117 protein-coding genes, 1 tRNA gene and 2 pseudogenes (1 of these 120 running past the window's edge) are annotated in these 109759 nt (G+C 63.9%); 50 read left to right on the forward strand and 70 right to left on the reverse strand.

Features of this window, described 5'->3' with window-relative positions; all coding sequences use genetic code 11:
• Positions 1-191: 191 nt before the first annotated feature.
• Positions 192-503 (reverse strand): DUF3303 family protein, encoded by a 312-nt coding sequence (locus tag EJ067_RS00355; protein ID WP_126084143.1) that lies wholly within the window; start codon positions 501-503, stop codon positions 192-194.
• Positions 504-688: 185 nt separating this feature from the next.
• Between EJ067_RS00355 and EJ067_RS00360 the strand changes: the two genes are divergently transcribed.
• Entirely contained in the window at positions 689-889 is a 201-nt protein-coding gene (locus EJ067_RS00360; RefSeq protein WP_126084144.1) for a DUF2905 domain-containing protein, read from the forward strand.
• 29 nt (positions 890-918) lie between these two features.
• Here EJ067_RS00360 and EJ067_RS00365 read toward each other — a convergent pair whose 3' ends face one another.
• Positions 919-1533, reverse strand: coding sequence for a TetR/AcrR family transcriptional regulator (locus EJ067_RS00365; RefSeq protein ID WP_126084145.1), 615 nt, complete (start codon positions 1531-1533; stop codon positions 919-921).
• A 93-nt stretch (positions 1534-1626) separates the two neighbouring features.
• On the opposite strand from EJ067_RS00365, the gene EJ067_RS00370 reads away from it, so the two are divergent.
• The 7 genes from EJ067_RS00370 to EJ067_RS00400 all read left to right on the forward strand — a co-directional run bounded on the left by EJ067_RS00370 (position 1627) and on the right by EJ067_RS00400 (position 9134).
• Positions 1627-2709 carry a spermidine/putrescine ABC transporter substrate-binding protein gene (locus EJ067_RS00370; protein WP_126084146.1) on the forward strand — a complete coding sequence of 361 codons (1083 nt, stop codon included), beginning with the start codon at positions 1627-1629 and terminating at the stop codon, positions 2707-2709.
• Between the two features lie 8 nt (positions 2710-2717).
• Complete coding sequence (locus EJ067_RS00375) at positions 2718-3563, forward strand: ABC transporter permease (protein WP_126084147.1); 846 nt, start codon at positions 2718-2720, stop codon at positions 3561-3563.
• 2 nt (positions 3564-3565) lie between these two features.
• Positions 3566-4348, forward strand: coding sequence for an ABC transporter permease (locus EJ067_RS00380; protein WP_126084148.1), 783 nt, complete (start codon positions 3566-3568; stop codon positions 4346-4348).
• The gene (locus tag EJ067_RS00385; RefSeq protein WP_126084149.1) at positions 4345-5409 is read left to right on the forward strand and encodes an ABC transporter ATP-binding protein; all 1065 of its coding nucleotides are present in this window, start codon (positions 4345-4347) and stop codon (positions 5407-5409) included. Before EJ067_RS00380 ends, EJ067_RS00385 begins: the two co-directional genes overlap by 4 nt.
• 4 nt (positions 5410-5413) lie before the next feature.
• Complete coding sequence (locus EJ067_RS00390) at positions 5414-6175, forward strand: MBL fold metallo-hydrolase (RefSeq protein ID WP_126084150.1); 762 nt, start codon at positions 5414-5416, stop codon at positions 6173-6175.
• Positions 6176-6608: 433 nt separating this feature from the next.
• The gene (locus EJ067_RS00395; RefSeq protein WP_126084151.1) at positions 6609-7382 is read left to right on the forward strand and encodes an NAD kinase; all 774 of its coding nucleotides are present in this window, start codon (positions 6609-6611) and stop codon (positions 7380-7382) included.
• A 192-nt stretch (positions 7383-7574) separates the two neighbouring features.
• A complete protein-coding gene (locus EJ067_RS00400) occupies positions 7575-9134 on the forward strand; it encodes a DEAD/DEAH box helicase (RefSeq protein ID WP_189510276.1) in 1560 nt (519 codons plus the stop codon).
• 113 nt (positions 9135-9247) lie between these two features.
• On the opposite strand, the gene EJ067_RS00405 is transcribed toward EJ067_RS00400, so the two are convergent.
• The 9 genes from EJ067_RS00405 to EJ067_RS00445 form a co-directional block, all read right to left on the reverse strand.
• Positions 9248-9856, reverse strand: a complete 609-nt coding sequence (locus EJ067_RS00405; RefSeq protein ID WP_126084153.1) for a hypothetical protein — start codon at positions 9854-9856, stop codon at positions 9248-9250.
• 239 nt (positions 9857-10095) lie between these two features.
• Positions 10096-10746, reverse strand: a complete 651-nt coding sequence (locus tag EJ067_RS00410) for an OmpA family protein (protein ID WP_126084154.1) — start codon at positions 10744-10746, stop codon at positions 10096-10098.
• A gap of 158 nt (positions 10747-10904) precedes the next feature.
• Complete coding sequence (locus EJ067_RS00415) at positions 10905-11273, reverse strand: GFA family protein (RefSeq protein WP_126084155.1); 369 nt, start codon at positions 11271-11273, stop codon at positions 10905-10907.
• A 137-nt stretch (positions 11274-11410) separates the two neighbouring features.
• Positions 11411-11788 (reverse strand): hypothetical protein, encoded by a 378-nt coding sequence (locus tag EJ067_RS00420; RefSeq protein ID WP_126084156.1) that lies wholly within the window; start codon positions 11786-11788, stop codon positions 11411-11413.
• A gap of 298 nt (positions 11789-12086) precedes the next feature.
• The gene (locus tag EJ067_RS00425; RefSeq protein WP_126084157.1) at positions 12087-12512 is read right to left on the reverse strand and encodes a GFA family protein; all 426 of its coding nucleotides are present in this window, start codon (positions 12510-12512) and stop codon (positions 12087-12089) included.
• Positions 12513-12550: 38 nt separating this feature from the next.
• Positions 12551-13682, reverse strand: a protein-coding gene (gene prfB / locus EJ067_RS00430; protein WP_126084158.1) for a peptide chain release factor 2 whose coding sequence is annotated in 2 segments (ribosomal slippage) — positions 12551-13615 and positions 13617-13682 — 1131 coding nt in all. Because the reading frame shifts where the segments join, the coding sequence is not laid out codon by codon here.
• 129 nt (positions 13683-13811) lie between these two features.
• Positions 13812-16268 (reverse strand): penicillin-binding protein 1A, encoded by a 2457-nt coding sequence (locus tag EJ067_RS00435; RefSeq protein WP_126084159.1) that lies wholly within the window; start codon positions 16266-16268, stop codon positions 13812-13814.
• Between the two features lie 233 nt (positions 16269-16501).
• On the reverse strand, positions 16502-17701 hold the full coding sequence (locus tag EJ067_RS00440; protein ID WP_245468122.1) for an N-acetylmuramoyl-L-alanine amidase: 1200 nt from the start codon (positions 17699-17701) through the stop codon (positions 16502-16504).
• 350 nt (positions 17702-18051) lie between these two features.
• Positions 18052-18306, reverse strand: coding sequence for a hypothetical protein (locus EJ067_RS00445; protein ID WP_126084161.1), 255 nt, complete (start codon positions 18304-18306; stop codon positions 18052-18054).
• Between the two features lie 92 nt (positions 18307-18398).
• Here EJ067_RS00445 and EJ067_RS00450 point away from each other — a divergent pair, with 92 nt between their 5' ends.
• Positions 18399-21347, forward strand: a complete 2949-nt coding sequence (locus tag EJ067_RS00450) for an Rne/Rng family ribonuclease (protein ID WP_126084162.1) — start codon at positions 18399-18401, stop codon at positions 21345-21347.
• A 310-nt stretch (positions 21348-21657) separates the two neighbouring features.
• Here EJ067_RS00450 and EJ067_RS00455 read toward each other — a convergent pair whose 3' ends face one another.
• Entirely contained in the window at positions 21658-22605 is a 948-nt protein-coding gene (locus tag EJ067_RS00455) for a glutaminase (protein ID WP_126084163.1), read from the reverse strand.
• A gap of 6 nt (positions 22606-22611) precedes the next feature.
• Complete coding sequence (locus EJ067_RS00460; RefSeq protein WP_126084164.1) at positions 22612-23760, reverse strand: aminotransferase class I/II-fold pyridoxal phosphate-dependent enzyme; 1149 nt, start codon at positions 23758-23760, stop codon at positions 22612-22614.
• 194 nt (positions 23761-23954) lie between these two features.
• Here EJ067_RS00460 and EJ067_RS00465 point away from each other — a divergent pair, with 194 nt between their 5' ends.
• From EJ067_RS00465 to aat, 6 genes are all read left to right on the forward strand, one after another.
• Positions 23955-25367 (forward strand): M48 family metalloprotease, encoded by a 1413-nt coding sequence (locus tag EJ067_RS00465; RefSeq protein ID WP_126084165.1) that lies wholly within the window; start codon positions 23955-23957, stop codon positions 25365-25367.
• Positions 25368-25424: 57 nt separating this feature from the next.
• Positions 25425-26228 carry a DsbA family protein gene (locus EJ067_RS00470; RefSeq protein WP_126084166.1) on the forward strand — a complete coding sequence of 268 codons (804 nt, stop codon included), beginning with the start codon at positions 25425-25427 and terminating at the stop codon, positions 26226-26228.
• Positions 26229-26372: 144 nt separating this feature from the next.
• Positions 26373-26807: a type II 3-dehydroquinate dehydratase gene (aroQ, locus tag EJ067_RS00475; RefSeq protein ID WP_126084167.1), complete on the forward strand. Its 435-nt coding sequence runs from the start codon at positions 26373-26375 to the stop codon at positions 26805-26807.
• A gap of 26 nt (positions 26808-26833) precedes the next feature.
• Complete coding sequence (gene accB / locus EJ067_RS00480; protein WP_126084168.1) at positions 26834-27301, forward strand: acetyl-CoA carboxylase biotin carboxyl carrier protein; 468 nt, start codon at positions 26834-26836, stop codon at positions 27299-27301.
• 19 nt (positions 27302-27320) lie between these two features.
• Complete coding sequence (accC, locus tag EJ067_RS00485; RefSeq protein ID WP_126084169.1) at positions 27321-28664, forward strand: acetyl-CoA carboxylase biotin carboxylase subunit; 1344 nt, start codon at positions 27321-27323, stop codon at positions 28662-28664.
• 26 nt (positions 28665-28690) lie between these two features.
• Entirely contained in the window at positions 28691-29308 is a 618-nt protein-coding gene (aat, locus tag EJ067_RS00490; protein ID WP_126084170.1) for a leucyl/phenylalanyl-tRNA--protein transferase, read from the forward strand.
• Between the two features lie 9 nt (positions 29309-29317).
• Here the strand turns inward: aat and EJ067_RS00495 are convergent, their stop codons facing one another.
• From EJ067_RS00495 to EJ067_RS00505, 3 genes are all read right to left on the reverse strand, one after another.
• Positions 29318-29704, reverse strand: a complete 387-nt coding sequence (locus tag EJ067_RS00495) for a hypothetical protein (protein WP_126084171.1) — start codon at positions 29702-29704, stop codon at positions 29318-29320.
• A 62-nt stretch (positions 29705-29766) separates the two neighbouring features.
• On the reverse strand, positions 29767-30348 hold the full coding sequence (locus EJ067_RS00500; RefSeq protein ID WP_126084172.1) for a DUF2155 domain-containing protein: 582 nt from the start codon (positions 30346-30348) through the stop codon (positions 29767-29769).
• 118 nt (positions 30349-30466) lie between these two features.
• On the reverse strand, positions 30467-30865 hold the full coding sequence (locus tag EJ067_RS00505) for an NADH:ubiquinone oxidoreductase subunit NDUFA12 (RefSeq protein ID WP_126084173.1): 399 nt from the start codon (positions 30863-30865) through the stop codon (positions 30467-30469).
• Between the two features lie 225 nt (positions 30866-31090).
• Here EJ067_RS00505 and panB point away from each other — a divergent pair, with 225 nt between their 5' ends.
• Positions 31091-31930 carry a 3-methyl-2-oxobutanoate hydroxymethyltransferase gene (gene panB, locus EJ067_RS00510; RefSeq protein ID WP_126084174.1) on the forward strand — a complete coding sequence of 280 codons (840 nt, stop codon included), beginning with the start codon at positions 31091-31093 and terminating at the stop codon, positions 31928-31930.
• Positions 31927-32778 (forward strand): pantoate--beta-alanine ligase, encoded by an 852-nt coding sequence (gene panC, locus EJ067_RS00515; RefSeq protein WP_126084175.1) that lies wholly within the window; start codon positions 31927-31929, stop codon positions 32776-32778. The genes panB and panC overlap by 4 nt, the downstream gene beginning before the upstream one ends.
• A gap of 22 nt (positions 32779-32800) precedes the next feature.
• On the opposite strand, the gene EJ067_RS00520 is transcribed toward panC, so the two are convergent.
• Together EJ067_RS00520 and gatB are read right to left on the reverse strand one after the other, a co-directional pair.
• A complete protein-coding gene (locus EJ067_RS00520; protein ID WP_126084176.1) occupies positions 32801-33289 on the reverse strand; it encodes a GNAT family N-acetyltransferase in 489 nt (162 codons plus the stop codon).
• Between the two features lies 1 nt (position 33290).
• The gene (gatB, locus tag EJ067_RS00525; protein ID WP_126084177.1) at positions 33291-34793 is read right to left on the reverse strand and encodes an Asp-tRNA(Asn)/Glu-tRNA(Gln) amidotransferase subunit GatB; all 1503 of its coding nucleotides are present in this window, start codon (positions 34791-34793) and stop codon (positions 33291-33293) included.
• 102 nt (positions 34794-34895) lie between these two features.
• Here gatB and EJ067_RS00530 point away from each other — a divergent pair, with 102 nt between their 5' ends.
• Positions 34896-35234 (forward strand): DUF6455 family protein, encoded by a 339-nt coding sequence (locus tag EJ067_RS00530; protein WP_245468123.1) that lies wholly within the window; start codon positions 34896-34898, stop codon positions 35232-35234.
• A gap of 26 nt (positions 35235-35260) precedes the next feature.
• Here EJ067_RS00530 and EJ067_RS00535 read toward each other — a convergent pair whose 3' ends face one another.
• A complete protein-coding gene (locus EJ067_RS00535) occupies positions 35261-35692 on the reverse strand; it encodes a CBS domain-containing protein (protein ID WP_126084178.1) in 432 nt (143 codons plus the stop codon).
• A gap of 211 nt (positions 35693-35903) precedes the next feature.
• Positions 35904-36641, reverse strand: a complete 738-nt coding sequence (locus EJ067_RS00540; protein WP_126084179.1) for a rhomboid family intramembrane serine protease — start codon at positions 36639-36641, stop codon at positions 35904-35906.
• Positions 36642-37053: 412 nt separating this feature from the next.
• On the opposite strand from EJ067_RS00540, the gene EJ067_RS00545 reads away from it, so the two are divergent.
• The 4 genes from EJ067_RS00545 (at position 37054) to EJ067_RS00560 (ending at position 40134) form a co-directional block, all read left to right on the forward strand.
• Positions 37054-37692 carry a PAS domain-containing protein gene (locus EJ067_RS00545; RefSeq protein ID WP_126084180.1) on the forward strand — a complete coding sequence of 213 codons (639 nt, stop codon included), beginning with the start codon at positions 37054-37056 and terminating at the stop codon, positions 37690-37692.
• Positions 37693-37869: 177 nt separating this feature from the next.
• Positions 37870-38487 carry a PilZ domain-containing protein gene (locus EJ067_RS00550; RefSeq protein WP_126084181.1) on the forward strand — a complete coding sequence of 206 codons (618 nt, stop codon included), beginning with the start codon at positions 37870-37872 and terminating at the stop codon, positions 38485-38487.
• A 233-nt stretch (positions 38488-38720) separates the two neighbouring features.
• Entirely contained in the window at positions 38721-39326 is a 606-nt protein-coding gene (locus tag EJ067_RS00555; RefSeq protein WP_126084182.1) for a transglutaminase-like cysteine peptidase, read from the forward strand.
• A 232-nt stretch (positions 39327-39558) separates the two neighbouring features.
• On the forward strand, positions 39559-40134 hold the full coding sequence (locus EJ067_RS00560; protein ID WP_126084183.1) for an ankyrin repeat domain-containing protein: 576 nt from the start codon (positions 39559-39561) through the stop codon (positions 40132-40134).
• A gap of 34 nt (positions 40135-40168) precedes the next feature.
• Here the strand turns inward: EJ067_RS00560 and EJ067_RS00565 are convergent, their stop codons facing one another.
• Entirely contained in the window at positions 40169-40696 is a 528-nt protein-coding gene (locus tag EJ067_RS00565) for a gamma carbonic anhydrase family protein (RefSeq protein WP_126084184.1), read from the reverse strand.
• A gap of 97 nt (positions 40697-40793) precedes the next feature.
• On the reverse strand, positions 40794-41120 hold the full coding sequence (locus EJ067_RS00570) for a hypothetical protein (protein ID WP_126084185.1): 327 nt from the start codon (positions 41118-41120) through the stop codon (positions 40794-40796).
• A gap of 108 nt (positions 41121-41228) precedes the next feature.
• Here EJ067_RS00570 and EJ067_RS00575 point away from each other — a divergent pair, with 108 nt between their 5' ends.
• The 3 genes from EJ067_RS00575 to EJ067_RS00590 all read left to right on the forward strand — a co-directional run bounded on the left by EJ067_RS00575 (position 41229) and on the right by EJ067_RS00590 (position 44137).
• Positions 41229-41954, forward strand: coding sequence for a hypothetical protein (locus tag EJ067_RS00575; RefSeq protein ID WP_126084186.1), 726 nt, complete (start codon positions 41229-41231; stop codon positions 41952-41954).
• A gap of 225 nt (positions 41955-42179) precedes the next feature.
• The gene (locus EJ067_RS00585) at positions 42180-43418 is read left to right on the forward strand and encodes a cytochrome P450 (protein WP_126084187.1); all 1239 of its coding nucleotides are present in this window, start codon (positions 42180-42182) and stop codon (positions 43416-43418) included.
• 11 nt (positions 43419-43429) lie between these two features.
• Complete coding sequence (locus tag EJ067_RS00590; protein ID WP_126084188.1) at positions 43430-44137, forward strand: transporter substrate-binding domain-containing protein; 708 nt, start codon at positions 43430-43432, stop codon at positions 44135-44137.
• Between the two features lie 15 nt (positions 44138-44152).
• Here EJ067_RS00590 and EJ067_RS00595 read toward each other — a convergent pair whose 3' ends face one another.
• The 5 genes from EJ067_RS00595 to EJ067_RS00615 all read right to left on the reverse strand — a co-directional run bounded on the left by EJ067_RS00595 (position 44153) and on the right by EJ067_RS00615 (position 48103).
• Positions 44153-44497: a cupin domain-containing protein gene (locus EJ067_RS00595; protein ID WP_126084189.1), complete on the reverse strand. Its 345-nt coding sequence runs from the start codon at positions 44495-44497 to the stop codon at positions 44153-44155.
• A 4-nt stretch (positions 44498-44501) separates the two neighbouring features.
• A complete protein-coding gene (locus tag EJ067_RS00600; RefSeq protein WP_126084190.1) occupies positions 44502-45782 on the reverse strand; it encodes an O-acetylhomoserine aminocarboxypropyltransferase in 1281 nt (426 codons plus the stop codon).
• A gap of 159 nt (positions 45783-45941) precedes the next feature.
• A complete protein-coding gene (locus EJ067_RS00605; RefSeq protein ID WP_126084191.1) occupies positions 45942-46463 on the reverse strand; it encodes a CoA-binding protein in 522 nt (173 codons plus the stop codon).
• Complete coding sequence (locus EJ067_RS00610) at positions 46460-47236, reverse strand: AAA family ATPase (RefSeq protein ID WP_126084192.1); 777 nt, start codon at positions 47234-47236, stop codon at positions 46460-46462. Before EJ067_RS00610 ends, EJ067_RS00605 begins: the two co-directional genes overlap by 4 nt.
• A 45-nt stretch (positions 47237-47281) precedes the next feature.
• A complete protein-coding gene (locus EJ067_RS00615; RefSeq protein ID WP_126084193.1) occupies positions 47282-48103 on the reverse strand; it encodes an enoyl-CoA hydratase in 822 nt (273 codons plus the stop codon).
• A gap of 154 nt (positions 48104-48257) precedes the next feature.
• On the opposite strand from EJ067_RS00615, the gene EJ067_RS00620 reads away from it, so the two are divergent.
• The 3 genes from EJ067_RS00620 to rpsI all read left to right on the forward strand — a co-directional run bounded on the left by EJ067_RS00620 (position 48258) and on the right by rpsI (position 49889).
• The gene (locus EJ067_RS00620; RefSeq protein WP_126084194.1) at positions 48258-48716 is read left to right on the forward strand and encodes a PaaI family thioesterase; all 459 of its coding nucleotides are present in this window, start codon (positions 48258-48260) and stop codon (positions 48714-48716) included.
• A 232-nt stretch (positions 48717-48948) separates the two neighbouring features.
• Complete coding sequence (gene rplM / locus EJ067_RS00625) at positions 48949-49413, forward strand: 50S ribosomal protein L13 (RefSeq protein ID WP_059184834.1); 465 nt, start codon at positions 48949-48951, stop codon at positions 49411-49413.
• Entirely contained in the window at positions 49413-49889 is a 477-nt protein-coding gene (rpsI, locus tag EJ067_RS00630; protein ID WP_040969232.1) for a 30S ribosomal protein S9, read from the forward strand. Before rplM ends, rpsI begins: the two co-directional genes overlap by 1 nt.
• Before the next feature lie 53 nt (positions 49890-49942).
• On the opposite strand, the gene EJ067_RS00635 is transcribed toward rpsI, so the two are convergent.
• Positions 49943-50851, reverse strand: coding sequence for a LysR family transcriptional regulator (locus tag EJ067_RS00635; protein WP_126084195.1), 909 nt, complete (start codon positions 50849-50851; stop codon positions 49943-49945).
• 95 nt (positions 50852-50946) lie between these two features.
• On the opposite strand from EJ067_RS00635, the gene EJ067_RS00640 reads away from it, so the two are divergent.
• A complete protein-coding gene (locus EJ067_RS00640) occupies positions 50947-51816 on the forward strand; it encodes an aldo/keto reductase family oxidoreductase (RefSeq protein ID WP_126084196.1) in 870 nt (289 codons plus the stop codon).
• 44 nt (positions 51817-51860) lie between these two features.
• Here the strand turns inward: EJ067_RS00640 and EJ067_RS00645 are convergent, their stop codons facing one another.
• Positions 51861-52406 carry a YbhB/YbcL family Raf kinase inhibitor-like protein gene (locus tag EJ067_RS00645; protein ID WP_126084197.1) on the reverse strand — a complete coding sequence of 182 codons (546 nt, stop codon included), beginning with the start codon at positions 52404-52406 and terminating at the stop codon, positions 51861-51863.
• Between the two features lie 303 nt (positions 52407-52709).
• Entirely contained in the window at positions 52710-53879 is a 1170-nt protein-coding gene (locus EJ067_RS00650) for a PLP-dependent aminotransferase family protein (protein ID WP_126089443.1), read from the reverse strand.
• Positions 53880-54154: 275 nt separating this feature from the next.
• On the opposite strand from EJ067_RS00650, the gene EJ067_RS00655 reads away from it, so the two are divergent.
• Both EJ067_RS00655 and EJ067_RS00660 read left to right on the forward strand, forming a co-directional pair.
• The gene (locus EJ067_RS00655) at positions 54155-54895 is read left to right on the forward strand and encodes a sulfotransferase family protein (protein ID WP_126084198.1); all 741 of its coding nucleotides are present in this window, start codon (positions 54155-54157) and stop codon (positions 54893-54895) included.
• Positions 54896-55118: 223 nt separating this feature from the next.
• Positions 55119-55433, forward strand: coding sequence for a GYD domain-containing protein (locus tag EJ067_RS00660; RefSeq protein WP_126084199.1), 315 nt, complete (start codon positions 55119-55121; stop codon positions 55431-55433).
• Positions 55434-55497: 64 nt separating this feature from the next.
• Here the strand turns inward: EJ067_RS00660 and EJ067_RS00665 are convergent, their stop codons facing one another.
• From EJ067_RS00665 to EJ067_RS00695, 6 genes and pseudogenes are all read right to left on the reverse strand, one after another.
• Positions 55498-55653 (reverse strand): DUF1127 domain-containing protein, encoded by a 156-nt coding sequence (locus EJ067_RS00665; RefSeq protein ID WP_126084200.1) that lies wholly within the window; start codon positions 55651-55653, stop codon positions 55498-55500.
• Positions 55654-56409: 756 nt separating this feature from the next.
• Positions 56410-57723 carry a mechanosensitive ion channel domain-containing protein gene (locus tag EJ067_RS00675; protein ID WP_126084201.1) on the reverse strand — a complete coding sequence of 438 codons (1314 nt, stop codon included), beginning with the start codon at positions 57721-57723 and terminating at the stop codon, positions 56410-56412.
• Positions 57724-57813: 90 nt separating this feature from the next.
• Positions 57814-57990: a DUF2934 domain-containing protein gene (locus EJ067_RS00680; protein ID WP_126084202.1), complete on the reverse strand. Its 177-nt coding sequence runs from the start codon at positions 57988-57990 to the stop codon at positions 57814-57816.
• A 116-nt stretch (positions 57991-58106) separates the two neighbouring features.
• A pseudogene (locus EJ067_RS35005) lies at positions 58107-58263 on the reverse strand (metal-dependent hydrolase); the annotation flags it as partial.
• A 333-nt stretch (positions 58264-58596) separates the two neighbouring features.
• On the reverse strand, positions 58597-59052 hold the full coding sequence (locus EJ067_RS00690; RefSeq protein WP_126084203.1) for a GFA family protein: 456 nt from the start codon (positions 59050-59052) through the stop codon (positions 58597-58599).
• On the reverse strand, positions 58995-59657 hold the full coding sequence (locus EJ067_RS00695) for an isochorismatase family protein (RefSeq protein ID WP_126084204.1): 663 nt from the start codon (positions 59655-59657) through the stop codon (positions 58995-58997). Before EJ067_RS00695 ends, EJ067_RS00690 begins: the two co-directional genes overlap by 58 nt.
• A gap of 89 nt (positions 59658-59746) precedes the next feature.
• Between EJ067_RS00695 and EJ067_RS00700 the strand changes: the two genes are divergently transcribed.
• The gene (locus EJ067_RS00700; RefSeq protein ID WP_245468125.1) at positions 59747-60211 is read left to right on the forward strand and encodes a hypothetical protein; all 465 of its coding nucleotides are present in this window, start codon (positions 59747-59749) and stop codon (positions 60209-60211) included.
• Positions 60212-60245: 34 nt separating this feature from the next.
• Positions 60246-60548 (forward strand): hypothetical protein, encoded by a 303-nt coding sequence (locus EJ067_RS00705; protein ID WP_126084205.1) that lies wholly within the window; start codon positions 60246-60248, stop codon positions 60546-60548.
• Between the two features lie 107 nt (positions 60549-60655).
• Here the strand turns inward: EJ067_RS00705 and EJ067_RS00710 are convergent, their stop codons facing one another.
• Positions 60656-61564 (reverse strand): LysR family transcriptional regulator, encoded by a 909-nt coding sequence (locus tag EJ067_RS00710; protein ID WP_126084206.1) that lies wholly within the window; start codon positions 61562-61564, stop codon positions 60656-60658.
• 76 nt (positions 61565-61640) lie between these two features.
• Here EJ067_RS00710 and EJ067_RS00715 point away from each other — a divergent pair, with 76 nt between their 5' ends.
• A complete protein-coding gene (locus EJ067_RS00715; RefSeq protein WP_126084207.1) occupies positions 61641-62867 on the forward strand; it encodes an MFS transporter in 1227 nt (408 codons plus the stop codon).
• A 7-nt stretch (positions 62868-62874) separates the two neighbouring features.
• Here EJ067_RS00715 and EJ067_RS00720 read toward each other — a convergent pair whose 3' ends face one another.
• The 3 genes from EJ067_RS00720 to EJ067_RS00730 form a co-directional block, all read right to left on the reverse strand.
• On the reverse strand, positions 62875-64899 hold the full coding sequence (locus tag EJ067_RS00720) for an amidase (RefSeq protein WP_126084208.1): 2025 nt from the start codon (positions 64897-64899) through the stop codon (positions 62875-62877).
• A gap of 182 nt (positions 64900-65081) precedes the next feature.
• Entirely contained in the window at positions 65082-66140 is a 1059-nt protein-coding gene (locus tag EJ067_RS00725) for a glycerophosphodiester phosphodiesterase family protein (protein ID WP_126084209.1), read from the reverse strand.
• Between the two features lie 95 nt (positions 66141-66235).
• Entirely contained in the window at positions 66236-67450 is a 1215-nt protein-coding gene (locus tag EJ067_RS00730) for an acyltransferase (protein ID WP_126084210.1), read from the reverse strand.
• 125 nt (positions 67451-67575) lie between these two features.
• Between EJ067_RS00730 and speB the strand changes: the two genes are divergently transcribed.
• Positions 67576-68577, forward strand: coding sequence for an agmatinase (gene speB, locus EJ067_RS00735; protein WP_126084211.1), 1002 nt, complete (start codon positions 67576-67578; stop codon positions 68575-68577).
• Between the two features lie 29 nt (positions 68578-68606).
• Positions 68607-69539, forward strand: coding sequence for an N-acetyl-gamma-glutamyl-phosphate reductase (argC, locus tag EJ067_RS00740; protein WP_126084212.1), 933 nt, complete (start codon positions 68607-68609; stop codon positions 69537-69539).
• Between the two features lie 123 nt (positions 69540-69662).
• Here the strand turns inward: argC and EJ067_RS00745 are convergent, their stop codons facing one another.
• On the reverse strand, positions 69663-70754 hold the full coding sequence (locus EJ067_RS00745; RefSeq protein ID WP_126084213.1) for a COX15/CtaA family protein: 1092 nt from the start codon (positions 70752-70754) through the stop codon (positions 69663-69665).
• 152 nt (positions 70755-70906) lie between these two features.
• On the opposite strand from EJ067_RS00745, the gene EJ067_RS00750 reads away from it, so the two are divergent.
• Entirely contained in the window at positions 70907-71122 is a 216-nt protein-coding gene (locus EJ067_RS00750; RefSeq protein ID WP_126084214.1) for a DUF2842 domain-containing protein, read from the forward strand.
• Positions 71123-71189: 67 nt separating this feature from the next.
• On the opposite strand, the gene EJ067_RS00755 is transcribed toward EJ067_RS00750, so the two are convergent.
• Entirely contained in the window at positions 71190-72248 is a 1059-nt protein-coding gene (locus EJ067_RS00755) for a polysaccharide deacetylase family protein (protein WP_126084215.1), read from the reverse strand.
• An 89-nt stretch (positions 72249-72337) separates the two neighbouring features.
• Between EJ067_RS00755 and EJ067_RS00760 the strand changes: the two genes are divergently transcribed.
• Positions 72338-73570 carry a GNAT family N-acetyltransferase gene (locus tag EJ067_RS00760; RefSeq protein WP_126084216.1) on the forward strand — a complete coding sequence of 411 codons (1233 nt, stop codon included), beginning with the start codon at positions 72338-72340 and terminating at the stop codon, positions 73568-73570.
• Between the two features lie 121 nt (positions 73571-73691).
• Positions 73692-73928, forward strand: a complete 237-nt coding sequence (locus EJ067_RS00765; RefSeq protein ID WP_126084217.1) for a hypothetical protein — start codon at positions 73692-73694, stop codon at positions 73926-73928.
• Positions 73929-74023: 95 nt separating this feature from the next.
• On the opposite strand, the gene EJ067_RS00770 is transcribed toward EJ067_RS00765, so the two are convergent.
• Together EJ067_RS00770 and EJ067_RS00775 are read right to left on the reverse strand one after the other, a co-directional pair.
• Positions 74024-74458, reverse strand: coding sequence for a peptidylprolyl isomerase (locus tag EJ067_RS00770; RefSeq protein WP_126084218.1), 435 nt, complete (start codon positions 74456-74458; stop codon positions 74024-74026).
• Positions 74459-74750: 292 nt separating this feature from the next.
• Positions 74751-76928 (reverse strand): exopolysaccharide transport family protein, encoded by a 2178-nt coding sequence (locus EJ067_RS00775; protein WP_126084219.1) that lies wholly within the window; start codon positions 76926-76928, stop codon positions 74751-74753.
• A 264-nt stretch (positions 76929-77192) separates the two neighbouring features.
• Between EJ067_RS00775 and EJ067_RS00780 the strand changes: the two genes are divergently transcribed.
• Positions 77193-77756 (forward strand): polysaccharide biosynthesis/export family protein, encoded by a 564-nt coding sequence (locus EJ067_RS00780; protein WP_126084220.1) that lies wholly within the window; start codon positions 77193-77195, stop codon positions 77754-77756.
• 9 nt (positions 77757-77765) lie between these two features.
• On the forward strand, positions 77766-78896 hold the full coding sequence (locus EJ067_RS00785) for a glycosyltransferase (protein ID WP_126084221.1): 1131 nt from the start codon (positions 77766-77768) through the stop codon (positions 78894-78896).
• A gap of 62 nt (positions 78897-78958) precedes the next feature.
• On the opposite strand, the gene EJ067_RS00790 is transcribed toward EJ067_RS00785, so the two are convergent.
• Positions 78959-81376 (reverse strand): winged helix-turn-helix domain-containing protein, encoded by a 2418-nt coding sequence (locus EJ067_RS00790; RefSeq protein WP_126084222.1) that lies wholly within the window; start codon positions 81374-81376, stop codon positions 78959-78961.
• 111 nt (positions 81377-81487) lie between these two features.
• Here EJ067_RS00790 and EJ067_RS00795 point away from each other — a divergent pair, with 111 nt between their 5' ends.
• From EJ067_RS00795 to EJ067_RS00805, 3 genes are all read left to right on the forward strand, one after another.
• Positions 81488-81769 carry a DUF1127 domain-containing protein gene (locus tag EJ067_RS00795; RefSeq protein ID WP_126084223.1) on the forward strand — a complete coding sequence of 94 codons (282 nt, stop codon included), beginning with the start codon at positions 81488-81490 and terminating at the stop codon, positions 81767-81769.
• Between the two features lie 152 nt (positions 81770-81921).
• Complete coding sequence (locus EJ067_RS00800; protein WP_126084224.1) at positions 81922-83454, forward strand: undecaprenyl-phosphate glucose phosphotransferase; 1533 nt, start codon at positions 81922-81924, stop codon at positions 83452-83454.
• 65 nt (positions 83455-83519) lie between these two features.
• On the forward strand, positions 83520-84767 hold the full coding sequence (locus EJ067_RS00805; RefSeq protein WP_126089446.1) for an O-antigen ligase family protein: 1248 nt from the start codon (positions 83520-83522) through the stop codon (positions 84765-84767).
• Here the strand turns inward: EJ067_RS00805 and EJ067_RS00810 are convergent.
• Positions 84759-84965, reverse strand: coding sequence for a glycosyl hydrolase 108 family protein (locus tag EJ067_RS00810; RefSeq protein ID WP_126084225.1), 207 nt, complete (start codon positions 84963-84965; stop codon positions 84759-84761). The two genes, EJ067_RS00805 and EJ067_RS00810, sit on opposite strands and share 9 nt — an antisense overlap.
• A 115-nt stretch (positions 84966-85080) precedes the next feature.
• On the opposite strand from EJ067_RS00810, the gene EJ067_RS00815 reads away from it, so the two are divergent.
• Positions 85081-86094, forward strand: a complete 1014-nt coding sequence (locus EJ067_RS00815) for a putative sugar O-methyltransferase (protein WP_126084226.1) — start codon at positions 85081-85083, stop codon at positions 86092-86094.
• A 245-nt stretch (positions 86095-86339) separates the two neighbouring features.
• Positions 86340-86416 (forward strand) — tRNA-Pro (locus tag EJ067_RS00820).
• A gap of 45 nt (positions 86417-86461) precedes the next feature.
• Here EJ067_RS00820 and EJ067_RS00825 read toward each other — a convergent pair.
• Positions 86462-86920 carry a YbaK/EbsC family protein gene (locus EJ067_RS00825; RefSeq protein WP_126084227.1) on the reverse strand — a complete coding sequence of 153 codons (459 nt, stop codon included), beginning with the start codon at positions 86918-86920 and terminating at the stop codon, positions 86462-86464.
• A 167-nt stretch (positions 86921-87087) separates the two neighbouring features.
• Complete coding sequence (locus EJ067_RS00830) at positions 87088-87354, reverse strand: helix-turn-helix transcriptional regulator (RefSeq protein WP_126084228.1); 267 nt, start codon at positions 87352-87354, stop codon at positions 87088-87090.
• A 369-nt stretch (positions 87355-87723) separates the two neighbouring features.
• Between EJ067_RS00830 and EJ067_RS00835 the strand changes: the two genes are divergently transcribed.
• The 3 genes from EJ067_RS00835 (at position 87724) to EJ067_RS00845 (ending at position 89346) form a co-directional block, all read left to right on the forward strand.
• Entirely contained in the window at positions 87724-88245 is a 522-nt protein-coding gene (locus EJ067_RS00835; protein ID WP_245468126.1) for a hypothetical protein, read from the forward strand.
• A gap of 240 nt (positions 88246-88485) precedes the next feature.
• Positions 88486-88680, forward strand: coding sequence for a hypothetical protein (locus EJ067_RS00840; RefSeq protein ID WP_126084229.1), 195 nt, complete (start codon positions 88486-88488; stop codon positions 88678-88680).
• Between the two features lie 405 nt (positions 88681-89085).
• The gene (locus EJ067_RS00845) at positions 89086-89346 is read left to right on the forward strand and encodes a hypothetical protein (RefSeq protein WP_126084230.1); all 261 of its coding nucleotides are present in this window, start codon (positions 89086-89088) and stop codon (positions 89344-89346) included.
• A gap of 68 nt (positions 89347-89414) precedes the next feature.
• On the opposite strand, the gene EJ067_RS00850 is transcribed toward EJ067_RS00845, so the two are convergent.
• The 7 genes from EJ067_RS00850 to EJ067_RS00880 all read right to left on the reverse strand — a co-directional run bounded on the left by EJ067_RS00850 (position 89415) and on the right by EJ067_RS00880 (position 94195).
• The gene (locus EJ067_RS00850; RefSeq protein WP_126084231.1) at positions 89415-89711 is read right to left on the reverse strand and encodes a DUF883 family protein; all 297 of its coding nucleotides are present in this window, start codon (positions 89709-89711) and stop codon (positions 89415-89417) included.
• Between the two features lie 105 nt (positions 89712-89816).
• A complete protein-coding gene (locus EJ067_RS00855) occupies positions 89817-90356 on the reverse strand; it encodes a MerR family transcriptional regulator (protein WP_067000781.1) in 540 nt (179 codons plus the stop codon).
• A 126-nt stretch (positions 90357-90482) separates the two neighbouring features.
• Complete coding sequence (locus EJ067_RS00860; RefSeq protein ID WP_010915609.1) at positions 90483-90806, reverse strand: integration host factor subunit alpha; 324 nt, start codon at positions 90804-90806, stop codon at positions 90483-90485.
• Between the two features lie 104 nt (positions 90807-90910).
• Positions 90911-91882 (reverse strand): beta-ketoacyl-ACP synthase III, encoded by a 972-nt coding sequence (locus EJ067_RS00865; RefSeq protein WP_126084232.1) that lies wholly within the window; start codon positions 91880-91882, stop codon positions 90911-90913.
• Positions 91883-91891: 9 nt separating this feature from the next.
• On the reverse strand, positions 91892-92962 hold the full coding sequence (gene plsX / locus EJ067_RS00870; protein WP_126084233.1) for a phosphate acyltransferase PlsX: 1071 nt from the start codon (positions 92960-92962) through the stop codon (positions 91892-91894).
• A gap of 130 nt (positions 92963-93092) precedes the next feature.
• Positions 93093-93641, reverse strand: a complete 549-nt coding sequence (locus EJ067_RS00875) for a DUF177 domain-containing protein (RefSeq protein WP_126084234.1) — start codon at positions 93639-93641, stop codon at positions 93093-93095.
• 11 nt (positions 93642-93652) lie between these two features.
• The gene (locus tag EJ067_RS00880) at positions 93653-94195 is read right to left on the reverse strand and encodes a ubiquinol-cytochrome C chaperone family protein (RefSeq protein WP_126084235.1); all 543 of its coding nucleotides are present in this window, start codon (positions 94193-94195) and stop codon (positions 93653-93655) included.
• Positions 94196-94312: 117 nt separating this feature from the next.
• Between EJ067_RS00880 and EJ067_RS00885 the strand changes: the two genes are divergently transcribed.
• Positions 94313-94828, forward strand: a complete 516-nt coding sequence (locus EJ067_RS00885) for an outer membrane protein assembly factor BamE (protein ID WP_126084236.1) — start codon at positions 94313-94315, stop codon at positions 94826-94828.
• 139 nt (positions 94829-94967) lie between these two features.
• On the opposite strand, the gene EJ067_RS00890 is transcribed toward EJ067_RS00885, so the two are convergent.
• The 15 genes and pseudogenes from EJ067_RS00890 to EJ067_RS00960 form a co-directional block, all read right to left on the reverse strand.
• The gene (locus tag EJ067_RS00890) at positions 94968-97109 is read right to left on the reverse strand and encodes a sodium-translocating pyrophosphatase (RefSeq protein WP_126084237.1); all 2142 of its coding nucleotides are present in this window, start codon (positions 97107-97109) and stop codon (positions 94968-94970) included.
• Positions 97110-97375: 266 nt separating this feature from the next.
• Positions 97376-98122 (reverse strand): annotated as a pseudogene (locus tag EJ067_RS00895) (ABC transporter permease); the annotation flags it as partial.
• A complete protein-coding gene (locus tag EJ067_RS00900) occupies positions 98119-99054 on the reverse strand; it encodes an ABC transporter ATP-binding protein (RefSeq protein WP_126084238.1) in 936 nt (311 codons plus the stop codon). The gene EJ067_RS00900 and the pseudogene EJ067_RS00895, both read right to left, overlap by 4 nt.
• Complete coding sequence (locus tag EJ067_RS00905) at positions 99051-100214, reverse strand: ABC transporter permease (RefSeq protein ID WP_126084239.1); 1164 nt, start codon at positions 100212-100214, stop codon at positions 99051-99053. The genes EJ067_RS00900 and EJ067_RS00905 overlap by 4 nt, the downstream gene beginning before the upstream one ends.
• A gap of 152 nt (positions 100215-100366) precedes the next feature.
• On the reverse strand, positions 100367-101278 hold the full coding sequence (locus EJ067_RS00910) for an ABC transporter substrate-binding protein (protein WP_126084240.1): 912 nt from the start codon (positions 101276-101278) through the stop codon (positions 100367-100369).
• Positions 101279-101536: 258 nt separating this feature from the next.
• On the reverse strand, positions 101537-102757 hold the full coding sequence (locus EJ067_RS00915; protein WP_126084241.1) for an MFS transporter: 1221 nt from the start codon (positions 102755-102757) through the stop codon (positions 101537-101539).
• Complete coding sequence (gene nusB / locus EJ067_RS00920) at positions 102754-103161, reverse strand: transcription antitermination factor NusB (protein WP_245468377.1); 408 nt, start codon at positions 103159-103161, stop codon at positions 102754-102756. The genes EJ067_RS00915 and nusB overlap by 4 nt, the downstream gene beginning before the upstream one ends.
• 83 nt (positions 103162-103244) lie before the next feature.
• Positions 103245-103739 carry a 6,7-dimethyl-8-ribityllumazine synthase gene (gene ribH, locus EJ067_RS00925; RefSeq protein ID WP_126084243.1) on the reverse strand — a complete coding sequence of 165 codons (495 nt, stop codon included), beginning with the start codon at positions 103737-103739 and terminating at the stop codon, positions 103245-103247.
• A 244-nt stretch (positions 103740-103983) separates the two neighbouring features.
• On the reverse strand, positions 103984-104601 hold the full coding sequence (locus EJ067_RS00930; RefSeq protein ID WP_126084244.1) for a riboflavin synthase: 618 nt from the start codon (positions 104599-104601) through the stop codon (positions 103984-103986).
• A gap of 61 nt (positions 104602-104662) precedes the next feature.
• Positions 104663-105790 carry a bifunctional diaminohydroxyphosphoribosylaminopyrimidine deaminase/5-amino-6-(5-phosphoribosylamino)uracil reductase RibD gene (ribD, locus tag EJ067_RS00935; RefSeq protein ID WP_126084245.1) on the reverse strand — a complete coding sequence of 376 codons (1128 nt, stop codon included), beginning with the start codon at positions 105788-105790 and terminating at the stop codon, positions 104663-104665.
• Between the two features lie 2 nt (positions 105791-105792).
• Positions 105793-106272 (reverse strand): transcriptional regulator NrdR, encoded by a 480-nt coding sequence (gene nrdR / locus EJ067_RS00940; protein WP_095808301.1) that lies wholly within the window; start codon positions 106270-106272, stop codon positions 105793-105795.
• Between the two features lie 57 nt (positions 106273-106329).
• Positions 106330-106659 (reverse strand): GlpM family protein, encoded by a 330-nt coding sequence (locus EJ067_RS00945; RefSeq protein ID WP_126084246.1) that lies wholly within the window; start codon positions 106657-106659, stop codon positions 106330-106332.
• Between the two features lie 27 nt (positions 106660-106686).
• The gene (locus tag EJ067_RS00950; RefSeq protein ID WP_245468127.1) at positions 106687-107280 is read right to left on the reverse strand and encodes a hypothetical protein; all 594 of its coding nucleotides are present in this window, start codon (positions 107278-107280) and stop codon (positions 106687-106689) included.
• A gap of 76 nt (positions 107281-107356) precedes the next feature.
• Complete coding sequence (glyA, locus tag EJ067_RS00955) at positions 107357-108670, reverse strand: serine hydroxymethyltransferase (protein WP_126084247.1); 1314 nt, start codon at positions 108668-108670, stop codon at positions 107357-107359.
• A 126-nt stretch (positions 108671-108796) separates the two neighbouring features.
• On the reverse strand, positions 108797-109759 hold the 3' portion of the coding sequence (locus EJ067_RS00960; RefSeq protein ID WP_126084248.1) for a Na+/H+ antiporter. The gene runs 678 nt beyond the window's last position; only the last 963 of its 1641 coding nucleotides appear in the window; the start codon falls outside the window, past its right edge; its stop codon occupies positions 108797-108799.

Raw genomic sequence — 109759 nt, forward strand, 5'->3', positions numbered from 1 at the left:
GGTAGCACATCTGATGCGCCAGTAAAGACAAAACTAATGTTTTGGGTTGCTAATGGACCCCGCGGCTTGGCCGGCAGAGTTGCGAACCTCGGGGCGTCATCCCGATCGCTCGTTCGACGCTAATGTCCCGCGCGACAAACCGTTCAGCCGTAGATTGTGCGACGCCTCGAATATGCGGCATCGGCGGCCGCTCATGAAGGAAGTTCATCCCGCCATTTGATAGCCTCCATCTCGACGCGGACCGCGTCCTGAATGTCGATGACTTGATGGACGTCGAATTGGAGCGCCGGGAAGGTCGAACACGTTTTGTGGACTACGAGCGGGTCATCTGCCTCGCAGAGCATGCTACCACCCCATTCGCCCACGCGCACCACGAAGGCATGCACCTTGACTTCGCTCGGTATCTCCCAGTGCTGGAAGATTTTCAGGATGCGCTTTTGGACGTTCTCGTATTCGATCGCCGATCCCTGTGGCCGCTCGTGCCAATTTACCAGGTATTTCATAATCTCCTCCCTCTCGGGTGACCGCGAATGCCGGAGCGGCATTGTAGCTCCCGAGGCGAGCTTCCGATCGTCTCCTCGTCTGCTCCAATAGAGGTAGGCATCACGCCACGAAGGTGGGAGCGCTGCCTGCAAGGCGCGTTGCCACTATATTTCGGGCAGATGCCATTTTCCGGCAGGATGCTGCCATGTCGCGAACGCTGATCGTCGTTGGTCTCAGCATAGTTGCCGTAGGGCTGCTGTGGCCCTGGGTGGCCCGGATCGGCCTTGGCAGGCTGCCAGGCGATATCGTGATCGAGCGTGAGAACTTCAGACTCTACGTTCCCGTCACCACCGGAATACTGATCAGCGTCGCGCTCTCGGCGATCCTATGGCTGATCAACCGTTAGGGGATGCTCCGACTCCGGCCTCGTTCGCCTCACACCCCGATCGCCGCCACCAGCACCCGGTTCTGCCGCCTAATCGCCGCGCGCAGTTCCGGTATCCTCGCCTCCTCGCGCTTCACGAACTCGATGAACATCATGTTCATGTTGTTGAAGACGAGCTCACCCACGGCCGGGCCGTCGATGTCGGCGCGCACCAGGCCGATCTCCTGCAGGCGGGCAATCAGCGCGCGGATCTGTTCGGTCAGCGCGCGATCGAGGGCCGTATAGGCCTGGCCGAACGGGCTGTCGGGCAGTTGCGTCGATATCGCCATCGCCTGGCGCCACATCTCCTTGCTGAGATAATTCAGCGAATGCTCGATATAGATGCCGATCAGCGTGTCCAGCGCATCGCCGACATTGACGGGTGGGCTGGCGAGCACCCCTCGCCCGGCGTTCAGCACCTCGTTGACCTCCATCGAGACGATGGCGCCGAGGATGTCGCCCTTGTTCTGGTAGTAGTTGTAGATGGTGCCGATCGAAACCTCGGCTTGGGCTGCGATCGCCTCGATCTTGGCGCCCTCATAGCCGGCCTCGCGGAACAGCGCCGTCGCCGCATCGATGATGCGGCGGTGCCGGTCCGCCTTCTGTCGTTCGCGCAATCCGCTCATGTCGGCCTCTCTGCCATAAAATCATAATTGACTCAATTTTAGAATTGGTTCAACTTTTCTTCCAACAAGCCAGCAAGGCAGGGAGAACACTCGATGACCGTCAATGCCCGCAATCCGCTTTCCGCCCTGAAATCTCACCTCGCCGCCGCCTGCGCGGCCGCAGCGCTGCTCATCGCGGCGAGCGGCGCTCAGTCCGCCGATCTCAACGCGCTGATCTGGTGCGATCACTCCGATCCGGCGCTGCTGCAGCCCTTCGAGGAGGCCAACAACGTCCAGGTCAACGTCAAGGAATTCGAGGGCACCGGCGCCGGTCTCGCCATCGTCGACCAGTCGCAGCCGGGCGACTGGGACGTGATGGTGATCGATAGCATCGACGTGCCGCGCGGCGTCGAGAAAGGCCTGTTCGAGCCGCTGCCCGAGGACAAGCTGCCCTTCGCCGACCTCTTCGCGGAAGTGAAGATGGACAAGTCCACCATCGTCGACGGCAAGCGCTACGGCATCACCGAAAAGTTCGGCTACAACACGATCGGCTTCAACAAGACCAAGGTCGATCCGGCCGACATGCAGTCGCTGGCCTCGCTCACCAGCGACAAATACAAGGGCAAGATCGCGATCTACGACTACTACCTGCCGGTGATCGGCATGGCCGCGCTTGCCATCGGCAAGAAGACGGCCGACCTCACCGAGGCCGACCTTCCCGCCCTCAAGGCGGAGCTCCTCAAGATGAAGGCCAATGCCAAGCTGGTCGGCGAAGTCACCGCCAGCCAGACTGCCTTGGCCACCGGCGAGGTGGATGTGCTGGTCGGCGGCGGCGAGTGGGTGACGGCCGGCCTCGCCAAGGAGAACCCGGCGCTCGACTTCTCGATCCCGAAAGAGGGTGCTGTGCTCTGGTCGCAGTCGCTCGCCATGTTCAAGGATTCCAAGAACAAGGACATGGCGCTGAAGTTCATCCAGTACGTTCTGAGCCCTGAAGGCCAGGCTCGGCTCGCCACCTCGGCCTGCTATTGGGGCATGCCGGCGAACAAGAAGGCGGCGCTCTCCGACGAGCAGAAGAAGATCCTGCGCTTCGACGAGCAGCCGGGCTTCCTCGCCCGTGCCCAGGCCTATCCGGCGCCGAATGCCGATCTCGACAAGAAGATGCAGGACATGTGGACCGAAATGCTGCAGGCGCAGTAAATCGGCCGATGACTTTCACCGGACACAACGGGCGCGCCCTGCCCTGGGCGCTGGTCACGCCGGCGCTGGCATGGACATTGCTCTTCTTCGTGCTGCCCTTCGTCGCCATGGGGCTGTCGAGCCTGACGGCGCATGAAGGCGATGGCTTCACCTTAGCCAACTACAGCCAGTTCTTCACCGATTCGTCCTACTGGCGGGCGATGGTGAATTCGCTGGAGGTGACGGCGATCGTCACCGTGATCTCGATCCTGCTCGCCTACCCGTTCGCCTGGATCCTGGCCGAGATGGTCCCGGAGCGCTGGCAGCGGCTGGCGCTGATGCTGGCCGTGCTGCCGTTCTGGACGTCCTACGTCGTGCGCTCCTATTCATGGCTGCTGGTGCTGGCGCAGAACGGCGTCATCAACCGGGCGCTCACCGGCATCGGCCTGACCGCCGAACCGCTGCAACTCGCCAACACGCGGTTCGCCACCGTCACCGGCTTCGTGCATTTCTTCGTCATGCTGCTGACGCTGACGATCTTCGCCAATCTCAAGCAGCTCAGCCCGAGCTATCGCAAGGCCGCCGCCGACCTTGGCGCCGGGCCGGTGCGCACCTTCCTGCACGTCGTGCTGCCGCTCACCTTGCCCGGCATCATGGTCGGCGCCTTCCTCACTTTCGTGCTCTGCATCGGCGACTACATCACGCCGCAGATCCTCGGCGGCAACAACGAGCTGGTCATGCCGCAGCTGGTGATGATGCAGATCGGCCGCCGCGGCGATTTCCCGCTGGCTTCGGCACTGTCGATCATCCTGATGGCGGTCGTCACCGTTGCCTATCTCGCCTGTGCCCGCTGGCTGAAGATCGAGCGGGCCTGACCATGCGCGCCGTCATCCGCATCGCCGCCTGGCTCTATGCCATCGCCGTCTACGGCTTCATCTTCCTGCCGGTGGTCGTGCTGGTGCTTTTTTCGCTGCAGGCGACGTCCTTCCCAATCCCGCCCTTCACCGGCCCGTCGCTGCGCTGGTACCAAGCGGTGCTGTCCGATGCGCGGCTCACCTCGGCGCTGGTCAACTCGCTGCTGGTGGCGGTGCTGTCCTCGCTCGCCTCCGTCACGCTCGGCTTCCTCTCCGCCTGGGGTTTCGCACGCTTTGTCCTGCCGGGCTCGGCCGTGCTGCGCGGGCTGATCACGCTGCCTCTCACCGTCAGCTACCTGATCATCGGCATGGGCCTTCTGGTGCTGTTCAACTGGGCCGGCGTGCCGAAATCGCTTTTAGCCGCCGGCATCGGCCATGTGGTGATCAACCTGCCGCTCTGCTTCGCCATCATCTACAGCCAGATGGGCGACCACCAGATCAACATCGAGCGGGCCGCGCGCGACCTCGGCGCGCCGGAATGGAAGGTGCTTTTGATGATCACCGTGCCGGTGATGGCGCCGGCGATCTTCGCCGGCTTCTTCCTGTCGATGACCTTCTCGTGGGACGAGTTCGTCATCTCCTTCCTGCTCACGCGTTTCGAGACGACGCTGCCCGTCGAAATCTGGAACCTGTTGCGCTCCGGCCTGAACCCCAAGACCAACGCCGTCGGGTCGCTGGTCTTTGCGGTCTCTATCGTGCTGGTGGTGTTTTTCGAACTGACGCTGCTGCGGAGAAAGCCGGCATGAGCTCGCCTTTGGTCGACATCCGCAACGTCTCGCATCGCTTCGGCCAGCTCCCGGTGCTGAAGAACGTCTCGCTCGCCATCGAGCCCGGCAGCTACACGATCCTGCTCGGGCCGTCCGGCTCCGGCAAGACAACGCTGCTTTCGATCCTTGGCGGTTTCGTCACGCCCAGCGAAGGCAATGTGTTCATCCGCGGCCAGGACTGCACATTCGTGCCGCCGGCGAAGCGCCCGACAACGACGGTGTTCCAGGACTATGCGCTGTTTCCGCATATGAGCGTCGGCGCCAATGTCGGCTTCGGGCTCAGGATGCAGGGCGTCGACGGTGTGACGCGGGCAGCCAAGGCGCGCGAGGCGCTGGCTCTCGTCGGGCTGGCGGCGGCCTTCGACAAGAAGCCGCATCAGCTCTCCGGCGGCCAGCGGCAGCGCGTGGCGCTGGCCCGCGCCCTGGTTATAGAACCGGCTGTGCTGCTGCTCGACGAGCCGCTCGGCGCGCTGGACCTCAAGCTACGCCGGCAGATGCAGGACGAGCTGAAGGCGATCCAGAAGCGCGTCGGCACCGCCTTCGTCCATGTCACCCACGACCAGGAAGAAGCGATGGCGCTGGCCGACCATTGCGTGGTGATGAATGACGGGCGCATCGAGGACGAAGGCCCGCCCGAGCGCGTCTATGCGCGGCCGAAGACACGCTTCTCGGCCACTTTCATGGGCGAGAGCACGATCCTTGCCGGCAAGGCCGGCGATTCCGGGGATGGGCGCGCCACGGTCACGACTGAGATCGGCCCGATATCCCTGGCCTGCACGTCGCCGGCCGGCGCGGCTCTGGCGCTCGCCATCCGGCCCGAGCACCTTGTCCTTGGCGATGCCGAAGGCGATGTCTCGCTTGGCACCGCCAGGATCAGCGACGTAGTCTTCCAGGGAAGCTTCAAGCGCGTGCTGGCCGTCTCGGTCCAGGACCCGGCGCTGCAGTTCATCGCCAAGGCGCCGGCATCGGCCGCCGTCCAGGCAGGCGACACAACAGCGGTTTCATGCAACGCTCAAGACATCATCCTGCTGGCGGACTGAGCAAATGGGCATGCTTCCGGTTATCGAGGCTCCGGACTGGTACGAGACCATCCGCATGGGCGAGGACGTCACGCTCATCCACGAGCCGTGGATAAAACCGTTCTTCCGCTGCAACATCTGGCATGTGCGTGGCCGCGACCGCGATCTTCTGTTCGACAGCGGCCTCGGCCATTTCAGCCTGCGCCGTCACGTGCCGCTGGTCACCGGGCGAAAGCTCGTCTGCGTCGCCAGCCATACGCATTTCGATCACATCGGCTGCCACCACGAATTTGCGGACCGCTGCGTGCATAAAGCCGAGGCGGAAATCCTCGCCGATCCGCGCAATGAATGGACGGTCGCCGACCGCTATGCCAACGAGGAGATGTTCGACGGGATTCCCGAGGGCTGGGACTCGGCGCGCTACCACATCCTGCCCGCGCCTGCCGACCGGCTGCTCGGGCATGGAGACGTGGTCGATCTTGGCGATCGTGCCTTCGAGGTCATCCATACGCCTGGCCACTCACCGGGCGGCATCGCGCTCTACGAGAAGAAGACCGGCATCCTGCTGTCCGGCGACATCGTCTATGACGGGCCGCTGATCGACGACGTCTACCACTCCGATATCGACGATTATGTGGAGACGCTGCTTGCCATGCGCGACATCGACGTGTCGGTCGTGCATGGCGGCCATTTTCCGAGCTTCGGCAAGGTGCGCTACCGCCAGCTCATCGACGAGTATCTGGCGCAGAAGCGCGAGGCCGGCTGCCACCTGCAGCCGAGCCGCTGAGGCGACGGGGTCGGCTTAAAGCGCCCTTTGCGGACAAGGCGTTCCGGCGGCATCGCCGCAGCGGGAGACCGTGGGCTGCGGCCGCTGGCTCATCTCTTCCGAATGACGCACCAATTCGGCGAACATGAGAGCGAAACTTCCCATCATCAGGAAGACTATGATCAGACGCGTCACAGGCAATAGACAGGTCTCTCGACTGGCTAGCCCCCGCCACCCATCCACTGCCGGCTAACATGATCGATCCGGCTTTACGAGTGCTTAAGCTTCGTCTTAACCATTGCGGTCATCACATTCGTTGCATAGCTGTCACGAAGCGCGAGCGCCGTTCCTTGGCCGCTTGGTACGGCACGCCGCCCTTTGCAGATGCGGGCGGCGCATGCTACGCCGTCGCCGGCGCGACCCGACAGGCGGTAGCGGTCGCCGTTCGGGACCCATGAGCAAAGAAGCCAGCCGTTTCGCCTTCGTCTCTTCCGACACCGACGACGCCCGCGCGGCGCGGGAGACCCTGTCGGCGCGCTACGGGCAAATACCTGTTGCCGAGGCGGAGATCGTCATTGCGCTCGGCGGCGACGGATTCCTGCTGCAGACGCTGCGCGACACGATGAGCACGGGCAAGAAGGTCTACGGGATGAACCGTGGCACCATCGGCTTCCTGATGAACGAATATCGCGCCGGCGGCCTCGAGGAGCGCATCTCGAGAGCGGTATCCGAGACGATCCGCCCGCTGGAGATGCAGGCGGTGACCCATGAGGGCGAAACGGTCTCGGCGCTCGCGATCAATGAAGTGGCGCTTTGGCGCCAGTCCTATCAGACGGCCAAAATCCGCATCACCGTCGACGAGCAGGTGCGGCTGGAGGAGCTGAACTGCGACGGCGTGATGATCGCGACGCCGGCCGGTTCGACCGCCTACAATCTGTCGGCGCACGGGCCGATCCTGCCGCTCGACGCGCCGCTTCTGGCGCTGACGCCGGTGAGCCCCTTCCGGCCCCGGCGCTGGCGTGGCGCGCTGCTGTCCAACAAAGCGACCGTGCGCTTCGACATATTGGAGTCGGAAAAGCGCCCGGTCAACGCCGCCGCCGACCATACCGAGGTCAAGGCGATTGCCTCGGTCACGGTGCGGGAATCGCCGACGGCGACGGCGACGCTGCTGTTCGACCCCAATCATTCATGGAACGAGCGTATTCTTGCCGAGCAATTCCGCTATTGAGCCGTCGCAAGGAGAATGACACCGATTAAGCGTCCCGATTAAGGTTAGTCTTCACAATTGCCGGATTTCCGGCCGTTTGTGTTGACAAATCGCGGACTTGCGCCTAACTGCAACCGCGATCTCGCAGGCGCCCGGCGCTTGCCGCAACGTGTGTTGCGATTTTTTCCCGAACCAGCCAAAGACAGCCATCACTTGTCCGCAGACACCCAGACCGCTCAAGAAGCGTTGACGTTCACAGACCTCGGCCTCTCGCCGAAGGTCCTCTCCGCAGTCACCGATGCCGGTTATGCCAAGCCGACTCCGATCCAGGCCGGCGCCATCCCGCATGCGCTGCTCGGCAAGGATGTGCTGGGCATTGCCCAGACAGGCACCGGCAAGACCGCCTCCTTCGTGCTGCCGATGCTGACCCGGCTGGAAAAGGGGCGTGCGCGTGCCCGCATGCCGCGCACGCTGATCCTCGAGCCGACGCGCGAATTGGCGGCGCAGGTCGAGGAGAACTTCATCAAATACGGCAAGAACCACAAGCTCAACATCGCGCTGCTGATCGGCGGCGTCTCCTTCGAGGAGCAGGACAAGAAGCTGGAGCGCGGCGCCGATGTGCTGATCGCCACGCCCGGCCGACTGCTCGACCACCGCGAGCGCGGCAAGCTCTTGCTCAACGGCGTCGAGATCCTCGTCATCGACGAGGCCGACCGCATGCTCGACATGGGTTTCATCCCCGATATCGAGCGCATCTGCGAGATGATCCCGTTCACGCGCCAGACGCTGTTCTTCTCGGCGACCATGCCGCCGGAAATCACCAAGCTCACCGAAAAGTTCCTGCACGCGCCGGTGCGTGTCGAGGTGTCGAAGGCCGCCTCCACCGCAACCAGCATCACGCAGCGCCTGGTGAAATCAGGCTCCAAGCCATGGGAGAAGCGCGAGACGCTGCGCAACCTGATGAAGGCCGAGAGCGATGGGCTGAAGAACGCCATCATCTTCTGCAACCGTAAGGTCGAAGTGTCCGAGCTTTTCCGCTCGTTGCTGAAGCATGATTTCGATGCCGGCGCCCTGCATGGCGACATGGACCAGCGCGCCCGCATGCAGATGCTCGCCAATTTCCGCGACGGCAAGCTGCGCTACCTCGTCGCCTCGGACGTTGCCGCGCGCGGCCTCGACATTCCGGACGTCAGCCATGTCTTCAACTACGACGTGCCGATCCATGCAGAGGACTATGTCCACCGTATCGGCCGCACCGGCCGGGCCGGCCGCTCTGGCAAATCCTTCACCATCGCGACGCGCTCCGACACCAAATATGTCGACGCCATCGAGAAGCTGATCGGCGCCAAGATCGAATGGCATGACGGTGACCTGTCGACCGTCACCGAGAGCGAAGGCGAGGATGCGCCCCGCCGCGGCCGCGGCGCGCCGCGCCGCGCCGGCCGCAAGGACGAGGACCGCAAGGGCCGGGGCGAGCGCAGGAGAGGCGCGGACCGCCACGCCAGGCATGGCGAGGACGAGACGCCGGAGACGCCACGCGAGGAGCAGCCGGTCGCCGAGGTCGCCGACATCGCCGAGCGCCGCGCCCGCAAGGACGCGATCCACTCCGAGAACGACCGCAAGGGTTCCGCCAACCGCAACGAGCAGCGCGGCGATGCCCGTCCTCAGCGCGACCACAACCGCCCTGCCCGCCATCGCCGCGAAGAGGACGATGCCACGGTCGGCTTCGGCGACGACGTGCCGGCCTTCATGCGGATCGTCGCCAAGGTCTGACCTTCATACAACGTCGGCAGAAACGAAGACGGCCCCAAATGGGGCCGTTTCTTTGCTATCGCTTCGCTTGAAGGATTCAGCCAAGCACTTTTCCCGGATTGTGCCGCTGCCGCTTACATCGGTCCCGGCATCATCTTGGTCGGTTTCTCCAGCATCGGGAACTCGGCCTTGTTGCATTTCACCTTCGGGTTCGTCGGACTGAACATGCCGTTCGGATTGTCGCTGAACAGCCAGGCGTGAAGGTCGTAGTGCACGAATTCCTTCGGGATCAGCGGATAGTGCCCCTCCATCGGCCCCATGAATTTCTGGCCAAATAGCGTAGGGACTTCCTTGACGTCCGGCGTCAGCGGCACCAGCCATTCCACCCCGACCAGCTTCAGGCCTTTCTTGGTCGGCTCGTAGATAAGGACGTTGGGTTTCATCGGGTCGAGCTTCTTGCCGATACTTGGGACGTTGACGAAATGGACGCCCATTGCGCCCTTCGGATAGTCCATCGTGCCCGGTATCTTCTCGCCGCTGTAATAGACGCAGCCTTCGGTCGACAGATAGAGGTCCCGCAAAGCGGCCGTGTAATCCTCATATTTGGCAAGCGATTTCTTCAGAGCCTCGATGTCGGCCTTGTTGGCGTCCTCGGCCTGAGCGGTGGCGCCGCCAAGCCACGCACCCAAAAGACCGGTCAAAACGAGGGCGCCGCAGCGCCTAAGGCGAGCCATTCTTGTCATGCATTCCTCCCAGATTTCTAATCTGGCCGTGCAAGACCGAGGCGGAAAAAATGTTGATTGCGCGGCCGGTTACCGCCTCATCCCCTCTGGAACAGCTTCGATGCTAGTCCTTTCCAGGACTCCGGGAAAGTATCAATTAGAGCAAGCTAATGGCCTAAGACTTTTGACCTAAATTGGGATCGCGCAAACAAAAACGGCCCCGCACGGGGCCGTTTTGCTTAGCTGCGAGTGGTTTTCTCTCAGGTGAGCGGCGAAAGCTGGATCTCGACGCGCCGGTTCTGGGCGCGGCCCTGAGTAGTCGCGTTGGACGCGATCGGGCGCGTCTTGCCGAAGCCGGTGACGGCGAAGCGGCGCGAATCGACGCCCTGGCCGGACAGGTAGTTGGCGACGGCCAGCGCGCGGCGCTGCGAAAGGTCGAAATTGTGCTCGTCGCCGCCGGTCGAGTCGGTGTGGCCGAAGACGTCGACCGTGGTCTGGCGGAACTTGTTCAACACCAGCGCCACCGAGTTCAGCACCGGGTAGAAGCCCGGCTTCACCGCGTCCTGGTCGACGTTGAAGGTGATGTCGGACGGCATGTTGAGAATGATCTGGTCGCCGCTGCGGGTGACGCTGACGCCGGTGCCCTGCAGCTGACGGCGCAGCTCGGCCTCGTTCTGGTCCATCGTCGCGCCGATCGCGCCGCCGGCAAGCGCGCCGATGCCTGCGCCGATCAGCGCGTTGCGGCGGTCATTGCCGCCGGCCAGCAGACCAAGGCTGGCACCCGCCAGAGCACCAAGGCCGGCGCCGGCCGCAGTGTTGGAGATCTTCTGGTCGCCGGTATACGGATCGGTGGTGGTGCAGGCGCTCACGAGCACAGCCGTCGCCACGACGACGAGCACGGTTTTCTTCATAAGGTGGTCCCTCTCCAATTCACGGCCTGTGCCGTGCCAAATCAGCCCTTCCGGACGCCTTGTAGCATGAAATGCGGCGAAAAGCGGAACAGGAAAGCGGCCGAGAATGCTTTACCGGCGATCCATCAACGCGCCTTTGCGCCAAGCAATCGTTCCGCCTACCAAAGGTTCTTGCCGTCGATGACCACGACCTCAACCTTGTCGAGATCGAAATCGTCGAACAGGCGGGAGTTGACGCTGATCTTCGGGTTATCGAAGTCGGGCTTGCCGGTCGACCAATCCGGCGTTTCGGTGAAGGTGCCGCAGCCGCATGTGGCGCAGAACCCGTGTTTGACGGTTTTTGAGCCCCATTGGTAGAACGAGATGTTCTCAGGTGGGCTGGTGAGCTTGAATTGCGAGGGAACGTAGTATGCCCAAAGCGAGCCACGCTTCGAGCAGAAGGAGCATGTGCAACGCGTCACCGTCTGTGGCGCTTCGGCGACCTCGAATGTGGTCGCATTGCAGTGGCAGCTTCCCTTGATCGCCATGACTGTCCTCCATTGCCCGCCGCCCCTCCCCGAATATGCTGGCGGCAAGGCAACATAAAGATGCAGTCCTGACAACTGCCGTCAGTGGCTCTTCATCCATTGCTGACTCTGCTAGAGACTTTTCACGTCGTCCTAGTCTAGTAGGAGCGCGGCGGCACGAACAAGCAGATCGTCTTGCCTGCGTCGAGACCAGCCTGGTGCGCGCACCAATGGAATTCACCGTCGGGGCTGTCCTTCACACGCTTGTCTGTCATGGGAACAACCTCCCCGGTTCCGGCAATCACATACCCTTCCGGTTTCTCAAGGACTTCACCGGTATGGGCCGTACGGCAATCATAGTTGGCGCAGCAGGCAAACGGGTAGCTCCAGCCTTGCGGCAAGGCCGCCGTGGGTTTGGCGTCGTGTGCGAAGGCGGGCGCGGCCAGCACCATCACCGCTCCAGCAGCGAACAGGGAAAACAGGAGTCGGCCGGCCGGGCGAACGGCTCGGGCCGATCTTGACTTGGCAGCAGACATCGAAGCGTTCCTTTCGAGCATCAAGCGTTTTTTCGCTTGCCCGTTCCCGGAACGTGTCTTCCCAGTTGGCCGGATCGTCAGTCGCAGATACGCCGCGTCCGGCCATAAATGCTTCTATCCCCCAACCCGAATGCTGGGCTGATTCCTTGGCTGGCGCAAGAAATCCGACGCTTCGGCGATGCCTCGCCTCGCGCCAGCCTTTGCCATCCAGAATCGTGCGCCGGCTCGCTTAACGCGCGGTTAGCGGCACGAGCCCGGTGCCGGACAACGGGATTCGGCTCAAGCTGGTTCCAGCCGTTCAGCCGGAAACATGCCCATCATACTGCGGCAGGTCGTCGGTGATTGTGAACCATTTCGCCTTCGAGCCCACGAAGATGTGGGCGGTCGGGCGGATGCTCGGCGCGTCGACCAGCGTGCCCATCGCGACATGGACATAGGCGCCCTCGCGCACCAGCGAATAGAGCAGCGAGCCGCACTGCCCGCAATGCGCGTCGTGAGCGTTGGCGTCGCCGTAGATCAGCAATCCGTCGTCACCGGCGGTGAGACGAAACTTGTCGCGCTCGATGCCGGCGAAAGGCTTGAAGGCGGAGCCGGTAGTGCGCCGGCAGTTTGAGCAATGGCAATTGGCCGCGTAGACGAATTCATCGGCCACCTCGTAGCGGACCTGGCCGCAGAAGCATTTTCCGGCGAGCTTATGAGGGCCTGCCCGTTCTGGATTTGCCAAGGTCTCTCTCCCAGTCAGCCGCCACCCGCAAGAAGGTCTTAGTCGAGGTCCGCCACCGCCTCGCCGGCGCCGCCCTCGATGCGATGCGACAGCGAAGCCTCCATGAACTCGTCGAGGTCGCCGTCCAGCACGCTTGACGGGCTGGTGTTTTCGACGCCGGTGCGCAGATCCTTCACCAACTGATAGGGCTGCAGCACGTAAGAACGGATCTGGTGGCCCCAGCCGATGTCGCTCTTCGACGCCTCGGTGGCGTTTGCAACCGCCTCGCGCTTCTTCAACTCTTCCTCGTAGAGCCGGGAGCGCAGCATCTCCCAGGCCTTGGCCCGGTTCTTGTGCTGCGAGCGTTCGGCCTGACAGGCAACCGCGATACCGGTCGCGAGATGGGTGATGCGGACCGCCGAGTCTGTCGTGTTGACGTGCTGGCCGCCCGAGCCGGACGAACGATAGGTGTCGATGCGCACGTCGGATTCGGAAACGTTGATCTCGATCGTGTCGTCGATGACGGGATAGACCCAGACGCTGGCGAAGGAGGTGTGGCGGCGCGCATTGCTGTCATAGGGCGAGATGCGCACCAGGCGGTGGACGCCGGATTCCGTCTTCAGCCAGCCATAAGCGTTGTGGCCCTTGATGAGCACGGTGGCCGACTTGATGCCGGCCTCTTCGCCTTCGTGGACTTCCAGCACCTCGACCTTGAAGCGGCGCCGCTCGGCCCAGCGCGTGTACATGCGCAGAAGCATCGAGGCCCAGTCCTGGCTCTCGGTACCGCCGGCGCCGGCATGGATTTCGAGATAGGTGTCGTTGGCGTCGGCTTCGCCTGAGAGCAGGGTCTCGACCTGGCGGGCCTTGGCCTCGCCTTGCATCGAACGCAGCGCCGCTTCGGCTTCGGCGATGACACCGTCGTCGCCCTCTTCCTCGCCAAGCTCGATCAGGCCGATATTGTCCTCGAGCGCCTGGGTCAGCCCTTTGACCGCCGCGATGCCCTCATCGAGGCTCTGGCGCTCCCGCATCAGCTTCTGCGCTTCCGCGGGGTCGTTCCAGAGGCTGGAGTCCTCGGCGCGCGAGTTCAGGTATTCAAGCCGCTTGATGGCCTGATCCCAGTCAAAGATGCCTCCTCAGCAGGGTTATCGCCTGCCTGATCTCGTCGACAATGTTGAGCGTTTCCGCGCGCATGGGTCTTCGTTCTGTCCTGTTCTTCTCGGTCTTTTCGGAATAGGCGCGATACATAGGCACGGCACCGCCGCCTGTAAAGCGAAATGGCCGGCGCTGCCTGCCGGCCCATTTCCGAAATCCTGGGAAACGTCAGTAGAGGCCGCCGCCGCCGTCCTGGATGGCCTGATTGGCCTGCGGCGACAGCGTGCCGCCGGCACCGTTGGAGCCGTCCGCGCCCATGCCGATGACCCAATAGCTGTCGGCCGGGCCGGTGCCGGGCTTGAACGCCTCGATGATGGTGTTGGGATCGCCCTCGGCCGCGCGCATACCGGTCTTGCGGTTGATGGCGATCAACTTCATGCCTTCCGGAACCTGGAAGTCGACATTGGGCGTGCCGTCAAGCGCGACGCGCATGAAGTCCTTGAAGATCGGCGCCGCGAGGCCGCCGCCCGTGGCGCCCTTGCCGAGGCCGCGTGGCGTGTCGTAGCCCATGTAGAGACCGACGACGAGGTTCGGCGTGAAGCCGATGAACCAGGCGTCCTTCTCGTCATTGGTCGTGCCGGTCTTGCCGGCGATGTGGCGGCCGAGCTCGGCGATGGTGGCGCCGGTGCCGCGCTGCACCACGCCCTCCATCATCGAGGTGATCTGGTAGGCGGTCATCGGATCGAGCACCTGCTCGGAATTGTCAACCAGTTCCGGCTCGGCCTGGTTCTTCCATTCGCTGGCGTTGCAGCCCTCGCAGCCGCGCTCGTCCTGCTTGAACACGGTCTTGCCGTAGCGATCCTGGATGCGGTCGATCAGCGACGGTTTGATCGATTTGCCGCCATTGGCCATGATCGAATAGGCCGACACCATGCGCATCACCGTCGTCTCGCCCGAGCCCAGGGCCATCGGCAGGTACGGCGCAAGATGATCGTAGACGCCGAAGCGTTCGGCATATTCCACGACAAGCTTCATGCCCATGTCGTTGGCGAGCCGCACCGTCATCAGATTGCGCGACTTCTCGATGCCCGAGCGCAACGTAGCCGGGCCGGCGACCGTGCCGTCATAGTTCTTCGGCGTCCAGGTGGTGTTGCCGCTCTGGATGGTGATCGGGCCGTCCATGATCACGGACGCCGGCGTGTAGCCGTTGTCGAGCGCCGCCGAATAGACGATCGGCTTGAAGGAGGAGCCGGGCTGGCGCATCGCCTGCGTGGCGCGGTTGAACTCCGATTGGGCGTAGGAGAAGCCGCCGACCATGGCCAGCACGCGGCCGGTATGCGGGTCCATGGCAACGAGGCCGCCTTCGACCTCGGGCACCTGGCGCAGGCTGTAAGCATTATCGGAGCGATCGTTCTTCTGCACGAAGATGACGTCGCCGGGCTCAAGCACTTCAGCCGGAGATTTCGCCCGCACGGACTTGCCGTTGACGAAATGGCGCATGGCGAAGCCCATGTCGTCCTTGCTGACGGTTCCTTCGACGCGGTCCTTGACGAGGTCGCCGGAGACCTGGCGCGACGGCTGAATGCCGATCGTAAGGCCATCGGCGGTACTGTCGAGCACGACGGCCAGCGTCCACTCCGGCACGTCCTCGAGCCCCTTGACGGCACCGAGAGGCACGCCCCAGTCCCCGGAAATGTCGATATGGGTCGCCGGTCCGCGATAGCCACGCAGCATGTCGTATTTCAGCAGCCCGTTCTGCATCGCCTTGCGGGCGATCAGCTGGATCTGCGGATCGAGCGTCGTGCGCACCGACAGGCCGCCCTCATAGAGCGCGTTCTCGCCGTAACGGGCAATGATTTGGCGGCGCACCTCCTCGGTGAAAAACTCGCCCGCGAACAGATAGGAGCCGTTGCGGCGCGGTTTCACGCCGAGCGGCTCGGCCTTGGCCTTGTCGCCTTCCTCGCGCGTGACGTAGCCGTTCTCGACCATCTGGTCGATGACCCAGTTGCGGCGCTCGAGCGCCCGGTCGGCGTGCTTGAACGGATGATAATTGTTGGGGCCCTTGGGCAGCGAAGCGAGGTAAGCGGCTTCGGCGACGGTGAGTTCGTTGACCGATTTGTCGAAGTAGGTGAGCGCGGCGCCGGCGACGCCGTAGGCGCCGAAGCCGAAGAAGATCTCGTTGAGATAGAGCTCGAGGATGCGGTCCTTCGAATAGGCCTGCTCGATGCGGAAGGCCAGGATCATCTCCTTGATCTTGCGCTCATAGGTCTGGTCGGAGGTGAGCAGGAAGTTCTTCGCAACCTGCTGCGTGATCGTCGAGGCGCCGACCTGGCGCCTGCCGGAGCCGAAATTCTGCAGATTGACGATGATGGCGCGGCCAAGGCCAGTGATATCGATGCCGGGGTGGTTGTAGAAGTTCTTGTCCTCGGCCGACATGAAGGCGGCCTTGACGCGGTCCGGGATTGCCTGGATCGGCAGATAGAGGCGCCGCTCGCGGGCGTACTCGGCCATCAGCGACCCATCCGAGGCATGGATGCGCGTCGTCACCGGCGGCTCATATTTGGCCAGAACTTCGTAGTCGGGCAGGTCCTTCGTCAGGTGGCTGATGTAGATGGCAAGGCCTGCAGCGACCAGCAGCGCCAGCGTGGTGCCGATGCCGAAGAAATAGCCGATGAGACGAATCATACCCGCTCCAGTCCGAGGTTCGGGATTTTCCTAAACGAAGCCGACAGTCGCGCAAGCTTCACGGGGCGGTCCCAATCCGCAATGGAAAACCCATGTCGCGACCATGTGGACAAAATACGGCAGCGCGAAATTTCAGGACTCGGTCGGTTAAATAATAACGCCACGTGTTGTCGTCGTGCAACGCCGCTTGTGGTTGCAGGATGGCTCATTGGTTGTGGGCGGGTGCAGTCCCTTCAGCCGCCAGCCCTGGCTCCGGCTTTCGCCGCGGCGAACAAGGCGACGGCATTGGTGATGCTCTGGGCCGCCTTGCCGCGCCAGTCGGCGCTGAGCAGCTGCGCCTCGTCCTTGTTGTTGGAGAGGTAGCCAAGCTCGACCAGCACGGAAGGAACGTCAGGCGCCTTCAGCACCTTGAAGCCCGCCGAGCGCTGCGGGTTGTTGATCAGGCCGACGCTGGTCGACAGCTCGCCGACCAGCGTGTGGGCAAAGCTCATTGAAAAGCCGTGGGTCTCGCGGCGGATCAGGTCGATCAGGATGTCGGTGACCTCCTTGTTGTCGTCCTCGAACTTCATGCCGGCGAACTGGTCGGACAGGTTTTCGCGATCGGCGAGCGCCTGGGCCTCGGGATCGGAGGCCTTGTCCGAGAGCGTGTAGACGGTGGCGCCGCGGAGGCCCTTGACGGCGATCGTATCGGCATGGATGGAGATCAAAAGATCGGCTTCGTGCTGGCGGGCGATACGCACGCGCTCGTCGAGCGGCAGGTACACATCGCTCTCCCGCGTCATAAACACATCATATTTGCCGACCGCGGCCAGCTTGTCGCGCAATTCGGAGGCAAAGGCGAGCGTGACGTTCTTCTCGACCGTGCCGCCGGCGCTCTCCGCGCCGCCGTCGACACCGCCATGGCCGGGGTCGACGACGACTGTGAAGCGGTGTCCAGGCGCCGAGACCGGCCCGGTGCCGACGCGGCCGCCCTTGTCGGTGGAAACGGTCGAGCCGGTCGTCAGCGACTGGTTGGCAAGCGCCTCGTCGAATTCCCGTTCGGACGCGGCCGACATGTCGATGGCGATGCGATACCCGCTTCCGTCTTCATTCTTCAGCACGTCGAGCTTGTCGACGGCAAAGGGCCCCTTGCCGGTGAGGATCAGCCGCGAGCCCTTGCCCTGATCGCCGTAGCGGACGGCCCGCACCAGCCCGCGCGGCTTCGCATCCTTGGCGCTGAGGGCGAATCGCGTGCGCGGCAGGTCGACCACAAGGCGGTTGGGACCGCGCAGCAGGAACCACTTCACGTCCGGCTCGCGGTCGAAGGTCACGACAATCCGCATCTTGGTGGCGTCGCCGGCCATCTTGTAGCCGGTTGCGCCAAGCAGTCCGTCGGCCCGCGAGGCCGCGGTCGCGCCAAGCAGGACCGCCAGCAGCAAAAGGGCCGTTGCCATCAACTGGAGATGCCCGGCGGCGCCACGCCACTTGTCTGCGGTGCCTGCCAGTCCCATCTCTACCCCAGTCGCTCCCGGTTTGGCGCCTTGCGCCGACCTTGTTTCGTAGAAGGGCCTGTCTGGCAGCCAACTCGATTAACGATTGGTATCCAGAGAAGGTTAACCAAGCCTTTTCATACGGTGAGTGGAGCGCAATCTTCCCCAACGGAAGCGCTTTTTGCCGGCATCCGAAATCGGGGTTGCCTTCCACCCCGCCAAATCATAAAAGCGACATTGGATCACTGCAATCCTGGAACCGCCCGCCCCTGCAGTTTCCCGCCAGGGGTAAGATGTGAAGGCGCTTCCGGGTTTCAGGTGATCGCGACGATTTTCGCAGGCGTGCTCCCGTGGCGGGGGAATCGCTTGCGCGATGAAAACGGCCGGGATGTCCCGCGCCGGCTCTGTGTGAGCAAACAAGCTGGTCCGGCCAAGCCCGGGCTTTGGTTCAAAAGGTTCTGCTGGGTGCCGATGGCTTCAAGCGCAATCATGGAAAGGTCCGCATCGAACCGCGCCATTGTGGCTGCGGGCGGCACCGCCATCGCGTTGAAGCAGCGGCCGGCGGACATTCAATTATCCGGCATCCACGCAAATCCAGGCACACAGCGGCGGGGTCTGCCCTGCCAGCTGCGGCTGATGGCTGCCGGGAGGAAACGAAATAATGCCCAACAAGATGCTGATAGACGCCTCCCACCCGGAGGAAACACGCGTTGTCGTCGTTCGCGGTAACCGCATCGAAGAATTCGACTTTGAATCCCAGGACAAGAAGCAGCTCAAAGGAAACATCTATCTCGCCCGCGTAACCCGCGTCGAACCTTCCCTCCAGGCAGCCTTTGTCGAATATGGCGGCAACCGTCACGGGTTTCTCGCCTTCAGTGAAATTCATCCCGACTACTACCAGATCCCGGTCGCCGACCGTCAGGCCCTGCTGCGCGCCGAGGCGCAGGAGGCCGAGGACGAAGACGACGAGGAGGCTGAGGCCGGCGAGGAGCAGCAGGCGCGCGATCGCGGCCGCCGCAGCCGCCGCCGTGGCGGCAAGAATCGCGACCGCGCCGAGCAGAAGCGCGGCGCCGATGCTGCCGGCACCGATGAAAGTAGCGAAAACGCCGAAGACATCGCGGCTGCCAGTGCCTCCGTCAACGAGCTCGGCGAAGCAGCCGATGCCACAACGGAGGCCGCCGAAACAGTCTCCGAGACGGTCGAGGCCGTAGCAGAGACAACCGGCGAAGACGAGAACGAGGCACCCGAGGCCGGCAGCGACACCGACAACAGTGACGCCGCCGAAAGCGAGAAGCCTTCCGAGGGCGGCCCCACCTCGATGGCCGCCAGCATCGAAGCGGATGTGATTTCGGAAGCGGTGCCGCAGGCTGAATCCGCCAGCGAGGCCGCTCCGTCCGACGAAGCCGCTCCCAGCGAAAGCGATCGCGGCATGCTCGAGGAGGTGCAGTCCGCGCATTCGGACGAGCACGAGATCGAGTCGGTCGGCGCCGAGGATGCGCTGGAAGAGGTCCGCAACCGCCGCAAGCCGGTTCGCCGCCAGTACAAGATCCAGGAAGTCATCAAGCGCCGCCAGATCCTTCTGGTCCAGGTCGTCAAGGAAGAGCGCGGCAACAAGGGCGCGGCGCTCACCACCTATCTGTCGCTCGCCGGCCGTTACTCGGTGCTGATGCCCAACACCGCGCGCGGCGGCGGCATCTCGCGCAAGATCACCAATGCCCAGGACCGCAAGCGGCTGAAGGAGGTCGTCGCCGATCTCGAGGTGCCGCAGGGCATGGGCGTCATCCTGCGCACCGCCGGCGAAAGCCGCACCAAGGCCGAAATCAAGCGTGACTACGAATATCTGATGCGGCTTTGGGAGAACGTCCGAAGCCTGACGCTGCAGTCCACGGCCCCGGCCCTGGTCTATGAGGAAGGCAGCCTGATCAAGCGCTCGGTGCGCGACCTCTACAACAAGGATATCGACGAGATCCTGGTCTCCGGCGACGACGGCTATCGCGAGGCCAAGGACTTCATGCGCATGCTCATGCCGAGCCATGCCAAGGTGGTGCAGCCTTACCGCGACACCACCCCGATCTTCGTGCGCAACGGCATCGAAGCGCAGCTCGACCGCATGCTGCAGCCGCAGGTGACGCTGAAGAGCGGCGGCTACATCATCATCAACCAGACCGAGGCGCTGGTCTCGATCGACGTCAACTCAGGCCGCTCCACCAAGGAGCATTCGATCGAGGATACCGCACTCCACACCAACCTGGAGGCCGCCGAGGAAGTCGCCCGGCAGCTGAGGCTGCGCGACCTTGCCGGCCTGATCGTCATCGACTTCATCGACATGGAGGAGAACCGTAACAACCGCTCCGTCGAGAAGCGGCTGAAGGACCACCTCAAGAACGACCGTGCCCGCATCCAGGTCGGCCGTATCTCGCATTTCGGCCTGATGGAGATGTCGCGCCAGCGCATCCGCGCCAGCGTGCTGGAATCGACGATGAAGCCCTGCCCACATTGCGGCGGCACCGGCCATGTGCGCTCCGACTCTTCGGTGGCGCTGATGGTGGTACGGGCGATCGAGGAATTCCTGCTCAAGGATTCGCGCAGCCACATCATCGTGCGCACGCCAGCGGCGACCGCGCTCTATGTGCTCAACCACAAGCGCGCCAATCTGGTCGAGCTCGAGGCCCGGTTCGGCCTGACCATCACGCTCGAAGCCGACGAGACGCTGGGCTCGCAGCACTACGCGATCTTCCGCGGCGCCGTGGCGGAGAAGCCGGAAGGCTTTGTCGAGGTGCGCAGCCTGCCGACCTATGTCGAGCCGGAAGAGCCCGAGGACGAGATCGTCGTCGAGGAGGAGGAAGAGGTTTCGGTCGAAGCGGAACAGCCGCGCCATCCGCAGCAGGGACAGCAGCAGCAAAGGTCCGAGGACGGCGAAGGCCGCAAGCGCCGCAAGCGCCGCCGGCGGCGCGGCGGCAAGGATCGCGACCGCGAGCACCAGCCCCATGGCGATGCCGTTTCGGTCCCCGCGTCGGCGGATGCCGCAGTGACATCGGACGAAGCAACAGCCGAGGTCACGGCTGAAGCACCGGCCGAGGCGGAAGCGGCCGAGGACGGTCAGGGCAAGAAGCGCCGGCGCGGCAAGCGCGGCGGCAAGCGCAATCGCCGCGAGGACGGCGAAACCGCTGCGGATGCCGTCGCCGGCGATGACCTCGCAGGCGATGAAGCGGACGTCAAAGCTCCCGAAGGCGCGCCGCCGGTCGCGGCAGCCGAAGAGCAAGCAGCGCCCTCGCCCGCCAATGACGATGCTCCGGAGGCGGAGAAGCCGAAGAAGCCGCGCCGTGCATCGCGATCAAAGAAGGCCGCCGAGGAAACGGTCTCCGAGAAAGCGCCCGAACCGGCGGCGGAAACTCCCGCCGAACCTGCGGCCGCCGAACCGGAACCGGCAGTCGCTGCTTCGGCTCCGACCGAGGCCGAAGCGCCCGTCAGTGCGCACCCGACGCGGCGCAAGCCCCAGTCGACCGACGCGCCGGTCGTCCCGGTCGTTTCGTCCAGCGTCACCGACGAGGCCAAGGCCGAGGAAAAGCCGAAGCGCGCCGGCTGGTGGCAGCGAAAAGGCTTTTTCTAGGATTTTCAGCCGATTAAGCTGATCTTTTAACACAAAAATCCCGCGCCATTCGGCGCGGGATTTTTGCCAGTTACCGCAGAAGTTGATCTATCGGCGCGAGCGCAAAATTGTTCGCAGGGCGACGGCGCAAACAACAGAGCTGGCTAAGACGATAGTTGCGCCGAACCAGATCGTGGTGCGGGCATCACTGCATTGATTGCCATATGGGCATACGTGCTGAGCGTCCGCCCAGGCGACGAGTCCCGCCAATCCATAAATTATTGCTAGAGCCGCTCCGATAATAAGAACGGTCCACGCAATGGCTTCCTGATCATTGCCGTCCTCCTGCATCGGGAGAGAAGATCGACCAGTTCATCACCCTGGCGAGCTTTTCCAGCGCGATCGAGCCGAGCTTGGAGTTGCCGTTCTCGTTGAGACCCGGCGACCAGACGGCGAGCGAGGCGACGCCGGGTACGATGCCAAGAATGCCGCCGCCGACGCCGCTTTTTCCCGGAATGCCGACACGGAAGGCGAAGTCGCCGGAGCCGTCATAGTGGCCGCAGGTCAGCATCAGCGCGCCGATGCGGCGCGCCCGCTCGGCCGACACCACGGAGTGCCCGGTCGCCGGATTCCTGCCGCCATTGGCGAGGAAGCGGCCGGCCATGGCGAGCTGCCGGCAGCTCATCGCAATGGCGCAATGGTGGAAGTAGACGCCCAAGGCCAGCTCCGGCTCGTGGTGGAGATTGCCGAAGGATTTCATGTAATTGGCCAGGGCGAAATTGCGGTAGCCGGTGGCGCGCTCGGAGGCAGCGACGTCGCGGTCGATGATGATCGTTTCGTCGTCGGCGAGGAACTGGACGAAGCGCAGGATCTCGCCGATCGCCTCGCGCGGCTGATGGCCGGCAAGCAGGATGTCGGAGATGACGATGGCGCCGGCGTTGATGAACGGATTGCGCGGGATGCCGTTCTCATGCTCGAGCTGGACGATCGAATTGAACGGATTGCCGGAGGGCTCCCGGCCGACGCGATGCCAGAGCGCATCGCCGACCTTGCCCAGCGCCAGCGTCAGCGTGAACACTTTCGAGACGCTCTGAATCGAAAACGACTGGTCGGCATCGCCGGCAAGGAGGACGCGGCCGTCATTGGTGACGGCGGCAATGCCGAATTTCCTCGGATCGACCTTGCCGAGCTGCGGGATATAGGTGGCGACATTGCCGCGATCGGTGCGTTCCGCCATTTCGGCGGCCACATCGGCCAGCGCTTGCTCGAGTTCCGGCATGGGCGTCTATTTCAGCCAGCGTTCGATGCGCGCCAGCGCCTCGACCATGTCGTCATGGCTGCCTGCATAGGAGAAGCGCATGGTGCGGTGGCCCTGCAGCGGATCGAAGTCGCGCCCGGGGGTGGCCGCCACATGCGCCTCGGCCAGCATCTTGCGCGCGAAGGCCATGCTGTCATTGGTGTGCCGGGTAACGTCGCAGAAGGCATAAAAGGCGCCGTCCATCGGCGCCGCGAGCGCGAAACCGAGTTCCGGGAGACGCTTCATCAGAAGGTCGCGGTTCCAAGCATAGCGGGCCTTCACCGCTTCCAGCTCTTCCGTGGCCTTGAAAGCTTCGATCGCCGCGATCTGCGACAGTTCCGGCGGCGAGATGTAGAGGCTCTGGGCGATGCGCTCGACCGGCCGCACCAGCTCTTCCGGCAGCACCATCCAGCCGATGCGCCAGCCGGTCATGCAGTAGTATTTCGAGAACGAGTTGATCACCGTCACGCCGGCGCCATAGGCCAATGCGCTGACATCGGGCGCGGCGTAGGCCAACCGGTGGTAGATCTCGTCCGACAGCACGGCGATGCCGAGCTCTTCGGCTGTCTTCACAAGCGCCGCGAGCTCGTCCGCGGGGATCACCGCGCCGGTCGGATTGGCGGGGCTGGCGAACAGCACGCCCTTCAGCGGCTTTTCGCGATGTGCGGCCTTCAGGTGTTCGGCGTGCAGATAGGCGTCCGAGCCGAGCTCGATCTCGACGATCTCGATGCCGAGCGCGGCCATGATGTTGCGGTAGGCCGGATAGCCGGGCGCCGCAATGGCGACACGGTCGCCCGGATCGAACATCGCCAGGAAAGCCAGGTTGAAGGCGGCCGACGAGCCGGTGGTGACGGCGATGCGGGCCGGGGCGACATCGATTCCGTAGTGCTCGCCATAGTGCGTGGCGATCGCCTTGCGCAGTTCTGCCAGCCCCAAAGCATCGGTGTAACCGATGCGACCGTGCTTAAGGGCAAGAGCCGCGGCTTCTCGGACGCCGGCCGGCGCTGGGTCCGACGGCTGGCCGACCGCCATCGACACCACGGGAACGCCGGTGGCCTTCAGCCGGTTGGCTTCGGCCAGGATATCCATGGCGTGGAACGGCTCGACCTCGCCGCGGCGTGAAAGCGAAACGACCATCTGACCTCTCGTTCAGCCTGCCTTTGTTTTCTGGAGCAATTCCGGGCCGAAACCGCCGCGCGGTTCCTTGGAATTGCCTGGGTTCGGCGGCAGCGCCGCACAAATGCCCGATTGATGTGGGGATCACAAGCGCGCAGGAAGTTATCGGCGCCGACTTTTCATCCTTCGCCCGCTCGTCTACCAGTGGACCTGCCATGTTGAGCCGACCCCGAACGATAATTGACAGATCGACCGCGATAGGGCGAACCGCGCGCGGATTCGCGACACTCCTGCTTGCCGCCGCCGTTGCGGTATCCGCTTCCGTGAACGCCTTCGCACAGGGCGTCCCGGTGGTGCGCGACGCCGAGATCGAGGCGCTGGTGCGCGACTATGCCCGGCCGATCTTCAGGGCGGCGGGCCTCGCCAATGACGGCATCGACATCGTTCTCGTCAACGACCAGAGCTTCAACGCCTTCGTGACGGGCCGCCGCCTGTTCATCAACACCGGCGCGCTGGGGACGGCCGAAACGCCGAACGAGATCATCGGCGTCATCGCGCACGAGGCCGGCCATATTGCCGGCGGCCACCAGCAGAAGCTGCGCGACCAGCTCGACCGCGCCAAGACGATGGCCATCATCGCCACTTTGCTCGGCGCGGGCGCTATGGTCGCCGGCGCCACGACCAACAGCCGCGGCCTTGCCGGCGCCGGCATGGGCGTCGCCGCCGGTGGCGGTGAGATGGCACAGCGCAGCATCCTTGCCTATCAGCGAGGCGAAGAAATCACCGCCGACCGCTCGGCGATCACCTATCTCAATGCCACCGGTCAGTCCGGCATGGGCATGCTGAAGACCTTCGCCCGCTTCCAGAGCGCGCTTTCGCTGTCGGGCACCCAGCTCGATCCCTACCGGATCAGCCATCCGATGCCGCAAGAACGCATCGCCAACCTCGAAGTGCTGGTCAAGGCGAGCCCGTACGTCAACCAGGTCGACCCGCCGGCGCTGCAGCAGCGCCACGACATGATGCGCATCAAGATCGCCGCCTATATGCAGGGCCAGGCGGCCGTGGCGCGGCTGATGCGCAAGAACCCGACCAGCCTCGCCGCGCGCTATGGCGACGCGCAGCAGACCTATCTCTACGGCAATCCGGGCGCCGCACTGACAAAGACCGCGGCGCTGATCAAGGAACAGCCGAAGAACCCCTATTTCCAGGAGCTGCGCGGCGACATCCTGATGAAGGTCAACAAGCCCAAGGATGCCGCGGATGCCTATGCCAAGGCCGTCAGCCTCGACCCGGCGCGGTCCGGGCTGCTCCTGGTCTCGCTCGGGCAGGCGCTTATGGCGGTCGGCACGCCGGAATCGATCAAGAAGGCGGTGACGCAGCTCAACAACGGCGTCGGGCGCGACAAGGAGAATGCGGAAGCCTATCGCTATCTGGCGCAGGCCTATGGCGAATTGGGGCAAATCCCGGCCGCCGACCTTGCGACCGCCGAGGGCCATTTCTATTCGGCCGACTACAAGAATGCGAAAATCTTCGCCATGCGCGCTCAACAGAAATTGAAGCGCGGCGAGCCAGGCTGGCTTCGCGCGCAGGATATCATAAACTACACGCCATCGAACAAACTCAAATGAACGTCCCGGCCGCGCGCGGCGACTAAGGCGGACCGGTACAGGCAGAAGGAACTGGTCATGAACAAGGCAATCCTGCTCGGCAGCGCCGGCGTGGCGGTAGCGCTCGGCATGCTGGCATTCGGCTTCGTGGCAGGAAGCCCGCAGGCCGCCAAGGCCGATACGACGCAAGCCATCCAGGTGGCCTCCACGGACAGCAAGATCGACCGCAAGGAGGTCGAAGGCATCATCCGCGACTATCTGTTGAAGAACCCGGAAGTCCTGCTCGAGGTTCAGGACGCGCTCGAGGCCAAGCAGAAGGAGGAGCAGCGGCTCGCCGCGCTCGGCGTCATCAAGGACGCGAAGGACGAGATCTTCAATTCCACCTTCGACGGCGTCGTCGGCAACCCGAAGGGCAAGGTGACCATCGTCGAGTTCTACGACTACAATTGCGGCTTCTGCAAACGCGCCATCGAGGACATGAAGGCGCTGACCAAGGCCGATCCGGACCTGCGCTTCGTGCTGAAGGAATTCCCGATCCTCAGCCCCGATTCGCAAAAAGCCAGCGTGGTGTCGATGGCCTTCCACCTGATGATGCCGGAGAAGTACGGCGAGTTCCACACCGCGCTGCTCGGCGGCCAGGGCCGCGCAACCGAATCCACCGCCATGAAGGTCGCGCTTTCGCTCGGCGCCGACGAGGCCAAGCTGCGCGAGAAGATGAAGGATCCGAGCATCAACGAAGCGCTGTCTCGAACCTACGACCTCGCCACCAAGCTGTCGATCACCGGCACGCCGTCCTATGTGGTCGGCAACGAGGTGGTGTTCGGCGCGCTCGGACAGCAGGTCCTGGCGGAAAAGATCGAGCAGGCCAAGAGCGCGCTCTAGTTCGTCTCGGGTCGCGACAACGGACGAATTTCCGCCTGTTGTGGACAGCGAAAGAACGCACTTGCGCTCTTTTCGCCGGCGGCTATGCCCATTATAGAGGTCCGGCGCGCCGGCTTGAGGCCGGCGCCGAAGAGGTCGGCATATTTGAAAACGATTTTCGTCCTGAACGGTCCCAATCTCAATGCACTCGGCAAGCGCGAGCCGGGGATCTATGGCGGCAAGACGCTTGACGCCATAGCCGAGGATTGCAAGGCCGCCGGCGCGGCGCTCGGGCTGGAGATCGATTTTCGCCAGTCCAATCATGAGGGCGACCTGGTCGACTGGATCCAGGAGGCCGGCGACAAGGCCGCTGGCATCGTGATCAATCCCGGCGCCTACGGGCACACCTCGATTGCCATCCACGACGCCATCCGCGCCGTCGCGCCGCTGCCCGTCGCTGAAGTCCATCTTTCCAATATCCACGCGCGGGAGCCTTTCCGCCATGTCTCCATGGTCGCGCCGGTCGCTGTCGGCATGATCTGCGGGTTCGGGCCACTCGGCTACACGCTTGCGCTGCAGGCACTGGCGGCACGCCTGTGACCGGCTCCCAAACAGAAGGCTCGAAAATGTCGATAAAGAAGAACGGTGTTGACCAGCAGCTGATCCGCGATCTGGCGGGCATACTGAACGACACCAACCTGACCGAGATCGAGGTCGAGTTTGGCGACCTGAAGGTGCGCGTGTCGCGTCAGTCGCAGGCCGTCCACGCGGTCGCGGCTCCGCTTCCTGTTCCAGCCGCCGCGATTGCCGCGCCGGCCCAGGCGGCAGCGGCGGCACCTGCGACGATAGCTGACCCCTCCAAGAACGCCGTGCCCTCGCCGATGGTCGGCACCGCCTATCTGGCGCCCTCGCCCGACGCCAAGCCGTTCGTCGAGATCGGCCAGAAGGTGAAGGAAGGCCAGACGCTGCTCATCATCGAAGCGATGAAGACGATGAACCAGATACCCTCGCCGCGCGCCGGCACGGTGACGGCGATCCTGATCGAGGACGCCCAGCCGGTCGAATACGGCATGCCGCTCGTGGTCATCGAGTAGAGCCGGGAACAGCGGGCAGATGTTCCAAAAAATCCTCATCGCCAATCGCGGCGAAATCGCACTCCGGGTGCTGCGCGCCTGCAAGGAGCTCGGCATCCAGACGGTGGTGGTCCATTCGACGGCCGATTCCGACGCTATGCATGTGCGGCTAGCCGACGAAAGCGTCTGCATCGGCCCGCCACCGTCGCGCGAAAGCTATCTCAACATCCACCAGATCGTCGCCGCCTGCGAGATCACCGGCGCGGACGCCGTGCATCCGGGCTACGGTTTCCTGTCGGAAAACGCCAAGTTCGCCGACATCCTCGCCGCTCACAACATCACCTTCATCGGCCCGTCGGGCGACCATATCCGCATCATGGGCGACAAGATCGAGGCCAAGCGCACAGCAAAGCGCCTCGGTATCCCGGTGGTGCCCGGTTCCGACGGCGCGATCACCGACGAGAAGGAAGCGAAACGCGTCGCGGCCGAGATCGGTTATCCGGTGATCATCAAGGCTTCGGCCGGCGGCGGCGGCCGCGGCATGAAGGTGGCCCGCACCGAGGCCGATCTCGAAGTGGCACTGCAGACGGCCAAATCGGAAGCCGGCGCCGCCTTCGGCGACGATGCCGTCTACATCGAGAAATATCTGGAGAAGCCGCGCCATATCGAATTGCAGGTTTTCGGCGACGGCGCCGGCCACGGCGTGCATTTCGGCGAGCGCGACTGCTCGCTGCAGCGCCGCCACCAGAAGGTGTGGGAGGAGGCTAACTCGCCCGCGCTCAACGCCGAGGAGCGCTCGCGCATCGGCGGCATCTGCGCCAAGGCGATCGCCGATCTCGGCTATTCCGGCGCCGGCACCATCGAATTCCTCTACGAGAACGGCGAGTTCTATTTCATTGAGATGAACACCCGCCTGCAGGTCGAGCATCCGGTGACGGAAGCCATCACCGGCATCGACCTCGTGCATGAGCAGATCCGCGTCGCCTCCGGCGGCGGACTGTCGGTCAGGCAGGAAGACATCAAGTTCAACGGCCACGCCATCGAGTGCCGCATCAATGCCGAGGATCCGCGCACCTTCACGCCGTCGCCCGGCACGATCACGCATTTCCACACACCCGGCGGCCTCGGCATCCGCGTCGATTCCGGCGTCTATTCCGGCTACAGGATCCCGCCCTATTACGACAGCCTGATCGGCAAGCTGATCGTGCACGGTCGCAACCGCGTCGAATGCATGATGCGGCTGCGCCGGGCGCTGGACGAGTTCGTCGTCGACGGCATCAAGACGACGCTGCCGCTGTTCCGCGACCTCGTCGGCAATCCGGATATCGCCAATGGCGACTACGACATCCACTGGCTGGAAAAATACCTGGCCAAGGAGAACTAGGCTCAACTTGCAGCTATAATGCCGCGATGACCCGCCCCTATGCGCCCGGCTATCGCATTCCGACCGACCTGCTGCTGAAAGCCTATGCCTCGGGCGTCTTCCCGATGGCCGAGAGCGCGACCGACCCGGAAGTGTTCTGGGTGCGGCCGGAAACGCGCGGCATCATCCCGCTCGACGGATTTCACACGCCGCGCAGCCTGAAGAAGACGATCCGCAGGCACCCTTTCGACATCCGCTTCGATTTCGATTTCGAGGCGACGATCGACGGCTGCGCCGAAAGGCGCGACGAGCGCCGCTCGACCTGGATCAACGCGCCGATTCGCGAAGCCTATGTCGAGCTCTACCGGCTGGGCCACTGTCATTCTGTCGAGGCGTGGCGCAGGGGCCGGCTGGTCGGCGGCCTCTATGGCGTTTCGCTCGGGCGCGTGTTCTTCGGCGAAAGCATGTTCGCCCGGGAAACCGACGCCTCGAAGACGTGCCTCTACTATCTGGTCGAGCGGTTGAACGAGCGTCGCTTCGCGCTCCTTGACACGCAGTTCACCACCGAGCACCTCAAGCGCTTCGGCGCGATCGACGTGCCGCGCAGCCGCTATGAGAAGATGCTGGCCGAGGCCTTGAAGGGCGACGCGATCTTCTATCCTTGAGGGCAGCCGTCAGTGGTCGGTCGATGTTTCAATCGGCGTCTGGGCGTGGAACATCATCTTCCATCCATCGGCGCGATGGACATAGCCTGTGCTGACCAGAGCGGCATAGGGCTCGCCGCTTTCACTCGTCGCATGAGCCTCGTAGGTCAGCATGACGATATCGCTGCCCGGCTCGACCATGCCTTTCAGCCGGATGTCTAGATCGCGCCAGCGGTTGGGCTTCGTGGCGGTCTTGGCCAGATCGGCGTTGGCCATCGCTTTCGCCATCTCCGGAAAAGCGACGAGGCACTCCACATCGGCATGAGCCGCAAAATATGTGGAATCACCGGTCCAGAACCCTTTCTCGAGATCGAGAAGCTCTTTCTTGCTGGCCGCGATCGGCCTGATCTTTGCCATGGTGGAATCCTCCCGTCGCTGTTGCCGTCTACCAACGGATTGCGAAAACGAGAGTTCCGAAGTCAGTTCTGGTCGGTGGTGTCGGTGCCGTCCGGTGCGGGTGCTGCGTCCGTCGGCTCGGGCGCTGGGTCCGCCGGCTGCTCCTGCGTGGCCGCCTTCGGCTTGGCGGCATTCGGCTTCTGCTTGGCCGTATCGGCCTTGACTGCGGTCGGCGGCGGCACGTCAGACTTCTGCTTGCAGCCTTTCAGCCAGACGTCATAGACCGCATGCTCGACGGCGTTGAGGCCGGGGCTTTCGGCGAACATCCAGCCGGTGAAGATGCGGCGGATCTTGCGGTCGAGCGTGATCTCGTCCACCTCGACGAAGGAATCGGTCTTCGGCTGTTCGGTCTCGGGCCGCGAATAGCAGACGCGCGGCGTCACCTGCAGGGCGCCGAACTGCACCGTCTCATCGATATAGACGTCGAAGGTGATGATGCGGCCGGTGATCTTGTCGATGCCGGCGAATTCGGCGACCGGGTTGGTGATGCGGTCGGAGACTGCCGGCGCCGCCGGTTCCTGCGCAGCGGCGAACACCGCCGTCGATGCTGCCAGAACAGACGCTGCCGCGAACAGTCCCGTCGAAAGTCGGCCGAAAGAGTTCATGCAAGGATACCGGTGGTTGCGCCCGGGTGATTCTTTCAATCGCCCAAGGCTAGTCATGGCTGCGATATCAGCAAGCAGCTAAACGCCAATTGTGGCGACAAAGGACCGAAAACCGCAGTTACGAACCGGGCGTCCAGGCGTCATAGTCGCCGGTCACCTGCGGGCGATGCTGGTTGGTCAGGATGGAGCCCTGCGGACGATAGGCGCCGGGCGTTCCGGTCAGGTTCGGCCGATGCGGCTTCTGCCAGTCGCGAGCCTTGTAGCTCTCGCTCGGTGGAGGCGTGTCGACGCGGTGATGGATCCAGCCGTGCCAGCCCGGCGGGATCTTCGAGGCTTCGGAGTAATCGCGATAAATGACCCAGCGGCGGGTGCGGCCTTCCGAATCGATGCCGCCTTCGTAGTAGACGTTGCCGGCCTCGTCCTCGCCCACCTTCTTGCCGAATCGCCAGGTGTGGAAGCGCGTGCCCAGCGTCTGGCTGTTCCACCAGGTGAAAAACTGCAGCAGGAAAGTCTTCATCCGGATCCTCGTAGCGGCAGCGGCCGCGCCGTTTCCTGCTTATGGCGTCAGGTCATCGCGAAGGCAAGGGCTTTGCCGCGCCGGCCGATGGTAAATGCTTCTGCGCTAAATCGATACAGGCGCGCAAGGCGCGGCAACCCTGCTTGCCAAGCGTTGCCTGTGTTTCTAAAGCTCGCACGCCCGGCAAGCGGCTAGTTGGCCCAAGCCGGTTGAGGGAGGTGACGATTGGCCCCAGAACGATCCACCGGCAACAGGATCGGCGCCGAAGACATTCGCCGCCGCAAGGGTGGCGTGCCGATTGTCTGTCTTACCGCTTATACCTATCCGATCGCCCGCATGCTCGATCCGCATGTTGACCTGCTTTTGGTCGGCGACAGCGTCGCCATGGTTCTGCATGGCCATGCCACGACACTCGGCGCCTCGCTGGAGATGATGATCGCCCATGGACAGGCGGTGATGCGCGGCTCGACAAAAGCCTGCGTCGTCGTCGACATGCCTGCCGGCAGCTACGAGGCCTCCCGGGGGGACGCAGTTGCCTCGGCAAGGCGCATCGTCGGCGAGACCGGGTGCCAGGCGGTCAAGCTCGAAGGCGGCGTCGACATGGCTGCGCAGATCGCCGCGATCGTCGCCGAAGGCATTCCGGTGATGGGCCATATCGGCCTGCAGCCGCAGTCCGTGGAAAAGGACGGCGGCTACAAGATTAAGGGCCGGACCGAGGAAAACATTGCCGCGCTGTTTCGTGACGCCGAAGCGGTCGAAAGGGCTGGCGCTTTCTCGGTTGTCATCGAGGGCACGGTGGAAGCCGTGGCGTCGGACCTCACCCGTCATATCTCGATCCCGACGATCGGCATCGGCGCCAGCGGCGACTGCGACGGCCAGATCCTGGTCATCGACGACATGATCGGCATGACCGTCGACAGGGTGCCGAAATTCGTCAAGGAATACGCAAGCTTGCGTGACACCATTGCGGATGCGGCGGCGCGCTACGCCGCCGAGGTGCGCAGCCGCGAATTTCCGGGACAAGACCACGTCTTTTCGGCGACATCGGGCAAGGACGAGGCATGAGCGGGCCAATCGTCGTCGACAGCGTCGCAGCACTTCGCGCGCAAATCCGGGACTGGCGCCGGGAGGGCCTCAAGGTCGCCATGGTGCCGACCATGGGCGCCCTGCATGACGGGCACATCTCGCTGGTCAGGATCGCGCTCGAAAAGGCCGATCGCTGCGTCGTCTCGATCTTCGTCAATCCGACCCAGTTCGCGCCGACCGAGGACCTGGACAAATATCCGCGCCAACTGGCTCGCGATCTCGACCGGCTGCGGGAGGTGGGGGCGCATCTCGCCTTCACGCCGGTCGTCGCGGAAATGTACCCGGCGGGCTTCGCCACCAAGATCTCCATCGGCGGCCCCGCTTCCGGCCTCGAAACGAATTTCAGGCCGAGCTTCTTCGACGGTGTCGCGACGGTGGTGGCCAAGCTCTTCCTGCAGGCGGCGCCCGATTGCGCGATCTTCGGCGAGAAGGACTACCAGCAGCTTTGCGTCGTGAGACAACTGTGCCGCGATCTCGACCTGCCGGTCGAGATCGTCGGCGCGCCGACAGTGCGCGACGACCACGGTCTCGCCATGTCGTCGCGCAACGCCTATCTCGGCGAGACCGAACTTGCTGTTGCGCGCAAGCTCAACGTCGTTCTGCGCCAGACAGCGGCGGCGCTCGCCGCCGGCGCCGACGAGTCGAGCGCTACCCGCGACGCGGCGGAAGCGCTCGTCAGGGCGGGCTTTCGAAAAGTCGACTACGTCGCTGCGCGCGAGGCGGCAACGCTCGCCCCCTGGCGGCGCGACCGCGATGGCCGTCTGCTTGCGGCGGCCTGGCTCGGCACGACAAGGCTGATCGACAATGTCGAGATTTCTCGCGGCTGATCGAGCGTTCGCGCACGGCGGTCTACCCCAGCCGCTTCTCCAGGATGAGTGCGGGTGTTCCTGAACCGCCGCCGCAATCGGCGGTTCTGCCCGTGGGCCGGAATCCGTTCGCTTCGTAGAAGGCGATCGCCGGGGCATTCGCCGCTTCCACCTCCAGGCGCAGTGTCTGCGCTTCCGGAAAGCTCAACTCGACCTCGTCGAGCAGCGCCTGGCCGATCCCTTGCCGCTGACAATCCGGATGCACGTAGAGCTGGTTCAAGAGGACGATCTTCGGGTCCGTGGTCGCGGAAGCGTAAGCCATGCCGCCGATGCGCTTGCCATCGTCGGCGATCAGGAATTCCGAATTGGGGCGAGTCAGCCGCGCCCTGAGCGACGCGATCGAGTGCCATTCGTCCGTGATTTCAGCAACCCGCCTTGCACCATAGATGGCGTCATAAGTGGCATGCCAGGTCTCGACAAGCAGCGCACGGACGGCAGCGAGATCGCGTTCGCTCGCCGTTCGTACGAACACGCTAGCCCTCGATGCCGAGCTTGGCCTTGACCAGCTCGTTGACCGCCTGCGGGTTCGCCTTGCCGCCGGTCGCCTTCATCACCTGGCCGACGAACCAGCCGGCCATGGTCGGCTTGGCACGCGCCTGCTCGACTTTGTCCGGATTGGCGGCGATGACCTCGTCGACCGCTTTCTCGATGGCGCCGGTATCGGTCACCTGCTTCATGCCGCGGCTTTCGACGAGCCGGCGCGGATCGCCGCCCTCGTTCCAGACGATCTCGAACAGATCCTTGCCGATCTTGCCGGAGATGGTGCCTTCCTTGATGAGATCAATGACGGCGCCGAGCTGATCGGGCGAAACCGGAGCATTTTCAATATCTTTTCCGGCCTTGTTGAGAGCGCCCAACAGGTCATTGATGACCCAGTTGGCGGCGAGCTTACCGTCGCGTCCCGCCGCCACCTTCTCGAAATAGTCGGCGATCGGCTTTTCCGATACCAACACCGAGGCGTCATAGGTCGACAGCCCCAGCGAGCCGATCAGCCGAGCCTTCTTGTCGTCGGGCAGTTCCGGCAGATGCTGCGCCAAATCATCGACATAGGCCTGGTCGAATTCCAGCGGCAGAAGGTCGGGGTCCGGGAAGTAGCGGTAGTCATGCGCCTCTTCCTTGGAGCGCATCGAGCGCGTCTCGCCCTTGTTGGGATCGAAAAGACGGGTCTCCTGCTCGATCGCGCCACCGTCTTCCAGGATGGCGATCTGCCGGCGCGCCTCGGATTCGATAGCCTGTCCAATGAAGCGGATCGAGTTGACGTTCTTGATCTCGCAGCGGGTGCCGAAGGCCCCTCCGGGGCGGCGCACCGAGACGTTGACGTCGGCGCGCAGCGAGCCTTCGTCCATGTTGCCGTCGCAGGTGCCGAGATAGCGCATGATGGTTCGCAGCTTGCTGACATAGGCCTTGGCCTCATCGGCGGAGCGCATGTCGGGCTTGGAGACGATCTCCATCAGCGCCACGCCGGAGCGGTTGAGGTCGACATAGGACATGGTCGGGTGCTGGTCGTGCATCGACTTGCCGGCATCCTGCTCCAGATGCAGCCGCTCGATGCCGACCTCGATATCCTCGAACTCGCCCTGCCGGTCCGGCCCTACCGAAACGATCACTTTGCCCTCGCCGACGATCGGCTGCTTGTACTGCGAGATCTGGTAGCCCTGCGGCAGGTCCGGATAAAAGTAGTTCTTCCGGTCGAAGACGGACTTATGGTTGATCGTGGCCTTCAGCCCGAGCCCGGTGCGGATCGCCTGCTTGACGCATTCCTCGTTGATCACCGGCAGCATGCCGGGCATCGCCGCGTCGACCAGGCTGACATTCGCGTTGGGCGCGGCGCCGAACGAGGTCGAGGCGCCGGAGAAGAGCTTGGCCTCGGACGTCACTTGCGCATGCACTTCGAGCCCGATGATGATTTCCCAATCGCCGGTGGCGCCGGAGATCAGGCGTTTCGGATCGGGCGTGCGGGTATCGATGATGCTCATGGTAGTCCAGATGATTGTTGTCCGGGTTCCCACGCTCTGACGGCGCAGGCTGTCAACCGTTCGCTAGATCAATCGGCTCGGGCTGGCAAGGGAGTCGTCGGTTTGACCGAGATCAATGCGTGCGCCTGCTGTCTTGGCCGAGATTGCCACAAAAGCAGGAGTGGCGACGATATGAGCTTACTGGATTATCTGCTCTCAATCGACCTCAGGACCACGCTGATGGGCCGCATGATGCAGACGATGGGGGTCGATCGGCAACTGAAGACTGTTCCGGACCACATTGCCGTTATCAATCGAGCTGCCGACCGCTGCCGTTCATGCGGCCATCAGGCCGAATGCTCGACCTGGCTCGACAGCCACGAACAAGCCGACGTCCCGCCGGATTATTGTCGGAACGCCGACCTGATCGCACGCCTGCGGCATGCAGCCGGCCTGCGCTAGCCCGGCTGCGACCAGCGGAGGACCAGCTACGCAGTGGCGATGTAAGCCCTGATCTCCTCGGCCTCCCGCTCGACATCCTCGATGCGGCGCTTGACCACGTCGCCGATCGACACGATGCCGTCGAGCATGCCGTCCTTTTCCACCGGCAGATGGCGGAAGCGACCCTTCGTCATGATCTCCATCACTTCGTTGACCGTGTGGCTTTCATTGCAGATCTTGACCTTGGGCGTCATGGCCGAACGCACGGGAATATCGAGCGCGGCCGCCCCTTCCCTGGCAAGCACCCGCACGATGTCGCGCTCCGAGAGAATGCCAACGATCTTGCGGTCGCCGTTGGTGATGACGAGAGCGCCGATCCGGTGATCCGTCAGTATCCGGATCGCTTCGCTCAGCTTTTCATTAGGCCCGAGCGTGAACACGTCATGGCCCTTGCTTTCAAGAATTGCCTTAACCGTCATGGCGTCCTCCTCAGCCTTGCCTGCCGGCTCGTGCCAAACCGGCTAGCCCAGCGCCCACGGGAAGACGCCGGGTGACTTAAAGCGCGCAGCGGCGCGCTTTAAGTCCTTGTTTTGATGCATCTCGCTCTCCCAAAACCGCTTCGCAGTTTTGGGCGACATGCATGGCAACATCGTGCGCCGTGATTGGTTGCATTTCAAGTGCGCCGCAGCGTTACTCGGACCGCTGTGGGCGATCGAAAAAACGCAGGCCGAAGAAGCCGGCGACGAAGCCGCCGATATGGGCTTCCCAGGCGATCTGTCCGTCGATGCCCGGCGCAAGGCCGAGCAGGCCCGTGGCGAGGTTGATCACCATCCAGACGCCGAGGAACGTCATTACGCCGCGCAGGCGCAGCACAATTGCGATCGGCAGCGGCTCGCCGGCGAAGGCCGCGCTGCCGGATGAGCGGTCGATGCGGAAACCGTAACGCGCCGCAGCCCCCATCATGCCCGAGATCGCGCCCGAAGCGCCGACCAGCGGCATCTCGCCATAGGGGTGCATTGCCCAGAATAGCGCGACCGATGCCAGCCCGGTCGCGGCATAGAACACCCCGAATCGGGTCGCGCCAAGACGATTGGCAAGCGGTGAGCCGAAAGCGGCAAGCCAGACCATGTTGATGGCAATATGGGCGACACTCCCATGCATGAAGGCATAGGTGAAGGGGCGCGTGAACAGGAACCAGTCGAAGCCATACTGGCCGGTATAGAGCACCGGAATGAAGGCGCCGTCATAGAGCAGCGTCATTTGCTGGTCGTCGTTCAGCACATATTGCTGCAGCAGGAAGACGACCGCGCAGATCCCGATCACCGCCAGCACCACCGGCGGCAGGTTGAATACCGGCTCGCGGCGCGGCCCCGGCGCCTCTTCGCCTGGCTGCGGTTGGGGTTCACTCGGGCTAACCGGTTCGCTCATGCGCCCCTTGCTGCTGGCTGGGAGACTCAATTTTCGGCCGAGCATGTAGTTCACGCGCGATCGAATCACAAACCGCGAATCGCCACAGCCCGAATCGGATAGGTGCGAATCAAAAAGAAAGCCGTCCAAGGTTCCCCTTGGACGGCCGGTCGGGTCCCCTGCCCCCCGTAAACCTGACTGAAAGTGCTGCCGATCGTTGCGAAACGACCGTTTTGGAGTGGTTTTCGATGTGCCACAGGCCCTGCCGGCGCGCAATGTAAACCACTTGTTAACCTTAACGACCCCGACCCGTGAACAAACGTTAACGATGCTGGCACGCATCCTGCTCCGCACCGCATGAAGGTCATCGGAGGGCGCCCTGTCTGTCCGCCGATGGGACAGCAAAAAGACAGATTGCCGGAGCGGAATGGAAATGAATCAGATCGGATCAATCACGCTGTTCCAATATTGGAACCAGCTGCGTGATGGCCGCCCTGCCCCGAAGCGCTCGGAAGTCGAGCCGGCGGACATCAAATCTCTCTTGGCGGACACGTTCATCCTGGAGCGCGACACACGCGGAGAAGCCGTTTTCCGCCTGGCGGGCACCAGGCTCTGCGCCTATTACGGCCGCGAGCTCAAGGGGTTCTCCTTCCCCTCGCTCTGGCGCGAGAAGGACCAGCGGCTGATGTCGCGGCTCATCCACGGCGTCTTCGACCAGAAATCGGTGTTGCTTCTGACCTATGAAGGCTTCAGCCGTAGCGGCCGTTCCAACAAGTTCGAGCTGCTCGCGCTGCCGCTCGATGGCGGCGTCGAGAACCCTCGCTGCCTCGGCATCGTCAGTGCAGTGGATAAACCGTTCTGGCTCGGTGCCGACGCGCTCGCCGATGCGCTGATCGACGCGATCCGGGTCATCGATCCCGAGAAGGAACCAATGTTCTTGAAAAACCGGCCCGCGATCGATGTTCCGTCGCTCGTGCCGACGGAGTTCGACGCGCCTGATACCATCTCGGCGCTCGGCCGCGCGCGGCGTATCCGGCATCTCGTCGTCTTCGACGGCGGGCGCAACGAGTAGGACGGATCGCGAGGCCTATCTACCCCTGATCGGCCGCGCTTTTTGCGGTGTTCGAGCGTCCGGTCTCCCAGCCATTTGAGGCCGGCTTTTTCCCCTTTTTTAACCTCCTTTGCTGTAGCTTTTCCGGTGAAATTCCTCGCATCGTCGCGAGGAATGCCAACGGGGTGTAGGCAAGTCATGAGGTCAGCGGCGGCAGACTACGCGCCGTCCCGCGTGGAGCGGCGCAATTTTCAGCGTGTCCGGGTGAAAATCTACGGACGCTTTATGCTGGAGGACCGCACAGAGCATTCGTGCCAGGTGATCGACATGTCGCCCGGCAACGTCGCCTTGCGCACCGAACGCATCGGCATGCCGGGCGAGAAGGTCATTGCCTATATCGACCATATCGGTCGCATCGAAGGCATCGTGACGCGGACCTCGCAGGACGGTTTTGCTATGACCGTCATCGCTTCGGACCGCAAGAAGGACAAGCTCGCCGCGCAGCTCACCTGGCTCGCCAACAAGCATGAGTTGGATCTGCCGGAAGACCGGCGCCATGAGCGCGTCGCGCCGCGCAATCCGATGAGCGTGCTGCAGCTCACCGACGGGCGCCAGTACCAATGCCGCATCATCGACCTGTCGCTCTCAGGCGCAGCGATCGAGATCGACGTCAAGCCGGCAATCGGCGTGCAGGTGATGCTTGGAACAATGCGCGGCCAGGTAGTGCGTCACTTCGAGGACGGCGTCGCCATCGAATTCGCCGTCATCCAGCGGCCGGAGACACTGGACTCGGAATTCAACGCGCCGAGATCCTGATCGCTGCTGAACTCAAGCATGCATCAAACCGGCCGCCAGCGGCCGGTTTTTTGTTGGGCGCTCCGGTGCCCTTCCGCGGCCACACGGCCGAGCAAAATCTCAACGATCCGAAATCGAGATAGTTCAAATTTTATATTTATTCTACGGGCGTTTTACTCAATATCTACTTCGGGTTTTTGCGTCAAATAAATCCCAACGTGGCACAGTCTCTCGCAAACGGGGAGACTACCATAATGAAAATGACGAGGGGCAAGCTGTTGCTATTGGCAATGGCGATGCAGCTTTTCGCCTGGGGCACGGCAAGCGCTGGACCGGTGTTCATGCATACGGGTGGCCGCACCACCCAGCCGGTCGGTCACTATGAATTCTGTCAGCGTATTCCGGTCGAATGCAACGAGAAGACCCCGAAGGGAACGCCGGTCGACCTGACCCGCAAGCTGTGGGCGACGATCATCAACGTCAACAATTCGGTGAACACCCGCGTCAAGCCGCGCACCGACATGGAGATCTACGGGGTCGAGGAACACTGGGCCTATCCCGGCAACGGCTATGGCGACTGCGAGGACTATGCGCTGGAGAAGCGCCGCCAACTGATGGCCGTGGGCGTCCCCGCCGGCGACCTCTTGATGACGGTCGTGCGGCAGCCGAACGGCGACGGCCACGCGGTGCTGACAGTGCGCACCAGCCTCGGCGAATTCATCCTCGACAACCTCGAGCCGAAAGTGCTCGCCTGGAACGACACGGTCTACACCTACCTCAAACGTCAATCGACCGAGAATTCAGGCGTTTGGGTTTCGATCAGCGACGGCCGCGAGGACGCCGTCGCCAGCGTCCGCTAGGACGCCGATGCATGTCGCCCAAAAGTGCGCAGCGGTTTTGGGGCAACGACATGCACAAAGAGATTAAGCACGTCGCATTCATGCGAGGTGCTTAGGGAAAAGCCCGGTCGAGTCCCCACCCTCCCCGTCCCCAACGACCGGGTTTTAGGAGCCGGCCCTGTCCCCGGGCCGGCTCCGCCATTTTCGCCTTCGCTCTGTCAGGCCTTTCCGGTCGTGGCGGAATGGGCGCAATATGGCTGTCCATTTCCGATGGAAGGCGATGCTGGAAATCGCTGACGACCGCTGCGAGCGCGCCAAGCTCTTCAAGGCCATCGACGATGCCTTCAAGGCGGGCGACCTCGAGGCTCTTGGCAAGGCGCTCGGCGGCTCGGCGCGCTGTTTCGACGAGAGGATGCCCTTCGAGCTCGGCCTCGGCCATCCGCTGGAATACGCCATCTATTGGAGCCCGTTGGCCTTTATCTCGACGCTGCTCGATGCCGGCTCGAACCCGAACTACGAGGACCACGCCGGATTTCCTTCCTTGATCGCGGCGCTGTCGGCCGAGCGGCCGGACAGGCTGGAGATCGTCAGGATCCTGATCGAGCATGGCGCAGATCCGAACATGCGCGGCGTCAATGACTGGACGCCTCTCCACTATGCCGTGGCGCAGCGCGACGCGCAGGCGATCCGCCTGCTGCTGGCATCCGGCGCGGATCCGACGCTCAGAACGCGCATCGATGATTACGGGACCGCGCTCGAAGGTGCGGACCAGGCCGGCTTCGAAGCGGGAGTGTTGCTGTTGCGCGAGGCGATGTCCCGGAGCGGATAAGCCGATGGCAAGCCGTCGCGGGGAACGCAAGCTCTCAGGCGTTCTTCAATCCGGCCTTGAAACGTCTGCCGTTGGCGACATAGTGCGCGGCCGAGACGCGCAGCCTCTCGATCGCCGCATCGTCCAGCACCCTTATCACCTTGGCGGGCGAGCCGACGATCAGGGAATTGTCCGGAAAGACCTTGTTTTCCGTCACCAGGGCGCCGGCGCCGACCAGGGAATTCTTGCCGATCTTCGCTCCGTTGAGCACGACGGCGCCCATTCCGATCAGGCTGTTGTCGTCGACGGTGCAGCCATGCAGCAACGCGCGATGACCGATCGTGCAGCCTTCGCCGATCGTCAACGGAAAGCCCGGATCGGTGTGCATGACCGTATGTTCCTGCACGTTGGTATCGGCACCGATCGTGATCGGCTCGCCGTCGCCGCGGATGACGACGCCGAACCAGAAACCGGCGTTGCGGCCTATCCTGATATCGCCGATCAGTGTTGCGTCGGGCGCCACCCAGTTGGTTTCCGCATCCTCGAACCGAGGCGCTTTCCCATCGATCGTGTAGATCGGCATTCTTGTCTCCGATTCGTCTCAAGCCGAGAACTCGGCAGAGCCTAAAGCATGTCTCCCGAAAGTGTGCAGCGGTTTCGGGACAAAGACATGCTTAAAATCAGACATAAAGACCGGCCACCCAGGAGGCAATGGTGATCAGCACGACGCCGAGCGCCAACGCCCAGGCCACGGCAGTGCAGCCGCACGAAAGCAGCGCCAGCGTGCCAATGCGCCCCTCGCGCCGGGCAGCCAGCGCATCATTGGCGAGCATGAACGGGCCGGCGCAGGCGGTCGCCGCGAGCGAGCGCACGATATGGGCAGGCGACACATAGGGCTCGGCGAAGGCCAGCCGGCGGCCGCAGAGGATTTCCATCGCCGAACCAGCGAGGCCGCAAGCCGTCAGGCCGACCGCAAAAGCGTAGAGAGGGAGCAACATCGGATCCATCTTTACCAACCGTTTACCATGAGACCGCACAGTCGTGCCATCGCGCTGCAAGAGCCATGCCGCGCGCGCTGTGCCACCTGAGGACAGGTGAACGGATCGGGGACCGCGATGAGAGAGGCAACTGCCGCCAGCCCGGAGTTCGAGGTCGTCGACTCGAGGTTAATGAAGCGGGTGTTCTACGCCTTCGCGGCGCTCGCCCTTCTCTCGGTGGCCATCAGCGTCGGCGGCAAATGGCTCGGCCGGTCGATCGCCATGGCCGGCTATACCGACGACACGACCGTCCGGCAGGTGGTGATAGGCAACAACGTGATCGGCGTGCCGGCCAACTTCATCCGCTTCGACCAGGCCAGGCGCGACGGCATAGCCTCGCGCCTCGACCTCTATCTGCGCTATCCCGAGATGGACGGCTACAGCGCCGCCGCGCGCGACGACTTCAACCATGCCCCGACCAAGAAGATCATCTTCCTGTCGTTCGAGCCGCGGATGATGTCGCGCGACATGAGCGGCCGCTTCGCGCCGATCTACAGCGCCCTGATCGTCAAGCCGGGCACGCCCGGCCCGGACGGAACGACGCTCTACGGCTTCACCGAGAAATCAGGCTATCTCAATGAGGTGCTGGCGGTTGCCGAGCGCCCGGGGAAAGACCCATTCGTCGCCCGCTGCCTGAGCGGCCCGAACGCCGAGGAGTCGCTGGCGCCGTGCGAACGCGACATCCAGGTGGGCGACGATCTCAGCCTCACCTACCGTTTTCCGCGCGAGCTCCTCGGAAACTGGCAGGCGCTCGACGCCGCGATCGCCGCCAAGGTGGCCGGCATATTGAAGACCGGACATTAAAGCGCGCCGCGCAGAAACGGGTTCGGGCGAAGCGCTTCAACTCTTTGTTTTGATGCATCTCGTTCTCCCAAAACCGCTGCGCACTTTTGGGCGACATGCAGCAAAGCGCAGCGCCGAAGCCCTTTGCACGCCGCCATTTTGTCTCTGCCTGGCTCAACGCATCGGCTCGACGGGCGCCAGAATACGGTCTGGCATCGGGTCGACAAGGCGCGCTATTGGTCGAGCATGACGCCAGACTATCTCACCTTCGACCCCGCCAGCCGCCGCCTGCGGCTCGATCCGCACCAGCCCGCCTTCGTGCAGAACCCCTATGAGACCTATGCCCTCCTGCACGGCATCTCGAATGCCTTCTTCTGGGAAGACTATGGCTTCTGGTGTTTTGGCGGCTTCGACGACGTCAATCGGCTGCTGCGCGACCGCCGCTTCGGCCGCCAGAACCCGGCCGGCATTCCCGACAGCCGCGGCGTCGGTGACGACCGCTCGCACCTCACCGCCTTCGACGCGATCGAGGTGAATTCGATGCTGGAGCTCGAGCCGCCGGTGCACACCAGGCTGCGGACGCTGGTGAACCGGGCCTTCGTCTCGCGCCAGGTAGAGCGGCTGCGGCCACGCATCGAGGCTTTGGCCAACGAGCTGATCGACCGCTTTGAGCCGGGCGGCGTCGACCTTTTGCCCTCCTATGCCTCGCCTTTGCCGATCACCATCATCGCCGAAATGCTCGGCGTCCCAGCCGAGATGGGGCCGCAACTGCTCGACTGGTCGCATCGGATGGTCGCCATGTATATGCATGGCCGCACGCGCGAGACCGAAGATGTCGCGAACCGCGCCGCTCGCGACTTTTCCGACTTCCTGCGCGGTTACGTGGCCGAGCGGCGCAGGAAGCCTGGCGATGATCTGCTTTCGCTGCTGATCCAGGCGCAGGACAACGGCCAAAAACTTTCCGAGGACGAGCTGGTTTCCTCGGCGATCCTCTTGCTCAACGCCGGCCACGAGGCGACCGTGCACCAGACCGGCAATGCGGTGCGCTCGATCCTGGCGCAAGGCGGCGACGCGCGCCGCTTCTTCGAAACACCTGAGGCGAATGTCGCGACGGTCGAGGAATGCCTGCGCTACGATGCGCCGCTGCACATGTTCCTGCGTTACGCCTATGAAGAGATCGAAGTTGCGCCGGGCATTCCGGTCAAGCCCGGCGAGATGGTCGCGCTGCTGCTCGGCATGGCCAATCGCGATCCGCTGGCGTTCGCCGGACCTGACATTTTCAACCCGGCGCGCACGGACCAGAAGAACGTCTCCTTCGGCGCCGGCATCCATTTCTGCATCGGCGCGCCGCTGGCCAGACTTGAATTGCAGGTGTCGTTGAAAGCGCTGTGCGAGCGCCTGCCAAAGTTGCGTTTGGCCGAGGAGCCGCGCTTCCGCGACAGCTATCACTTTCATGGGCTGGAGCGGCTCGCCGTAACTTTCTGAGACGACACGAAATGCGGTTTGCCTTCTTGCAGGAACCTCCCTTCTGCTTCACCGATGCATCCGGCAAGCTCGGCGGCTGCGACGTGAAACTCGCCGAGAAGATTTGCCGGATGCTCGCGCTGGCGGATTTCGCGCCAATCGAGACGGAGTTCGCCGACCTGCTGCCCGGAGTGGCCAACGGCCGCTGGGACATGACCACCGGTCTGTTCATCTCGGACGAGCGCAGAAAACTCGTCGACTTTACACGGCCTATCTGGTCGCTGCCGGACGGGCTGATGGTCACAAAGGACAATCCGCTAAGCGTGGAGGGCTACCGCTCCCTCGCTCGAAATCCTTCAGCGATACTAGCTGTGATATCGGACCAGATTCAGCATCGAACCGCGTTGCAGAACGGCGTTCCGCCGGAGCGGATCACGGTACTCGCCACGCAAGCAGAGGCGGCGGAAGCGGTGGCCACCGGCACGGTGCAGGCCTATGCCAGCGTCGCCATGGCGCATCGCGGCTACATCGCCCGGCGACCTGATGCACCGCTCGAAGTCATCGACGTGCCGGCTTCCGAAAAGCAGCCTGCCGCCGGCGCCTTCGCGCTGGCCAAGAGCAACGATGTGCTGCGCCAGAAAGTGGATCGGTGCCTGGATGAACTGCTCGGCAGCCCGTGGCACCGGACGATGATGAGCGAGTGCGGATTTTCCGGCGACGATATCGACCGGCTGTTGTGAACCGGCCGAAAGCCGTCAAAGCTTGATCACATATTCCTTGCGGGTGGTCTCCAGCACTTCCCAGCTCCCCTTGAAGCCGGGCCGCAGCACGAAACTGTCGCCGGCCCTGACCGTGCGCGCCTCGCCGCCGTCCTCGGTGATCACCGAGACGCCGGACAGGATGTGACAGAACTCCCATTCGTCATAGACGATGCGCCACTTGCCAGGCGTCGCTTCCCAGATGCCGGCATAGAGGCCGCCGTCCCGTTCCTCGACATTCCAGGTGCGGAATTTGGGATCGCCCGACACCACGCGGTCCGGAGCCGGCGCGCCGGGCTCCGGCTCGACGCGTTGGGTATCCACCGTGAGAAAGGCCGACATCGGATCAAACCTTGCTGAGCGCCTGCTCGAGATCGGCGACGATGTCGTTGACATCCTCGATGCCGATCGACAGCCGGACCGTGTCCGGCCCGGCGCCGGCCTTGACCTTCTGCTCGTCTGAAAGCTGACGGTGCGTGGTCGAGGCCGGATGGATGACCAGCGACTTGGTGTCGCCGACATTGGCGAGGTGCGAGAACAGTTCCAGCGCCTCGACGAACTTGACGCCGGCCTCGTAGCCGCCCTTGAGGCCGAAAGTGAAGACGGCGCCGGCGCCCTGCGGCGAATATTTCTTCTGGAGCGCGTTGTTCTTGTCGCTCGGCAGTCCGGGATAGTTCACCCAGGCGACTTTCGGATGGTTCGAAAGCCAGGCGGCGACGCTCACCGCGTTGTCGCAATGGCGCTGCATGCGCAGCGGTAAGGTTTCCAGGCCGGTCAGGATCAGGAAGGCATTGAAGGGCGAGATCGCCGGGCCGAGATCGCGCAGGCCGAGCACGCGGGCGGCGATGGCAAAGGCGAAGTTGCCGAAGGTCTCATGCAGCACGAGGCCGCCATATTCGGGGCGCGGCTCCGACAGCATCGGATATTTGCCCGACTTCGACCAGTCGAAGGTACCGCCATCGACGATGGCGCCGCCGATCGAATTGCCGTGGCCGCCGATGAACTTGGTCAGCGAATGCACGACGATGTCGGCGCCATGCTCGATCGGCCGCACCAGATAGGGCGAGGCCAGCGTGTTGTCGACGATCAGCGGCAGGCCGTGCTTGCGGGCGATGTCGCCGATCTTCTCGATGTCGACGAAAATGCCGCCGGGATTGGCCAGGCTCTCGATGAAGATCGCCTTGGTCCTGTCGTCGATCTGGCTCTCAAAGGTCGACGGGTCGTTGGTATCGGCCCAACGCACCTCCCAGCCATAGTTCTTGAAGGCGTGACCGAACTGGTTGATCGAACCGCCATAGAGCTTTGTGGCGGATACGAAATTATCGCCAGGCTGCATCAGATTGTGGAAGACCAGCACCTGCGCGGCATGGCCGGAGGCAACGGCAAGCGCCGCCGTGCCGCCTTCAAGCGCTGCAAGCCGCTCTTCGAGCACCGCCTGGGTCGGGTTCATGATGCGGGTGTAGATGTTGCCGAATGCCTTCAGCCCGAACAGCGAGGCGGCGTGGTCGGCGTCATCGAAGACGTAGGAGGTGGTCTGGTAGATCGGCGTGGCGCGGGCGCCGGTCGCCGGATCCGGCTTGGCGCCGGCGTGAACGGCGAGCGTGTTGAAACCGGGCGTACGGGTCATCGAAGCCTCCCTCTCTAAACCTTTCGAAATCGCCGGGCATTCTTGGCGAAGCGCGGTCGCGAATGCAAAGAAGAAAATACCTTTCGGCGTACGATCTGCGGCGAACGCCCGGGAAAATCCATTTCTTCCCAGAATAATTTTGCGCGCCTGGTTATCGGCCTATTTCTGCCTCACGCCAAAACTCTGGAAGCCCTGCCGCATCACAGGCTTCTTCGACGACAGCACGCCGGAATTGACGCCGGTCCAGCCGATCTCGCCCGACAGCTTGCCGTATTCGATCTTCGGGCAACGGTTCATCACCACCTTGATGCCGGCGGCCTCGGCGCGCGCGGCGGCCTCGTCATGGCGCACGCCGAGCTGCATCCAGACCACCTTCGGCAGCGGATCGAGCTTCAGCACCTGGTCGACGACGCCCGGCACCGCCGCCGAGCCGCGAAAAATGTCGATCATGTCGACCGGCTGCGGCAGGTCGGCCAGGCTGGCGTAGACGGGGCGGCCGAGGATTTCCTTGCCAGCATGACCCGGGTTGATTGGGAACACCGAAAAGCCCTTGGCCAGCAGGTACTTCAGCACGAAAAAACTCGGCCGAACGTCGTTGGGCGACGCGCCGACCATGGCGACGGTCTTCACCGAGTTGAGGATGCCGGCGATATAGGTGTTGTCGTAGGCGTCGTGATTCATGGCTCGTCCTCATACAGCGCTTCGGCGAGAAAGGCAGCCGGATCGCTGCAGAAGTCGCGCATCATGCGAAAATGGTCGGTGTCCTGAAAATCGATAGGGTCGAGGCCGAAGCGGCTGATGCGGAAGAGCTGCGCATTCGGACAGGCCGTCAGCAGCGGCGAGTGCGTGGCCATGATCACCTGCGCGGTGCCGGATTGATCCATCCGCTGGAGGAGCTTGAGCAGCTCGATCTGGCGCGTCGGCGACAGCGCGCTTTCGGGCTCGTCGAGGATGTAGATGCCCTGGCGGCTGCAGCGCTCCTCGAAGAAGCGGATGAAGCCTTCGCCATGCGACCATGACAGGAAATCAGGTGGCGCTCCGCCAGAAACGAGTGCCGCCTGATCGAGGTAGCGAGCTATGGAGTAGAACGATTCGGCGCGAAAGAACCAACCCGCGGTGACCTTCGGCAGCCAGTGGGCTCGCAGCGCGCCGGCAAGAGCCGCGCCGCTCCTGTCGATGGCACTGGAGTGGTCGACGGGCATATAACCTTTGCCGCCGCCGGCTTCGTCATAGCCGGCCAGGGCGCCGATGGCTTCGAGCAGCGTCGATTTGCCGGTGCCGTTCTCGCCGACGATGATGGTGATGGCACTCGTGAATTCAAGCTCGAATTCGCGGCCTTGGAAGATCGGCAGATCCCACGGATATTGGTCCCAATCCGCGACGCGCGACGGCTCAAGCAGGATGCGCTTGAGGTATGGCGCCTTCAGCCGCGTCAGTGGCCTGCGGGCAACCACGTCGAACCCTCAACGATGGAAAAGCGCGGCTGCATCCCGGGCCGACTATTCGTCGGTCCATTCGGGGTTGCGCTTGCCGATGAAGGCGCCGATGCCTTCCTCGGCGTCGCGCGCCAGCATGTTTTCGACCATCACCCGGCCAGTATAGGCATAGGCGTCGGCGAGCCCCATCTCGGCCTGCGCGTAGAATGCTTCCTTGCCGGTCTTGACGACCAAAGATGATTTGGAAGCAATGGCTTGAGCGTATTTGTTGACAACCTGATTCAGATATTCGCGCGGCACGATGCGGTTGACCAGGCCGAATTCCTTGGCCGTCGCCGCGTCAATCGTCTCGCCGGTCAAAAGCATCTCCATCGCCTGCTTGCGCGAGACGTTGCGCGACAGCGCCACCATCGGCGTCGAGCAGAACAGGCCGATGTTGACGCCAGGCGTGCAGAAGGTCGCCTCATGCGAGGCAATCGCAAGATCGCAGCTTGCAACGAGCTGCAGGCCGGCTGCGGTGGCCAGGCCATCGACCTCGGCGACCACCGGCTTTGGATGGCGCACGATCGTCTGCATCAGGTTGGCGCAGGCGGCGAAAGTCTTCTCGAAGAAGGCGCGGCCACGATCGGAATCGGCGCGGTGCGCGGTCATTTCCTTGAGGTCGTGGCCGGCGCAGAACACTTTTCCGGATGCCGCCAGGATGATGACGCGAACGGACTTGTCTTCCCTCGCCCGATCGAATTCGACCTGCAGCGCCGCCATCGTCGCCAGTGACAGCGCGTTGGCCGGCGGGCTGCCAAGCGTCAGGCGCAGCACGCCTTTGTCCTGGCTGGCGAGAACGGGGCCTTCCGTGACGGCGGGCTTGATGGCGACAACTTCAGCCATTTGCAAAACCTCTCGATCGGCGTCCGCGGCCCATGGAGCAACAGAACTAGCACGCTGCCGGTTGAAGAACAGCCGCGAGGCGTGTTTTCTGCGTCGCATCCTTTGGTCCAGACGCTCACCGCCTGGTGCCTCCCTTCCATATAGGAAATCGCGCATGCCTGCCCAAAGCAATCTGAAGCCGATGCTCACCGCGGCGGAAGTCAATGCGCTGATGGAGAGCGTATACCCGCAACTCAACGACCGGCTTACATCCTATCAGGCGCTGGACGTGTTTCCCGGCGGCTGCACGGTTCGCCTCAATGCCGACGAACGGCACCTGCGCCCGGGCGGCACGGTCTCCGGTCCGTCGCTGTTCACGCTGGCCGATATCGGCGGCTATGTCTGCGTGCTCTCCCATGCAGGCCCCGACGCGCTTTCGGTGACCACCAACCTCAACATCAATTTTGTCCGCAAGGCCGAGGCCGGGCCGATCGACGGCCATTGCCGCATACTGAAGCTCGGGAAGAGCCTGATGGTGTTCGATATCGACATCGTCGCCGGCCCGGACGGGCACACCGTGGCGCATGCCACAGGCACCTATTCGATCCCGCCAAAGCGACCCGCAATGGGGTAAAATAGTACCTCTTTCTCAAACTATTGTTTTTACTTTATTATTCGCGCCGACATAGTTTTCGGCGGCCTTGACCCGCCTGACGCCCTCGCCTATAAGCCCACCCGAAGCAGCGGCCCGCAACGGCCGCCGTTTTGTTATTGGCGGATGGCTTAGCCGCCCTGTCAATTCAAGCAACAAGAAACGCCTTTCCCTGTCCTTTGCGGATGAGGAAGGTCCAACTGAGAGCAAAACCATGGCTACCTTTTCGCAGAAGCCTGCGGATGTGGTGAAGAAGTGGGTGCTGATCGACGCCGAAGGTCTCGTCGTCGGACGCCTCGCCACTGTCATCGCCAACCATCTGCGCGGCAAGCACAAGCCCACCTTCACCCCGCATGTCGATGATGGCGACAACGTCATCGTCATCAATGCCGACAAGGTGGTGTTCACCGGCAAGAAATACACCGACAAGGTCTATTACTGGCACACCGGCCATCCCGGCGGCATCAAGGAGCGCACCGCGCGCCAGCTGCTCGAAGGCCGCTTCCCCGAGCGCGTCGTCGAGAAGGCCGTTGAGCGCATGATCCCGCGCGGCCCGCTTGGCCGCCGCCAGATGAAGAATCTCCGCGTCTACGCAGGCGCCGAGCATCCGCACGCCGCCCAGCAGCCCGTCACGCTCGACGTGGCCAAGCTGAACTCCAAGAACAAGAGGGCCTCGTAATGGCTGAGCTTTCCTCGCTCGCAGAACTCGGGACTGTCACTGCCGCCGCGCAGCCGGCCGCGCCCGTCCACGTCCAGAAGCTCGACAAGTCGGGCCGCGCCTATGCCACCGGCAAGCGCAAGAACGCCATCGCGCGCGTCTGGGTGAAGCCGGGCTCCGGCAAGATCACTGTCAACGACAAGGAATTCGCGACCTATTTCGCGCGTCCGGTGCTGCAGATGATCCTCAACCAGCCGATCGTCGCCGCCAACCGCGCCGGCCAGTACGACATCGTCGCCACCGTCATCGGCGGCGGCCTCTCCGGCCAGGCGGGCGCCGTGCGTCACGGCATCTCCAAGGCGCTGACCTACTACGAGCCGGCGCTGCGCTCGGTGCTCAAGAAGGGCGGCTTCCTCACCCGCGACAGCCGCGTCGTCGAGCGCAAGAAGTACGGCAAGGCAAAGGCCCGCCGCAGCTTCCAGTTCTCGAAGCGCTGATCGTACGCTCACATGTTTTCGAAAGGCCGCCTCCGGGCGGCCTTTTGCTTTTGTCACCACCGACCCGCCGGTGTCTTGATGTAGTCAATGAAGGCGCGCAGCGGCGCGGGCACCAGGCGGCGCCCGGGGTAATAGAGGAACGGCCCGGAAAACTCCTGCCACCATGGCTCCAGCACAGGCTCCAGCACGCCGCTCTCGAAATGCGGACGTACCCAGTCCTCGAACAGCCACAGAATGCCGACGCCGGCGATCGCCGCATCGATGCCGAGATCGACGCCCCCACCGATGCTGACGACCAATGGCCCGGTGGGATCGACCCGCACCACCTCGCCGTCGCGTTCGAATTCCCAGGGCGTCATGACCCCGCTGGGAAAGCGGCCACGCAGGCACGCATGACCAAGCAGGTCACGCGGGTGTTGCGGCCGACCGTGCTGGGCGAGGTAGGCCGGCGAGGCGGAAGTGGTGAAGCGCTGCGCGCGCGGCCCGATCGGCACCGCGATCATGTCCTGCTCCAGCCGCTCGTCGTAGCGGATGCCGGCATCGCAGCCTGCCACCAGCAGGTCGACGAAATTCTCCTCCGCGATCACTTCCAGGCGAATGGCGGGATAGGCGGCGAGAAATCCCGGAACGATTTTTGGCAGCACCAGCCGAGACGCGCTGATCGGGACGTTGAGGCGCAAGGTGCCGGCGGGCCGGTCGCGAAAGCCGTTGACGACATCAAGCGCTGCTTCGACCTCGCCCAGCGCCGGGGCGAGCCGGGCAAGCAAGCTGGCGCCCGCCTCGGTCAAAGCGACACTGCGCGTGGTGCGATTGAAGAGCCGCACGCCGAGCTGGCTCTCCAAACGGCGGATGGCTTCACTGAGCACAGACGCACTGCCCGCCGTCACCCGGGCCGCTTCGCGAAAGCCACCGGCGCGCGCCACCGCCAGAAATCCCTGGAGATCGTTGAGGTCAGCAGCCATTGTTCTCAATTCCGCACAAGTTGTGCCGGTTATACCCTGTTATCGGGACAGAGACCATGCCCTATCTCCGTCGCCGACAGCGAAGGAGAACCACGATGTCCAGTGACAAATCCGGCACCTACAAACTCGGCGACCGCATCGTCCGCCGGCTCGGCTACGGCGCCATGCAGCTAGCCGGCAAGGGCGTGTTCGGTCCACCGAAAGATCCTGCCGCGGCGATCGCCGTGCTGCGCGAGGCCGTGGCGCAAGGCGTGAACCACATCGACACCAGCGACTACTATGGGCCTCATGTCACCAACAGGCTGATCAGGGAGGCGCTGGCGCCCTATCCGGACGATCTGGTGATCGTGACCAAGATCGGCGCCCGTCGGGGCAGCGATGCCTCCTGGCTGCCGGCCTATTCGCCCGAAGAACTCACCCAGGCCGTGCACGACAACCTCGGCAATCTCGGGCTCGACGTCCTCGAGGTGGTCAATCTGCGCATCATGTTCGGCATTCACGGCCCGGCCGAAGGCTCGATCGAGGCGCAGTTGGCCGCTCTGGCCGAATTGCAGCGCAAGGGCTTGGTGCGCCATATCGGCTTGAGCAATGTGACCCGCAGGCAGATCGAGGAAGGCCGCAAGATCTGCAAGATCGCCTGCGTTCAGAACCAGTACAATCTGGCGCATCGGGACGACGACTCGCTGATCGATGAGCTTGCCCGCGACGGCATCGCCTATGTGCCGTTCTTCCCGCTCGGCGGCTTCAATCCGCTACAGTCCTCGACCTTGTCGGGTGTCGCTGAACGGCTCGGCGCGACGCCGATGCAGGTGGCGCTCGCCTGGCTGTTGCAGCGTTCGCCCAACATCCTGCTGATCCCGGGCACATCGTCCGCCGGGCATCTGCGCGAGAATCTCGCGGCGGCGGAGTTCGAGTTGCCGGCTGAGGTTCTCCGGGAACTGGACGAGGTCGCGAAGGCGGCGTGATTTAGCTGATCTCCCTTACTTGGGGGCCTCGAGAGGGAGATCAGCTACCTCCCATACGTATAGGTCACACTCGCCTCGGCCAGCGCCTGACTTTTCGCCGCGACCGACACCATCTCCGGCGACGGATTTTCCGGCGTGCGCAGCTTCGGCTCGCCGAGCGCATAGAGCGTGAAGAGATAGTGATGAGTGCCGCTGCCGGGCGGCGGACATGGGCCGAAATAGCCGGAGCGGCCGACACCGCCTTCGCCGGACACCGCGCCCTTGGGCATGCGCTTGCCGCTTTTCGAGCCGGCGCCCTCGGCCAGGCCCTTGGCGCTGGCCGGGATGTTCCAGACCAGCCAATGCCAGAAGCCCTTGCCGCCATTGGCATCGGGATCGAACATGGTGAGCGCGTAGCTCTTGGTGCCGGCCGGCGGGTCCTTCCAGGCAAGCGCGATCGAGACGCTCTTGCCGCCGCAGCCGGCCTTGTCGCCGAGATATTTTGCACCCCATTTGCCGTTGGAGACCGACGGGCTGGAGATTTCGAAGGCCGATGCCTGGGTGGCGAAGGCAGCGAGCGCAAGCAAGGTGAAGCCGAGGCGTAGGGTCATGCTTTCCTCCCCTTCTGGCCAAGGTGTGAGAGTTTAGCGGAGCGGCCCCAAAAAGGGCAGCGCCAGCGAACCCTCGCAAGCACGAAAAAAAGCCCCGCCGGTGGAGGCCGTCGGGGCTCTTTCGTTCGGCCGTGGAGGTGGGATCTCGCGGCCGGTCGATCCAGGGGGTGTTGGATCGGCCGCGACCCTAGCCGAACAACCGGCCTTGTCGGAAATCACGCCTGAGCACCACCAATCACGCCTGCGCGAGAAGAAGGTGATGGCCGGCTGTCGATCTCCCCAAGAGGGCCCAAGAGGGGGAGACTACGCTTGCAGCAGCTTCGCCAGCCTCGGCACACCCTCGTTCACCGCACGGTCATCGGCCAGCGTAAACGACATGCGCAGCGTGTTGCGGCCGGTGCCGTCGGCGTAGAAGGCGTTGCCCGGCACGAAGGCGACGCGCGCCTCCTTCACCGAACGCGCCAGGAGATCGGTGGCGTCGGCGTCTTCCGGCAGCGTCAGCCAGACGAACATGCCGCCATCCGGCCGGCTCCACGAGATGCCCTTCGGCATGCTGGCTTCGAGCGCGCCGAGCAGCGCGTCGCGGCGCCGGCGGTAGGCGCCGATCAGTTTTTCCACCTGGCCGTCGAAGATGGTCTCGGCGACGCGATGCATGACCATCTGGTTGATCGAAGGGCTGTGCAGGTCGGAGGCCTGCTTCATCAGCACCAGCTTCTCCACTACATGGCGCGGCGCGCAGACCCAGCCGACGCGCATGCCGGGCGACAGGATCTTGGAGAAGGAGCCGCAATAGATCGTGCGCGCCTTGTCGATGCCGCCAGAGCGCGCGCAGTCGAGGGCCAGGATCGGCGTCACGCCCTCCCCGCCATAGCGCAGCGCGCGGTAGGCGGCGTCCTCGATCACAGCGATGTCGAGCTCGCCGGCGAGGTCAAGCACCGCCTCGCGCTGCCTGGCATCTAGCGTGTTGCCGGTCGGGTTGGCGAAGTCCGGAACCAGATAAGCGAATTTCACCTTGCCGCCATTCGCCGCGGCTGCGGCGCGGTAGGCCTCCGGCGTCATGTTGCCGCCGGCCGTGTTGAGCCGGTCGTAGCGCGGCTCATAGGCGTTGAAGGCCTGCAGCGCTCCGAGATACGTCGGCCAGGTGACCAGCGCGGTGTCGCCGGGAGACAAGAAGAGCTTGCCGAGATAGTCGAGCGCCTGCTGCGAGCCGGAGGTGATGAAGATGTTGCCCTCGTCACAGGCGACGCCGAGCTGGCCCATATGGGCGGCCAGCCATTTGCGCAGCGGCAGAAAACCTTCGCTGACCTGGTATTGCAGGGCGGCGCCGGCCTCCGCGCCGCCAAGCACGGCCTGGTAGGCGTCGGCGATGGCCTCGGCCGGAAACAGCGAAGGGTCCGGAATGCCGCCGGCAAAGGAGATGATGTCAGGCTGGTCGAGCAGCTTCAAGAGCTCGCGGATTTCCGAGGCCTTCATGCGCGAGGAGCGCGAGGCCAGAAGGTTCAACAGGGTGGTCAAGGCGCACCTCCCGCGGGGCGAGTTTTTTATTTAGGTCAATGTAGCTGACCTATTACCAGTCTCTACCGCCCGCGTGAATAGCCAAAACGGTCATGGCGCATCGTTCAGGCGACATTTGGCCCAGATATTTTCGCGAATGCTAATAGAAAATGTTGCGAGCGGAGCGCGTTCAGCACAACATGAAATCCGGGGCCGGCCGTAACGACAAAAATCAATCCGGCCGAGGGGATGGCATGACGCTCGAGCTTATCGGGGCCGGATTCGGCCGCACCGGCACGTGGTCCACTTTCACCGCGCTGAACAGGCTCGGCTTTCCGAGCTACCACATGCAGGAAGTCATCATCAACAAGGCCAACAAGGGCCATCTCGACTTCTGGCGCAAGGTGGCGAACAGCCCGCCGGGCAGCCAGCACGACTGGAGCCGCGTCTTCGCCAACTACCGGGCGACCGTCGACAATCCGGGCTGCTGCGTGTGGCGGGAACTGATGGCCGCCTACCCCAACGCAAAGGTGCTGTTGACGCTGCATCCGCGCGGCGCCGAAGCCTGGTACGACAGCACCATCGACACGATCTACTTCACCGAGAATGTCTGGCAGTTCAGGGTGCTGGAATGGCTGACGCCGTTCGGCCGCAAGTTCGGCGACATGTCGCGAAAGCTGGTCTGGGGTCGCACGCTGAAAGGCGTCATGGACGACCGCGACAAGGCGGTGGCGCGCTACAACGCCTATATCGAGGAGGTGAAGGCGGCGGTGTCGCCGGAAAGGCTGCTGGTCTTCAAGGTCACCGACGGCTGGGGGCCGCTCTGCGATTTCCTCGGCGTCCCGCTGCCGAACGAGCCCTTCCCCAACCTCAACGACCGCGCCAGCATCAAGAAGATCATCAACGGCATGATCATAGGATCCTATGTGATGCTCGCCGGCGTGGCGGCGCTGATCGCGCTGGTGATCGGCGGGCTGTGGTGGTGGCTGGGGTAGAGAGTGGGAAAAGGTGTCCGCGCCCCGGCTTGCGGCGCATGACGGGATTGTCGCCATATTAGAATAAGCGCATATTATCCCGAGCCGAAGCGTTGCTCCGGTCGAACCGCCATTGGCCATGCTTGCCCAAGCGGTCCACAGACCAAGTCAGATGTCAGGGAAAGAAGGCAAGTCCGTGCTGCTCACGGGCAGCCCGAGACAATGATATTTGGAGGAGATTGCCATGAAGGTTACCATATTGGCCAACTACGAACCCCATGCCGCCAAAGGGCTGATGCAGGGATCGAACCGGGAAGTTGCGATCCAGGCGCTTTTTGAAAGCGTCGGCGGCAAGATGAGCAGCCTGATGTTCACGCGCGGCATGTACGACGTCGTCGTCAATGGCGAGGTGCCGGATCAGGTTGCGGGGATGGGCATGGCGCTTGCGGTGCGCGCCAGCGGTTCGGTGCGCGACATGGTCGTCCTCGAGGAACTCGACATGAAGGCGGTGCTCGCGGCCGCCAACAAGGCCGCCGGCGCCTACAAGCCCGCCGGCTGACCATCTGGCCAGACAGCACGGACGATTGAACCTGCTGCCTGGCGTCGCATCACACTGCAAAGCGCTAGAACGGCAGCCGAATCTCATTGTCATGAGCGGTCTGTGGCCAGCCGATATCGTTGCGGATCTCAGGCGGCAGCTCGTTCAGTTCGCGTGTCGTCCTGCGGCGCTTGCTCGCCTGCGCAAAGGCGGCGCGGATGCGGTTAAGGCTTTTAAACATCGGGACCTCCACAAAGCAGCGGCAGAAGAAGCGGCCGCTCACCCGGCGCCGCTTTTGCGGTGCGTCTGTAACCAGCCGATTGTGCGAAAACGGTGAAATGCTTCACGAAACCGGAGCTGCCTGAAACATATGCATGCAAATTAATTTATTGACGTGGAAGCGTCTCCGGCTTGTCCGAGATCACGATCGCCGCCGTCTCGACCGACCTTTGCCCGCAAGCATCTGGTCTACAACCTGTGTATGCATTGCATAGTAACATTAGCCATGCCTAATTTTACTGTTTGGCGTGGTATTGGAGGCCGTGCCTCGCTCCAAAGATGCGGTGCAATCGTGTCTGAGGAGATACGTCGTGCAACAACTGCATGACCACGACCACGACCGATGAGCCCGGCAAGAACAAGTAAGACGTCGGGTTCATGGGCGAGGAGGCGGGTTTGCTCGCCTCCTTCCTTTCACCTGCCTGCAGTGCTTGTGTGTGACACCCGCCGCGCCGCCTTACGAATGGTTGCCGGGCGCGCGAGGCATGATGGAACGCTGGAGGCGGCGAGCATCTCGCCGGTCGTGGGAGGCTCGTCAGTCCGAAGGAACCTGCTGCGCGGTCTGAGCCGAGAGCCGGCCTTTGCGGACGAATGTCGGCTTCGAATATTCTTTCTTCATAGCGAAGTCTCCCCTGCCTGACCGAAAAGTGCTGTAGGACAGGCCGTGCTGTCAAGCGGCGGCACGGTGGCCCGACATTCAGTCGTTCGGCCGCCGGTTTCAACGTGCCGCCCAATTGCCTTTCAACCCGGTCGACCCAGCCTCCCTCACGATGACCTCGCGGTGCGGATAGGGGATATCTATGCCGTTCTTTTTGAAAGTGTCCCACAGGGCCAGCAGCACCTTGCCGCGGACATTGGTCAGCCCCTGCTGCGGATCGTGAATCCAGAAACGCAGGACGAAGTTGAGCGAGGAGTCGCCGAACCCGGTCAGCCAGCAGACCGGCCGGCGGTCGGCTTCGACCCTGCCGACGCTGATCGCTGCCTCTATCGCCAGTTCGCTGACCTTATGGGGGTCGGCGTCGTAAGAGACGCCAAAATCCACGTCGAGCCGCACGAGATTATCGCTGAACGACCAGTTGATGACCCTTTGGGTTATGAAGTCCTCGTTCGGGATGAGATACTCGCGGCCGTCGCGCGTGACCACCGAGACGAAACGCGCCCGCAATTCGCGTATCCAGCCGAATGTGCCTTCGAGCGAGATGGTGTCGCCAGGTTTGATCGACTTGTCGAGCAGGATGATGATGCCGGAGACGAAGTTCGATACGACCTTCTGCAGCCCGAAGGCGAGGCCGACGCCGATCGCTCCGGAGAAGACCGTCAGTGCCGTCAGGTCGACGCCGACGGCCGAAAGGGCGAAGGCGCCGGCGAACAGAACAAGACCGATCTTCGCCACCTTGCCGACGAGGACGCGGATCGAGGGCGTCAGTTCCTCGGAGATGCGGACGCGCTCATCGACATAGTTGCCGACGACCACGGCAAACCAGACCGTGGCGGCCAGCAACAGCAGCGCCTTGAGCAGCAGGAGGGCCGACAATCGGATCGCACCCAACGAGATGGCGAGGCTGTCGAGGAAGCTTCCAGTCTCCTCGCTGATGCCCAAGATGACAAGCGCCGCATAGATCCAGATCAGCCAGCCGAGAAGCCGGGCGACGAGGCGGTTGTGGACGATGCGGGACAGCACCGACGCCACCAGCCATGCAAGCGACAGCGACAGCACGATGTGGAGGAGATGGGTACGGCTTGGCCAGGTGAAGGCACGCAAGACGCTGAGTGCTGCAAACAGGAAGAGCGCGAAGAGGATCCAATCGGTGCGCCGCAACAGGGCTATCACGACCCTCAGCAGTCCGGGATGGCCCTTGATCCGGCGCGCCTGATTCTCCGCGAGCGGCTCGACGCGCGTCGCCGCGAGTTTGGCCGCGAGGAACAGTGTGACGATGATGGCGGCCTGATAGAGAAACCACGGATTCGCGGCATAGTCTAACCATCCGCTGGCCCAGGCCAGTGCTCGACCGATGGTGTCGCGAACATCCATTGCCACACGACCATCATAGACGGGCTTGCAAACCGCAACCCGCCGTTGCGGGCCCTATTGCAGGGCCGCGTATTCACGGCGCTCCGGCGGCTATGCGCCAGTCCGGCCGACGCGCTTTCCCGACCTATCCTGCCTTTGATCCTCTTCGTCGATCTCGCTCATCGCCTGTTCCCAAAAGCGCAAGTCGGCGCCCTCGGGCTTTCCGTCCTTCTCCCAAAGCTCATAGGCACGCTGGCGGATGCGGTCTTCCCTGCTCTGGTCAGCCATGGAAACCTCCCGGCTCTCTTTTTTCACCAGAGGGAACGCAGGCGCCAGCGAAACGATCCATGCCAAGGCCCGGCGGCGGCCGATTTTCTCAGCGCCGTGCCGCCCAACTATTTCGCGACCAAATCGGCCTTGGCGCCGACGGCGATGCCGTAGCCTTCCAGCCCCAGCGCGCTGGCGCCGGCATGGCTTACCACATCGCAAGCCGCATTCGAGTTCCCGGTCCTCGTAAAAGCCGGAGCGGTAGCCGATCATGTTGGCGCGGTTCAGCATGTCGTGAGTTGGCGCCGCTCAGGTGAGCAAGGTCAATGCAGCGGAGATAGAAAGTCTTTCGCCTAAGCTGCCGGTCTGCCCCGATTGCGCTCTGTCGACCTGCAATTGTTAACCATAATCCCAAGCACCGGTGATCAAGTCTCTCGCACCCGCCTATTCCGCTATCGCGGAAGTTTTCGCGTGCAAAAAATATGCGATAGTACGATCTGCGGTACGAGGCCGCCGTGGTCGACGCGGACGCCCAAGCACATCCCCAACAATGTCGCCCCCAACGGCCGCGTCGACCATGTACTGAACGGCGATCTGACCCGGGTCGCCGTTTCTGTTTTGGACTGATCAGGCCTGCAACCCGGCGTATTCCGCGACCAGTCCCTCATATTCTTCGAAGGCCGGCAGAGCCGCATAGCTGTGCACGGCGGGCGTCGTCGCCCAGGGCAATTTCTCGCTGGTCCAGGTCTCGACAAAGGGCGTGAACCAGGCAGGGTCATCCAGCATGGTCGGGCGCAGGTTGACGAACCAGTCCAGCCCCTCCGGCCGGGTGAACATCCAGGTCATGCAGTAGCCGCAGAAATAGTGTTTCGAGGCGCCATGCAGGCCGCCGATCACCGGCTCGCCTTTGGTGATCTCGAAGCCGTCCGAGGGGATCGCCGCGCTCAGCGAATAGGCGCTGGACGACATCTTCTGGCAGCCGGTGCAGTGGCAGGCCATTGCGAGCAAGGGCTTTGCCGATACCCTCAGGCGCACGCGGCCGCAGCGGCAGCCGCCTTCGGCAGGCAGGGAAAAGTTGGGCAAGACGGGCCTCCTTGGTAGGTTCTTCCCTTCTCCCCCTTGTGAGCGAAGGGAAGCGCTCGGCTCTCCGTCAGCGCAGCCGTTGTCGCCAGCCGCACGCCTTGCTCGGCGAAAGCCTCGTTGAGCCGCGCGATGATGGCTGGCGCCTTCTCCTCCTGGGAATCCAGCGTCGAGTGCGCGTCCGAAACCACTGTGACCCCAAGCCCTTCGGCAAAGGCGCCCTTGACAGTAGCGGCGACGCAGAAATCGGTCTGGGCGCCGATGAGAACGACGTCCCGAGCGCCCTGCCCGGCCACCCATTCGGCAAGGGCTGCATTGGAAAAGGCGTTGCCGACGCTCTTGCCGAAGGTCGGCTCGTCTGCCGCCTGGCCGAGCCGCGGCCACACCGGCCAGCCCGATGCACCCGGCGCCAGCGGATCGCCTTCCGGCCCGTCATGGCGGATGAAGGCCACCTTGCGGCCGGTACGGCGCGCCCAGCCGATCAGTTTTCGAGCGCGCTCGGCAATGGTGTCGGCGTCATGGATCGGCGGGTCGAAGCGGCCATCGAACATGCCGGTCTGCAGGTCGATGACGATGAGCGGAGCGGTGGCGGAGGGGGTGTCTGGCATGGCGGCGAAGATAGCGGAGGTGCGGGACGGGTCAAGAACAAGGCAGCGCCGGAAAGCCGCAGGTCGAGTCGGATTTTAACAATCCAGAGTTGAAATATGAGGATACCGCAACTACTATCGGACGAACGTTTGGGGGAATGACGATGAATAAACTATACAAGGTGTTCCTGATCGGAGGAGACACCGGCGAGGACAAGCAGGCAACGTTTGAGCTATGCGATGCAGGCGCAAGATGCCGGCTCACCTGCAAATACCGGGACACGGTGATCGAGGCTGAAGAGGACGACTACTTCGAAGCCCTTTGCCAAATCCGCAAGCAGCTCGAAGTGGAAGGAATTCTGCCCTTTTGCTACGGCGCCAGCGCCTACGTCTTTCCCGAGGGGACCGTGATCAAGACGAGCCGCGGACTGATTGCCTGCAAGGTGAAGATGGGGCAGTTGCCGCAAGAGGCCGACCTGGTCAACATCTTCGCCGACGGCCACGATGTGGTGCCCGCCTTCGTTGGGCTGCAGCAAAAATGTTGGGACGCGTGGCTCGCTTCGTTGCCGTCATGAGAGCACCATCGCTGTGTGATCGCAGGAAATGACAATGGATTCCGATTGGCCGTTCGACGATCCGCCGAATGTCGCGGTCTTCACGACACGTCAGATCATCAGGGGCGAACACATCATCGACTATGTCGCCCATGATGACGACGATGGCGCGTGGCAGTTCCTGGATCGGGCTGTCGATTTCAAGATGGCCAATGCCATGCTTGTCGCTCTGTCAGCGATGGTAGAGCGCGACAACTCGCTTGGCGAGCTCCGGGATCTTCCCCATGGCTGGTGTGCCTGGCGCGAGGGTAAGGGCCAGCCTTGGCATAGGGCGAGGAAAGAGCCAGAGGCAGAATGATATCGGGAAGCGCCCCCTGACTTCGTCATCCGGGCGGAGCAAGGAGCGAAGCGACGGGCGCAGACCCGAGGATGACGAACGTAAGGTTGGCGCCGCTATCCCGCCGTCTACGACATCAGCGGCATCGGGCCTTTCAGCGCTTCCGCCAGCGCGCCGCGGAACACCGCGATCGGCTGCGCAAGCCGGCCCGCCGGAGGGCGATGGAGCAGCCAGCAGCGCACTTGCGGCTTGAAGCCGGGGCAATCCACTACCTCGACCGCGTCGCGCCACTGGCTGCCCGACAGCGCGCCGGGTGTCACGACGCCAATGCCATGGCCGCGCGCCACCAGCGACATGCGCAAGTCGGCGCCTTGCGCCTCGACGCCGACATGGAAAGGCAGCCGCGCAACCTCGAAGCGGTGGCGGATGAAGGCGCGGAAACCGCAGCCGGTTTCGTTCAGCACCCAAGGGTAGCGTGACAGCGCGTCGAGTTCGGCCGGTTTCGGCACGCCGAGGCTGGGCGACGCCACCAGCAAAACCTCCTGCACGCCGAGATCGTCGCCGACCAATTCTGTCGGCGGCGAGACGCCCTCGGCGAGGCAGACGGCGACCGCGTCGATCTCGCTGTGCAGCACCTGCTCCACCAGGCGCGGCGACAGGCTGGAGGTGATCTTCAGCGTCAGTTGCGGGAAGGCGGCGCGCAAGCTGTCGAGCGGCTCCGACAAAGCGCTGGTCGAGAGGTAGGGCATGATGCCGAGGCGGAACTCGCCCCTCACCTCGCCGGCCGGCGAGACGCCGGCCTTCAGATCCTCCAGCGAGCGCAGTACGCGGCGGCCGTGTTCGTAGGCCTCGCGGCCGGAAGCGGTCGGCCTCAGCGGCTTCGACTGGCGGTCGAGCAAGGGCGTCGCCAGCCGCTCCTCGAGGTTCTGGATACGGCGTGTCACGCCAGGCTGGGTGAGGTTGAGCCTGGCCGAGGCGCCGACGATGGAGCCGGTCTCGACGACGGCGACGAAGGCTTCAAGGTCGTGGATGTTCATGCGCAACTCGCATAATCATTATCAAGTCAATTCAATTGTAGCATTATGCCTGTGCCGAATAAAGTCCTCGCCGGATATGCGGAGACAGCGAGGACCATTCATCCACGGCAACGCACAACTGGCCGCGCGGCCAGGCGAAACCATCACCCGATCGCAGACGCTGCTGTTTGCCGCCTCGGTCGGCATCATCGTTACCAATCTGTTTGCGCCGCAGACGCTGGTCGGGCTGATCGGTCCGTCGCTGGGCGCCGCGGAATGGGAAAGCGGCTTCGTCTCGATGGCGACGCTGCTCGGCTATGCCGCCGGGCTGTTCTTCCTGGTGCCGCTGTCCGACCTTGTCGAGAACCGAGTGCTGGTGCTGCGCATGCTATGCGCGGCGGCGCTCGCTGCGGCGATCGCTTCGCTCGCGCCGTCCGAAGCCTCGCTCCTCGCCGTTCTGTTCGTGCTGGGGGCCGCGTGCTCCTGCATCCAGGTGCTGGTGCCGCTTGCTGCCTCGATGGCGCCGCCCGGACAGGACGGTCGCGTCATCGGCGACGTGATGAGCGGGCTGATGATCGGCATCCTCTTGTCGCGCCCGCTGGCGAGCCTCGTCGCCGACGCCGTCGGCTGGCGCGCCTTCTACGCATTGAACGCCACGGCACTCGCACTGCTCGCCATCCTGCTCGGCCTCACGCTGCCCAGGCGGCGGCCGCTCGCGCAGGCCAGCTACGCGGCGCTCATCGCCTCGCTGCTGGATCTGCTGCGCCAGGAGCCGGTGCTGCGCCGCCGCGCTTTCACGGCGAGCCTGGTGATGGCTGCCTTCAGCGTGTTTTGGACGGCCGTGGCACTCAGGCTTGCCGCGCCGCCTTTCGAGCTTAGCCAGAAGGGCATCGCGCTCTTCGCCCTGGTCGGCGCCGGCGGTGCCGCGGTGACACCGATCTTCGGCCGCGCCGGCGACCGCGGCTGGACACGGCCAGCGACGATTTTCTGCCATCTCGGGGTGGTCGCCGCGCTCGGCCTCGCCGCTTGGGCCGGTACCACCACCAGCGGCTCTTGGCTGCCGCTGATGCTGATGGGCGTCAGCGCGGTACTGCTCGACATCGGCGTCACCGGCGACCAGACGCTCGGCCGCCGCGCCGTCAACCTCTTGCAGCCGAAGGCGCGCGGGCGCCTCAATGGGCTCTTCGTCGGGATCTTCTTCATCGGCGGCGCGGTTGGGTCGCTCCTGGCGGGGATTGCCTGGGCGTGGGGCGGATGGAATGCGGTGTGCGCGGCGGGTGCGGTGTTCGGGGTGGCGGCGCTGGTGGTGGATTGGGTGGGGTAGTGGCGCCTCAGCCAATCCCGCCCGTGACCAAATACGCACCGGCAGTGCGCCCATCCGGTACGAGCACGATGGCGGTGACGATCGAGCCGTAGGAACCGCGCCAGACGCTGTGGAAACCCTGGTGGATGGATGCCGGCACGACGACCCGCGCGGTGTAGCGATTGCCGTCTGCCTGCATGATCACCGGCTCGCCATTGACATGGACCTTCACGATAGCCGCTTCCGGTCTCGTGCCACCCATATCGACTTCCAGCGCAATCGCGATCTCGTCATTGCCGCTGGCATGGATCGTCTCGGCGGTCAGCGCCAGCGTAAGCCGCGCATCGCCAGGACGACCCGGCGCGCCGCTGCCAGCCGCGAACACATCATCCGGCAGCGCCGGCGTCCGCGGCGGGACGGTGCGGCGCTGCGTGGCGCGCTCATAGTCGCCGGCCATCGTCAGCAACGCCGCATCGTCATAGGCCTTGCCGGCAAAGGTCAGGCCCACCGGCATGCCGATATCGGCCATGGTGCCCATCGGTACCGTCACCGTCGGGATGCCGAGATGGCGCCAGATGAGATTGCCGTTGGCGACCCAGGTGCCGTTGCGCCAGGCGAGCACGGCGGAGGCCTCGTTGACGTCGGCATCGGCCGGGCCGACATCGGCGGCGGCGGGCAGCACCACGGCATCGAGGGAGTTCGCCTGCAGCCACTCTTCGAAGTCGATCCGCCGCGCGGCCTCCAGCCCCCTCAGCCCATCCTCGATGGCAGGAATGTCTTCCAGCGGCGCCACGCCCTTCCTGGCGCGCTCGACATATTCGGCAAGATCGAAACCGTCGTCGCCATAGGGGTCGGGCAGCGCGCCCGGCGGCTGCGGAAAGATTTTCGGGCCATCGACAGAAGCGAGATCGGAGATTGCCGGGTCGGCATTGGCGCGCAGGAAATCGTCCCACGACCAGATCGAGAGATCCCAGATCTCGCGGGTGGCGAAATCCTCCGGCACCAGGCCGCGATCGACCATCGAGCGGGCGCCCGGGCGGTCGCGCTCATAGTTGGAGACGGCGGGAAAATCGACCTCGACGACCTCGGCGCCGAGCGCTTCGAGGTCGCGCGCCGCCTGCCGCCAGAGACCGAGCACCGAGGCGCGGGTCTCGATCGGCCGCTCGGCGCCGTCATCCTTGCCGATGTACATTTTCGGCACGCCGAGCCGCTTGCCTTTGAGCGCGCCTTGCAGCGGAAGCCCCGTGTAGCTTGCCGGCCTGAGCGCCGAAGCCTTCGGGATCGAAACCCAGGGCTGCACGCGCCAGAAGTCGCCACGCGTCTCGGTATCGTCGGCGACGATCACGTCGAGCAGCTCCAGCATGTCGGCGATGCTGCGCGTGTGCGGCACCACCACATCCATTGTCGGCACCAGCGGCCAGTTGCCGCGCACCGAGATCACGCCGCGCGAAGGCGTGTAGGCGACGAGCGCATTGTTGGAGGCCGGCGCGCGGCCGGACGACCAGGTCTCCTCGCCGAGCCCGAAGGCGGCGAAGTTCGCCGCGGTCGCCGTGCCTGAGCCGTTGGACGAGCCGGAGGCGAAGGCGGCGGTCAGATAGTCCGCGTTGTAAGGACTCTCGGCGCGGCCATAGACGCCGCGCTGCATGCCGCCATTGGCCATCGGCGGCATGTTGGTGAGGCCGAGCAACACAGCGCCCGCGGCGCGCAGCCTGGCGATGGTGAAGGCGTCCTCGTTTGCTGTGAGATGCTCGAAGGCCGGCGAGCCGGCGGCGACCGTCAGGCCTTTCGCCTTGTAGCTGTCCTTGGCCGTATAAGGTATGCCGTCGAGCGGCCCGAGGGTTTTGCCCTCGCGGCGCCGGCGGTCGGAAGCGGCAGCCTCCTCGAACATTTTCGGGTTGAGGATGGGTATGGCGTTGAGCGCAATGCCGTGGCGGTCGTAGTGAGCGATGCGCCTCAGGTAAGCGCCGACCAGCTCGACGCTGGTGACGACGCCCTCCTCCAGCGCATCGCGCAGGTCGGCGATAGAGGCTTCGACGAGATGGAGGTGGGGCATGGCGAGGTGGCTCGGTTGGCGTTCCCTCCCTCTGCCTGCCGGGCATCTCCCCCGCAAGGGAAAGATTGAATCACGCGGATGGTCGCCAATCTCCGGCGTCTGAAGGCTGGCGGCAAGGCCGAAGCTGCCGATCTCCCCTTAAATGGACCCTCAAAGGGGAGATTGGTCGCCTCGGCGCCGGCTCAATTGATGCTTGCCGTGTGTGCCGGCTCCACCGGCCTCGTCTCGTCCGTGTAGGGCACCCTAAAGCCGTTCGCCGTCAGCCACTCGATCGCCGCCTTCGGCTCGTCGGTCTGGATGATGGTGGCGCCGCGGTCGACCCAGAAACCCCAGGCTTCGCGCGGCAGGCTGGCGGCGACGGCCAGCTCGTCGCCGCGGCCGCCGGCAAGGAAGCCGCCCGGCTTGTTGGCGATGGCGTAGGTGTCGGCCCAGAGGTGCCAGCCACCTCGGATCGCCGTCGCCCGCATGCGGGTGCCGAACAGCGGCCCGCCGCTCGTCGTCAGCGTCTCGGCGCCAGCGCGCCAGTTGATCAACTCGATGGCGCGCGGCGCAAACGCCTTGTCGACTTGCTCCGCGAAGGCAGCGTCATGCACGGCGTCGTCGGCGAGTATCGGCATGAACTGGAAGCCGGCGCCGGCCTCGGCAAGTGCGATCTTCGCGGCCTCGATGCGCTGACGGTTCCACAGGTTCTCCTTGACGATCACTTGGTCTGCCATCCCGAGTTCGCGGGCGACCGCGATCATGGCCGGCAGGTCGGTCACCTCCAGCTTGTTGTCGAGGTTGATGATGATCCTGTCCTTGGTGGTCAGCAGCATCTCGCGCAGCGTCGACACAGCCTCATTGGTGACGGCGCCCGTGCCCTCGATCACCAGCCGGCATTTCTTCAGCTCGGCCAGCGTATATTTCACCACCTCGCCCCTGCAGGTGGTGGTGCGATCGAGCCAGCTGTCATGCATGATGACGAACTCGCCGTCCTTCGAGCGCCTGACGTCGACCTCGACGATCTCGGCGCCCATCGCGATCGAGCCCTCGACGGCGGCGAGCGAATTCTCGGCATAGAGCGTCTTGCCGGCCTGCATGCTGCCGGCGCGATGCGCGGCGATCATCACATGGTCGCGCCACTGGTTGGCGTGCTCGAAGCGATCGAGGATTTGCGCAGCGCGCGTCTCGCCGGCTAAGCTTTGGCCAGATAAGGCCGCAAGCGTGGCGGACAGAAGAAGGCTCAGCCAGAGTGTTCGCATCAGGGAATCGCTCCGTTCCGGGTCGGGACCCGGTTAGGCGATGCCCATGACAGGGCGGTGAACGAAGCCGGCTAGGTGTTTGATATCAAGGTCCGTCAAATCCGTTTCGAAAGGCGACGGAACCAGGCCAGCGCCGGCATTTCGATAAAGCGCCAGGAAACCCAGGAAGCGATAGTGACGGCGATCGTCATCGCCAGCAGAGCCGCTAAGCCGATCCATGGCGAGCCGACGCCGAAGCCGGTCACCTGATCGCCGCGCAGCGTCATGTCGCCGACAACGCCAAGCCCGAGCCTGCGCTCGATCAGGCCGCCGACATTGATCATGCGCGCCTGGACGAAGATGTGGACCATGTAGATCGAATAGGAGAGCGAGCCGAGCAGCAGCATCGGCCGGCTGCGCAGCAACAAGCTGATCAGGCCGCCCTCATGCGCGAAGAGGTAGAGCGCCAGCGCAAAGACAAGCGGCGCCGCGATGCCGGCGTCGTTCGTTCCGGCGACCGAAACGAACGTGGCGATCACCGCGATCATGGCGAGCTCGGCCAGCGTCCAGGCCACGCGCCCTTCCCCGCCGGCAAGTGCCTGTCGCGCGTCTGCAATGGAATCGTGCTGAAACCAGGCCAGCAACGCGCCGAGCGAGAAGCCGTAAAGGCAGCGGATGAAGCCGAAATCGAAGGACACGTCCATATGACGGGTCGAAAAGGCAAGCAGGAAGAAAGGCGCCGTTACGGCGGCGGCAACGAACCATATCCAGGCGCGCCGGCCGGTCGCGAACACCACGCCGGCAAACAGCAGATAGGTGAAGAACTCGGCCGAAATGCTCCAGCTCGGCGCGTTCCAGCTCAGATTGTCCTCGACACCCATGCCCTGCAGCAGCATGAGATTGGCGACCAGGCTCTTGAGATCGAAGCCGCCGGTGAAGGGGGCGGCACCGGTTCCGTGCAGGGCCGGCAGCGCCAGCCGCACAAACTCGAAAGCGACGAAAGCGACAAGCATCAAAAGATGCAGCGGGTAGATGCGGCCGAAGCGCACCAGCGCGAAGCGGGCAAGCCCATCCGGCCCACCCAGCCGGCCGCCGTAGGAGCTGGCGATGACGAAGCCGGAAAGCACGAAGAAGAAGTCGACGAACAGATAGGAGCCGCCGACAAAGGCGCTCTGCGAGATCATCGAGGTGGTCGGGAAATGGAACAGCGCCACCAAGAGCGCGCAAATGCCGCGCCAGGAATCGAGCACCAGGAAGCGCTCGCCGGCCACCGTTCCGGTTCGGGTCGCCGCAGGCGGGGGCGCGAGGTTGAGCAAGGCAGCCTCAGCCATAATGATACAAATCCTGTGTTGCCGTGGCACTCGCCGAGCGCCATTCCGTCTCCGCAAGCTGTGACTGGCATGTTGCGTGCCGGTTCTGTAGTTGTGGCTGCCCCGACGACAACCGAGGACCCATAATGGCGAATAAAGAGATCGACCACGCCTTCACGGCCCGTTCCAAGACGGGCGCGTCGTTCGAGCCGACCTATGCCGGCGCGCTGTCGTTCATGCGGCGTAAATACACGAAGGACGTGAAGGGCGCGGACGCCGTCGTGTGGGGCATTCCCTTCGATGCCGCGGTCACCAACCGTCCCGGCGCGCGCTTCGGGCCGCAGGCGATCCGTCGCGCCTCGGCGATCCTCGACAATGATCCCCAATATCCGTTCTCGCGCGACCTGTTCGAGCAGCTCGCGGTGGTCGACTATGGCGACTGCCTGCTCGACAGCGGCAACCATCAGAAGACCCCGGCCACGATCGAGCGCGAGGCGGCCAAGATCCTGAAATCGGGCGCCTTCCTCTTGACGCTCGGCGGCGATCATTTCGTCACCTGGCCGCTGCTCAAGGCGCATGCCGCCATCCACGGGCCGCTGGCGCTGGTGCAGTTCGACGCGCATCAGGACACCTGGCCGGACGACGGCAAGCGCATCGACCACGGCTCCTTCGTCGCCCGAGCCGTGCGTGAAGGCATCATCGATCCCGACCGCTCGATCCAGATCGGCATCCGCACCCATGCGCCAGACACCTTCGGCATCAGGATCCTCTACGGCCACGAGGTCGACGAAATGCGCGCCTCCGACATCGCCTACGCGATCGTCGAACGCACCGGCGGCAGGAAGACCTATCTCACCTTCGACATCGACTGCCTCGACCCGGCCTTCGCGCCCGGCACCGGCACGCCGGTGGCCGGCGGCCCGTCCTCGGCCAAGATGCTCTCGACGCTGCGGCAGCTCGGCCAGGTCGATATCGTCGGCGCCGACGTCGTCGAGGTTGCGCCGGCCTATGATCATGCCGATATTACGGCGATCGCCGGATCGATCATTGCCATGCATTATCTTGGCCTGGTGGCCGAGCGGAAGGCGCGGCTCGAGGACCTGAACAACGGCACTCATACCGTGACACATCATGCCAACGGCATATAATCTTGGAATCGCAGGGAATTTGGTAACCGATGAAACCGAAAATCTTCATTGACGGCGAACATGGCACGACGGGCCTGCAGATCAGGGCGCTGCTGGCCGACCGCGGTGACCTGGAGATCATCTCCATCCCCGGCGACCGCCGCAAGGAAGCCGCGGCCAGGGCCGAATTCCTCAATGCCGCCGACGTCGCGATCCTCTGCCTGCCGGATGCCGCGGCCAAGGAAAGCGTGTCGCTGATCGAGAACGGCAAGACAAAGGTCATCGACGCCTCGACCGCGCACCGCGTGGCCGAAGGCTGGGAATACGGCTTTGCCGAAATGGACAAGGACCAGGCGAGGAGGATCGCCAGCGCAAAACGCATCGCCAATCCCGGCTGCTGGCCGCAGGGCCCGATCGCGACGCTGCGGCCGCTGGTTTCCGCCGGCCTCTTGCCCGCCGATTTCCCGATCACCGTCAACGGCATTTCCGGCTATTCGGGCGGCGGCCGGCCGATGATTGAGGACTATGTCGGCAAGGGCGAGGATGCGCCGGAGTTCCTGCCCTATGGCCTGACGCTGCAGCACAAGCATGTGCCGGAACTCAGGACCTATGCGAAGCTGTCGCACGATCCGATCATGCAGCCGGCTGTCGGCAATTTCGCGCAAGGCATGATCACGGTGGTGCCGCTGCAGCTCGGCGGCCTCGACCGCGTGCCGACTGGCGCCGAACTCCATGCCGCGATCGCCGACCATTACGCGTCGATCGACGGCGGCGTCGTCGAGGTGGCGCCCTACACCCATATGGAGCGCGTGCCGGAGATCGACCCTGAGGTCTATAACGGCACCAATCGCATGAAGGTCTATGTGTTCGCCAATGACGAGCGGGCGCAGGCGCTGCTCGTGGCAGTCTACGACAATCTCGGCAAGGGCGCGTCAGGTGCGGCCGTGCAGAACCTGGACCTGATGCTCGGCATCAGTCACTGAGCGACGGCAGCCGCGCGCGGTCGCCTGTGGCTGCCTGTCCGCTTCCTTGGCACCGCGAAGACCGCGACGCCGCCGATGAGAGCCGCGAGCTTTCGGTGGTCGAGGCGATCCGGAAGGTAAGCTTCAGCTTCTGACAGCGATCTCGGTCGGCAGCGGATAGGCGCCCTTGGTGCCGCGCCAATGCGCCACCGCGAAGCCAAGCACGATCAGCGCGAAGCCCTGATGGGTGAGCGCCATATGCAGCGGCACCTGCATCAGCAACGTGCCGATGCCGATCGAGGCCTGCACCAGCACCAGCAGGAACAAAAGCGTGGCGCGGCGGGCATGGGTGGTGGCCGGCTGGCGCCGCCATGTTGCGATCATGTGCCAGAACGCGGCCAAAAAGAGCGTGTAGGCGCCGAGCCGGTGCACGAACTGCACTGTCTTCGGATTCTCGAAGAAATTCAGCCAGGCGGGTTTTAGAAGCAGGAGATCGACCGGGACCAGTTGCCCGTCCATCAGCGGCCAAGTGTTGTAGCTCAGGCCAGCATGGAGGCCGGCGACAAGCCCGCCGAGATAGATCTGGATCAACGCCAGAAGCACGATCATGCCGGCAAACCGCTGCGTCGAGCGGTCGGCGGCCGGCTCCGAATGCGGCGCAAGGCCCCGCGCGACCACCATTGTGGCGGTGAAGATCAGCGCGGCCAACGTCAGATGCGTGGCCAGCCGGTACTGGCTGACCGAGACACGCTCGACCAGGCCGGAGGCCACCATCCACCAGCCAATGGCGCCCTGAAGGCCGCCGAGCAGCAGGATGCCGGCCAGTTTCGGCCCGAGGCCGCGTTCGATGCGGCGTGTCGCCCAGAAGAACAAGAGCGGCAAGGCAAAGACCACGCCGACGCTGCGCGCAAGAATGCGGTGCACCCATTCCCACCAGAAGATCGACTTGAACGCCTCGATGCTCATGCCCTTGTTGAGCTCGGCGTATTGCGGGATCTGCTGGTAGCGCTGGAATTCTTCCTGCCACTCGGCATCATTGAGCGGCGGGATGACACCGTGGATCGGCCGCCACTCGGTGATCGACAGGCCGGAACCGGTAAGCCTGGTGGCGCCGCCGACCAGCACCAGCGCGGACAGCACGACCAGCACGACATACAACCAGCCGCGCACCAGCGTGCGGTTCTGCAGATCGCGGTCGCGGGCGGCAAACGGAACCGTGGCGGTGATGGCAGCCATGGACACCTCCCGGCAGTTGAACTCGCGGGATTGGTGGACCATGACCGCCGCGCTGGCAAGGCCGGACAGCGCGGCACGCCGTCGCGCTGGCTGGAGACGGTTGCACGAGCCTTCCGTTCGGCCTAAGCGAGACCGGTCAACGGGACCGCGACATGCCCATTCGCCTGAAAAAGCTGATCGGAACCATCCTGCTGGTGGCGCTGGTGATCATCTACGCGCTGATCGCTTCGGCGATCGCGGTCACCAGGCTGGCCGAATACGGCTCCCTGGCGCACTTCCTGTTCTTCCTGCTCAGTGGCCTGCTCTGGGTGCTGCCGGCAATGGGCATCATCAAATGGCTGATCATCGAGCCGCCTCAGAAAGGGTGAGGCGCTATCTCATTGTTCTCACGCAATTCCGAACGGATGAACGCTCCGCACTTTTCCTGGAATTTCTCTAGATCGTAACGACCATCCTGCCGGCATTGGCGAGCGGCGTGGTCACGCCCGACAGCATCGTGCGAATGTGGGCGAGGCTCTGATAGCGGCCGTTGACGGAGATGCGCGGCAGCGCATGCAGGAAGCCAGCGTGCTCGGCTCTCAGCACGCCGTGCCGGGTCGTCACCGCCGAGACATAGCCGGCGTCCCGGACAAAACCGACCTCGCGGCAGCCAACCGCGCTAGCATAGCCGTATGGGTAAGCGAAGTGGCGCGGCTCCAGCCCAAGCTTTTCCTCGAGGATGCGCCGGACGTCGCCGATTTCGTGGCGAGCATCTGCCTCGGAAAGCCGCTTGAGGTTACGGTGATTGATGGTATGCGCGCCGATCGTCACCAGCGGATGCGCGGCCATCCTGCGGATCTCGTCCCAGCTCATCAGAATGCCCGGACGGCCGGCGCCGACATCGATCCCGTTGGAGCGCGCCAGTTCGCGCAGCGCTATGCCCTGCTCTTCCTCGCGGACTTCGAGGGTCAGCCAGGCATTCAGCCGGGCAACAGCCTGGATCTTACGGCCGGGCGTAGAGCAATCGACCAGCGTGGATCCGCTCGCCGTCTTCAGCGTAAGCCGCGAGCTCGTGTCGACGATATCCTCGACCACGTCCCACCAGAGGTCGGCCGCGCCGTCGATCAAACCAGGCGCGACATAGATGGTGATGGGCGCGCCGTGTTTTTCCAGCACCGGAAGCGCTTCCGTCATGTTGTCGCGATAGGCATCGTCGGCGGTGATCGTGGCGAACTGTGCGCCCTTGCCGCCAAACTTGATGCGCTCGATCGCTTCATCAAGCGTAACAAAGGCATAGCCCCTTCCCTTCATGTCGGCGATCAGCCTGTCGAGGAAGGCAGGGGCGATGTTCAGATGGCGATTGACGCTGTTCGGCTTCTCCGGGGTCGCGGTCACGCGATGCAGCATCAGGATGGCGCCGATGCCGCCGACAAACGGCCTCGCCAGCGGAGCGAGGCCCGTGTAGCGGGCAACGTTCAAGGCCAGTTTGCGGATCGCCTCGCCCCCGTCGATCATTCCTTCACCTTTTGCGCCTAGGCTCATTCAAGCCGACTTGCGCCTATGCGAACCCCAGGTTGCAACCAATACGTCTTAAGGATTGAGGGATGGTTGACGCCGCCGCGTCATTTGACGGCAATCCGGTCGCTGCCAACGAGGCTACGGCGCGTGCCCCTGCCTCGAGCCAGGGCGGGTTGACGGCAGCGGTGATCGACAGCGCCGGTCTTGCCGGCTATGCGGAGTTCTGCGCTTCAGCGCTGTTTGCCCCGGCACAGAGCGCGTCCTGGCTGCACAACTGGAGGGCCGAGACCAAGGCCGACATGGTGATCGCCACGCTGAACCTCGAAAGCAGACCGGCGCTTTCGCTGGCGCTGGAGGTCGTGCGAAGCGGTCCTTTCCGTATCGCCCGTTTCGCCGGCGGGCGCCACGCCAACGGCAACTTCCCTGCAACCGATCCGCGGCTTCTGCCCGCCATCGACGGCTCGGCGATCCGCTCGTTGTTTTCGGCAATCTCCAGGGCGCGGCCGGACGTCGACCTCGTTTCGCTGGAGCGGCTGCTGACCGATCTCGACGGCGTCGCAAATCCGCTCACCACGCTGCCCAATTTCGCGAGCCCGAACCTTGCACTGGCGGTCGATCTCGAGGGCGGGTTCGATGCGCTGCTTACCCGCGCTAGCGGCAAGCGCAAGCGCAAGAAGCACCGCTCGCAGACACGCAAGTTCGAGGCCGTCGGCAGCTTCTGCCGCATCGAGGCGCGAAGCCGCAAGGAGGTCGACAGGCTGCTCGACGCCTTCTTCGAGATGAAAGAGTCGCGCTTCGCCAAGATGGGCATAGCCAACGTCTTCGGCGATGAAGACGTGCGCGCCTTCTTCAGGGCTTTGTTTGCCGACGCGCTTGCCGAGCAAAAGCCGTCCTTCCGGCTGCATGGGCTGGAGGTAGCAGGGAAACTTCGCGCCGTTACCGGCTCCAGCCGCTCTGGCAAGCGCCTGATCTGCGAGTTCGGCGCCATCGCCGAGGATGATCTCGCCTTCACCAGCCCCGGCGACTTCCTGTTCTTCGACAATATCCAGGAGGCTTGCGAGCAAGGCTTCGATGTCTACGACTTCTCTGTCGGCGACGAGCCTTACAAGCGGCTCTGGTGCGACATCGAGGTCCAGCATTTCGAGGTGCTCGCGCCGCTGACGCTGAAGGGCCGGGCGCTGGCCGCGGGACTGCGCCAAGGCGCCCGGGCAAAGGCCTTCATCAAGAACAATTCGACGGTCTGGAAACTGACCAAGATGCTGCGCCGGAAAGCGGCCGGCCAGACGGCAGCGCCTGCCGCCACCGAGGACGACAGTTAACCTTGGAAAGCGTTGCATTATCGCCGTCGAACTCCCCGGTTGATCCGGCAAGCGGCCTTGAGGCCCTTGGGCGGAACCTATCGCGTGCCGAGAGGTTTTCGCACTCAGAAGGAGAACGGCCATGGCTAAGTGCGACCAGTGCGGCAATGACTACGACAAGGCATTCCAAGTTAGCCTGGGCGAGCAGACCTACACGTTCGACAGCTTCGAGTGCGCGATCCAGAAGCTTGCGCCGACGTGCCCTCATTGCAGTGTGCGGATCGTTGGGCATGGCGTCGAGCAGGGCGACATCATCTATTGCTGCGCGCACTGCGCCGGGCAGGAAGGGGCCGGCGCTCTGACCGATAGAGCGCCCTGACATTCGCGACCTCTTGCCCTTCCTCCGGAGGGCCATGCGGGAGCGCTTTCCAAGGAGCGCTCCGAGCACGACCCTGAGCGGTCGTTCAAGTCATGCTACGCCGCTTGGACGATCTCGACCAGTTCAACGTCGAACACCAGATCCTTTCCGGCCAACGGATGATTGCCGTCGAGCTTCACGCTGGCGTCGTCCACACCGATGACCGTTACTTGCATGGGGCGCCCTTCGGCGGTGCGGGCCTGCAATTGGGTGCCGACGTCGACGTTGATGTTTTCCGGCACGCTGGCGCGGGCGATGGTTACGACCGCTTCGGGACGATGCGGTCCATAGGCGGCGTCGGCGGGAACGGTGACGGTGCTTTTCGCGCCGACCTCCATGCCCTCGACATGGCTTTCGAGGCCGGGAATGACCTGGCCCTCGCCCAGGGTGAACTGCAGCGGTTCGCCGCCGGAAGAATCGAATTGCGTGCCGTCGGTCAGACGTCCGGTATAGTTGATGCGTACAGTGTCGCCATTCTTGGCCTGTGTCATAGCAACCATCCTTTTTGGGGGTTTTTAGGGGACCGACCTGGAGTTCACGGCCCCGCTCTCGATCATCCACGCATGAAAATGCGCGGTGCGAAACTCTAAAACTAGGTGCGCTGCTGCCGATGTAAAGTGCTGGACCTGCCGGGAAATGCGCTGGTTCGGTCGTTGCACCTAACCGCTGTCAGGCCCGGCATCGACTGAACCGTGGTCTATTCGCGGCGGTCTCGGTGTCTTCCCTGATACCTCGGAGCAATCGTTGCAACGCAGCCCAGAGCAGCCTTGTCGGCGTTCAGGCCTATGCAGCCGAGCGACGACCTGGCAATGGATTTCCCGGCTCATGGCCGACCGGGGTCACCAGCGTGACATCAGAATAGCCGTTCTCGATCAGCTTCACCGCCGCCTGCGTCACCTCGTCATCGGCTTCGAGCATCGACAGGAAAACTTCCGTGCCATCGCCGGCAAGGCGGCTGATGCCCTGCGCATCGGCCGGACCGCATTCGACGACGACAAGGTCGTAAGCCGTGGTCAGCGACTGCATGATGATCGGCAGCCGGTCGGCCGCGCGCATGGCGCGAACCGGATCGGCGGTGCCGACCGGAATGACGTGGGCGTCCGAATAGAGATCGGGGTGGATGACGTCGCTGAACTGGGCTTCGGAGGCGAGCAGATTGGTGATGCCGGGGAACAGCCCGCTGTCCAGCATCGGCCGCGAGGCGGCGCCCGAGGCGGTGAGGTCGAGCAGCAGCACGCGCAGGCCCGCATCCGACACCTCGCGCGCCACCAGCACGGCGGTGGCGGCGGCCTCGTCGCCTTCCGGGGAGACGAAGATGGCACGCGCGGCGCCTGAGGCGATCAGCTTTTCGGCCGCCTTGTCGACATCGATCTCGCCCAGCCTGGACCGCCATGCCTCCACCTCTGCCGGCTCGGCCACCACTGCCGCCATGGCCGCGCCCTGCCCGATCCTATGGTCGGCGACCCAATCGTCGCTCTCTTCGTCCTCGGTTTCAGCGACCGCCGGCTCGGTGCGCGTCGCCGGCATCGCCACCTGCTCGATCGGCTCGAAGCGCGCGCCGGCGGCCGGCCGCATGGCACGGCCGGAAAACAGTTCCTTCAGAAGTGTGCCGATCGCCATCAGCAGCAGCGACGCGGCAGCCGCGGCTCCGGTGATCGGACCGATCTTCGGGAAATACGGTTCCGTGGGCACCTGCCCTTTCGAAAGCAGGCGGGCGTCCACCGGCAGATAGTTGCGGTCCGCGCGCGAGGCGGCCTCGCGATAACTCGCCATGTAGGATTCGAGCTGCTGGCGCTGAGCATTGGCATCACGCTGCAGCGCGTCGAGCTCCACCTGCTGTTCGCCGGCGCGGGCCGAGGCGGCCTTCAGCGTGTTGACCTCCGCGACGAGCTGGTCCTCGCGGGCGTTGGCCGTCTGCGCCTGGGTCGCCAATCCCTTCAGGATCTTTTGCGCCTCGTTGCGGATCTGGCCGTTGAGATCGGCAAGCTGCGACTTCAGCGCCCGGATGCGCGGATGGTTGTCCAGCAGAGTCGTCGACAGGTCGGCAATGTTGGTCCGCAATTCCACCTGCCGCTCGAGCAGGCGCTGGATCAGGTCGGAGGACAAGACTTCCGGGACACTGTCCAGCGTGCCGCCGTTCTGCAGCGACTTGCGCACGCTGTCGGCGGTCGCCTCGGCGGCGGCGCGATTGGCGCGCACCCGCGAAAGCTCGGTCGACAGTTCGGAGAGCTGCTGAGTCGCGAGCACCGAATTGTTGCCGCCCATCAGCAGGTCGGATTGCGCGCGGTAGGCGGCAACCTTGGCTTCGGCCTCCTTCACCCGATTCTGCAGGTCGGTGATTTCCGGACCGAGAAAGCCGGTGGCGGCGGTGTTCGATTCCTTCTTTGCGTTGCCCTTGGAGGCAAGGTAGGCCTGCGCGATGGCGTCCGCGACCTGGGCGGCAAGCTTTGGATCCTTCGAGGAGAACTCGACCGCGATAACACGAGATTTTTCAACGCCGTAGACGTTGAGCTTATCGTGCATTGCGTTGAGCACGCGCTCTTCCGGCGGAATGTCGAAGGGATCGCTCTTCAAGCCGACAAGAACCAGGGCACGACTGAGCGCCGACATCTTCAGCGCCTCGTCGAATTCGGGCAGTTTCTCCAGATTGAGATCCGCCGCCACCTTCTTGAGGATATCGGGGGACGATATGATCTGGACTTCGGTGGCCACCGCCTCCTCGTCGGTCGCCGGCTTGTCGTCGATGGTTGTGCCGGCCGGCCGCGTGAAGACCGATTCGCGCGGCCCGATCTCCAGCTTGGCCACCGCTTTATATTGCGGTGTGGCCAGCCAGGCGAAGGCAAACGCCAGCCCGGTGACCACGAGCGTGACGAGAACGATGCGCAGCCAGTTCCTCGCCAGGCTAGCGAAGAGCTGTCTCAGGTCGACATCGACATCTGCGGCCGCGGACTGAACGGACATGCATCCTGCTCCGGAACTTTGAGTCGAGGATGGACCATAAACAACTATGGTAACTCAGCCGTTAAGATCAGAATGCATAGTTATTAGTAGACACTCAAAGAACGCCCGCCGAAAACAATAGAACAATTGGGTTTTTTGCCGTCCGTCGCCTCCTCAGCACCCGGTCCTTTACCGGCCATTAACCCTAACAGGATGATAACGGACGCACTTCCTGGGGTTGGCCGCAACACTTGCGGCGAGAGCGACGAAGGTTCGTGTCCGATCATGAAAAGCACTGCTCATCTGTTTCGCGCCATGCTTGCCCTGTCGCTGCTTGCCGGCTGTTCCAGCTATCGCCCGACGCCCGCCGCCTTTCATGAAGTGCTCGACCAGCCATACAGACTCGGCGCCGGCGACCGCATCCGCGTTACCGTGTTCGAGCAGGACGGGCTGACCAACACCTACAGCGTCGACCCGTCCGGCTACATCTCCGTCCCGCTTGTCGGCGCCGTGCCGGCGCGCGGCCACACCGCCCAGCAGCTTGAAAAGGAAATCGCCGACAAGCTGCGCCAGGGATATCTGCGCGATCCCGACGTTTCGGTCGAGATCGACCGCTACCGGCCGATCTTCGTCATGGGCGAAGTCGGCGCCGCGGGGCAGTATTCCTATGTGCCGGGCCTGACCGTGCAGAAGGCGATCGCGATCGCCGGCGGGTTCACGCCGCGCGCCAACCAGGAGAGCGTCGACATCACCCGCGATATCAACGGCAAGGTCATGACCGGCAGGGTGCAGACGTCCGACCCGCTCCTGCCCGGCGACACCGTCTACGTCCGCGAACGCCTGTTCTGAAAAATCAACGTGGCGGCTCATCTCCGCATCGTCCACTGCTTCCGCTCACCTGTCGGGGGAATCTTCCGGCATGTGCGCGACCTGACCGAGGCGCAGGTCGCCGCCGGCCATTCCGTGGGCATCGTCTGCGACTCAACAACGGGCGGCGACTATGAGGAACGGCTGTTCGACGCGATGGAGGAGAGCCTGGCGCTCGGCATACATCGCACGCCGATGCAGCGTCATATCGGGCCGGGCGACATCGCGGCGGCCTGGCGCACATATGGAATCATCAAGGAATTGCGGCCGGACGTGCTGCACGGGCACGGCGCCAAGGGCGGCGCCTATGCTCGTCTGTTCGGCTCACTGTTGCGGGTTTCAAGGTCTCGCGTGGCCCGCCTTTATTCGCCGCATGGCGGCTCGCTCCACTATGACGAAACGACGGCCACCGGAAAGCTGTTCTTCGCGCTGGAGCGTTTTATGGCTCGCTTTACCGACTGCCTGCTGTTCGTTTCCGACTATGAGCGGAAAACCTATCGCCGGAAGGTCGGCGAGCCGCCCATCCCCAACAGGCTGGTCTATAACGGCCTGCGCGCCGTCGAGTTCGAGCCGGTGGCGACCGCGGCCAATGCCGCCGATATCTTATACATCGGCATGATGCGCGACCTCAAAGGTCCGGACATCTTCATCGATGCGCTGGCGCAGGCCGGCAGCGAGCTCGGCCGCCCGTTAAGCGCGGTGATGGTGGGCAACGGCGACGACCTGCCACGCTACCACGCCCGGGTGGAGCGACTCGGGCTGAAGGGCCATGTCCGTTTCCTGCCGCCGATGCCAGCCAGGGAAGCTTTCGCGCTGTCCGCGCTGATCGTCGTCCCCTCGCGCGCGGAAGCGATGCCTTACATCGTGCTGGAGGCGCTTGCCGCCGGCATGCCGATGATCGCGACCGCTGTCGGCGGCATTCCCGAGATCTTCGGCGAAGACTCCCCTGCCCTGATCCGGCCGGATGCGGACCAGCTCGCCGAGAGGTTGGGCACAGCTCTCAACAATCCCGACGCCTACCGGAAACTGATGCCACAGGGTGGTGAGCTCAGGGCGCGATTCGGCGCTGACGTCATGGCGGCGGAAATCGAGAAGGCTTATTTCGCGGCGCTTCGCGGTTAGTCAGGTCGGAAAAGCCGCAAATCATCGTTCGAAACCCGCAAGAACGTCCGCCTCGAACACGCTCAACGACCGGCCCCGTTCCCACAGCGCGGCGTAGGATTCCCGGTCGATCTGCGCCGACAGGATGGTCTCGATCCGCTCCCGCTGAGCAGCTTCGGTAGGCTGCCGGCCGTCGGGCCAGCCATCAAAGCAATGATCGATAAATCCAAGCATGAGCGCGGCATCGTTCTTCCGTCTCGGGCCGCGAGCTCGGTGGCATTTTGGATGATGCACCAGTGCCATGACGCATGGTCGCGCGGGAGATATTTCCACGCCTCGTCGATGGCTTCCCTTGCCGCCTCGGTATTGCCGAGCGCCATTGAATAGCAAGCGAGATTGCTAAGCTGAGCACCGAGTTCAAGCGAGCTGCCGCGTTCACGAAGGGTTGGCAAGATGCCTTTGGCGAGCGCGACCGCGCCTTGATGATCCTGTCTTCGGTGAACCATTTCAGCCAGATACATAGTCGACCGGAAGAGGCCACGCTCGTTTCCGCACGACCGATGCATCGCCAATCCCGCCTGGCACTTAGTCATTCCGGCGACCTCTTCTCCACCGGTCAACAGCCACAAACCAATCGAAACGAGCGCCCATGCCTTCAACTTTGATGACGGAAGTTTAGCCGACAGGGTCTCAAGCCGCGCGAAAATCGGGGCGGCCTCGGAACGACGGCCGGCGAAGTTGAGCGTGGTCCCAAGAAGAACGAGGGCATGCGACAGCAGCAGATCGTTTGCGTCGGCCTCGAATTGCCGCACCGCCTGCATCAGCGCCTCGATCGCGCGCAGGTCCTGGGAATTGATCCGCGCGAGCTCCCCAACCGCAAGGAAAAGGCGGCCGCGAAGCGACGGGTCGAGATCATCGGCGAAGGCGACAGTCGCCTCGGCAAACCGAAGGCCCTCGCCGGCGAGCTGAGCTTCTATCCAATAGCGATAGCTGGCGGCAGCCAAACCGACGAACAGGGCCCAGTCGGCGCTTGATCTGGCCCATTCAAGGGCCGAGCGCAGATTGTCGGTGTCCGGCCGATAGGCTGCTACCCAGGTTGCGTCCGGAACCAGCTCCCATCGTGCGAGGCTTTCCTCGAAGCGGCTCCGGACATGGTCCGCCAGGCGTGCCCGTGCATCTTGCTCTTCGTTCTGCCTGGTCAATTCATGCAAGGCGAAGTGGCGCGTCGTCTCCAGCAATCTATAGCGGGTCCGATCTCCACCGTCGCGCGTAACCATCGATCGCCTGATGAGCTCCGACAAGTGGTCGTCGGCATGCTCACCGACCACGGCGCGAACACCGTCCAGCGGAAAGCTGCCCTGGAACACACCAAGCGCCCGCAGAGCCCTTCGCTCGCCCTCGGCAAGCAGCCCGTAGCTCCACTCAAGCGACGCCGCCAACGATCGATGCCGCCCCGGCGTGTCACCCCAACCCGTCGAAAGCTCCGCGAAGCGCTCGGCAAGCTGGCGGTCCACTTCGCCGAGGCCAAGAGTCGCCGATCTTGCCGCCACCATCTTGAGGGCAAGGGCGACGCCGTCGAGGCGAACGCAAAGTTGCCGCACGATAGGCAATTCGTCGACAGCAACAGTCTCGCCCTGCGCTTCATAGCAGTGGATGAGGAACATTTCGGCTGCCGAAAGACCGCTTTCGAAAGCTGCTTCGAGGCCGAACGGCGCGAGCCTGAAGACGTGCTCCCCGCTCAGCCCCAGCGGCACCTGCGAGGTCGTGAGGATCCTCAGCTTCGCGGCTTCGGAAAGCAGGAAACGGACAATGCTGGCAACGGCGTGGGCAACGTGCTCGCAATTGTCGAGAACAAGCAGCCCGGCCAGTGGCCGCAGCATATCGACGATGGCGAGCAGTGGGGTGGTTTCGGTTCTGACCGGAATGCTGAGGACCTGCATGATCGCACTCTCGACGAAGCTGCCGTCGGGCACGGACGCCAGGTCGACAACCCAGACACCGTCTGGAAAGCCGCCGGCGAGTTCTTCGGCGGCTTTGAGGGCCAACGTCGTCTTGCCGACACCGCCCGGGCCCAGGGTCGTAACCAATGGATATTGGTTGACGAGTTCCACGAGGCTTCTGACTTCGTGGTCGCGCCCGATGCATTCCGGTCGGTAGCGAGACAGATTGCCACCGGAGCGAACGGCCGGCGCCATGCGCTCCTGGATGCGCGTGGGCGGTGGGCCAACATACCGGTAGCCACGGCCATGGACGGTCGCGACGAAGTTCGGGCCGAGGGCTTTCCTGAGCGCGGACATATGCACGTGAAGGGTGTTTTCTTCGACGACCGTGCCCGGCCAGAGAAGATCGAACAGTTCGCACTTCTCGACCAGCACATTGGGGCGCTCAAGAAACACGAACAGCAAGTCGATGCTGCGCGCGCTGAGTTCAATCGCACCCTCCGGACCGTTCAGCGAACGCTCCCGCTCGTCCAGCACGAAATCGCCGAAGGACAGCGCCATCGCCAATCCTGAATTGACCTCACAGAAACGCTACAGAAGATTTCAGCATTGCATCAAGGACTTTCCGTCTACGCAGCCGCATCGTCCCGCCATGGCCATTGGAGAACGACGATGCAAAGCCTGCAAGCCATCCTCAAGCTTATCCCGCGCATTCTCGCTGCGACCATGGCGGCCGCGAGAAGCACGCTCGCGGACGCAGCGGCAAAACATCGGGATCGCCGCATCCTCGAGAGACTAAGCGCCGCCGAACTGGAAGACATCGGCCTCTGCCGTGGCGCGGATGGTGCGATCGACTTCCAACCTCGCTGCCCAGATGAATCCGAGCCCAAAGGCGGCGGCATCGAGACACTTTACGGCAGCCCCGCCATGGCGACCGCGATAGAGAAGGCCTAATTCGCAGGCCTAAACTTGGCCGACGCTAATTCGGTCCAGACGAAAGACCGTCAGTCGCCGCGAGCGACATACAGCTTCAAAACCACCGGTTGTTTCAAGGCTTTCTTAGCTCTCTTTTGCTATCCACTTTTGCGTAGCTCGCGGACAATCCCATGAACGAGATCGATCCGGTGCATCGCTTTTCCATGGACGCGGTGCGCAAATTCGACGGCCCGGCGGAGGGCCAGGCCAGCGGCATCAATGATGTGGCGCGCCAGGTCGCTTCGCAGTATCGGCGCGATACGATGTCGCCGATCATGGTCAGCGGCGTGCTGCGCATGGTCGAATTCGCGCTGCTGTTCCTTTCGGGACTCGGCCTCTATCTCTACTTTGTCGGCTTCTTCACCTACCTCGCCTGGCAATATCCGCTGTCGATCGCGGCAGCCTCGTTCCTGGCGGTGGTGCTGCTCGACGTCAGCGACAGCTACCAGATCGCGGCGCTTATGCGCCCTGTCGCCAGTTTCGGCCGCGTGCTGGTCGTCTGGGCCGGCACCTTCGCGCTGATGGCGCTTACAGCCTTCGCCATGAAGGCGTCGGAAGACTATTCGCGCCTCCTTTTCGGCACCTGGTTCGTGGTCGGCTTCATGCTGATCTTCGGCCTGAGGCTCGTGATCTCCAGGCTGATCAGGCGCTGGGCGCGCGACGGCCGCATGGAGCGCCGCGCCGTCATTGTCGGCGGCGGCAAGTCGGCGGAGATGCTGATCCGTTCGGTCGAGAAGCAGCCCTACAACGACATCCGCATCTGCGGCATCTTCGACGACCGCGGCGACAAGCGCTCGCCGCCAATCGTCGCTGGCTATCCCAAGCTCGGCACCATCTCCGAGCTGATCGAGTTCGCCCGCATCGCCCGCATCGACATGCTGATCGTGTCGCTGCCGCTGACCGCCGAATCGCGCGTGCTGCAGCTTTTGAAGAAGCTCTGGGTGCTGCCGGTCGACATCCGTCTCTCGGCCCATTCCAACGCGCTGCAGTTCCGGCCGCGCGCCTATTCCTACATCGGCTCGGTGCCGATGCTCGACATCTTCGACAAGCCGATCAACGACTGGGACTCGGTCGCCAAGCGCAGCTTCGACATCATCTTCTCGCTTGTCGGCATCATCCTCTTCTCGCCGGTGATGCTGGCCACCGCCATCGCCATCAAGCTCGACAGCAAGGGGCCGGTGCTGTTCAAGCAGAAGCGGCACGGCTTCAACAACGAGATCATCGAGGTCTACAAGTTCCGCTCGATGTATGCCGACAGGTCGGACCCGACCGCCAGGCAGACGGTGACCAAGAACGATCCGCGCGTCACCCGCGTCGGCCGCTTCATCCGCAAGACCTCGATCGACGAGCTGCCGCAGTTCTTCAACTCGCTGCTCGGCTCGCTGTCGCTGGTCGGGCCGCGTCCGCACGCGATCGCCGCCCAGTCGCACAATCTGCTCTACAACGAGGTGGTCGACGGTTATTTCGCGCGTCACAAGGTGAAGCCCGGGGTCACCGGCTGGGCGCAGATCAACGGCTGGCGCGGCGAGATGGACACCAATGAAAAGATCCGCATGCGCACCGAATACGATCTCTACTACATCGAAAACTGGTCGATGCTGTTCGACCTGCGCATCCTGTTCCTGACGCCGGTCCGCCTGCTCAATACGGAAAACGCCTATTGAGCGCCATCACGCATGACCTGCCGGCGGCCGCGGTCAGCCAGTTGCCGCCTCAGGCGGTCAGCCAGTTGCCGGCTTCCGCGGTCAACGCCAAGCTGATCGCGCTGATCTCGTCGGCGGCGATCGTGGCCGGCATCCTGCTTTCCGGCTTCGTCATCAGCGAGCCAGCGCCCTACGAGCTCTACATGGCCGGGCTGATCGCCGTCTGGGCGCTGTTCGGGCTGAAAATATCACGGGCGATATTGCCGCTGCTTCTGTTCCTGGTGGCAATGAACATCGGCGGCATGATTGCGATGACGCAGATGGCGGACCTCGCCAAAACGCCGCTCTATCTCGCGGTCTCGCTGTTCCTCGCCTTCAGCGCGGTCTTCTTCGCCTCGGTGACGTCGACGCAGCCCAGGCTCTACCGGCTGATCTTCATCGCCTATGTTGTATCGGCGGTGGCGACGTCGCTGCTCGGCATCGCCGGCTATTTCCATGCCTTCCCGGGCGCCGAGATGTTCACCAAATACGATCGCGCCGCCGGCGCCTTCCAGGACCCGAACGTGTTCGGGCCGTTCCTGGTGCTGCCGGGTACCTATCTGCTCTACCTGCTGCTCACCGGTCCGGTCTCGCGCATGCCGCTGCTTGCGGTGCCGCTGCTGATCATAACTGCCGGCATCTTCTTCTCCTTCTCGCGCGGTGCCTGGGGCATGTTCGCGGTGTCGGCGGTGCTGCTCACCGCTTGCCTGTTCCTGCAGAGCGCCAGCGGCATGTTCCGGCTGAGGGTCGTGGTGATGACGATTGCCGCGGTCGCGCTCTTGGTGATCGCCGTCCTCGTCATCCTGCAACTGCCCGGCGTGTCGGACATGTTCACCCAGCGCGCGCAACTCGAGCAAAGCTACGACACCGCGCGCCTCGGCCGCTTCGCCCGCTACGCGATCGGCTTCCAGATGGCGCTGGAGCATCCGTTCGGCATCGGACCGCTGGTGTTCGGCACGATCTACGGCGAGGACACGCACGACATCTGGCTGAAGGCGCTGATGGACTATGGCTGGCTGGGCTTCGTCTCGTTCCTGACGCTGACCTTGTGGACGATTTGTGCCGGCTTCCGCATCCTTCTGCGCGACCGGCCGTGGCAGCGCTATCTGCTTTGCGCCTATGTCGCCTATCTCGGCAATATCGGGCTCGGCACCTTCATCGACATCGACCACTGGCGCCATCTCTATCTGCTGCTCGGGCTGATCTGGGGCGCGATCGCGCTGGAGTACCGGCATCAGAAGCAATTGCGGCTGGCGCGGCTGTTCTCGCGCCCGCGATATCATCGGCTAGTCTAGATAACCGCCGATCTGGTTGGCCCGCACCAGGTTGTCACGACTGGGCGCCGAGGCTCTTGCAGCGCCGGTGGGCAGCGCCGGTGGGCAGCACAGGTGGGCATTGCAGATGCGCTGGGTGATGCCCTTCACGGTGGCGCCGCCAGGGTCGGCCGGGTGGTGGCTGCAGGCGCCCTCGTTCACCAGCGCGCGGTCAGGCACTTCCTCTTCGCTAGAAAGCCGCCATGGTTCGTCCTTTCAATGATCCGCGGAAGTTGTGCTTTCTGTTCTGTTGAAGCATTGTCTGCCTCCGTGGGAGATTGCGCGGGGTGGGGGAATGACTGACAGCTTCCGTGCGACGCTTCATTCGATGGTCGAGGAGATGAAGGCGGCGCCCGAAGCGATGCAGCCTTCGAAATTCTGGCAGGACTTGAACCGGCGTCATGCTGAGCGCATCGCGTCGGCCGGGATCGCGAATTTCAAACGTACGTTGGCCAAGGACTATTTCACATGGATGCGGGTTCTGCCTTGGGATCCGCAAATCCGCTTCTTGGTCGGCCACCTTCCCCTCGGGGCTTCGATCCGGGCGGCGCTTGGGGTCATATCTCCCTTCAAGCATCGCCATATTCCGTTGCCCGAGGGCTTCGCCCTGAACTTTCTCACCCGACTCGTCTGGCAATATGCCCGGCAGGAATTTCCGAAAGAAATTGCGGCCCTGTCGGAACCATCCGTCGGCAATCCACCGGCAATCCGCATCGGCGGAGGACTCGTTTCTCAGGACCTTGCCAATTCAATCCTGGAATACAAATCGATCGAGTCGGTCGTGACCGGGACCGTTTGCGAGCTCGGCGGCGGCTACGGTCGAACAGCGTTCGTCATTGCTTCGCTGCACCCGACCGTCAGGTACATCATGGTTGATATCCCGCCTGCTCTCGGGGTCGCCCAGGAATATCTCTGCCAACTGTTTCCGGACAGGAAGCACTTCCGCTTTCGTCCGTTCGATAATTTTGAAACAGTTCAAGAGGAATTCGAGGCATCCGCACTTGCCTTCCTGCTGCCTCATCAACTTGCACTTCTGCCCGATTCCACCGTCGATCTGTTCATCAACATCTCATCCCTGCATGAAATGCGGCTCGACCAGATCGAATGTTATCTGTCGGAAATCTACCGGCTTGTTCGTCCGGAAGGACACTTTTACCTCAAAGCCTGGAAAGTCTCGAAGATACCATTCGAAGGAATCGTCATACGGGAGAGTGACTATCCGTTGGAACGCTGGGAGCGAGTTTATCGCCGGCCCCCAAAGATCCAGTCGAGCTTCTTTGAGACCTTGCTTCGGAAACCTAAAACTTGACGCGTCATAACTCCCGTCCGGAGAAGGAAGACCACCGAAGACGGCGACCGCCATCGACGGCGACATGGTGCGCGTGACCGGCATTCTGGATGGTTCGATAGATTACCCACAGAACGGTTCGCGAAACATCCGTGGAGATCTATGCGCCCATCACCGCGTTCGCGAAGCTTCGGCTCCCTTGTGTTCTCGGGCTTCGATTTAGCGCTTGCACTCCAACCTTTGAGAATATAGGGCTTTGCGCGGTCCGGAGTGTAGCGCAGCCCGGTAGCGCACTTGACTGGGGGTCAAGGGGTCGTCGGTTCGAATCCGGCCACTCCGACCATTTTTAGCCTGAGACTTGCCCCCAAAGTCGTTCTTCACCAACCCCCTACTGACACACGTCGACCCATACAGCGCCGACAAGATCGGCCATCCTTTGCGGCGCGATCCGCACGGCCGCGTTGGTAGCGCCCGCGGCGGGGACGACCTCGTCGAAGGCCCTTAGCGTCACGTCGCAAAAGACCGGCAGCGGCGCGGGCAGGCCGAACGGGCAGACACCGCCCGGCGGATGGCTGGTTGCCGCAAGCACCTGTTCGCCGTCGAGCATGCGCGGCTTGCCGCCAAGGATGTCCTTGCACTTGCGGTTATCGAGCCTGGCTGTGCCGCTGGTCACGACCAGCATGGTCTCGTCGCCGATGCGCAGGCAGATGGTCTTGGCGATCTGCGCCGGCATCACACCATGCGCCTCCGCCGCCAGCGCCACGGTCGCCGAGCTGGCCGCGGTGACCAGGACTCCGATGTCGGGCGCATGTTCGGCGAAGAAGGCGCGGACCGATTCCAGGCTCATGAGCGGACCCTCGTCATGCATGGTTGCCGACGCCCGAATCGCCGCGCCGGTCGGGATTGGCATATGACGGCTCGGCTGTTGCAAGAGCCAGGAATAATGCGTCGAAGCCGCAAAAAGCCCGCCATGGCGCTACCGTGGCGGGCTTTCAAGCGGACGCTTCTGCGTCTCTATTGCTGCGTGGGCCGATTCTCTTCGGTCGGCACTCTTATCAATTCCTCTTCCGGCACCTGCAGGGCGGAAGCGATTCGCCTCAACTTGGCGGGGTCGGCGTCCTTGCCGTCCTCGATGTCGACGATCTCGCCCACGGCGAGGCCGCAGGTCAAGGAGAGCTCCTCGATCGTATATCCCCTCGTTTCGCGCACGGCTTTCAGCGGATTGATGCCGGACGCGGCAATGATGTCGTTAGAAACAGCGTTTCTTGCGGTGTTGGGCATGGCAACTCCTTGGGATGAAACAAGACAGATGAAATGTGGCGTTGCCTGAGACGGGCGGGAGAATGGCCGTTAACGGATGATTTGCCAAGAGGGACCGTCGCGGCCGTCACGCCTTCGTGAACCGGTCCTGTCGACCGGAGGCCGAGGCCGCAGCCCACCGATATGTAAGGTCGCGCAACGCCCAATCAAGTTCTTTTGAAGCGCCGCAAGCCGGCACCGCCGGCATTTTGCCCGCCCCAATTCGTTAGGGTTCTGTCGCTGGTCGACGGCGGGCGGGCGTCAAAACCCCTTTGGACGGATCGGATGCCATGAAACTGAAGTTGTTCGCGATCGTGCTCGGCACGGTCTCAAGTCTCGTGGGCGCGGCGCATGCGCGGCACGGTGGTCGACATCGCCGGAACCGCGCTGACGGTGAAAGCCCGCGACGGCAGGACCGACACCGTCACGCTTTCTCCCGACTGGATGATCGCGGGCGTCGCCAAGGCGTCGGCCGCCGATATCAAGCAGGGCGATTTCCTCGGCATCGCGTCGGTCTCCAAGGCCGATGGCGGCAGCGGCGCTCTGGAAGTCGTGATCTTCCCCGCAGCGCTGAGAGGCACCGGAGAAGGCGACCGCGATTGGGATTTGCAGCCCAACAGCCGGATGACCAACGGCACGGTCGCCGACGTCACCGAAGTCAACGGAAGGACAGTGACGCTCACCTATAGCAATAGCCAGAAGAAGGAGATCGCCATTCCGCAATCGACGCCGATCGTGAAATTCGCGACCGCCAAGCCGGCGGATCTCAAGCCGGGCATGAGCGTGTTCGTCAGCGCCGAGCGGGGCAGCGACGGCAAGCTCGTTTCACGCCGGGTGGTGGTCGGCAATCATGGCGTCGCTCCGCCGATGTGAGGGGCGAGGCCGGCGCATCGGCCACGCGCGTTTCAAAAGATCATGATGCCGCCGCGTGCCTGCGCATCCGGCGGGCGCCCAAGGCCATCGTGATTTAGACGGAAACGATCCGGAAACAAGAATCTACAGTCCGGAAAAATTGTCGAAAAAATCCAGGAGGATAGTGCCGATCGCGAGGCTTGGGGTCACCGATTTGGTCCGGTGAATTCCGGAACGCCCGCGTAAAAAGGAAACGAAATCATGAAGAAGTCCCTCCTCTCCGCGCTCGGGCTGGCTCTGGCCCTGGCGTTCACGATGCCGATCCTCGGCGCGACCAGCGCCGACGCGGCTCCGATGAAGAAGCATCACCATCATCATCACTACCGCAAGCATCATCACCGGCACCATCACCACCATCATCATCACCACAGCAAGATGGTCGCGAAGAAGGCCTGATTTCTTCCCGCCCGCCGATGGGAAGACAGGTCTTCATTGTGATGACCGCACATGTCTTCCCATCGGAATTTTTGCTTCGCGAGGGCAAGGCTTTCCTTCTCTCACCCGCTACCTGATGGAACGCGCAGCAGCGTTCGATCCTTTTCCTGCGGCCCCGACCTCCTTGCCCACCGGGTGATGTCGCCACGAGCGCCGAGCGCCGGCCGGATGCGCGGCATGTGCGGCGGCCGATCCGAAGCCTGACGTCTTTACAACGCCGCATCCGCTACGCGAAAAAATCACACGGGATGTGAACCTTTCCATTGGACCCCGCACCAAGCGGTCATGGGCGCCGCGAAGGCGCTCCTCAACCCGACCGGGACGCCGGAAGCGCGATCCCGACAACCAATGGAAGGAAATGCTCAAATGACCAACTTCAAGCACATCTCGCTCGCCGCTGCCCTCGTCGTCTCGGCTTTCGGCTCGGTTTCGGCGCCGGCCTTTGCCGGCACGCATCCGACCGGCGACGGCGGCGCCGTCTGCAAGGGCTCGGGCTCCTGTCTGGTGCTGCAGCTCGACTGCAAGGGCACCTACACCGATGCCACCGACAAGAACGGCACCGTCTACGGCAAGTGCAGCCAGGTCATGAAGGTCGATCCGAAGACCCGGCTCAAGCTCGCGAACTGATCATTTGCAGCGTGCAAATGGCGGCCGCAACGAGCGGCCGCCATTTCTGTTCTGTAATCCATCGAAAGTCAGCGCCGGCTGATGAGAAGGCCGGCCAGCAGCCCGACCACGACCAGCCCTACCGCAGCCGCCGTGGCCGGATGGTCGCGCGCGGTGCGCTCGATCGCCCTGCCCCTGCGCGTGATTGCCGGCAATGCCTCGTGGAGGCGGTCGGCAAGCTGCGAATAATAGTCGGACGCCGCCTCGCGGCCGTCTTCGTAATGGGCGTCGCCGCGTCTGGCCAAGGCTTTCCTGAGATCCTCGAGTTGCCGCGAGAGCGTCGCAAACTGCCTGTCCAGATCATGATCGGTCGCGAACAAAGCCATGCCAAGCATCCTTCTCTTGGAGAGAAGGCCTAACGCATGGACGCAACGGCAGTTCCGGGTCTCAGAGACGCTGGCCGTTCAAGCCGCGGGAGCGGCAGCCGAAGTTCAACGCACTTGGTCCAGCAGGCGCTTGCACTCCAAGAGGTCGAAGAGCGCCTCCTGCAGCAAGGCGCGGTTGTCGCGCGACAATTTCGAGGAGTCCGGCTGCACGGGACCTTCGTCGTCGCCCTTGCCGAGGCCGAAGAAACGGCGGCTGGGCTTCACCTTGGGCTGACCGACCAGCGCATCCTCGTCGCCGCGCGGCTGGGCAGCCGCGGTCAGCGGCACCTGCTCGGCCTGCCGGCGTTGCGCGATCGCCTCGACGGCGGCCATGTCGCCATTGCCGATGGCAACCAGGAAATGATTGCCGTTCTCGCGCAGGAGCTTCTGCACGCCCTTGATCGTATAGCCCTGGTCATAAAGCATGTGCCGGATGCCCTTGATCAGTTCGACATCCTGCGGCCGGTAGTAACGGCGGCCGCCGCCACGCTTCATCGGCTTGATCTGGTTGAAACGCGTTTCCCAGAACCGCAGCACGTGCTGCGGCAGGTCGAGATCTTCCGCGACTTCACTGATGGTGCGGAAAGCATCGGGGCTCTTGTCCATGGGCGAATCCTCACGCTGGACCGCAATCCGGAGTTGATCCGAATCGCAGCTTATTTCAGCGGTTTATGAAACGATATTCAAGCCCGTCGTCAAAGCGGGCCGCGGTTGTCAACCGGCATTCGCGGATTACTTGCCGCCCTTGGCCTTGCTGTTCTGGTGCGAACGCAGGATGCGGTTCTTCAGCACGTTCGACGATTTGAAGGTCATCACACGGCGCGGCAAAATCGGCACTTCCTCACCGGTCTTGGGATTGCGGCCGATGCGCTCATTCTTGGAGCGGACATGGAAGGTCGCAAAAGAAGACAGCTTCACAGTCTCGCCGCGAACGATGGCTTCGCAAATCTCATCCAGGACGGCCTCGACGAGCTCGGCCGATTCAGTCCGCGACAGACCAACCTTGCGGTAAACGGCTTCGGCTAGGTCGGCACGCGTAAGTGTCTTTCCCCCCATGCGACCGTCCCATCAGCTCAAAAAAACGTAAATCGATACAGGCAACGGCAGAGCCTAAGTAATTGATCCGTCAAGGTCAAGGACCGAACCCACGCGTTCGGCACTTACCAGCGGAGCAATACCGCGCCCCAGGTGAAACCTCCGCCCATCGCCTCGAGCAGAACAAGGTCGCCCTTCTTGATGCGGCCGTCGGCGACGGCCACCGACAAGGCGAGCGGCACGGAGGCTGCCGAGGTGTTACCGTGCAAATCGACGGTGACCACTACTTTCTCTTCGGCTATCCCGAGCTTCCTGGCGGAAGCGTCAATAATCCGTTTATTGGCCTGATGCGGCACGAACCAATCGAGATCGTCGGCGGTGATGCCAGCCTGGGCGAAGGTCGCCTCGATGACATCGGTGATCATGCCGACGGCGTGTTTGAAAACCTCGCGGCCTTCCATCCTGAGGTGGCCGACCGTCCCCGTGGTCGACGGGCCGCCGTCGACGAAGAGCTTGTCCTTGTGGACTCCGTCCGAGCGCAGGCTGGCCGCCAGCACACCGCGATCGGCTATTCCGCCTATCCCCTGTTGCGCTTCCAGAACGACCGCGCCGGCGCCGTCGCCGAAGAGCACGCAGGTCGAGCGGTCGCTCCAGTCGAGGATGCGCGAGAACGTTTCGGAGCCGATGACCAGCACGCGCCTTGCCAGCCCGCCGCGGATATAGAGATCGGCGGTGGCGACCGCATAGACGAAGCCGGAGCATACGGCCTGCATGTCGAAGGCGAAGCCGTGATGCATGCCGAGCCGGTTCTGGATCTCCACCGCGGTCGCGGGAAAAGTGTTGTTGGGCGTCGACGTGGCCAGCACGATCAGGTCGATGTCGGCAGGCGTCAGGCCGGCACTGTCGAGCGCGGCGCGCGCCGCGGCTTCGCCCAGCGAGGCGGTCGTCTCGTCATCGGCCGCGACGTGGCGCTGGCGAATGCCGGTGCGCTGGACGATCCACTCGTCGGAGGTCTCGACCATGCCTTCGAAGTCGGCATTCTTCATGATGCGGCGGGGCAGCGCGGCACCGTTGCCGCGCACGACTGATCTGATCAAGGTTCGTTCCTATTCCTCGGCCTCGACGGCGACGCCGGATTTCCTGTTTGCCTGGGCATTCGGATTGCGCGCATGGAACAGATCGAGATCGGCCTCGATCCGGTCAAGCAGATTGTTGCGCACCATGTCGTAGCCGAGCTCGATCGCCGCTGCGAAGCCGTCCGAGTCGGCGCCGCCGTGGCTCTTCACGACGATGCCGTTCAAGCCCAGGAAGACGCCGCCATTGGAGCGGCCGACATCCATCTTCTCGCGCAGCCGGTCGAATGCGCCCTTGGCGAAGACATAGCCGATCTTGGCCATCAGCGTGCGGCTCATGGCGGCGCGCAAATAGCCGGCGATCTGCCTTGCCGTGCCTTCGGCGGTCTTGAGCGCGATGTTGCCGGCAAAGCCTTCGGTGACGACCACGTCGACCGTGCCCTTGCCGATATCGTCGCCCTCGACGAAGCCGCGATAGTTCATCGAGGCCATGTTCGCCTCGCGCAGCATGCGCCCGGCCTCCTTGACCTCTTCCTGGCCCTTGATCTCCTCGACGCCGACATTGAGCAGGCCGACGCTCGGCCGCTCGATGCCGAACACCGAACGCGCCATGCCGGTGCCAAGGATGGCGAAGTCGACGAGCTGATGCGCGTCCGCGCCGATGGTGGCGCCGACATCGAGCACCACGCTCTCGCCGCGCGTCGTCGGCCAAAGCGCCGCGATCGCCGGGCGGTCTATGGTGGCCATCGTGCGCAGGCAGAATTTCGACATCGCCATCAGCGCGCCGGTGTTGCCGGCCGAGATGCAGGCTTGCGCGGCGCCGTTCTTCACCGCCTCGACCGCCTTCCACATAGAGGATTTCCAGCGGCCGTGGCGCAGCGCCTGGCTGGGCTTGTCGTCCATCCTCACCGCGACCTCGCAATGGACGAACTCGCTGACCTCGGCGAGCTTGGGAAACTTGGCCAGTTCGGGACGCACGGCGTCCTCGCGGCCATAGATGACGAAGCGGATGTCAGGGCGGCGGATGGCGACCGTCATCAGCGCCGGGATCACGACGCCTGGTCCGTGGTCGCCGCCCATGGCATCGATGGAAATCCTGATCACGCGGTATGTTTCTCACGGTTTGCCTGGCTAGCGGCGGGCGCCTGCCGAGGTAAGGGGGCTCGCGAAGGTTCGGCGAAAATAGCGGTTTTGGGCTGCCGCACAACCAACTTTTCCAAATTCCACGCCGCCTTCAGGATTTTCCGAGCAGCGAACGCAGCTTTTTCTGGAATTCGCTTTCTTCCTGAGGATCGTCGCCCGCGGCGTCGAGCGAAGCGCCGGGCTTGCGCGGATAAGGATCGATCGCCAGGCCGAAAAACTGCTCGGCAAGCGCGCCGACATCGATGGTGTCGCCGGAAAATGTTTCCGGGCTGTCCGGCCCGTCGGCGTCGAGGACGATCTCGCCCCCGCCCTCGAAGCCCTCGCGTCCGAGCTTCGACTGCTCCGGCAGGAACAGCGCCTCGACCGGCTCGTCGATATGGGCTGTGACCGGATCGAGAGTGACGATGCAGGCCTGGGTGATATCGGCCTCGACGCGGCCGCTGACCTTGACGCCGTTGCGCTTCCAGGACGTCACCAGCAGCTCGGCGCGGTAGCTCTCGACCGAGAGCAGCTCGTATTCGGCGGCAAGTGCGGCGCGCTGCCGCTCGTCGGCCTCGATAACAACCGGCAGGCCCTTTTGCGGCAGGCGGGCGACGTTGGCGACGAAGGATACAGGGCTTCGCTGTTCGGCGTGTTTCATCCTCGCGTCCCTCAGGCAGTTCCAGCCACGGGGAACACCACGGTGCCGGACACGATCGATTCGGTCGGCTGCGCGGCAAGCTGCCCGGACGCCGCGGAGGCATAGCTCGCCAGCAGCGGCGCCTCGGGCCACTCGCCAGCATCGGGCCTCACGTTGCGGGCGAGCGCCGCGGCAAGGGCCGCGCGGTCGTCGTCCCGCAAGGCGACGTCATAGGCCGCGGTGCGGCCATAGAACATCTTTGCCAGCTTCTTCATGCGCTTCGGCACGCCGACATCGCTGATGCCGAGTTCCCTCAGCGAATGGTCGACATCGAGGAAGAACTCGTCGATCAGCACCTGCGCGACCTCGGCCGCGGCTCCGCCTTCCCCGCGCAGCCGGCGCTGGACCAGGTACATGTGCAGCGACAGCATCTCGAAGCGGCCGAGCGGCGTATCCGGCACATTCCAGTCGGAATAAAACAATGTCTGCCGCGCCGCCGCCACGATTTGTGCGTAGAGCGCCTCGGTGATGGCGCGGTTGGCGTGACGTTCGCGACCAAAAAGGCGCTGGAACATTGAGGGCGGTCTCCCGGGGACCTGTTGTTTGATTTGGCCTTGTTGCATCGGCATGCAAGCTGGTTTACCGGTTTTGCGGCCCAGCGCAAGTTGCGGGGATGTGATGGAGAATTGTTGTTGGGTGCGCTGAAATTCAAGTCGTTTCTTACGCCTGTGCCGGCGGGCGTGGCCTCCCTGCTGGTGGCGATATCCGCGCTTTCAGGCTGCAATTCGTCCAAGATGATCGGCGACCTCAGCCCGAGCGAGACGCTGACGCAGGGCTATGTCATCGATCAGGCCGCGATCGACTCGGTGCCGGTCGGCTCGAGCCGCGAGCAGGTGCTGCTGGCGCTTGGCACGCCGTCGACGACGGCGACCTTCGACAACGAGGCCTTCTACTACATCTCGCAGACGCGCAAGCGCTACGTCGCCTTCGACAAGCCGCGTCTGGTCGATCAGCATGTGCTGGCGGTCTATTTCGGCGCCGACAGCCGCGTCACCCAGATCGCCAATTACGGCATGAAGGACGGCAAAATCTTCGACTTCATCTCGAGGACGACGCCGACCGGCGGCAAGGACCAGAACTTCCTCAGCCAGATCATCAACGGCGCCAGCAAGCTGGCGCCCGGCATCCCGGGCGGCGGCACGCCCTGAGGGCCGGCTGCCTGGAATTCAGACAAGCAAGACCCGCCGCATGTTCCGGCGGGTCTTTTGTTTCGACGGGACCGTCGACCAAAAACAAAACCCGCGGAATCGCTCCCGCGGGTTCTCTGTCTTGAAATAAGCGACTTGATCAGCCGTGCGCGAGCACGGCCAACAGCAGCAGCGCCACGATGTTGGTGATTTTGATGGCCGGATTGACCGCCGGGCCGGCGGTGTCCTTGTAGGGATCGCCGACGGTGTCGCCGGTGACCGAGGCCTTGTGCGCCTCGGAGCCCTTGAGGTGCTTGGCGCCGTTCTTGTCGGTGAAACCGTCCTCGAACGACTTCTTGGCGTTGTCCCAGGCGCCGCCGCCGGAGGTCATCGAGATGGCGACGAAGAGGCCGTTGACGATGACGCCGAGCAGCGAGGCGCCGAGCGCGGCGAATGCCGATGCCTTCGAGCCCGAGATCAAGAGCACGCCGAAATAGACGACGAGCGGGGCCAGCACCGGCAGCAGCGACGGGATGATCATTTCCCGGATTGCCGCCCTGGTCAGCAGGTCGACAGCGCGCGCATAGTTCGGCTTCGAGGTGCCGGCCATGATGCCCTTGTCCTCACGGAACTGCTTGCGCACTTCCTCGACGATCGAGCCCGCCGCGCGGCCGACGGCGGTCATGGCAATGCCGCCGAACAGGTACGGGATCAGGCCGCCGAAGATCAGGCCGGCAACGACATACGGATTGGAGAGGTCGAAGGAGATGTCGCCCATGCCCTGGAAGTAGGGGTACTTGTCGCCATTGGCGGCAAAGAACCTGATGTCGTTCGAATAGGCGGCGAAGAGCACCAACGCGCCGAGGCCGGCGGAGCCGATGGCGTAGCCCTTGGTCACCGCCTTGGTGGTGTTGCCGACCGCGTCGAGCGCGTCGGTGGACTGGCGCACTTCCTTGGGCAGGCCCGACATTTCGGCGATGCCGCCGGCATTGTCGGTGACCGGGCCGAAGGCGTCGAGCGCCACGATCATGCCGGCGAGGCCGAGCATGGTGGTGACGGCGATCGCTGTGCCGAAGAGGCCGGCGAGCTGGTAGGTGGCGATGATGCCGCCGACGATGACGATCGCCGGCAACGCGGTCGATTCCAGCGAGACCGCCAGGCCCTGGATGACGTTGGTGCCGTGGCCGGTCACCGACGCCTGAGCGATCGAATTCACCGGACGCTTGTTGGTGCCGGTATAGTATTCGGTGATCACCACGATGAGCCCGGTCACCAGCAGGCCGATCAGGCCGCAGATGAACAGGTTCTTGCCGGTGATGGCAAGGCCGGCGACGGTGCCGATCTCGCCCCAGCCCAGCACCGCCGAGGTGGCGATGGCGAGGCCGACGATCGACAGCAGGCCGGTGACGATCAGGCCTTTGTAAAGCGCGCCCATGATCGAGCCGTTGGAGCCCAGCTTGACGAAGAAGGTGCCGACGATCGAGGTCAGGATGCAAGCGCCGCAGATGGCGAGCGGATAGAGCATCGCCGCACCCAGCACGGCGGTGCCGCCAAAGAAGATGGCGGCGAGCACCATTGTGGCGACGACCGTCACCGCATAGGTCTCGAACAGGTCGGCGGCCATGCCGGCACAGTCGCCGACATTGTCGCCGACATTGTCGGCGATGGTGGCCGGATTGCGCGGATCGTCTTCCGGAATGCCAGCTTCCACCTTGCCGACGAGGTCGCCGCCGACATCGGCGCCCTTGGTGAAGATGCCGCCGCCGAGACGGGCGAAGATCGAGATCAGCGAGGCGCCGAAGCCGAGCGAGACCAGCGAGTCGATGACGACGCGGTCGTTCGGCTGCAGGCCCAAGGGGCCGGTCAGGATGGCGTAGTAGATGGAGACGCCGAGCAGCGCCAGGCCCGCCACCAGCAGGCCGGTGATGGCGCCGGACTTGAAGGCGATATCGAGGCCGGCGGCGAGGCTGTTGGAGGCGGCCTGCGCGGTGCGCACATTGGCGCGCACCGAGACGTGCATGCCGATGAAGCCGGCAGCGCCCGAGAGCACCGCGCCGATCAGGAAGCCGATTGCGGACGTGATAGAGAGCAGCCACCAGGCGAGCAGAAGCACGACGATGCCGACGACGGCGATGGTCGTGTACTGGCGCGCCAGATAGGCCTGGGCGCCTTCGCGAATGGCGGCGGAGATTTCCTGCATGCGCTGGTTGCCCTGATCGGACGCAAGGACCGAACGTGTCGCCCAGATGGCGTACAGAACTGACAGCAAGCCGCAGGCGATGACGGCGGTAATGATGGTCATTGCCGGATTTTCCTCGATTGATGGCCCAAAAGAACCCCTCCCTGGGCCGTTGGAACGGGGATGAATGCCGCGCACGGAATCCACCCCTTGGCTGCGGTGTATGCGAAACAGGGCCCGGAACGTCAAGATATTGTTCGGTTTTTGCCCGGCTTTCGCCCAAAAGACGAAGACGGCGGCGGCCGAGTCGGCACGAGCTCCGAATTAGATCGATTGAAATGACGCCGCGGAAGGATTGCTGGCTGAGATTTGCCCCTACGGCAACCCTCTTGCGCCTCCCGCCCCATGCGCCGCGCGGCGTAGCGCTCTATCGCCGACAGGCCGTCATAGATCAGCACCGCAAGCGCCGCGACGATCAGGCCGCCCTGCAGCACGAAGGCGAGGTTGTTCGAAATCAGGCCGGCGATGATCACCTCGCCAAGCGTCTTGGCCGCCACCGTGGAGCCGATGGTGGCTGTGGCGAGGCTGATGACCACGGAAAGCCGGATGCCGCCAAGGATCACCGGGGCGCTGAGCGGCAATTCGACCTTCACCAGCCTTTGCCAGCCGGTCATGCCGGCGCCGCGCGCGGCTTCCATCACATTGCCGGGCAGCGTGGTGAGCGCGGTCAGCGCGTTCTCGAAAATCGGCAGCAGCCCATAGAGGAAGAGCGCGATCAACGTCGGCTTCTCGCCGAAGCCGACCGCCGGCACGGCAAGCGCCAGCACCGCGACCGGCGGGAAGGTCTGGCCGATGTTGACCAGGCTGCGCGACAGCGGCAGGAACTCGGCGCCGGCGGGCCGGGTGACAAGGATGGCGAGCGCGACGGCGACGATCGTCGCGGCGATCGTCGCGACGAGCACAGTCCTCAGATGCTGCAATGTCAGCGTCAGCAGGCTGCCCTGGTTGTAGATTGCAGGCGCGCCGTTCTCGGTCAGGGGCTTCAGCAACGGCTCGAACCAGCTCGGGCTGGCGATGAAGGCCACCAGCAGCACCAGCAGCGCCAGCCTCAACAGCGCGGGCAGCCAGGCCCTCATGCGGGCCTCGCGCGTTTCACCAGCCCTTCAACGGTGACGCGCCCGAGCGGCTTGCCGTCGGCATCCTTCACAGGCAGCGCCGGGCGCCCTGTCCACAGAAGCTCGGCCAATGCGTCGCGCTGGCTGGCGTCGCCGGGGATCGCCTCGCCCTCGGCGCCGCCGGGCTCGACGGCATCGCGCACACGGCCGAGCGACAGGAGCCGGAACGGCCGCTCGCTTGAGCCAACCAGGGTTTCGACGAAGCCATTTGCGGGCCTTGCCAGGATCTCCGCCGGCCTGGCGTATTGCAGCACCTTCCCGGCGTCCATGACGGCGATTTTGTCGCCCAAATGCACCGCCTCCTCCATGTCGTGGGTGACAAGGACGATTGTGGTGCCGAAGCGCTTCTGGATGGCGAGCAAATCCTCCTGCGCCTTGGTGCGTATGATCGGGTCGAGCGCGCCGAACGGCTCGTCCATCAGAAGCACGTTGGGCTCGGCGGCCAAAGCGCGCGCAACGCCGACACGCTGCTGTTGGCCACCGGAAAGCTCGTGCGGATAGCGCGGACCATAGGCCTGCGGATCGAGCTGGTAGAGCGTCATCAATTCTTCGACGCGCGCCTTGATGCGATCCTTGTCCCAGCCCAGCAGAAGCGGCACGGTGCCGATGTTCTGCGCCACTGTACGGTGCGGGAACAGGCCGTGGCCCTGGATGGCGTAGCCGATGCTGCGGCGCAGCTGGTAGCCTGGCACGGAGCGGTTGTCGACGCCGTCGAGCCTGATCACGCCGGCGGTCGCCTCGACGAGCCGGTTGATCATCCTGAGCAGTGTCGTCTTGCCGGAGCCTGACGTGCCGACGATGACGGTGATGGTGCGTGGCTCGATGACCATCGAGACATCGTCGACGACAGCTGTTCCGTTGTAGCGCTTGGTGATGCCTTCGATCTCGATCATTCGGAGTCTGCCCTGCGCTTGGTGGAGGTCATTTCGATAACCGCGTCGAGGATGATCGCGGCCGCAAAAGCCAGCGCCACCGTGGGCACGGCGCCGAGCAGCACAAGGTCCATCGCCGTCTGGCCGACGCCCTGGAAGACGAAGACGCCAAAACCGCCGCCGCCGATCAGCGCCGCAATGGTGGCAAGCCCGATGTTCTGCACCAGAACGATGCGGATGCCGGTCAGGATCACCGGAAAGGCGAGCGGGAACTCGACATCGAGCAGGCGCTGGCGGTCGGTCATGCCCATGCCGCGGGCGGCATCGTTGGCGGCGCGCGGCACACCGGCAAGGCCGACCACGGTGTTCGCGACAACCGGCAGCAGCGAGTATAGAAACAGCGCGACAAAGGCGGGCGCGGTGCCGATGCCCCTGATGCCGGCCGCCGCCGCGCCCGGCACATGCGCGGCCACCCAGCCGAGCGGCGCGATCAGCAGGCCGAACAGCGCGATCGACGGAATGGTCTGTATGATGTTGAGCACATTCAGCACCCCTGCCCGCAGCGGCTCGACGCGGTGGCAGAGGATGCCGAGCGGCAGCCCAACCACCACCGCAGCCGCCAGCGAGCCCAGCGCCAAGGTGATGTGCTTGGAGCCCTCCGCCCAAAAGCTGTCGGAGCGGCTGGAATATTCCTTGAGGATGGACAACGTATCCCAGCTTCCCGAAAAGAGCAGCGCGCCGACGGCGAGCGCGGCGACGGCAAGAGCGCCGACGCGCCCCCATGGCGTCAGGTCCAGCCTGGTGAGCACATCGGCCAGAAGCAGCGTGAAGGCGAAGATCAGCAGCCAGAAGCCGGAAGCCGGCGCGACGCGGGCGAACGTGTTGCCGGCGGGCGTGAGAAAGCCGCCGGCAGTGCCGATCACAATGGCAAGGGCGGCGAGCGCGACCACGCTTGCGGCAAGTCGTAGCATGAGCGGCGTCCGCAGCAAGGCAATTATGCCGCCAACAATGACGACAGCGAGCAACAATGCCCCAAGCGCGGACGGCAGCGCTTCAAGAATCGACCGCGCCTGTCCTGGCACGATTCGGTTGGCGCGGAAGGTGGCGAACGGGGCGAAGAACGCGGCATAGGCGACGATCGCGGCAATGACCACGCCAAGCTTGTCGAAGCGGAAAGTCATCGACTGCCCCGGCGGCGATTTGGAAGGGCAGGATTCGGAAGGCCCCGCTCCTTCGCGCCCCCCTCCGTCCTGCCGGACATCTCCCCCGCAAAGGGGGAGATCAGCAGTTCCGCCAACCGCATCTTTCCAGCTCGCACTTGTTATGCCGGGATCTACTTCAAAAACCCGTCCTTCTTCAAAAAGTCCTCCGCGACTGCCTTCGCAGGCTCACCGCCGAGCTGGACGCGGCCGTTGAGCTGCTGCAGCGTGACGAGGTCGAGCTTGGCGAAGACCGGCTTCAGCAGCGTCTCGATCTCAGGATGTTCCTTGAGCACCTGCTCGCGGATGATGGGCGCCGGCTGGTAGACGGGCTGCACGGCCCTGTCGTCCTCGAGCACGACGAGTCCGGAGGGCTGAATGCCGCCGTCGGTGCCGTAGACCATGGCGGCGTTGGCGCCGTTGGTCTGGTTGGCGGCGGCGGCGATGGTCGCGGCCGTATCGCCGCCGGAAAGCGTGATCAACTGGTCCGGCTTCAGCTTGAAGCCGTAAGTGCTCTGGAAGGCAGGCAGCGCCGCCGCCGAATTGACGAACTCGGCCGACGCGGCAAGCACCACCTTGCCGCCGCCCGAAACGTATTTGCCGAAGTCCGACAGGGTGGCGAGCTTGTTCTCGTCAGCCACTTCCTTGCGCAGAGCGATCGCCCAGGTGTTGTTGGCCGGCGACGGCGACAGCCAGACGATCTTGTTGGCATCATAGTCGAGCTTCTTGGCGGTCTCGTAGGCCTTGGCGGCATCCTTCCAGACCGGATCGTCCGCCTTCTGGAAGAAGAAGGCGGCATTGCCCGTATATTCGGGATAGATGTCGATCTCGCCGGCGGCAATCGCCTTGCGCACCACGGGCGTCGCGCCGAGCTGGATGCGGTCGGTGGTCTTGATGTTGTTGGCGTTCAAGACCAGCTGGATGATGTTGCCGAGCACGCCACCCTCGGTGTCGATCTTCGAGGAGACAACGACCTGCGCATTCGCCGAGGCTGCGGTGATGCCGAGCGCGATCGCTGCTACGGCGAGCTTTCCGATTGAAAACATTGTGAAATCCTTTGCTGTGAGCCGAGAATTCGGTGGCCGCATAAGAGCATGGCGTTAACGCGCCGTCGGGGTACACGGTTTCATAACTGCCGGGATGCACGAAATAATTTTATTCCCGGCGCGCAAGGCGCGCCGCGCTAGTCGTTTCACCGTTTCACGGAACCGGCGAAACGCCCTATCTCCTTGTTTTTACGCAATTCCGGACGGAAAACCGCTCACACTTTTCCTGGAATTGCTCCAGGTCCCGACAGCGTAATATCAGTTGGCGCTGCGCAAGCCAGGCAGCTTCAAGGCGCCGAGCGCCAGGAAGCAGAGCGCGACGACCGGGAACACGACCCAGTTCAGCATCGTCCAACCCCAGGCATTGTAGATCGCGCCCGACATGAGGGAAGCAAAGGCAACGGAGCCGAACAGGGCGAAGTCGTGGAAGCCCTGCACCTTGCCCTTTTCGGATGGATGGTAGCTCGCGGCGACCATGGCGGTGGCGCCGATGAAGCTGAAATTCCAGCCGAGGCCGAGCAGGATCAGCGCCGTCCAGAACTGCCATAGCGCAAGGCCTGAAAGCGCGACCACGGCACAGCCTATGAGCAGGACCAACCCGACGGCGACGATGCGCTCGGCGCCGAAGCGGTGGATCAGCGAGCCGGTGAAGAAGCTCGGCCCGAACATCGCCATCACATGCCAGGAAATGCCGAGCGTGGCGTCATCCGTCGACAGGCCGCAGCCGACCATGGCGAGCGGCGCCCCGGTCATGACGAAGCTCATCAGCGCGTAGCTGCCGACGGCGCAGAACAAAGCCGCGACGAATCGCGGCTGGGTGGCGATCTCGGCCAACGGCCGGGCATCGCCACCGGCAGCCTCCGTGGTGCTGCTTGCGCGCCTGGACGTATGCAGGAAGGAAAGGATAATCGCGCCGGCGGCCGCCAGCATGAGGATGGAAGCGAAGGATCCGGCAAACATCACCGGCGCCAGAAGCTCGCGGGTGTAGATGACGATCTGCGGCCCGAGAATGGCGGTGACGATGCCGCCCGCCAGCACGAAGGAAATGGCGCGCGCCTTGAATTCCGGCGGCGCGTTGTCGGCGGCGGCGAAGCGGAACTGCTGGACGAAGGCGCCGCCGACACCGATCACGCAGAGGCCGAAGGCGAACAGCCAGAAGCTCGCCTGAAACAGCGCCAGCGTCGCGATCAGGCCGCCGAGCGCGGTGATGATGGTGCCGGTCATGAAGCCGCCGCGGTGGCCGAGCCGGCGGATGATGGCGGCGGCCGGCAGCGCGCCGAGGGCCACTCCGAGATTGAAGCCGGTGACCGGCGCCGTCGCCAGGGATTTGTCGGGCCCGAGCAGATACTGTCCGGCAAGCGCGCCGAGCGAGATGGCGATCGGCGCGGCCGAGCCGACGATGGCCTGCGCGGCGGCGAGGAGCACTGCCGTGCGGCGCGCTTCCCAGCCAGCGCCAGCGACGAGCGCTGCAGCGGTCACGACGCGTCCTTGCCGCGACCTTCGCCACGCACACGGCGCGACACGCGATCGAGCACGGCGTTCACCAGCTTCGGCTCATCCTCCTCGTAGAAAGCCTTGGCGATATCGACATATTCCGAGACGATGACGGCCACCGGCACGTCCTCGCGCTTCATCAATTCATAGACGCCGGCGCGCAGGATGGCGCGCAGCGTCGAATCCAGCCGCGACAGCGGCCAGTCGTCGGTGAGCGCCTGGCGAATGACAGGATCGATGGTCTTCTGGTTCTCGACGACGCCAGTCAGGATGGCGCGGAACCACTGCGCATCCGCTTCGCGATAGAGCGCGCCATCGACTTCCTTGCCAAGGCGGAAGGCTTCGTATTCGGCGGTCGTCTCGAAGACGCCGCTGCCGGCCACATCCATCTGGTAGAGCGCTTGGACGGCAGCAAGACGGGCGGCACCGCGCTTGTTGGCGTGGCGCACCGTACCAGTCTGGGCAGGCCCGCTCACGATTGGGCTCCGAATTTCTCTTTGAGCGCGATCATCGTCAGCGCCGCGCGCGCTGCGAAACCGCCCTTGTCGCCTTCAGTCCGACGGGCGCGCGTCCATGCCTGCGCGTCGTTCTCGGTGGTCAGGATGCCGTTGCCGATCGCGATCGCTTCCTGCACGGAAAGGTCCATCAGCGCGCGGCTCGATTCATTGGCGACGATGTCGAAATGATAGGTGTCGCCGCGGACGATGGTGCCGAGCGCGACGAAGCCGTCATAATGCGTGCCGCCTTCAGCGGCGCCGTCCAGCGCGAAGGTGATGACGGCCGGTATTTCGAGCGAGCCTGGAACGGTGACGACGTCATAGGTGGCGCCAGCTTCGTCCAGCGCGCCGGTCGCGCCTTCGAGCAGCGCGTCGGCGAGGTCGTCGTGGAAACGCGCCTCGACAATAAGCAGATGCGCCTTCGCCTTCGGACGAATGAACGCTTTGCCGTGTTGGGATGTGCCTGCCATAAAAGTCTCCGGGCGGTTGCCGGTGACTTAGGCCGAAGCCGGGTTGATCGCAAGCGGAAGATGCTGTGGCGCAACGTTCTGTGACCAATCCGGCCGAGACGTCGCGCTCTCGCGGCAATCCCCGAGACTTTTGATCCAAGCCTCGGCCTCCTGGCGGTCAACCACTCGGCCAGCATCGACATCCACCAGCGGCTTAAGAGTCTTCCGTCGGCGACCGGCCGCCTTTCCGGTTCTGGTCGGACCATCACAGTCCTTCCTTCGCCGCCTCCGCCAGGCGCGCGGCGTAGCGCGCCATGGTGTCGATCTCGATATTGACGCGGTCGCCGGCCTTGCGCTCACCCCAAGTGGTGACGCTCAGCGAATGCTGGATCAAAAGCACGTCGAAGCGCGTGCCTTCGACCTTGTTGACGGTGAGGGAAGTGCCGTCGAGCGCGACCGAGCCTTTCGGCGCTATGAATTTCGCCAGATGCCGCGGCGCTTCAAGCGTGAAGCGCACGGCATCGCCCTCTTCCTTGCGCTCGACGATCTCGGCGGTGCCGTCGACATGACCGGAGACGATGTGGCCGCCGAGCTCGTCGCCGATCTTCAGCGCCCGTTCGAGGTTTATCCGGGTGCCCGACTTCCAGCTCGACGCGTTGGTGAGCCTCAGCGCTTCTTCCCAGGCTTCAACCTCGAACCAGCGGGCGTTCGAGCCCTGCTCGGGCAACGCCGTCACAGTCAGGCAGACGCCGCCGCAGGAGATCGAGGCGCCGATGGCGATGGTTTCGGGATCGTAGGCGGTGTCGATGCGCAGACCCACGCCTTCGCTGAGCGGCTTCACATTAGCGACAGTGCCAACATCCGTGACAATTCCAGTGAACATCAGATCGTATCTTCCAGCTTGAGCATGATCTTTTCCAAAAACCGGCTCCCGCTTCTTGGAATCATGGTCGTACCCACTCGGCGTAGCTGTCTTCGCCGAAGCGCATCTCGCGCAGTTTGCGGAACCCGGCCGGGATATGGTCGGCATCGATGGGCGATGCAATGCCGCCCTCGCCGATCGCATCCGGGCCCTGGAACAGGACGATGCGGTCGACCAGCTCCTCATCCAGGAAGGCTTTGCCGACCTGGGCGCCACCTTCGACCAGCACGCTTGCCATGCCTAGCGCTGCCAGATCCTCCAGCAATTCCGGCAAAGCGACAACGCCCCCATATGTCTCGGTGCCGATGAAGCGCACGCCGGCGCGTTCTAGAGTTGCCCGCCGATGCGGATCGGCCTCGAGGCAAGCCGCGACATAGAGCGGAACGCGGTCGACGCCGGATACCAGCTTCGAGGTCTCCGGCAGCCGGATCTGGCGATCGAGAATGATGCGCGCCGGCGAGCGGTTCTCCAGCCCAGGCAGGCGCACGGTCAGCGCCGGGTCGTCCTCCAGCGCGGTGCCGATGCCGACCAGGATGGCATCGGCCTCGGCGCGCATCATATAGACTTCGCGCCTGGCGATCTCGCCGGTGATGGCGACCTGCCCGGCGCCTTTCCTGCCGATCTTGCCGTCACTCGATAGCGCAAGCTTCAGGATGACTTCCGGGCGTTTCTTCAACGATCGAATCAAATAGCCGGCCATCTGCTCGGCAGCTTCGGCGGCGAGCACTTTGTCCACCACCTCGATGCCGGCGGCGCGCAGGATGGCATAGCCCTTGCCGCAGACGCGCGGATCCGGGTCGCTCGCCGCGCCCACGACGCGCGCGATGCCCGCATTGACCAGCGCGTTGGCGCAGGGCGGCGTGCGGCCGTGATGGGCGCAAGGCTCCAGCGTGACGTAGGCGGTGGCGCCGCGCGCAAGCTCGCCCGCCTCGGCCAGCGCCTCGGTCTCGGCATGCGGCCGGCCGCCGACGGCAGTCACACCGGTACCGATGATCATCGGGCCGGCGCCGTCGTCGCGCACGATGATGGTGCCGACGGAAGGATTGGTCGAGGTGCGGCCGGCGTTGCGGCGCGACAGCCTGATGGCCGCCGCCATGAAACGGCGGTCAAGGACCGCTTGATCGGCCTCGCTCGGTTGAGGTTTGGCCATGATCAGCCGGCGTCCTCTTCGCTCTTTTCCTCGTCGCCCTTCAGCTCGCCCAGCAACTCATGAAAATCCTTGGCCTCGCGGAAATTGCGATAGACCGAGGCGAAGCGGACATAGGCGACGTCGTCGAGCGATTTCAGCGCCTCCATGACCAGGCGGCCGACCTCGCCCGAGGCCACTTCCGTCTCGCCGGAGCTTTCGAGCTGCCGCACGATGCCGGTCACCGCGCGGTCGATGCGCTCGGGATCGACATTGCGCTTGCGCACTGCGATCTCGACCGAGCGCAAAAGCTTGTCGCGATCGAACGGCACCTTGCGGCCCGACTTCTTGATGACGACGAGGTCGCGAAGCTGCACCCGTTCGAAGGTGGTGAAGCGGCCGCCGCAGTCCGGACAGACGCGGCGCCGGCGGATCGCCGCGCCATCCTCGGCGGGACGCGAATCCTTCACCTGCGTATCTTCGGACTGGCAATAGGGGCAGCGCATGGAGAGCCTTCGGTTCGCGATTCTCGGGTGGCGGAAAGGCTTAGAGCCTTTTGTGCCTCAGAGATAGCGAGGCGCGAGGAAGATTGCCAGCGCCGCCAGCAGCCACACGGCGATGCCGCCCAAGACGGCCAGCCGGTAGTCGACCCTGTCGACGAACAGCCAGCAGGCACCGAGGAAGGCGAGATAGGCCGGGATCGTCTTGACGCCGGCAAGGCAGGCCTCGCGAAAACCAGGCATGTTGCCTTTGGAGCCAACGGCGAGCAGCGCGATCACCGCAAAGGTCGGCGCCAGCGGCAGGATGCCGGGCAGCACGTTGCCGCGTTTGGAAGCCCAGACGATCAACGCCGTGACCAAACCGCCGACCGCGCCCTTCCAGACAATATCCATGAGCTGCCCCTGCCCCGGCCGTTCGCGTTACGGCGCGACGTCCTTGGTCGGGAAGCCGCAGGACGCGCCGAGATTGCGATAGGCCTTGGTGAAACCGTCCATCGGGATGCTGGCGACGGTCTGCTTGCCGAAAACGACATCGAGCGAGGTGACTTTGCGCATGGCGCGCAGCAAGGCAAGGTTGGTCTTGGCCTGGTTGTCGACCGTCCAGCTGGGACGGCCGTTGACGGCGGCGTTAGAATAGACTTTCGCGGAAACCTTGACGCCGGGATCGCCGAAGGTCGCGGCGATGTTCTTGCCGGTCGGCAGGTCCTTGTTGTCGACGGTGATCATGATGGCGGGATAGGCATCGGGCGGCAGGGCATCGCCGGTCGAGATCGACAGCGTGAGGGTGCCGGCATTACCGATGCCGTCGACGAAAGCCGCGGAGGCCGCGCAGGTCTTGTGCGCATCCTGCCCGGTATCGAGCGTGTCAACGAGGGTGGTCCACCTGCCGAAGGTGCTGGTGGCCGGCACACCCGAATCCGGCCGTGCCTGCTCCTGGGCGACCGCGCCGGGCATGGCGAAAGCTGCCAGCAGGCCGAAAAGAGCAAGGGCGGCGAGACGGAAAATGCGCATCATCAAGTCTCCAGTTCGGAGCGCCGTTCAATCAGGACGGCGCTCCGCCGGCGGATAAAAGATGACGCGCGGCGCGCGGTCAACCGAGATAGGGGTAGAGCGGGAAGCGATCGGTCAGCGCCGTGACCTTGGCCTTGACCGCGGCCTCGACAGCGGCATTGCCTTCGTCGGAATTCGCCACCTTCAGCCCGTCCAGCACCTCGGCGATCAGCTTGCCGATCTCGCGGAACTCGGCCTGGCCGAAGCCGCGCGTGGTGCCGGCGGGCGTGCCGAGGCGGACACCGGAGGTGACGAAGGGCTTTTCCGGATCGAAGGGGATGCCGTTCTTGTTGCAGGTGATGTTGGCGCGGCCGAGCGCCGCCTCGGCGCGCTTGCCGGTGGCATTCTTCGGACGCAGGTCGACCAGCATCAGATGGTTGTCGGTGCCGCCCGAGACGATGTCGAGGCCGGTTTCCTGCAGGCTGGAGGCCAGCGCCTTGGCGTTGGCGACGATGCTTTCGGCGTAGGCCTTGAAGCTCGGCTTCAGCGCCTCGCCGAGCGCCACCGCCTTGGCGGCGATGACATGCATCAGCGGGCCGCCCTGAAGTCCCGGGAAGACCGCCGAGTTCATCTTCTTGGCGATCTCCTCGTCGTTGCACAGGATCATGCCGCCGCGCGGGCCGCGCAGCGACTTGTGCGTGGTCGTGGTCACGACATGGGCGTGGGGCAGCGGCGACGGGTGCATGCCGCCGGCGACGAGACCGGCGATGTGGGCCATGTCGACCATCAGATAGGCGCCGATCGAATCGGCGATCTCGCGGAAACGCTTCCAGTCCCAGATGCGCGAATAAGCGGTGCCGCCGGCCAGGATCAGCTTCGGCTTGGTCTCATGTGCCGTCTTCTCGATCGCGTCCAAGTCGAGCAGGTGGTCGTCCTTGCGCACGCCGTAGGAGACGACCTTGAACCACTTGCCGCTCATGTTGACCGGCGAGCCGTGGGTCAGATGGCCGCCGGAATTCAAGTCGAGGCCCATGAAGGTGTCGCCGGGCTGCAAGAGCGCCAGGAACACGGCCTGGTTCATCTGGCTGCCGGAGTTCGGCTGGACGTTGGCGAAGTTGCAGCCGAAGAGCTTCTTGGCGCGCTCGATGGCCAGTTCCTCGGCCACGTCGACGAACTGGCAGCCGCCATAGTAGCGCTTGCCCGGATAACCCTCGGCATATTTGTTGGTCATGATCGACCCCTGCGCTTCGAGCACGGCGCGGGACACGATGTTTTCCGAGGCGATCAGCTCGATCTCGTGGCGCTGGCGGCCAAGCTCGTTGCGGATGGCGCCGAAAATTTCCGGATCGGCGTCGGCAAGCGTGGTCTCGAAAAAGGATTCGAATTTGCTGGAGGCTACCGCTGCATCTGACATGGCTTGCTTTCCCTTGGGGCCGGAGGTCTGCGAGGTGCCGGGCCATTAACACAGTTGTTTGGAACCCGCCACGTTTACGGCGCGAAATTTGCTGGCCGGATTGCGCCAAGCAAATCGGCTGAACCGTTATTTCCTGTCCTGCCGGCTTTTGAGCAGGGCTTCGGTCAGCGTGATCTCGGAGAGCAGTGCCCGCATCGTGTGGTCATTGATTTCGCGGCTGCGGAACATGGCGCGCACGGCGGCGCGCTCCGCCTCGATGCCGGCGTGTCTCAACTCCAGCTCCAGCCGTCCCGCTTCGCGCGCCTCGGCGCGCGCTTCATCGGCTTCGTCGGAGGCCGCGATCCGGCGGCGATAGCCGGCAACGATGCTGTCTGCGACGGCAAGCCGGGCTTCCGCCAGTTCCCTCTCGCCGCCTTCATTGGCGAGACTTTCTATCCTGGTGATCGCCGCGTTGGCGGCGCCGACACGCGCCCGCCGCTCCTCGGCCGCGGCCGGATCCGCGCCCGGCTCGACCAGCCCGCGCGCGATCCTCGGCAAAGCAAGGCTGGCGATGACGAGCGAACAGATGATGACGCCGGCGGCGAGGAAGATCACCACGTCTCGCGCCGGAAAGGGCGAGCCGTCCTGCAGGGCGAGCGGCAGCGACAGGATGCCGGCGAGCGTGATCGCGCCGCGCACGCCTGCCACCGATCCGGCAAGCCTGACGCGGAAACCAAACGGTTCGGCCTTGCGCTGGCCCAACCGGGCGGCGATCCCCGCCGCCATGTCGCCGATCCAGATCCAGAGGAAGCGCAGGCCGACCAGGCAGAGCGTCAGGAGCAACACGGTCAGGGCCGGCTCGAACAGCCAGTGGCGGCTGGTGAGCTCCGGCGGAACCTTGCGGATGATGTCGGGCAACTGCAGGCCGAGCAGGATAAAGAGCGCACCGTTGAAGATGAAGGCCAGCGTCGACCACAACGACATCGCCTGAATGCGTGCCGAGACCGACAAAAAGCGGAAAATGCCAGAGGTCCCGGTGAGCAGGCCGGCCGTGACCGCCGCCAGGATGCCGGAGGCGCCGACATGCTCGGCGATGAGGTAGGCGACGAA

This window comes from Mesorhizobium sp. M1D.F.Ca.ET.043.01.1.1, from assembly GCF_003952385.1.
GTDB lineage: Bacteria > Pseudomonadota > Alphaproteobacteria > Rhizobiales > Rhizobiaceae > Mesorhizobium.

Excerpts from the sequence above, each read along its gene's own strand:
- EJ067_RS00730 (WP_126084210.1), bottom strand. The coding sequence starts at position 67,450 with ATGGCTGAGGCTGCCTTGCTCAACCTCGCGCCCCCGCCTGCGGCGACC.
- EJ067_RS00860 (WP_010915609.1), bottom strand. The coding sequence starts at position 90,806 with ATGGGGGGAAAGACACTTACGCGTGCCGACCTAGCCGAAGCCGTTTAC.
- EJ067_RS00900 (WP_126084238.1), bottom strand. The coding sequence starts at position 99,054 with ATGATCGAGATCGAAGGCATCACCAAGCGCTACAACGGAACAGCTGTC.
- EJ067_RS00650 (WP_126089443.1), bottom strand. The coding sequence starts at position 53,879 with ATGAAGGCCTCGGAAATCCGCGAGCTCTTGAAGCTGCTCGACCAGCCT.
- EJ067_RS00550 (WP_126084181.1), top strand. The coding sequence starts at position 37,870 with ATGAGGTCAGCGGCGGCAGACTACGCGCCGTCCCGCGTGGAGCGGCGC.
- ribH (WP_126084243.1), bottom strand. The coding sequence starts at position 103,739 with ATGGCAGGCACATCCCAACACGGCAAAGCGTTCATTCGTCCGAAGGCG.
- EJ067_RS00415 (WP_126084155.1), bottom strand. The coding sequence starts at position 11,273 with ATGGCGATCAAGGGAAGCTGCCACTGCAATGCGACCACATTCGAGGTC.
- EJ067_RS00380 (WP_126084148.1), top strand. The coding sequence starts at position 3,566 with ATGCGCGCCGTCATCCGCATCGCCGCCTGGCTCTATGCCATCGCCGTC.
- EJ067_RS00945 (WP_126084246.1), bottom strand. The coding sequence starts at position 106,659 with ATGGATATTGTCTGGAAGGGCGCGGTCGGCGGTTTGGTCACGGCGTTG.
- EJ067_RS00655 (WP_126084198.1), top strand. The coding sequence starts at position 54,155 with ATGACGCTCGAGCTTATCGGGGCCGGATTCGGCCGCACCGGCACGTGG.
- EJ067_RS00590 (WP_126084188.1), top strand. The coding sequence starts at position 43,430 with ATGCGGTTTGCCTTCTTGCAGGAACCTCCCTTCTGCTTCACCGATGCA.
- EJ067_RS00535 (WP_126084178.1), bottom strand. The coding sequence starts at position 35,692 with ATGACGGTTAAGGCAATTCTTGAAAGCAAGGGCCATGACGTGTTCACG.
- EJ067_RS00420 (WP_126084156.1), bottom strand. The coding sequence starts at position 11,788 with ATGTCTGCTGCCAAGTCAAGATCGGCCCGAGCCGTTCGCCCGGCCGGC.
- speB (WP_126084211.1), top strand. The coding sequence starts at position 67,576 with ATGGCGAATAAAGAGATCGACCACGCCTTCACGGCCCGTTCCAAGACG.
- EJ067_RS00565 (WP_126084184.1), bottom strand. The coding sequence starts at position 40,696 with ATGCCGATCTACACGATCGATGGGAAAGCGCCTCGGTTCGAGGATGCG.
- EJ067_RS00720 (WP_126084208.1), bottom strand. The coding sequence starts at position 64,899 with ATGCCCCACCTCCATCTCGTCGAAGCCTCTATCGCCGACCTGCGCGAT.
- glyA (WP_126084247.1), bottom strand. The coding sequence starts at position 108,670 with ATGTCAGATGCAGCGGTAGCCTCCAGCAAATTCGAATCCTTTTTCGAG.
- EJ067_RS00800 (WP_126084224.1), top strand. The coding sequence starts at position 81,922 with ATGAACGAGATCGATCCGGTGCATCGCTTTTCCATGGACGCGGTGCGC.
- EJ067_RS00505 (WP_126084173.1), bottom strand. The coding sequence starts at position 30,865 with ATGAAGACTTTCCTGCTGCAGTTTTTCACCTGGTGGAACAGCCAGACG.
- EJ067_RS00815 (WP_126084226.1), top strand. The coding sequence starts at position 85,081 with ATGACTGACAGCTTCCGTGCGACGCTTCATTCGATGGTCGAGGAGATG.
- EJ067_RS00845 (WP_126084230.1), top strand. The coding sequence starts at position 89,086 with ATGACCAACTTCAAGCACATCTCGCTCGCCGCTGCCCTCGTCGTCTCG.
- EJ067_RS00495 (WP_126084171.1), bottom strand. The coding sequence starts at position 29,704 with ATGGCAAAGATCAGGCCGATCGCGGCCAGCAAGAAAGAGCTTCTCGAT.
- EJ067_RS00725 (WP_126084209.1), bottom strand. The coding sequence starts at position 66,140 with ATGCGAACACTCTGGCTGAGCCTTCTTCTGTCCGCCACGCTTGCGGCC.
- EJ067_RS00905 (WP_126084239.1), bottom strand. The coding sequence starts at position 100,214 with ATGACTTTCCGCTTCGACAAGCTTGGCGTGGTCATTGCCGCGATCGTC.
- EJ067_RS00560 (WP_126084183.1), top strand. The coding sequence starts at position 39,559 with ATGGCTGTCCATTTCCGATGGAAGGCGATGCTGGAAATCGCTGACGAC.
- EJ067_RS00850 (WP_126084231.1), bottom strand. The coding sequence starts at position 89,711 with ATGGCTTTGTTCGCGACCGATCATGATCTGGACAGGCAGTTTGCGACG.
- EJ067_RS00410 (WP_126084154.1), bottom strand. The coding sequence starts at position 10,746 with ATGAAGAAAACCGTGCTCGTCGTCGTGGCGACGGCTGTGCTCGTGAGC.
- EJ067_RS00370 (WP_126084146.1), top strand. The coding sequence starts at position 1,627 with ATGACCGTCAATGCCCGCAATCCGCTTTCCGCCCTGAAATCTCACCTC.
- EJ067_RS00710 (WP_126084206.1), bottom strand. The coding sequence starts at position 61,564 with ATGAACATCCACGACCTTGAAGCCTTCGTCGCCGTCGTCGAGACCGGC.
- EJ067_RS00455 (WP_126084163.1), bottom strand. The coding sequence starts at position 22,605 with ATGCCGGAACTCGAGCAAGCGCTGGCCGATGTGGCCGCCGAAATGGCG.
- EJ067_RS00875 (WP_126084234.1), bottom strand. The coding sequence starts at position 93,641 with ATGAAACACGCCGAACAGCGAAGCCCTGTATCCTTCGTCGCCAACGTC.
- EJ067_RS00830 (WP_126084228.1), bottom strand. The coding sequence starts at position 87,354 with ATGCCCAACACCGCAAGAAACGCTGTTTCTAACGACATCATTGCCGCG.
- EJ067_RS00615 (WP_126084193.1), bottom strand. The coding sequence starts at position 48,103 with ATGGCTGAAGTTGTCGCCATCAAGCCCGCCGTCACGGAAGGCCCCGTT.
- EJ067_RS00450 (WP_126084162.1), top strand. The coding sequence starts at position 18,399 with ATGCCCAACAAGATGCTGATAGACGCCTCCCACCCGGAGGAAACACGC.
- EJ067_RS00930 (WP_126084244.1), bottom strand. The coding sequence starts at position 104,601 with ATGTTCACTGGAATTGTCACGGATGTTGGCACTGTCGCTAATGTGAAG.
- EJ067_RS00460 (WP_126084164.1), bottom strand. The coding sequence starts at position 23,760 with ATGGTCGTTTCGCTTTCACGCCGCGGCGAGGTCGAGCCGTTCCACGCC.
- EJ067_RS00600 (WP_126084190.1), bottom strand. The coding sequence starts at position 45,782 with ATGACCCGTACGCCCGGTTTCAACACGCTCGCCGTTCACGCCGGCGCC.
- rpsI (WP_040969232.1), top strand. The coding sequence starts at position 49,413 with ATGGCTGAGCTTTCCTCGCTCGCAGAACTCGGGACTGTCACTGCCGCC.
- EJ067_RS00540 (WP_126084179.1), bottom strand. The coding sequence starts at position 36,641 with ATGAGCGAACCGGTTAGCCCGAGTGAACCCCAACCGCAGCCAGGCGAA.
- EJ067_RS00835 (WP_245468126.1), top strand. The coding sequence starts at position 87,724 with ATGCGCGGCACGGTGGTCGACATCGCCGGAACCGCGCTGACGGTGAAA.
- EJ067_RS00585 (WP_126084187.1), top strand. The coding sequence starts at position 42,180 with ATGACGCCAGACTATCTCACCTTCGACCCCGCCAGCCGCCGCCTGCGG.
- EJ067_RS00635 (WP_126084195.1), bottom strand. The coding sequence starts at position 50,851 with ATGGCTGCTGACCTCAACGATCTCCAGGGATTTCTGGCGGTGGCGCGC.
- EJ067_RS00950 (WP_245468127.1), bottom strand. The coding sequence starts at position 107,280 with ATGATGCGCATTTTCCGTCTCGCCGCCCTTGCTCTTTTCGGCCTGCTG.
- EJ067_RS00645 (WP_126084197.1), bottom strand. The coding sequence starts at position 52,406 with ATGACCCTACGCCTCGGCTTCACCTTGCTTGCGCTCGCTGCCTTCGCC.
- EJ067_RS00500 (WP_126084172.1), bottom strand. The coding sequence starts at position 30,348 with ATGAACTCTTTCGGCCGACTTTCGACGGGACTGTTCGCGGCAGCGTCT.
- EJ067_RS00640 (WP_126084196.1), top strand. The coding sequence starts at position 50,947 with ATGTCCAGTGACAAATCCGGCACCTACAAACTCGGCGACCGCATCGTC.
- EJ067_RS00555 (WP_126084182.1), top strand. The coding sequence starts at position 38,721 with ATGAAAATGACGAGGGGCAAGCTGTTGCTATTGGCAATGGCGATGCAG.
- EJ067_RS00385 (WP_126084149.1), top strand. The coding sequence starts at position 4,345 with ATGAGCTCGCCTTTGGTCGACATCCGCAACGTCTCGCATCGCTTCGGC.
- EJ067_RS00395 (WP_126084151.1), top strand. The coding sequence starts at position 6,609 with ATGAGCAAAGAAGCCAGCCGTTTCGCCTTCGTCTCTTCCGACACCGAC.
- EJ067_RS00795 (WP_126084223.1), top strand. The coding sequence starts at position 81,488 with ATGCAAAGCCTGCAAGCCATCCTCAAGCTTATCCCGCGCATTCTCGCT.
- panC (WP_126084175.1), top strand. The coding sequence starts at position 31,927 with ATGAGCGGGCCAATCGTCGTCGACAGCGTCGCAGCACTTCGCGCGCAA.
- gatB (WP_126084177.1), bottom strand. The coding sequence starts at position 34,793 with ATGAGCATCATCGATACCCGCACGCCCGATCCGAAACGCCTGATCTCC.
- EJ067_RS00855 (WP_067000781.1), bottom strand. The coding sequence starts at position 90,356 with ATGGACAAGAGCCCCGATGCTTTCCGCACCATCAGTGAAGTCGCGGAA.
- EJ067_RS00660 (WP_126084199.1), top strand. The coding sequence starts at position 55,119 with ATGAAGGTTACCATATTGGCCAACTACGAACCCCATGCCGCCAAAGGG.
- EJ067_RS00680 (WP_126084202.1), bottom strand. The coding sequence starts at position 57,990 with ATGGCTGACCAGAGCAGGGAAGACCGCATCCGCCAGCGTGCCTATGAG.
- EJ067_RS00575 (WP_126084186.1), top strand. The coding sequence starts at position 41,229 with ATGAGAGAGGCAACTGCCGCCAGCCCGGAGTTCGAGGTCGTCGACTCG.
- EJ067_RS00355 (WP_126084143.1), bottom strand. The coding sequence starts at position 503 with ATGAAATACCTGGTAAATTGGCACGAGCGGCCACAGGGATCGGCGATC.
- EJ067_RS00390 (WP_126084150.1), top strand. The coding sequence starts at position 5,414 with ATGGGCATGCTTCCGGTTATCGAGGCTCCGGACTGGTACGAGACCATC.
- EJ067_RS00435 (WP_126084159.1), bottom strand. The coding sequence starts at position 16,268 with ATGATTCGTCTCATCGGCTATTTCTTCGGCATCGGCACCACGCTGGCG.
- EJ067_RS00665 (WP_126084200.1), bottom strand. The coding sequence starts at position 55,653 with ATGTTTAAAAGCCTTAACCGCATCCGCGCCGCCTTTGCGCAGGCGAGC.
- EJ067_RS00705 (WP_126084205.1), top strand. The coding sequence starts at position 60,246 with ATGGATTCCGATTGGCCGTTCGACGATCCGCCGAATGTCGCGGTCTTC.
- EJ067_RS00745 (WP_126084213.1), bottom strand. The coding sequence starts at position 70,754 with ATGGCTGCCATCACCGCCACGGTTCCGTTTGCCGCCCGCGACCGCGAT.
- EJ067_RS00755 (WP_126084215.1), bottom strand. The coding sequence starts at position 72,248 with ATGATCGACGGGGGCGAGGCGATCCGCAAACTGGCCTTGAACGTTGCC.
- EJ067_RS00770 (WP_126084218.1), bottom strand. The coding sequence starts at position 74,458 with ATGACACAGGCCAAGAATGGCGACACTGTACGCATCAACTATACCGGA.
- EJ067_RS00595 (WP_126084189.1), bottom strand. The coding sequence starts at position 44,497 with ATGTCGGCCTTTCTCACGGTGGATACCCAACGCGTCGAGCCGGAGCCC.
- accB (WP_126084168.1), top strand. The coding sequence starts at position 26,834 with ATGTCGATAAAGAAGAACGGTGTTGACCAGCAGCTGATCCGCGATCTG.
- EJ067_RS00750 (WP_126084214.1), top strand. The coding sequence starts at position 70,907 with ATGCCCATTCGCCTGAAAAAGCTGATCGGAACCATCCTGCTGGTGGCG.
- EJ067_RS00840 (WP_126084229.1), top strand. The coding sequence starts at position 88,486 with ATGAAGAAGTCCCTCCTCTCCGCGCTCGGGCTGGCTCTGGCCCTGGCG.
- EJ067_RS00910 (WP_126084240.1), bottom strand. The coding sequence starts at position 101,278 with ATGTTTTCAATCGGAAAGCTCGCCGTAGCAGCGATCGCGCTCGGCATC.
- nrdR (WP_095808301.1), bottom strand. The coding sequence starts at position 106,272 with ATGCGCTGCCCCTATTGCCAGTCCGAAGATACGCAGGTGAAGGATTCG.
- EJ067_RS00675 (WP_126084201.1), bottom strand. The coding sequence starts at position 57,723 with ATGGATGTTCGCGACACCATCGGTCGAGCACTGGCCTGGGCCAGCGGA.
- EJ067_RS00715 (WP_126084207.1), top strand. The coding sequence starts at position 61,641 with ATGCGGAGACAGCGAGGACCATTCATCCACGGCAACGCACAACTGGCC.
- EJ067_RS00545 (WP_126084180.1), top strand. The coding sequence starts at position 37,054 with ATGAATCAGATCGGATCAATCACGCTGTTCCAATATTGGAACCAGCTG.
- EJ067_RS00825 (WP_126084227.1), bottom strand. The coding sequence starts at position 86,920 with ATGAGCCTGGAATCGGTCCGCGCCTTCTTCGCCGAACATGCGCCCGAC.
- EJ067_RS00695 (WP_126084204.1), bottom strand. The coding sequence starts at position 59,657 with ATGCCAGACACCCCCTCCGCCACCGCTCCGCTCATCGTCATCGACCTG.
- EJ067_RS00605 (WP_126084191.1), bottom strand. The coding sequence starts at position 46,463 with ATGAATCACGACGCCTACGACAACACCTATATCGCCGGCATCCTCAAC.
- EJ067_RS00890 (WP_126084237.1), bottom strand. The coding sequence starts at position 97,109 with ATGACCATCATTACCGCCGTCATCGCCTGCGGCTTGCTGTCAGTTCTG.
- EJ067_RS00765 (WP_126084217.1), top strand. The coding sequence starts at position 73,692 with ATGGCTAAGTGCGACCAGTGCGGCAATGACTACGACAAGGCATTCCAA.
- accC (WP_126084169.1), top strand. The coding sequence starts at position 27,321 with ATGTTCCAAAAAATCCTCATCGCCAATCGCGGCGAAATCGCACTCCGG.
- EJ067_RS00470 (WP_126084166.1), top strand. The coding sequence starts at position 25,425 with ATGAACAAGGCAATCCTGCTCGGCAGCGCCGGCGTGGCGGTAGCGCTC.
- aat (WP_126084170.1), top strand. The coding sequence starts at position 28,691 with ATGACCCGCCCCTATGCGCCCGGCTATCGCATTCCGACCGACCTGCTG.
- EJ067_RS00760 (WP_126084216.1), top strand. The coding sequence starts at position 72,338 with ATGGTTGACGCCGCCGCGTCATTTGACGGCAATCCGGTCGCTGCCAAC.
- EJ067_RS00775 (WP_126084219.1), bottom strand. The coding sequence starts at position 76,928 with ATGTCCGTTCAGTCCGCGGCCGCAGATGTCGATGTCGACCTGAGACAG.
- EJ067_RS00440 (WP_245468122.1), bottom strand. The coding sequence starts at position 17,701 with ATGGCAACGGCCCTTTTGCTGCTGGCGGTCCTGCTTGGCGCGACCGCG.
- EJ067_RS00780 (WP_126084220.1), top strand. The coding sequence starts at position 77,193 with ATGAAAAGCACTGCTCATCTGTTTCGCGCCATGCTTGCCCTGTCGCTG.
- EJ067_RS00365 (WP_126084145.1), bottom strand. The coding sequence starts at position 1,533 with ATGAGCGGATTGCGCGAACGACAGAAGGCGGACCGGCACCGCCGCATC.
- rplM (WP_059184834.1), top strand. The coding sequence starts at position 48,949 with ATGGCTACCTTTTCGCAGAAGCCTGCGGATGTGGTGAAGAAGTGGGTG.
- argC (WP_126084212.1), top strand. The coding sequence starts at position 68,607 with ATGAAACCGAAAATCTTCATTGACGGCGAACATGGCACGACGGGCCTG.
- EJ067_RS00880 (WP_126084235.1), bottom strand. The coding sequence starts at position 94,195 with ATGTTCCAGCGCCTTTTTGGTCGCGAACGTCACGCCAACCGCGCCATC.
- EJ067_RS00790 (WP_126084222.1), bottom strand. The coding sequence starts at position 81,376 with ATGGCGCTGTCCTTCGGCGATTTCGTGCTGGACGAGCGGGAGCGTTCG.
- EJ067_RS00405 (WP_126084153.1), bottom strand. The coding sequence starts at position 9,856 with ATGACAAGAATGGCTCGCCTTAGGCGCTGCGGCGCCCTCGTTTTGACC.
- EJ067_RS00445 (WP_126084161.1), bottom strand. The coding sequence starts at position 18,306 with ATGTCCGCCGGCCGCTGCTTCAACGCGATGGCGGTGCCGCCCGCAGCC.
- nusB (WP_245468377.1), bottom strand. The coding sequence starts at position 103,161 with ATGGATGTGGCCGGCAGCGGCGTCTTCGAGACGACCGCCGAATACGAA.
- EJ067_RS00360 (WP_126084144.1), top strand. The coding sequence starts at position 689 with ATGTCGCGAACGCTGATCGTCGTTGGTCTCAGCATAGTTGCCGTAGGG.
- EJ067_RS00465 (WP_126084165.1), top strand. The coding sequence starts at position 23,955 with ATGTTGAGCCGACCCCGAACGATAATTGACAGATCGACCGCGATAGGG.
- EJ067_RS00570 (WP_126084185.1), bottom strand. The coding sequence starts at position 41,120 with ATGGATCCGATGTTGCTCCCTCTCTACGCTTTTGCGGTCGGCCTGACG.
- EJ067_RS00375 (WP_126084147.1), top strand. The coding sequence starts at position 2,718 with ATGACTTTCACCGGACACAACGGGCGCGCCCTGCCCTGGGCGCTGGTC.
- EJ067_RS00620 (WP_126084194.1), top strand. The coding sequence starts at position 48,258 with ATGCCTGCCCAAAGCAATCTGAAGCCGATGCTCACCGCGGCGGAAGTC.
- ribD (WP_126084245.1), bottom strand. The coding sequence starts at position 105,790 with ATGGCCAAACCTCAACCGAGCGAGGCCGATCAAGCGGTCCTTGACCGC.